We start from the raw sequence: 115,343 nt of genomic DNA on the forward strand, positions 1-115,343 counted from the left end.
TGTTGAAGGAACTCCGTCAAAGTAGAGTAAGGTTTGCCACCAAGTGTAATTAAGCGTTCGCTAATTTCATCCAATTGTCCGTCTAAACTATCCATGTATTCATCCATCTTAGGATGCCATACCATAAAACCACGTCCACGCATGTACCAGTGAACTTGATGAAGAGCGATATGCGCTACGTACAAGTCAGCCACAGCTTGATTCAAGACTTCCTTTGTTTTTACTAGCGTTTCAGGAGCTGTCTTAGATAATGTTGTTACATCTTTTAATGCATCTTTTTTCAATTCAACCATTTTTCTAACCTCGTAAAATTATTTTTGTAACCATATTTATTGATTACTACCTCAGTATACTACTTCAAGTAGACAAAAGCAAGGAAATTAACTCATATTAAAAAAGTTGTAATTGACTGATAATTTAAGAAAATGAGTGGCTATTTATCCTAGCTATTTTCTCTGTTTTTACTAGAAAATTGACTTTGATAAAGATCATAATAGAAACCTTTTGCAGCCAAAAGACTTTCATGATTTCCCTGTTCGATTATCTGTCCATCTTTAAGTACCAAAATCTTATCAGCTTCTTGTATCGTAGAAAGTCGATGTGCAATGACAAAGCTTGTTCTTCCCTTCATCAAACGCTTCATAGCTTTTTGAATCAAGAGTTCTAAACGGGTGTCAACTGATGATGTCGCTTCATCAAGGATTAGAATTTTTGGATTGGCTAAGAGGGCACGAGCAATGGTTAAAAGCTGTTTCTGACCAAGAGAAATATTACTTGACTCTTGGTTCATCTCCATGTTATAGCCACCAGGAAGGGTGCGGATAAAGTGATCTACATTGGCAGCCTTAGCTGCTGCAACGATTTCCTCATCAGTTGCCTCCAGATTTCCAAATCGAAGATTTTCCTTGATGCTTCCTTCATAGAGCCAAGCATCCTGTAAAACCATACCAAACTGGCGTCGGTAGTCCTTACGAGATAAGTCTCGAATATCATGACCGTCAACTAAAATAGCTCCAGCAGTTACATCATAAAAACGCATGAGAAGGTTAATCAAGGTTGTTTTCCCTGCTCCAGTTGGTCCTACGATAGCCACCATCTCTCCAGGTTCAACATCTAAGTTGAAATTCCGAATCAATGGTTTGTTTTCCACATATTGGAAATCGACATTTTTGAAACTAACTTGGCCTGTCAATGGTGCCAAGTCTTTTACTTCTTTAGTTTGAACTTCTTCCTGTTCATCTAAAACTTCAAAGACACGGTCAAGCGAAGACTTAGCACTTTGCATTTGTCCTGCTAATTGAGTGATATTTTGAATTGGTTGACTGACCTGCCACACATACTGAACGAAAGCCTGCATGTTACCAATGGTCAAGCGCCCCGCAATAACCTGCAAACCTCCTAAAACTGCAACAATCAGATAAGTCAAATCAGATACGATATGAAGGGCAGGCATCATCAAACCTGAGATAAAGCTGGCCTTGAAACCTACCTGCTGCAATTCATCTGTAATCTCTGCAAATTCCTGCTGAGAGTTTTCTTCACGACCATAGAGCTTCAAGACATTAAAACCTGTCAAGTTTTCTTGCACAAATCCATTCATGCGTCCTAAGATAGCCGCCTGTTGTTTAAAATAAGGCTGAGAACGATTCATGATGGTCTTAGCTCCAAAATAAGTTACCGGAATTGACAGAATAACGATAATAGCTAATTGAAGATTCAAGTATAATACCATTCCCATTACTAGGAGGATTGTAAATACAGCATTGACAATCTGTAAGAAGGATTGCTGAAGAGCATTAGACACAGTCTCTACATCACTGGTAAAACGTCCCAGCAAATCTCCAAATTGATGCTTGTCAAAGTAAGATACAGGGATGCGATTGATTTTTTCATTCATTTCTCTACGCAAATCCTGTATCATGAACTGCACAGCATTGGTCATAAAGTAATTAGAATAATAAGAACCTAATTCGTAGAGGACCCCTCGTAAGAGGTAGATGACCAAAATGACTGCAATGTAGCTAGTATTCAGTCCAGCACCTGCAACTCCTTTAGCCATATCAAGGAGATTAGAGGTTAATTCTGTAATGGCAAGCCCTAAGACAAAAGGCTCAATAACACTCATAACTACACTTAGAATCTTAAGAAACACTGCAAGAAAGACAGAGAAACGGTAGGCTTTTAAATAGCTCCATAGACGAGCTAAGCTAGATTGTTTTTTCATCCCTTACCTCCTATTCTTCTGTTAGAGACGCATTTTTCAACTGCGACTCAGCAATTTCTCGATAGATATCATTGGTCTCCATCAATTCCTCATGACGTCCACGACCAACGATTTCACCCTTATCAAGGACGATTATCTGGTCAGCATCCATAATGGTTCCAACCCGCTGAGCAACGATTAAGACCGTTGCATTTTGAGTGACTTCCTTAAGACGTCGACGTAAGATAGCATCCGTACGATAGTCCAAGGCTGAAAAAGAATCATCAAAGATGTAGATATCTGGCTCTTTGATAACTGCTCTGGCAATTGATAACCGTTGCTTTTGCCCACCAGACAGGTTACTTCCACCTTCGGCTAGATGGGTTCCAAAACCTTCTTCTCGACTTTCGATAAAGTCTTTGGCTTGGGCAACATCTGCTGCTTGATTCAATTCTTCACGACTAGCATCCTCTTTCCCGTAACGCAGATTTTCTGCAATTGTTCCAGTAAAGAGCAAGGCTTTTTGAGGAATAAAACCAATCTTTTGACGAAGAGACTTGAGTCGGTATTCCCGCACGTCAACACCATCAACCTTTATTTTCCCTAGAGTAACATCGTAAAAACGTGGAATCAACTGAACCAATGAAGATTTCCCAGAACCAGTTGAACCAATAAAAGCTATGGTCTCACCCGGTTTCGCACTAAAGGAAATATTGTGTAGAACAGGATTCTCAGTCTCTCCAGGATAGGCAAAGGTCACATTTTCAAATTCTAGATAACCATGTGTTTCTGTCTCCCTAATGCCATTTTCATTTGGATCAATAGAAATGGGCATATCCATAATTTCCTTCAAGCGCTCACTGGATACGGCAGTACGTGGGTACATGGTAAAGAGGCTAGACAAGAATAAGAAGGACAAGAGGGCATGGAAACTATACTCAATAAAGGCTACCAAATCCCCAATCTGCAAACTTCCTTGTTGGAGAGGATCTAGAGCAAACCAAACAATAGCGACAATCATAGCGATAATGATTTGCACAAAAAGAGGTTCGGTCAAACCTGTCAATTTAAACAAGCGGCTCGAATTATCAGCATAGATTGCATTTTGCTCTGCGAAGCGTTCTTCTTGGAAGTCTTCACGAGCAAAGGCTCGAATCACTCGTAAGCCCATCAAATTCTCTCGGACATATTGATTAATCTTATCCAGTGTTTTCTGTTGTTTTTCTGATAGGGGTCGAGTTCTTACAGCTACATAGACAACAACGACTGCTAAGAAAGGTACTGAAAAAGCTACAATCCAAGCTAGTGATGGACTAGTCAAGAAAATCATGAGTACACTAGAGAGCATCATCATGGGAGTGATAACACCCAACTTAAGCGTCTGCTCTGCAAACTGCATGAGAACAAAGGCATCACTGGTAATCCGAGTAACTAGTGATGATACACCTATTTGTTCGTATTCGTGATGAGAATACTCCTGTAACTTGGCATAGACATCATTCCGCATATCCTTGACCATATTGGTGGTCAGTTTACTAGCAGCATAAGATAGTACAATTCGTCCAAATGTTCCCAAAACGATAATGACTAGCATAATCATGGCCCAAAAGTAAAGTTTTTCTTGATTCCCCTGATTAATCCCTTGGTCAATCATGCGAGCCAGAACTGTTGGTAAGCCTAGATTAACAAGTACAAAGAAAATAGCCCCAAGAAAGTCCAGGATAAGCCACTTGGGATAGCGTTTGAGATAAGACCAAATATAAAGCATAATTCTCCTTTCTTTTTCTTCTAAAATGCAGAAAAGAGCGTGCTTTCGCACGCCTTTTTACTAAAAAGAAGACAGGCAGTCTTAACCTCGAGAGAGGGAACTGTCTGTCTCAGATATTTGAGGCTTATTTTACAAAGTCAAGCAATGCCAAGAAGCTTTCTGGATCAAGTGATGCACCACCTACAAGAGCTCCGTCAACGTCTGGACAAGCCATGTATTCAGCAACGTTTTCAGGTTTAACTGAACCACCGTATTGAACACGTACTTTATCAGCAACTTCTTGACCGAAGTCAGCAGCTACTACGTCACGAACAACTTTACACATTTTTTGTGCGTCATCTTGTGAAGCAGATTTACCAGTACCGATAGCCCAGATTGGCTCATAAGCGATAACTGATGAAGCTACTTGCTCGGCTGTCAATCCTGCAAGAGCAGCAGATACTTGAGCACCTACGAATTCAGCAGCTTTACCAGCCTCGTAAGTTTCAAGTGACTCACCACAACAGATGATTGGAAGCATACCGTTTGCAAAGATTGCTTTTGCTTTTTTGTTGATATCTTCGTCAGTTTCATGGAAGTAGTCACGACGCTCTGAGTGACCGATAACAACGTAGTCAGTACCGATTTCTTTCAAAACTTGTGGGCTAGTTTCTCCAGTGAAAGCACCTGCATTTTCAAAGTAGCAGTTTTGAGCTGCAACTTTAAGGTCAGTTCCTTTAGCTGCGGCTAATACAGTTGTCAAGTCAAGTGCAGGAACTGCAATACCAGCTTCAACAAGGTCTGATGAAGGAAGTTTTGATGCAACTGCTTCAACGAATGCTTTTGCTTCTTCTGGGTTTTTGTTCATTTTCCAGTTACCAGCAATAAATGGTTTACGTGACATTTCACTTACCTCGTTTTTTCATTTTATTTTCTATTTATTTTATCATAATTATAGGGAGCTTGCAAATCTTACTCTGTAACCAGAAAGCTGATTTTCAAAAATTTTCGTGCTCTTATTTCTATTTAGAAGATGATTTACGCTTGGTCAATTTAACTACTGCTTCCGTTCGTGCAGTGTGTGGAAACATATCAACGGACTGGATATAATGTAAGTCATAAACCTCTAGCAAACGGACTAAATCACGCGCCAAGGTAGATACATTGCAGGATACATAAACCATCTTTTCAGGAGCGTATTTGACGATGGTATCCAAGAGCTTATCATCTAAACCAGTACGCGGCGGGTCTACTATCAAAGCATCGGCACGATAGCCTTCCTTGTACCAACGAGGGATAATTTCTTCTGCAGTTCCTGCTTCATAATGAGTATTGGTATAACCCATGCGCTTAGCATTTTCTTTGGCGTCCTCAATGGCTTCTGGAATAATATCCATCCCTCTCAAACTTTTGACTTTTTTAGCAAAAGCGAAACCAATGGTCCCAACACCACAATAGGCATCGATCAGATGGTCGTCCTCAGTCACGTCCAAGGCCTTAACGGCTTCACTATAGAGAATTTCCGTCTGTTCGGGATTGAGCTGGTAAAAAGCTCGAGGTGAAAGAGAAAACTCATAGTCTAATACACCCTCACGAATACTATCCTGTCCCCAAACAATCTCAGTCTTGTCCCCATAAATCTCACTAGTTTTAGCAGTATTGGTATTGACTGCGACAGTCACTACTTCAGGATAATCCTTGACTAAATCTTTCACAAATTGAGTCAGATTTAATTGACGATTGGTCACAATGATAATCTGAACTTGCCCAGTTTTCCGTGCGCGACGAACCATGATGGTCCGAACTCCAAGGATTTTCCGTTCATCCGTAATCGGAATTTGATGATAGGTCAAGAGCTCAGCAATGCGATTGGCAATAGCTTGCGTTTCCTTGTCTTGGACTAGGCAGTCTTTTAACTCGACCAAATAATGGGAATTTTGAGCATATAATCCCGCCTTAACTTGGCCTTTAAACTTTCGAGTTTGGAATTGTAGTTTAGCTCGATAATACTTGGGTTCCTGCATGCCAATAGTTGGTCTGATTTCATAGTTTTCGTAACCAGCGGGTGCAAATTTCTTCAGAGCTTGATTGAGAAGGTCCGTTTTAAACTCCAGCTGCTTATCATAATGTAGATGCATGATTTGACATCCTCCACACTCATTATAAATGGTGCAGTCTGGTACCACTCGAAACTTAGATTTTTTATTGACCTCAAGGAGTTTAGCCTCAACGTAGTTACGCTTAACGGAAGTCACCTGACAATAGATATCTTCTCCCTTGAGGGCTCCAGGAACAAAAACGAGGGTTTTCTGGAAAAATCCGATACCTTCCCCGTTTATCCCCATACGCTTAATTTTTAATGGAATTTTTTGTTTGACTTTTAAATTCATATCCCTATCTTATCATAAATTGCGCTATAATAGAAACATGAAAATCACAAAACTTGAAAAGAAAAAAAGACTCTATTTGCTAGAGCTTGATAGCGACAAAACTTGCTACATTACCGAGGATACCATTGTTCGCTTTATGTTGACCAAGGATAAGGAAATTAGTTCAGAAGAGTTTGCAGAAATCCAGACCTTTGCACAATTTTCCCACGGAAAAAACTTGGCCCTCTACCACTTATCCTTTAAAGCTCGCACTGAAAAAGAAGTTCGAGATTATCTTATCAAACATGAAATTGATGAGAAAATTATTCCCCCAGTTATTCAAGCTCTCAAGGAGGACAATTGGATTAACGACCGTCAATATGCATATACCATCATCAACTCCAATCAGCTTTCAGGTGACAAGGGAAGCTACATGCTCATGCAGAAAATTTCTCAAAAGGGAGTTGCCAAATCTATCATCCAAGAAGTCTTACAAGAATTTGATATGACAGAAGTCGCAGAGCGTACAGCCCAAAAACTACTAAAAAAATATGATGGTAAATTCCCTGCCCGTGCCTTACAAGATAAGATTATCCAAAACCTCACCAACAAAGGGTTTTCCTACTCGGAAGCTAAAACAGCCTTTGATCAGCTGGATAACCAGGTAGAAGAGGAAACTGTTCAGGAACTAATTTTCAAAGAGTTAGACAAGCAATATCGGAAATATTCACGAAAGTATGAAGGATACGAACTCAAGCAGCGTTTAACCCAAGTTTTAGCACGAAAAGGTTATGATTTTTCGGATATAGCCAGCGCTCTCAGAGAATATCTTTAATTTTTTCATAAAAAAACTAAGAACTTTAAACAAAAATGTGATACAATAGTAAACGATAAACTTATAAATTGTAGAAAGTTGGTTAGTTATGAAACTTCCAAAAGAAGGCGACTTTATTACAATTCAAAGTTATAAGCATGATGGGAGTCTTCACCGCACTTGGCGAGACACCATGGTACTAAAAACAACAGAGAACGCTATTATCGGCGTCAATGACCATACACTCGTTACCGAGAGTGATGGCCGTCGTTGGGTGACTAGAGAACCGGCTATTGTTTACTTTCACAAGAAATATTGGTTTAATATAATCGCTATGATTCGTGATAATGGTATTTCCTACTACTGCAATATGGCAAGTCCTTACTATCTAGACGAAGAAGCTTTAAAATACATTGACTATGATTTGGATGTTAAAGTTTTTACAGATGGTGAGAAACGCCTCTTGGACGTTGAGGAATATGAACGACATAAGCGAAAAATGAAGTATTCTTCTGACTTAGACTATATTTTGAAAGAGCATGTCAAGATTCTTGTTGATTGGATTAACAATGAACGAGGCCCCTTCTCAGAAGCCTATGTCAATATTTGGTACAAACGCTACGTAGAACTAAAGAATCGGTAAAGTTGTCAAACTAGGGTATCTGCCCTAGTTTTTTTATAATCAAAAAAACCTGCCTAATGTGGCAGGTTTTCGTCTAAATATCTAACTTCGTAACAGTGAACTTGATATGAGAATAGTCTTTCTCGATATCCTTATCTACCATAAAGGCTGTTGCATCCTTCTTGACCTGTACCAAGTCAATATTTTGAGCTTGAGCTGCATAGACACAGCCACAGTAACATTGGCGATAGATATCATACTCTTCACACATTTCTACAGAGCGTTTATAGCCTTGATTTTTCTTAAAATCACTCGGAAGATAGTGAGTGGTGTAGATTTTCTGCACATCAATTCCAATACTGTTAATTGTTTGTGAATTTTTGTGAGGACTGATGGTTAGGGCTGAACCAAAGTAGTCAAATCCTAAATCCATAGCCACCTGCGCTGTCTTGTCCAAACGATAGTCAAAACAAACCTTACAACGGTCCCCACCTTCAGGTTCTTCTTCCAAACCTCGGACCAGTTTACGGTATTCATTGGGTTCATAAGGCGCTTCTAGGTATTGGACATGATTGCCAGTTCGTTCATTAAAATCACTGACAAACTTTTTAGTCACATAAGCACGCTTATGATATTCTGCCTTGGGATGGATATTGGAATTAGCAAAATAGATGGTCACATCCGCATACTTGGTCAAATACTCTAGAGTGTAAGTGCTACATGGAGCACAACAGACGTGCATGAGAATAGTTGGTCTCTCTTCATTTTTTTCCCAAACTTGGACCATTTTTTGCATGACACGGTCATAGTTGATCTTTTGATTGGAATTCATCTTGCTTAGAATTTCTTCTACATCAATCATGCTCTTCTCCTTTTCTTCTTGTTATTTTATCACAAGAATTCTCTTTGGGCAAATAGGGTTTCATGCTTTATTCAGTTATTAAGTCCTGATTTAATACCTTGCCCATTTTTGTCAGACCGATTATTAGGATAGGGCAGATTAAAAGCAAGATAAGACCTAGAACTAAAAAGACAGCTACAAGACCCCAACGATCAATCAACCAACCTGTCAGTGGGAAAATGACAATCATAGATAAACTAAAGAGCATAGAATTGATACTAAGCATAGTTGCTCTTACACTGGAAGGTAAATAGCCTTGTAAATCATTGAAATAGATTGGTTGATAAACTGCATAAAGTGTATCAGTTAAAAGATATACGAGAAGAAGAGCAAAGAGAGTTCTAAAAAATACCAATAGTAAGGCCAAGCCCGTTAGTGCAACAAGAGTCGGAAAAACTCGATTGCTATTCCATTTTTTACCGATTTGACTAGCTACATAAACTGCTATAAGATTTAAGCCACTACCAATCAGCATGACCAGCGATACCTGCCATCCTGCTAAGTCACTTACTTTCTGCTGATAGTAAAAGTAAAACATGCACATGAGTGTTCCGACTAGCTGATAAGTCATCATCCAATAAAAGAGTACTGGCTTTTCATGCCATTCTTTTCGAACTTGCAGGACAATCGTTTTAAAGGTTATGACTTCATTTTTCTCTCTCTTAGCCATTGGTTCTTTCATAAAATAAATCAAGATTATAGAAAGAAAAGATAATCCAATAGCAATGAGATAGGTCCAAGCCAATTCTCCGTGAATAAAGAAGCCTGCGATAACTGTACCTAGGGTTCGGGTGACTTCTGCCACACCAGACAAAAAGCTAGAAATCTGAAGATATCGATCCTTTTGACCCGCTTCTACCGCAGAATCATATAAGAAAGCGGTGCTGGTTCCCGAGTCAAAATTATAGGACCAAGCACTGACCATCATGGCAAGAGCATAGATCCAAAAATTCCCCTGACCAAACAAAATCAAGATAGAGGATACAATACTGGCCAAGCGAGCCAAATAGAGATTGGTCTTGTAGCTAAATCGATCGGCTAACATACCAGATGGGATTTCACATAAAAGACTTGTCCCATGAAAGATACTCTCTAATAGACCGATTTGCAGCAAGGAAAGACCATTCTGAATGAAAAATAAAATCCAAAAACTGGTAATTCCAAAATAAGATGTAAATTCCAGTCCTGCTAGGAGTGGAATGTTGCGTTTGTAAGTTCTTTTAAACATTGTTTTCTCTCTTTCAATATGTATTATGACTGTTTCTAAAAGACTTACATAGAATTGCTTACATTTTCTCCACCTCTTTCGTTTAAAGTAAAAACGCCAACTGGCGTTTTATATAGTTATTAAGGTTTGATACGGTGCAACATACGTGGGAAGGGAATAGCCTCACGGATGTGTTTTGTACCAGCTGCGAAGGTTACCATACGCTCGATACCGATACCAAATCCACCGTGTGGTACTGTACCGTATTTACGAAGGTCAAGGTAAAATTCATACTCTGTACGATCCATACCGAGTGATTCCATCTTCGCTACAAGGGCATCATAGTCTTCCTCACGCATTGAACCACCGATGATTTCTCCATAACCTTCTGGTGCGAGCAAGTCTGCACAAAGTACGCGATCTGGGTTACCAGGGACTGGCTTCATGTAGAAGGCCTTGATAGCTGCTGGGTAGTTCATGACAAAGGTTGGTACACCAAAGTGGTTTGAAATCCAAGTCTCGTGTGGTGAGCCGAAGTCATCTCCATGCTCGAGATGTTCATAGTCAGCGTCTTCATCGTTTTCATGCTCTTGCAAGAGATCAATGGCTTGATCGTAAGTGATGCGTTTGAATGGCTCTGCAATATAGCGTTTCAAGAGCTCTGTATCACGCTCCAATGTTTCCAAAGCTTGAGGTGCACGATCTAGAACGCCTTGAAGAAGAGCTTTGACATAAGCTTCTTGCAAGTCAAGTGACTCATCGTGGGTCAAGTATGAATACTCTGCATCCATCATCCAGAATTCAGTCAAGTGACGACGAGTTTTTGATTTTTCAGCACGGAATACTGGACCAAAGTCAAATACGCGACCAAGGGCCATAGCACCAGCTTCCAGATAAAGTTGACCTGATTGGCTCAAGTAAGCTGGTGTTCCAAAGTAGTCCGTTTCGAAAAGTTCTGTAGAATCTTCTGCAGCATTTCCTGAAAGAATTGGGCTATCAAACTTCATGAAGCCATTTTTATCAAAGAACTCATAAGTTGCATAGATAATAGCATTACGGATTTGCATGACAGCAACTTGTTTGCGTGAACGCAACCACAAGTGGCGGTTATCCATCAAGAAGTCTGTCCCGTGTTCTTTAGGAGTGATTGGATAATCTTGAGATTCACCGATAACTTCGATGTCTGTAATATCCAATTCATAACCAAATTTTGAGCGTTCGTCTTCTTTGACAATACCAGTCACAAACACTGATGTTTCTTGGCTTAGACGTTTGATGGTGTCAAATTTTTCAAGCCCCACTTCTTCTCCAAATTTTTCGATAAAGTTTGGTTTGAAAGCTACACCTTGGAAAAAGGCTGTTCCATCACGCAATTGCAAGAAGGCAATTTTCCCTTTTCCTGACTTGTTAGCAACCCATGCACCGATAGTCACTTCTTGACCAACGTAGTCTTTTACTTCGATAATTGTTACACGTTTTGTCATCATTTATCTTCCTTTATTCGTTTAACTTGTCCAAAGACATTATTACTCATTATTGTACCACAAATAATGGCTGATAGCTAGCTAGTTTGACAGAAATTCATAAGTTTTTAAAAATAAAAACCTCCGCTATTAAGACGGAGGTTAAGCTTCTTATCTTTCCATAAATTGGTGCAAACGACGAATGGCTTCTTTAAGTGTATCTAGGTCTGTCGCATAGCTGAGACGAACATTTTCTGGTGCTCCAAATCCAGCTCCTGTAATCAAGGCCAGACCAACTTCCTCAAGAATAGCCGTTGTAAATGCCGTTACGTCTGTATAGCCTTTCATCTCCATAGCTTTTTTAACATTTGGGAAGAGGTAGAAAGCTCCTTGCGGTTTGACAACCTCAAAGCCAGGGACTTCACATAAGAGTGGATAGATGGTATTCAAACGTTCTTCAAAAGCTTGGCGCATGGTTTCTACAGAGTCTTGCGGTCCAGTTAGCGCTTCAATCGTTGCATATTGAGATACAGCTGTTAGGTTAGAAGTTGTTTGACCAGTCAATTTGCTCATAGCAGCAATAATTTCTGGATTACCTACTGCATAACCAACACGCCAACCAGTCATAGCGTATGCCTTAGACACTCCATTGATGACAATGGTTTGTTTGCGAATAGCTTCTGATAGACTAGAGATTGGGACGAACTCATTCCCATTATAGACCAAACGACCATAAATATCATCGGCCAGGATGAGAATATCATGTTCAATAGCCCAATTTCCAATGGCCAAGAGTTCCTCACGAGAATAGATCATCCCAGTCGGATTAGATGGTGAGTTTAGTACCAAGACTTTAGTCTTATCTGTGCGAGCTGCTTCTAATTGCTCCACAGTTACTTTAAAGTGATTGTCTTCCTTGGCTTGGACAAAGACTGGAACACCACCAGCCATTTTAACCTGGTCCCCATAGCTGACCCAGTAAGGTGTTGGAATGATAACCTCATCACATGGATTAATCACAGCCATAAAGAAAGTATAAAGGGAGAACTTGGCACCTGTAGCAAAAGTGACTTCATTTGCTGCCACAGAATAGCCATAATAACGTTCAAAATAAGTATTAACTGCTGCCTTTAATTCAGGTAAACCTGAAGCTACTGTATAAAAAGAAGCACGTCCATCTCGAATGGCTGCAACAGCGGCATCTTGAATATTTTCAGGAGTATGAAAATCGGGCTGACCTAAAGTTAAGAAAAGAACATCTTTTCCTTCAGCTTTTAACTTCTTTGCTCGTGCATCACTAGCCAGAGTGACACTTTCTTCCATTTCTAAGACACGTTTGGATAAGTTCATTGTTTCTCCTTTTCGACTAAGGCACCAGATTCAAAACCTACCAGATAATAGTCTCCTCCAGACTTGATTTCCCAGACAGGCTTATCAGCGTACCGTCCAAAAGTAATCTTGTCGATCTCAGTTGCTCCTTTTTCTCTGACAACTGCTTCTGCTTTTTCTTGAGAAGTACCATTTTCTAGTTGATATACGTAAATAATATTGCTACTTTTCTCTACTAAGACAGCAACTGGTTTCTGGTTCTTATCTTGACCAAGAATACTATAATAGCTTTCTAAACCATTGAAGATATCAACCTGGCTAACCGTTTCTAGATTTGCATATTGCTTAGCAAGTTTTTCACCTTCCACCTTTGCAGTTTGATAAGGCTTTATGCTGAGCCATACCAAAAAAAGAAAGGATGAAGTGATGACTAAAGTTAACAAAGTTATACCAATAATGTACTGAGATAATAGGGAATTTTTTTCTTTTTTCTGTCTCTTTTTCACTCGTCTATTTTACCATCTATCCTAGTGAATTACAAGTGAATTAAGGGGGAGATTCTTGAACTCTAACCTACTTTCAGACATTCAAATATAAGCTCCAACTATTGAGCTATAGGCTTTTCTTTATCTACAATCTCATGATTGATACTTCAAATTTTATACTTTTTTATATTCTGAGCAAATTTCTTGCAAATGACTTTGTTTTGTTGTAACATATATTGTAACAACAGAGTAATTCTGATTTAAATTTAAAGGAGACTCCCTATGTCTAAAAAAGTATTATTTATCGTTGGTTCACTTCGTGAAAGTTCTTTCAATCACCAAATGGCACTGGAAGCAGAAAAAGCTCTTGTAGGAAAAGCTGAAGTTAGCTATCTTGACTACTCCGCAATTCCTCTATTTAGCCAAGATCTTGAAGTTCCAACTCTTCCAGCTGTTGCAGCTGCACGTGAGGCGGTTCAAGCAGCTGATGCTATCTGGATCTTTTCTCCAGTATATAACTTCTCAATTCCAGGAACTGTAAAAAACTTACTAGATTGGCTTTCACGTGCTATCGACTTGTCTGACACTCGTGGAGCATCTGCTCTTCAAGATAAAATTGTTACAGTATCTTCTGTAGCTAATGCGGGTCATGACCAACTCTTTGCAATCTATAAAGACCTTCTACCATTTATCCGTACACAGGTTGTTGGTGAATTTACTGCAGCTCGTGTCAATGATTCTGCCTGGGCAGATGGTCAATTAGTCCTCGAAGATAGCGTTGCTGCTTCTCTAGAAAAGCAAGCTGAAGATTTACTTCAAGCTATTCAATAATAAAAAGGATAGTAGAAAATCTCATTTCTACTATCTTTTTGTTTATTCAACAAATTCTCCGATCATACTATGTTTTAATGGCAAACTACACATTACCAAAAGGAAGATGAAGGAGGACTGAATCCAAAAGAGGGCCAAATCAAAAATTCCATGCACAGCAACTACTGTTAAGAATGAAAGATAAAGACCAACAATCGGACGCTTGCTCGGCTCCTGACTCATATCAATTAATTTTCGGATTGGGTCTGAAGAAGCAATCCCTAATAATACCGTTCCTACCACACCGTAACTCAATATCGTATCAATGTATATACTATGAGCATGTTCGTGATAAGGAGCAAAAATACGAGGATAAGAGTGCATATAGGTTAGAGGCCCCTCACCCCAGAAGGGATTTTGTTTGAATAAGGTCATACCTGCATTCCAGATCGACACTCGTTCTTCCATAGACGAATCGAGCGTTCCCATTCGAACTCCCAAATCACTGGAGAAGAGAAAGGCAAGACCAACAGCAAAGACTCCAATACTAAGCCAGAAGGCACGCCAGTTCTTAATGGTTGTGAAAAGATAAATAATCGCACCAAAGATAATGGCTGGGAATGCTGTTCTATTTTGGGTGAAATTTAATCCAAACAAATTCGCAAAAATTGCAATCACTGAGAAAATTCTCAACCATCTCAATTTAGTTGTACTGATTAAGTAAAATCCAATCATAATACAGAAGCAACAGATAATTCCATAGTAATTAGGATTAAAGAAGGCTACTTCTGCTCGGTTCTGATGCCAGACCTGCATCTTAGGGGATAAGAAAGTATAATCAAATTTCTTTACAATTTGAAAATGCTCTAAGGCTGCAAAAACTGATGCTAGCATGCTGAGCGACAAGATTCCCTGCAACATGAACCTAAAAAACTTTGGTGTGAGATGCGCCTGATAATAGTAAAAGAATATGGCAAAGAGGAACATTGCTAGGGTTGCTACCATTCCCATTAGGTTTTGAGCTAATAGAGAAACGCCTCCACTATACGCAATAAATAAGAGTAATACAAAATGATTGGATAGATGCTTTAAAATTTCCTTCATCTCTCCAGTAATAACCAAACCTATTAGATAAGAGATGAATATAATTAAGAAAAGGTAAAATGGTAAAAAGATACTGAGAATGACTCCCAGTAAGATTAATTCTCTCTTCGAGAACCCCTTTAACTTTTCGATGATACCTATTGATTTCACAACAGATCCTTTCTCTCTGAATCCTAAAACTCAGATTTACATAAACTATTTAAATATTTTACCACTTTTCAAATGATTTGAAAACTACTAACTCTAGAGACATACAACTAAAATATAGGTAAAATAATTTGTTTTCTAGATATTCCATCCAAAGTTCTAATACGACTACGAAAATATGATAAAATAAAAGCAGGTATTCAAGAAAGGGCTGAACATGAAATCTTATCAACAAGTTTACAATATACTAGTTACTGAAACAGATTACTTAAGTGGAGAAAAAATTGCTGAGAGATTAAATATTTCCCGTACTGCAGTGTGGAAAGCCATCCAACGCCTCCAACAAGAGGGGCTAATCATTAACAGCATTAAGAACCGTGGTTATAAACTTCTTCAAGGCGACCTTATCTTGCCACAAGAAATAGAAGCCAAGAGTCCGATTACTGTTCAGTTCAAACCCGTCACCAAATCAACTCAAACCGATGCTAAAGAAGCCGTAGAAGCAGATAGCACTGGTGATACTCTCTACCTCTCAACTAGTCAAACAGCTGGGCGTGGTCGCTTCCATCGCCCCTACTTTTCCCCTCCCCAAGGAGGAATCTATATGTCCCTCCATATCAAACCTAATCTCCCTTATGACCAGTTACCTCCATATACACTCCTAGTTGCAGGAGCTATCTACAAAGCAATTAAAAATTTAACCATGATAGATGTCAGTATCAAGTGGGTAAATGATATTTATTTTAATAATAAAAAGATTGCCGGTATTTTGACAGAAGCTGTCACTTCTATAGAAACTGGGCTGGTTACAGATATCATCATTGGTGTTGGGCTAAACTTTTCTATCAAGGATTTCCCAAAAGACCTAAGAGAAAAAGCAGGAAGTCTATTTCAAAACAGAACTCCCATCACACGAAATGAACTGATTGCTGAAATCTGGAGATGTTTCTACGAAACCAATTCCGATGAACTGCTTCATCTTTACAAGACTAACTCTCTAGTCCTTGGTAAAGATATTCGTTTTAAACAAGGAGAAGAAATACTCTCTGGTAAAGCAACTAGTATCTCAGATAAAGGTGAACTCCATGTAGAGCTAACTAGTGGTAAAAAAATATGGCTCAACAGTGGAGAAATCTCCCTAACCAAATGGTAAATTGTTTTTCAAAAACAAAAAATCGACCTTAAAGGAAGGTCGATTTTTCATATATCTGTTTATTTCAAATGCTCAACATCACGTGCAATCACAAGTTCTTCATCAGTCGGAATAACAAGTACACGGACTTTAGCTGCAGCTGTTGAGATATCTCCAGTCACACCAAAGACATTTTTCTCTGGATCTACATCACAGCCAAACCATGAGAGTCCCTCGATAACATCTTTACGTACTAATGCAGAATTTTCACCAACTCCTGCAGTAAAGATAATAGCGTCTGCACCATTAAGAACTGCAAAGTATTGACCGATATGTTTTTGAATGCGATCCACATACATTTCGTGAGCTAAGATCGCATCTTTGTCACCAGCTTCAACGCCAGCTTCTACATCACGCATATCACTAGATTTACCAAAAATACCTTGTAAACCTGACTCACGGTTCAAAACATTGATCATGTCTTCAGGTGTATTAAAATCATTTGTATGTTCCATAAGGTAAGGAATGATAGCTGGATCGATATCACCAGTTCTTGTTCCCATCATCACACCTGCAAGTGGAGTGAATCCCATAGATGTATCAACAGATTTTCCACCCTTAACCGCAGTAATAGAACCACCGTTACCGATATGACATGTGATTAATTTTAATTCTTCTAGAGGACGTCCCAACAGTTTTGCTGCTTCTTGAGCTACGAATTGGTGGCTAGTTCCGTGAGCACCATATTTTCGAACTTTATTTTCTGTGTAATATTTAGTTGGTAGTGGGTAGCGGTAAGCTTTCTCAGGCATAGTTGAGTGGAATGATGTATCAAAAACAGCAACACTAGTTACGTTTGGTAACAGTTCCTTGAAGGCGCGAATTCCGGCTACGTTAGCTGGAGTATGCAATGGCGCAAGTAGACCTAACTCTTCGATTTGAGCCAAAACATCACCTTCTACTACTACAGAGTCTGTAAAGACTTCACCACCAGCAACAACACGGTGTCCAACCCCTGTGATTTCATCGTAAGATTTGATAATATCAAAACGGATTAAGTCATCAAGCAAAATTTTAACAGCAACAGTATGATTTTCAATATCAGTGATTTCTTTTTCAGCACGACCATCGAATTTAACTGTTGAGATAGAATCCTTCAAACCAATGCGTTCAATTAAACCTTTAGCAAGAACCTGTTCTTCTGGCATTTGATACAGTTGCCATTTCAAACTTGAGCTACCGGCATTAATTGCAATTGTTTTAGACATAATTTTTCCCCTTTTTAAGCGTTTTCAACTATTATATCAAATCTCAGTTCAAATTTCATGAATATTGACTCCAAATTTGAAACTTTTCTTTAAAGTCTGCTAATTCCTGAGAATCACGTAGATTACTTAGTGGATACACGAAAGGTTCTACAGCTGTTGAGCCTTTCTTTTGCAGAACAAAAATAGCCTTTGAATTGCTACCTTGACTAAAGAGATTTTCTGGTAAGGTAATCATGGCAACAAGTTGAGCATTCTTTTTCAACCACAATTTTAAAAGATCGCTTTGAGGACTGGACAGAAGATTGCTTGGAGCTAGAAAAATTGCAAAACCTCCATTTTTTAGGTACTTAAGCGATTGTTCCATCAATAAATGGTGAGCGTAAGTATGTTCGTCTGACGCCGCAACTTCATAACGTGAGGCAACTTGATCATCTGGGTAGTAACCGATAGGTAAATCACTAACAATGATATCACTTTCCTTTAAAATTTGTGGTCTCACCGCATCCCCCTGAGCATAAACAGCTGGAAGACCGATTACCTCTGTAATACTAGCAGCCAAATCAATTAAAAGATCATCAATTTCGACTCCTAAATAATCAACTTTTTTATCCAGCGAGGTCAAAAAACTTGCACCCAATATCCCCATACCAGATCCTAATTCTAACAGATTTAATTCTTGGCCTGGCCATAGTTCCTCAATTATAAAAATAAGCAATAGGGCTACTGTATCCGGTGTAAACTGATGATTTGCTTGAAGGGGTTCTGTCTGAGCAGCTTTCATCAAGAGAAATTGATAGGTTCTAAGCCACTCCTCTTTTCTCAGAGCCAATCTCTTTAAAGATTTGTTATTATCCTTAACAACCTGAAGATTAGTTTGCCCATCTAGATAGATGCTATTTTGCTCAATCAAGGCATCGTAAAAATTTGTTGCCAAATCATTTTGAATGATTTGAATGTTCTCTAATAAGTAGGTATATGCTTGTTCAATTTTTTCAAAATCCATATTCCTATCTTATCAAAAATGCTCCTTTTTTTCCATTCTTCCTTATTAGAAAAAAATTAAAAAGCCACAAGAATCCTTCTTGTGGCTCTGCATTATTTTTTATTCTTCTTCATCTTCGGCATCTTCGGCATCTTCGTCGTCTTCTTCAACGAGTTCGACATCTTCTCCAAGATCATCTGGTGCGATTTCGTTAATCTCAGCATCGTAAGCTTCTACTTCGTTTTTCTCATCATCTGGATTTTCATCATCATAAGAAAGTGCTGGATCTTCTTCGTAGGCATCCTCATCTTCTGGATCATCTGCACTATAATCAATGGCATCTGCATCACCATCCATAAAGGCATTGACACGTTTTTTCTTAGCCTTAGGTGCCACTTCTTCATCATCGCTTTCTTCTAGGGCAATGATTTCCTCATCGATTTCGTCAACTCCATACCAAGAACGAAGTCCCCATTTGTTATCTCCGAGAGAGATGAAGCTTCCGTCAAAGTTCAACTCTGTATAGAACAAAGGTAGAGCTTCACGAATATCGCTATTAGAGGTACCCAGATAGTTTTGGATTTCGTTGACTAAATCGCTAAAATGCATCTCGTGATCACGACCACGTTGTTCCAAGATGGCACGAGCCACCTCAATCATAGATAGTTCACTTTTTTCTTGCCCAGCAAATACTTCTAATTCCAAAGCGTTTCTCCTCAATTTTACTACTATTACCAGAGCAAACAAACTCTGGTCTCATTTTATCATGTACTCTTTATTGTACGATAATTTTCCTTATTAGTCAAAGGTTTAGAAAAAATTAATGTGAAATATTTTAGCTACTTTAAAGACCTGTAAGCTACACTCACAGGTCTGATACTTTATTTATAGCTTAAAGCTCGTTTGAAGGTTTTCCAGATGCCTAAATCATCCGTTTGAAGGACTAGACTAGCATAGATTCTTCCGATAAAGGCTGTTCCAACTACTGCAAAAATAACAGTTATGCCAAGGGAAATCCAAGATTCTAAACCATTAGCGTAACCATTAATGGCTCTAAAAGGCATAAAGAAGGTAGAAATAAAGGGAATATAGGATCCAATTTTCAAAATCAGATTGTCTCCTGAAGCACCTAGGGCGGTTACTCCAACGAACCCTCCTATAATCAAGAGCATCAAAGGCGACAAGGCCTTACCTGCATCCTCAGGACGAGAAACCATAGAACCTAGGAAGGCTGCTAAAACTACGTACATAAAGAGACTGACCAAGACAAACAACAAGGTATTGACCGAAAAGGCTTCTCCCAAATGGTTTAGAACACCTGAATTAGCCATGAATGGCATATCTTTAAAGAAGAAAATAGCTCCTAGTCCACCAAAAACGTAAATGCCGATATGAGTCAATATTACAAAAAGCAAGGCAATCATACGTGCATAGAAATAATGACTGGCACGAATGCTTGAGAAAACTACCTCCATGATTTTAGTACCTTTTTCACTAGCCACTTCTTGAGCAGTGACACTGGCATAAGTTATTAAAATCATATAAAGGAAGAATCCAAGTCCAGCTGCTGCAATGGTTTGGACCATCTTTTTGTTCTCTTTGGCTTCATCAATTTGCTCTGTAAATTGAACAGTTTGTGCCAAACGTTGTTCCTGTTCCTGAGACAAATTTGCTTCCGAGCGATTAAGTTGGTATTGGAGCTCATTCAACTTAGTTGTCACGGCTAACTTAATACCACTTTCTAATGAAGTCTCACCATGATAGGTTGCCTTAAGCACACTATCCTCCTTATCAATAATCAAATAACCCTTGATTTCTTCATCTTTGATAGCTGCCTGAGCACTGGCTTCATCCTTATAATCAAAGTTGATTCCATTGGTCCCCTTTAATCCTTCCGTCACTGCTGAAACCGAACTAATCACTGCAATCTTATTATTTTGAGCCAAAGAAGACCCTTGCAGATACCCGATACCTCCTGAAAGTCCAAGGAACAAGAAAGGCGAAATAACCATGAAAAAGAAACTCCAAGATTTGACGTGTCGCAAATAAGTTTCTTTAATAACTACCCACATATTTTTCATACTTCCACCCCTGATTCTAGTTTAAAGATTTCATCGATTGTTGGAGCTTGCTGGTCGAAGGTCGCAATATAGTGTCCTTGGGTTAAGATCTCAAAGAGCTCCTGTCCAACATTTTCATCATCTAGAATGAGCTTCCAAGTCCCCTGCTTGGTCAAGCTAGCATGAGTGACATGAGGAAGTCTTTCCAATTCTTCCTGACTCTTTTCACTTGCAACGAAGAGTCGCGTTTTTCCGTATTGATTGCGGACATCTTGAACTGGTCCATGCAGAACCACACGCCCATCGCGAATCATAAGAATATCATCACATAGCTCTTCGACATTGGTCATGACATGATCTGAAAAAATGATAATCGCTCCACGCTCTTTTTCTTTTAAGATAACGCGTTTGAGTAGTTCGGTATTGACAGGATCTAGGCCACTAAAAGGTTCATCTAGAATGATCAGATCTGGTTCATGCATTAAAGTAATGATCAGTTGAATCTTTTGTTGATTTCCTTTTGAGAGACTCTTAATCTTGTCTGTCAATTTTCCTTTGACTTCCAGTTTCTCCATCCATTGAGGGAGTTTTTCTTTGACTTCTTTAGCGTTCATTCCTTTTAACATTGCTAGGTAACGAACCTGCTCTAGAACTGTTAACTTAGGCATGAGACTACGTTCTTCAGGTAAATAACCAATCTGAGCATAGGTTTCCTGCTCAATTTCTTGCCCATTAAGCCTAATCTCACCCTGATAATCCAAAAATTTTAATATACTATGAAAAATGGTCGTCTTCCCAGCTCCATTTTTTCCAACTAGACCTAAAATTCGTCCAGGTTGAGCTTGAAAGTCAACACCAAACAAGACTTGTTTGGGACCAAAACTTTTTTCAAGATTGCGGATTTCTAACATGATCCACCTCCTATTGTTTCTACACTCATTATACTCCTTTTTTTGGGCATTACAAGGATTTATGTACATTTTTAAATCTTGGTTTTAAATAAAGATATTTACTGGATTGAGAATTTATTTGCTCTTCCCCAAATATCTTATTCCTCCAGTTTTTAAGTGATAAATATATTGTACTCATTTCTTGATAAATTCGTTGACAATGTCCTGAATTGTTACTAGAAATCTTCATCATCTTGTAGCTTATCGAACTTTTTTGTGATATATTTATGATAGAAAAAGGATTATCATAGACAAGGAATTTGATATGAAAAAAAGACTTAAACTCGAGCCAAACAACAATAACTTAATCATTTGGGAAGCTGAACAGCCAAAAGCCGTTCTTCAGCTTGTACATGGCATGGTAGAGTACGTGGAACGATATGAAGAATTTGCTCTAGTCATGAATAAAGAAGGTTTTACTGTTATCGGCCATGATCATCTCGGCCATGGTTTTACTGCTCAAAATCCAAGTCAACTCGGAGTCTTTCCTGAATCTCCCGAGGAACTCATCGATGATATTGAAAGAGTGACCTCTTTTATTCAAGAAAGCTATCCAAAACTTCCAATCGTCCTTCTAGGGCATTCTATGGGTTCTCTTATGTGTCGCTATTATGTAGCTAAACGAAAACCACCTATCAATGCCTTGATTATCATGGCGACTGGTCAACAACCTCAGTTTCTAACTCGGTTTGCTCTCATCCTAACAGAATGCATCCGACTTATAAAAGGGAATAAACACCGTAGTAAACTCTTGACTTATCTATCAACTGATAGCTTTAATCGAAGTATTAAGAATCCGAAAACATCTGTAGATTGGCTCTCAAAAAATGAAGAATCCAACCAAGCTTATCTGAAGGATCCATTCTGTCAATTCATACCTACTATTCCCATGTACAAAGCCATTTTTTACTTTTCTAACCAAGTAGCGAGTAAACAAGTGATCGATGAGATTCCAACCCAACTCCCAATTCTCGTGATTTCAGGACAAGAAGACCCTCTGGGCGAAAATGGTAAAGGTATCGAGAGATTTGTAAAACTCCTAAAGGCTTCACATTCGAAAGTCAGCCTTCGATTAGTTGAAGAGGCTCGTCACGAAATTCTAAACGAGATCAATCGACAAGATACTTACCACTTCTTAGCTGATTGGATGACAAAAAACATGGATGGCTAGCCCGCTTTTAGCAGTATTAAATAGGACTTAATTTCTCCACCAAGTTGATTAAATCATCAAGTTAAAACTTGATGATTTTTTGTACTAAAAAATCCATCCTTAGGGATGGATTTTAATCTGTTAACGCACTTCTGCATTCACTTTTTCTTCGAGTGATGCTTGGATTTTTTCCATGTAGCGTGTGACCTCTTCGTCTGTCAAGCTATCTTCTGGATTTTGGAAGGTCAAGCTATAAGCCATTGATTTCATTCCGATACCCAGTTTTTCACCGGAGAAGACATCAAAGAGTTTGATGTCTGTCAAACGTTTCACGCCCGCAGCTTGAATGGCATCAACCACTTCTTGGTGAGTCACTTCTGCCTTGAGGAGAAGGGCGATATCTCGGCTGACTGCTGGGAACTTCGTAATTTCCACAAATGGGCTAACTGGTTGAAGGGCTGCCTCAATAGCTGAAAGGTTAAGCTCAGCTACATAAGTCTCTGGAATATCGTAAGCCTTAGCCGTCACAGGGTGCACTTGACCGAGGAAACCGACTACTTGGTCACCGAGAGAGATCAAGGCTGTACGTCCTGGGTGAAGGCTAGCGATTTCAGAGGTTGCTGTATAAGTCACTTCAAGACCCAAACGAGCAAAGAGGGCTTCAAGGATTCCCTTAGCATAGAAGAAATCAACTGGAACTGCTGCTGTTTGGAAGTCTTTTTCAGCGACTAAACCTGTCAAGGCAAAGGCAAAGCTGTTGATTTCATTTGGCAATTCTTCTTTTGGATTACCAGTTTGCTCGAAGACTTTTCCAATCTCATAAAGAGCCAAGTTTTTATTCTTACGTGCTACGTTGTAGGCAACTGTATCAAGGATACCTGAAACCATATTTTGGCGGAGAACTGAACGGTCCACAGTCATTGGCCACATGAGCTCTGTTAAGTTGCTTGGCTGAATCGTAAATTCAACGGCTTTTTCAGGAGTTGTAAGAGCGTAGGTAATGATTTCTGTCAATCCAGCCCCTTCAGCAATGGTACGAACCTGACGACGCAATTTTTGAGTCGCAGTCAACTCACCTGCTGTCCCATCGTCTTTTGGAAGACTGGTTGGCAAGCGGTCATAACCATAGATACGTGCGATTTCTTCAAAAAGATCCGCTTCGATAGTGATATCCCAACGGCGACGAGGAACGCTCACTGTAAAGCTTTCTGCATTTCCAGAAAGGCCAAAACCAAGGCGACGGAAGACATCTTCAATATCTGCGTAGGAAAGCTCTGTACCGAGGACACGGTTGACATCAGCAAGAGTTGAAGAAACTTCTACATCAGAAGTATCAAGCTTGCCTGCTGAAACAATACCTTTACGAACGGTTGCACCTGCAAACTCTGCAATCATGCTTGCTGCCGCATCAAGGGCTTCATTGACAGTTGCCACGTTGATGCCTTTCTCAAAGCGAGAAGAAGATTCTGAACGAAGGTTGAGGCGACCGCTAGTCTTACGGATCGATTTACCATTGAAGACAGCAGCTTCAAGGACTACACGACTAGACTTTTCAGAGATTTCTGTAGCCTGACCACCCATGACACCTGCAAGGGCTACTGCTTTGTCAGCAACTGTAATCACGAGGTCATTTGTTTCCAACTCACGCTCTTCCCCGTCCAAGGTTACTAATTTTTCACCAGCACGAGCTTCACGCACACGGATGTCAGTCCCTTCAAAGGTATCCAAGTCAAAGGCATGCATTGGTTGACCAAAGTAAAGCAAGATATAGTTGGTCACGTCGACGACATTATTAATCGGACGGATGCCTTCGTTCATGAGGAGGTTTTGCAACCATTGCGGACTTGGTGCAATCGTCACATTGTCCAAGATACGGGCAGCATAGTAAGGCGCCTTGTCTGTATCAATGCTGACAGAAAGAGCATCGGCTACAGCTTGGTCTGTTTCTGAAAGAGCAAATTCTTTAAAGTTAACTGACTTGTCATAAATCGCTGCTACTTCATACGCTACCCCACGCATAGAAAGAGCGTCTGCACGGTTTGGAGTGATAGAAAGTTCGATGATTTCATCATCCAAGTCTAGGTAGGAGAAGACTTCATCCCCTGGAACAGCATCTTGAGGCAAGATTTGGATCCCATCTGCAAATTCCTTAGGCACAACTGAGTCAGAAATTCCCAACTCACCAAGTGAGCAGATCATTCCGAGAGATTCCAAACCACGGATTTTCCCTTTTTTGATCTTGTAGTTGTCCGCGATGCGAGCACCTGGAAGAGCTACCATGACCTTGATGCCTGCGCGCACATTTGGTGCTCCACAGACGATTTGACGGGCTTCTTCTTCACCTACATTGACTTGGCAGACATGCAAGTGTGTTTCTGGTACATCTTCACAAGACAAGACTTCTCCGACGACAATTTTTGAGAGACCAGCAGCTGGTGATTCGACACCTTCTACTTCAATCCCTGTGGTTGACATTTTTTCAGCCAACTCCTCTGATGGTACATCAATGTCCACCAATTCTTTTAACCATTTATAAGATACTAACATAATTCTGAGCATAAGATCCCAATCAGCGAGATCTTTTCAATTCCTTTCTTTTTCTTCGAGTCAGTCGTTCCTATTGCTACACTATAAAAAATGAGGACGACTTGTAGGATTGTGTTTAGGTTTCAATCTTATTTAAACTGTTCTGAGAAGCGGACATCGCCTTGGTAGAAACCACGGATATCGTTGATTCCGTAGCGAAGCATAGCAACACGCTCTTGACCAAGACCAAAGGCAAAGCCAGAGTATACAGTTGCATCGATACCACTCATCTCAAGGACACGTGGGTGAACCATACCGGCACCCATAATCTCGATCCAACCAGTTTTCTTACATACGTTACAGCCGTCTCCTCCACATTTGAAGCATGAAACATCAACCTCAACAGAAGGCTCTGTGAATGGGAAATAAGATGGACGCAAACGGATTTGGCGCTCTTCACCAAACATCTTTTGCACAATCAACTGAAGAGTTCCTTGAAGATCCGCCATAGAAATATTCTTCCCGACAACCAATCCTTCGATTTGGTGGAATTGGTGACTGTGGGTCGCATCATCCGTATCACGACGGAATACACGTCCTGGTGAGATCATCTTCAAAGGACCTTTTGAAAAATCATGGGCATCCATGGCACGCGCCTGAACTGGAGACGTGTGAGTACGAAGCAAGATTTCTTCTGTGATATAGAAAGTGTCCTGCATATCACGAGCTGGGTGATCCTTTGGAAGGTTCATACGTTCAAAGTTATAGTAGTCTTGTTCAACTTCAAATCCATCCACTACTTGGTAACCCATTCCGATGAAGATATCTTCGATTTCTTCACTAGTTTGTGTGAGGACGTGACGGTGACCAGTCGCAACTGGGCGACCTGGAAGCGTAACATCGATGCTCTCACTTGCTAGTTGAGCTTCTACTTTCTTTTCTTCCAAGAGCTTAGCCGTTTCTTCAAAAGCAGCTGTTAAGACATCACGAGCCTCATTTACGTGTTTTCCAATAACTGGTCGCATTTTAGCTGATACGTCCTTCATCCCTTTAAGGATTTCAGTCAGTGACCCTTTTTTTCCAAGGACTGAGACACGCAATTCTTGCATCTCTTTTTCATTTTCAGCAGTAATCTGCTTCAAGCTAGCTAGCGTTTCTTCACGAAGCGCTTTTAATTGTTCTTCAATAGTTGACATAATTCCTCCATCAGTCTCTCATAGATAAAAAGAAAACCACATGCCAAAAACTCCACTCGGAGCGTTGACACGCGGTACCATCCGTTTTCATCTGACAAGTCAGACCTTTATTTCTGAATCCATAGGCAAGTGAATTCACCCAGCTTTCATATAGAGAACTTTCAGTCACGGCTCTCCTCCCTGATATACTTTCCCTGAGATACTAGTCTTGCAGATTCCTATTTAATTATTATTCATTTTATCAAATTTCAAGCATTCTTGCAAGATATTTTGCGACTAATCAACATAGTCCCCACCTTCAAAGCCGTAATACTCTTCCAAGCTGAGACCACTTGCTGCGATTTCTTTGGCTTCTTTTCCGACGTAGCGAAGATGCCATTCCTCAGCCATATAGCCTGTTTCTTTTTCCTTACCTTTGAGATAGCGAACCACAAAACCATAGTCTGCAGCATGATCTAAGAGCCATTGGGCTGCTTTTTCTTCTGTCACTAGGTCTCCATCTGTACCGATAAGGTCAAAAGCAAGACCAGTTTGGTGTTCACTATAACCAGGTCTTGCAGAATAGCGATCTGCCGCTGCCTTGCCATCTTGATTTACATAGTTTTGATAAAGTTGAGTTTGAGTTTCATAACTTCTGAAACCACTATATTGGTCACTGATTGGGAAACCAGCTTCTTTCATAGCAGCAATCAGTTTCAATAACTCCTCTTTAGCTATTGGATTTTCACCAGGGTTATAGTCTTTAGACAAGGGATAGTGTTTATTAGCGATGACAATCTCATCGTACTTCCCTTGAATACTGTAGTAGCCCCCTTTATTGACTACTTCTGCCTTCTTCTGACTAGCTTCCTGAGACTTACTTCCGACTGTGCCTTCTTGGATTGTTTTTTCTTCAATTGCAGCAGTCGTTTCTGAATTTGCTGTTTTTTCTTGCGAACAAGCTGCCAAACTTAAAACTAATAAGCCTGACAAAATAAGATATCTTTTCTTCATCTTTAATCCTTTCGTTCTACTATCTGGTTTAAAGTTTCTGATAATGTCGCAATCAAGTTTTCCAGTCTCCGATCTTTAACGTGATATTCCTCTGCAATCATTTCTTCCCAAGGAACCCACCAGACTGGACCACGACCATTAAGACCGTGTCCCTTCATATCACCCTCTCGTCTAGGGAAAATATGCCAGTGAACATGAGCGTCTCCATTTCCCAACAACTCTACATTCATCTTTTCAGCAGAAAAAGCCTTAAAGACAGCTTCCTGAACCAGACTCATTTCCTCTAAAAAGCGGAGTTTGACAGTTGGATGTAGATGATGTAATTCTGTAACATGTTCCTTGGCTAAGAAGAGAGTATAGCCTTCAAAATACTGGTGGTCACCAATCACAACATATCCTGTTTCCAGTTCTTTTACAAAGTAGGGATTTTCCCCTGACTTAATCCATTCAATTCGTTGACAAATCAGGCACATCCTAGTCCACCAACTCACTCTTGAGATAAGCATCTACCATACGCTCAGTAGCCACTACAGAATCAATGTGAGTACGCTCGTATGAGTGACTGGACTCAATACCAGCTCCTAGAAGAGCGTGCTTGACCTCTGCTCCAGCTGACATTGCTGCAGAAGCATCTGAACCGTAAAATGGATAGATGTCTAATTTAAACGGGATGTCTTGGTCTTTTGCTAGGGCAACCAGATGTTGACGAAATTCATAGTGATAAGGGCCTGAAGCATCTTTGACACAAATAGACACTGTGTACTCATCCGTCTGCTGGTCATCTCCCATTGCTCCCATATCTACTGCTAGATATTCGACAACCTGACTAGGGATGTTTGAGTTAGCACCATGCCCCACTTCTTCAAAGACCGAGAAGGCAAAATGCGTAGTAACTGGAAGTTCAATTCCTTCTTCTTTGTAGACTTTGAGCAGATTGAGAAGAATAGCCGCACTGACTTTATCATCCAAATGACGAGACTTGATAAAGCCTGTCTCTGTCACGACAGTTCGGGGATCAAAGCTGATAAAATCACCAACCTCAATACCAAGTGCGCGTGTTTCTTTTTCATTGGTCACTTTCTCATCCAAACGCACTTCCATATTGTCCTGCGTGCGTTCAGCAGTGCCAGCGTCCTTGTATACATGACAAGAAGTCTGGTGGATCAAAATAGTACCTGAAACAGTCTTACCTGTACTGGCCACATGGACCGTACAGTTTTCGCCTTCAATCATGTTCCAAGGGTAGCCACCAATACGGTCCATTTTGAGACGACCGTCTGGCTTAACAGCGCGAACGATAGCCCCCAAGGTATCCACATGGGCAGTTACATAACGCTGTTTGTCATCATTTTTACCTTTAACAGTAACGTTGACACCACCTTTGGCAGTACGGATTGGTTGATAACCTAGTTTTTCAAGAGTCTCAACTAAATAATTCGTAATCTCACGTGTAAAACCAGTTGGTGATGCGATAGCAGTTAGTTCTTTAATATATTCTACAGTTTGATTCATTTCTTCACCTCTTCCTAATATTATATCACTTTTCCCTTTTTAGGTTGAGCAAAAATGAAAAACTTAGATAATTTGATTGCAAAATTAAGCTGTGATATAATGAAGTTAGTTCTTAATTATGAAAGGAAAAGACATGAACAAATATTTTATAATGACTCTTTGTGTAGCTTTACCATTAGCTATCTTGTTGGGATGTTCAAAACAATCATCATCTTCATCAACTAGCTCAGCAAAAAGTGAAACTACACAGGTAGACTCTACTAGCCAACAAACTACAGAAAACAAATCTGAAGTAAAAACTGTGACCTTTGTAAATGATACTCATAGTGATCTTAATTCTACTTTAACCTATACTGTAGATGGAGATAACGTGTTGAAACATTCCGGACATAATGTCTATGACCCAGAAGCTATCGGTACTACTGCAGAAAAACTCAAAACATCCGTTGAAGAAGCTTATAAAGGTTATGAAGGTCTTAAAGGTGTTACCCATAGCATTGAGATTAAAGATGGAAAAGTCGTTCAACATACTGAAATTGACTTCACAGTTGCAAGTCTTGATGAACTTAAAAAAGCCTTACCAGATGAATACTCTGGTATTGGTGACAGTGTTAGCTTTAGCGCCTCTGAGAAAATGTTAAAAGATCTTGGATATACTGAAAAAACTAACTAAGATCATTTTCAATAATAAAAAACCTTGGCATAAGCCAAGGTTTTTTATTATTCCATTTCAAATGCTTCACTTTCTTGTTTGTTTGGAAGAACAAGAGAAAGTAAGATACCGATAATCGCTGGAACCAACCAAGGCAGTGAAGCATTGGCAAATGGTAAAGAATTGATCAGATTTGTAAGAGTTGCAATCTCAAACGAACTTGCTAATACGCTAGTTACGGCAATAGCTGTAACAAGACCCATCGTCAATTGCATCCCTGGTTTTGAAAGTGGTACAAATTTGTTAACAATCACAATCATGACAATGGTAATAGTAATTGGATAGAGGATTACAAGAACAGGAACTGAGTATTTGATGATTGCATCAAGACCAAGGTTGGCAATAGCAAATCCAATCAAAGTAAATACAGTCGCATAAATCTTGTAGTCAATCTGCGGGAATCGCCCATTAAAGAACTCGGCAGTCGATACAATCAACCCAACAGTCGTTGTAAAGCAAGTAACGGTTACCATAGCTGCAAGGAATAGTTGAGCAGTCGAACCAAAGATTTCTTGAGTCGCTTGTGACAGGATATAAACCCCTGGGGTTCCACCCTTCATCGCTTCTTCTGTTACTGGGAAGTGATTTCCAAGGAAACCTAATCCGATGTACAAAGCACTAAATCCGAGTGCTACGACAATACCGACTACCCAAATAGTTGAAATATACTCTTTTTTGCTTGAAAATCCAAGTTGTTTCAAGGTTTGAACCGCAATTACACTAAAGGCAACTGAGGCAAGAGCATCAAGAGTATTGTAACCTTCTAAGAACCCTGCACCAAAGGCTGAAATTTGATAAGCTTCAGTAGCCGTTTGTGGTGCATTGGCTCCATATTTGAAGGCACCTAGAATTACCAGGATGATAATTAAAAGAGCAAATACTGGAGTCAAGATACGACCAATACGATCCAAAATCTTTGAAGGATTGAGTGCGATTAAATATGCTGCAACAAAGTAGATAAGTGTGAAGACAATCAAACCTAATCCCTTATCTGCTTCAGCCAAGAGGGGACTAATCCCGACTGCATAAGATGTTGTCGCTGTACGTGGAATGGCAAAGAATGGACCAATCGATAAGTACAAGGCTGCCAGATAAATCGTCGCAAACAAAGGCGAAATCTTTTTAGAGATTTCATAGATATAACCCTTTGGATTCAAAGTACCAATGATTAAGGTTAAAACGGCAATCCCAACACCCGAAAATACAAAACCTGCGATGGCAGGGAGAAATTGTTCCCCAGATTGAGCACCTAGGGTAGGGGGGAAAATTAAGTTACCCGCACCAAAAAATATTCCAAATAGGAGTAACCCTGTTAAAGCACCTTTTTTAGCCATAAACTCTCCTTATATAAAAAATAAAATACTTTCTTAGTATAACATGATTAAAAGCAAGAAAAGGCTATCATAAAATAATTCTAAAATGTTTTCAATTTTCTGAACTATTTTGTTTAAAAAATTCCTTGGAGAAAAGACTCTATTTCCTTTCTCCAAGGAATTTATTTTTTATTCAAAAGCATCCATACCAGCTGGAACATTGACGACATCATAACCCTTTTCTACTAGAAATTGACAGGCATGAGCTGAACGGATACCAGACTTACAAATGACATAATAGGTTTGATTTTTATCCAAGACCTCATAGGTGTCAGCCAAAGAACTCAAGGGAAGGTTTTGAGCACTTTCAATATGCACCTGATGAAACTCTGCTTCTTCTCTCACATCAATAATGGTCGAACAGCCATTCTGACACAGTTTGTAAAAATCCTCAAAAGCGATTTCTTTCATCTCTATTCTCCAATTATTTTCTTTACTCTCTTTTTCAAATCAGGCAAAACATCTGCTTCAAACCAAGGATTTTTTTTCATCCAGATTTGATTTCGTGGGGATGGGTGTACCAGAGGAAAAAATTCTGGTAAATAATCCTGATAGTGACAAACCCGCTCTGTTACTTTACCACTAACTTTCTCATTTAAATAATAGGCCTGAGCATACTGTCCTATCAAGAGCGTTAATTGAATATCTGGCAACTCCTTCAAAAGTTTTGGATGCCACTTTTCTGCAAAACCTGAGCGAGGTGGTAGGTCACCAGATTTCCCATGCCCCGGAAAATAGAAGTCCATGGGCATGACTGCAAAGTAACCTGAATTATAAAAAGTGTCTTCATCTACACCCAACCACTCTCGCAAGCGGTCGCCACTTTTATCCTTCCAGTAGAGTCCTGCTTCTTGGGTTTTGAGACCAGGTGCTTGACCGATGATATTGATGCGAGCTGTTTGTGGTGCTGCAAATAGAGGCTCTATCCCCTGCTCTGTATAGCTTTGGTTTTGTGGATCTTCCATAATAGCTTGTTTGATTTTTTGAATTTCTGACATGGATTCTTCTCTTTCTCTAGCAATTTCAAAAAGAAGTCTAAGAGTGAATCTCAGACTTCTAAATGATTATTTGATCAATTCATAGATAGCTTCAGCGTAGATGGCTGCTGCACGGAAAAGATCGTCCAAGGCGATAAATTCATTGGCTTGGTGCATGGTATCGATAGAATCTGGGAACATAGCACCATAGGCTACACCACGCTCCAAGAGACGGCCAAATGTTCCACCACCGATGACTTGTTCGTGACCTTGAAGATCTGTTTGTTTTTCGTAAACATTCAACAAAGTTTGAACAAGTGGATCTTCCATTGGAACATAGTGAGGTGTGTGACCATGTTCAGACAAGCTAACTGATACAACTGGCAAGCTTTCAAGAACTGACTTGATCTGCTCTGGGCTTGTTCCTTTTGGATAACGGAAGTTAAGGGCAATAGTATTATCAGCACTTGCTTGGTCAAAGCGGAAGACCCCAGCATTCATAGAAAGGGCACCCATCTTTTCATCCACATGAGCAACCTTCAAGTTCTTGCCTTCATGGTCATTCAAGAGAATCTTACCGGCAATGTCAAGATAGTCCTTTGCAGGACCTTCAAAGGCAAATTGGCTGAGGAAGAGGGCAAGATAAGTCGCACCGTTGACACCTGACGCTGGCATAGCACCATGGGCAGATTTACCGATAATCGTAACCTTGTACTTGCCGTTCTCTTCTTGGATTTCTCCTCTAAGCTTGTGTTCTGCAACGAAGTCGTCTAGCTTAGCTTGCAAATCAGCCAAGTCACCTGAAACAACAGCCGTTGCTGATTCAGGAACCATATTTTCACGTAAGCCACCAGTAAAGCTGTGAAGACGAGCTGCACCAGTATTTTCACCGGCAAAGTGGAGATATTCTGTGATATTCCCTTTTTCACCATTGATGATAGGGAATTCAGCATCTGGAGAGAAACCAAAGTCTGGTTTTGCTAGTCCTACGTGGGCAAAATAGTAGTCCATATCAGCCCAGCCTGATTCTTCATCAGTTCCGACAATAAAGCGAACTTTTTTAGAAGTTGGAAGGCCAAGCTCTTTAATGATTTTCAAACCATAGTAACAAGCCGTTGTAGGACCCTTGTCATCTGAAGCACCACGCGCATAGAGGCGACCATCCTTGATAGTTGGAGTGTAAGGATCGGTATCCCAGCCGCTACCAGCTGGCACCACGTCCATGTGGGCAAAGATTCCAAGAACTTCTTCTCCTTGACCAAACTCGAAATGTCCTGCATAGTTATCGACATTTTTTGTTGGATAGCCATCACGGTCTGCAATTTCAAGGAATTTTTCCAAAGCTTTCACTGGCCCTGGTCCAAAAGGATGTTGCGCATCAGCCTTGCTATCGTCACGTTCTGAGTTGATTTCCAAAAGACTGAACAAGTCAGCCAAAAGATCTTCTTTGCGTTTTTCTACTTCTGCTGTAAAATCAATTGTTGTCATATTTTCTTCCTATCTTTTTTCGATAATTTCATCAACTGGCAAGCGATAGCTTGGTTCTAGTTTTTTGTCTGTGTAACCTACTGTAATCAAAAGTTCTGGGCGAAAACGTGCATCAATGTCTAAAACTTCATTAACTTTTGATTTGTCAAAACCAAGAATAATATTTGAACCAATTCCTTGGTCTGTAAGCGCCAAGACAAGGTTCATAGCAACGAGACCTGCATTGAGGGCTAGGTAGTCACTGATTTGCTGTTCATTGTATCGAGTATACTCAGCTGGGAGATTTTTCAAGAAGTATTGAAGTTGCTCTTCAGAAAAATTCTTTGCTCCTCCAATGCGTGCAATCTTACGCGCACGTTTTGGCAAATCTGTATCAGAAAATAAGACGATCGTTACGGGCGCTTCTGAAACTTGGTCAAAGTTCGTACCATAAGCCAATTTGGCTAGTTCTTTATTTTTCTCACGAACGACGACAAATTTCCAAGGTTGGATATTGTGAGCACTTGGTGCTAAAGTAGCAATCTCAATTGCTGTACGAACATCTTTAGGATCTACAGGCTTATCAATAAATTGCTTTGTTGTATGACGTTTTTTATTTAACTCAAGAAATTTCATAATTGATTTCCTTTTCTATTTCTACTGCTTCCATTTTACCACATTCTGAAAGAGCTTGCAGAGATTTTTCATTATTCAGAGTATCAAATATCTATCAGCCATTAAACTACGACTGATTCTTAATCTACTCTATTCTAAAAAATCATTTTCCAAAAAAAGCAGGCGATGCAGCGCCTACTTTATAGATATTTTATTGGTCCAGACCAAATTTATGAGCCAGATTCTTTATGATGTCACGATAATAAATTACTTCTTTAAGTAAGTACGTACGATTTGGTTCTGGCATAAATGTATCATCAGGTCCATAAGTTGATAAATGTTCATTGTACTTTTTTGTTGCAGCTTCTAATTGTATAGCTTCTAATTTAGCTTTCGACCTCTCAAACTCTTGCTGCTCTTCTGGTAGAGAAGCTATTCTTATATCCGAAATTTTATAGGCGATTTCGTTCAGTCTAGGCATGAGCTGCTTCATTTCACCAATTTTCTTGGCCTTATTAATTTCTTCATCAGTTAAAATCGAAAATTCAGAAGTTTGAGTTTGCGTAATCTCAGTTGTTGATGAATCTATTGTTGTTACTACTGTGGTTGACTCATTACTAGCAGTCTCTGATTGTTTATTCTTAGAACAAGCTACCAAAGTTGGAACCATTAAAACTGCTAGTCCAATAGTGACGATTTTTTTCATAGTCATCTCCTTAAAATCCATTTACTAACCTATATTTTAATATTTAATACCCTTGACGTCAAAAATATATGCTAGATTTTTGTTTTTTTATACTACAAACTAATAAGGAAAAACATAATCATTCTCTATCACTTCCATAAAAAATATATATTGGCTATTTGATCGATTGTCTGGTAAGCTAGGTATCATGAAGTAAAGGAGACTCTCATGAAAAAATTATTCTTATTATTTGCTATTAGTCCCTTGTTGGTTGCCTGTGGACAATCTAAACAAGAAAGTACTTCTACTTCCACTGCTAGTCCTAAAACCATTGTCGTAGCAACTGCTGGAGACATCCCACCTTTTGACTTTGAAAAAGATGGAAGCCTAACTGGATATGATGTTGAAGTTTTAAAAGCAGTCGATGAAAAATTGGATCAATACAAGATTGAATTTCAAAAAACAGCTTGGGAAAGTATCTTCCCTGGATTGGACGCTGGCCGTTACCAAGCTGCTGCCAACAACTTGAGCTACACCAAAGAGAGAGCCGACAAATATCTTTACTCCCTACCTATTGCTAAAAATCCTTTGGTTCTCGTGAGCAGAAAAGACAAGGCCCTTACTTCTCTGCAAGATATCGCTGGTAAAACTACTCAGGATGACACTGGAACTTCTACTGCCAAGGTTGTTACAGACTGGAACCAAAGTCACTCCGACAATCCTGCAACTATACAATACTCTGGTGAGGATGTGGCTAAGCGCCTGACTGACCTCGCTAATGGTGAGTTTGATTTCCTAATCTTTGATAAAATCTCTGTTCAAAAAATTGTCCAAGACCGAGGATTAGACTTGAACGTAGTCGACTTGGAGAGCAATGACAATCCAAACAACTACATCATCTTCTCAAGCGACCAAAAAGAATTTAAAGAACAATTTGACAAGGTTCTCAAAGAACTCTACCAAAATGGAACCCTTGAAAAACTCAGCAAAACCTATCTCGGTGGCTCTTACCTACCAGATCAATCTCAATTACAATAAGATATATTAAAAACGATTGGCTAGTCCAATCGTTTATTTAGTATCTGTTAATCAAAGCAACTCTTACAAAAAATCAAAATAATTCTTCACATCCTCCACATAGCCATGCTTTTCAATTAAACTAGCTAACAAATCTCTATTATGGCCTTGATAGTTGTCCTCTCGCCGCAATTCTTCATACATTTCGATAAAGGGAAGGCCAATGCTCTTGGCTGATTCTAGCTCTGCTTCATAGTCATAAACAACCTTACGAAATTGGATATTGACTAATTCACCATTTTCAACCTCAAGTAAGGCATACTGGGCACGGTGATTTTTCAGTCCTAGCCAGTCAAAATAAGGCATACCAATCGAACCTGGATTGATGATTTGTTGACCTTGACTTCCATAACGTAGAAGTTGTTTATGGACATGACCATAGACGGCTACATCAATAGTTTCATCAAGTAACTGATCAAATTTTTCGGTATCATTTTCAACCAGCAAATCACCACCATAATTTTTCTCAGGTAAATTATGTGAAAGAGAAAAGCGCAAGCCTTCTACTTCTTTCTTGGCTACCATAGGTAGATTTCTCAACCAATCAATATGCTCTGGGTTTAGACGCTCCATCAGATACTGGGTCAATCGCATAAGCTGGATTTCTTGGGGATCCTCTAAACCATATTGCCCATCTAAAGCCTCTAACACACAATCATCCCAGTTTCCTCGAACAGATGCTGTAATGGGAAGGTCTTTCAAAAGAGCCACCAAGTCATTTGCTCCCGGCCCAGGAAGAAAAATATCTCCCAAAAGCCAATATTCAGTCGCTCCCAAATTTTTAGCGTCCTCAAGCACTCCAGCTAAGGCTGTCGTGTTGCCATGAATGTCTGATAAAATTGCAATCTTATGGTTCATTTTACACACTCTCTTTATTCGTATTTATTTATTCTAGCTATCCCTTACACCGTTATAGGTCTGCACCTTTCTTCATCTCACTTCTCCGTGCTAAGGGGTCTTTTAGTTTCTTAAATATCTCACATATTCTACTAATACGTAGACAAGGATTGTTAAACAAATGATAATCTCTAGCCAAACGACAAGGTTGAGGATCGGAAACTGCAGAATGCCTTGGGACATTTTCAATGAAGTTGCTGTAATGATAGTTGGAAAGGTTAGGGCTGAGAAGGCTGGTTGGAAACCTTGTTTTAAAATCCTTGGCAAGCGACTAAGGACAAAGAAAAAGAAGGTCTGTGATGCAAGGATCATAACTAGTAAAATCCAACTAGGAAGACTGTATCCTCCTACTCTCACTAATGCTGCTAAAAGGAGAGAAAATGGAGCACAATAGATTCCTTCTTGCCCCAGCAAAGCGAGCGGTAATGGATTTTTCCTCAAATCTTGATAAATTAGAGGGTAAAGGAAAAGGGTTAAGATAAAACCAAAAATCCAAGCTCCATAGGCAATCCCTATAATACCCACCACTGGGTAGGTCAAGCTCGCTACTGCTATTCCTACATAAAGAACCGTCCAAGTTGGTGTTGCACTGGCCCTTTGTTTAACCAAGACATAGTTCTTTGTAAAGTATAAGATGAGGTAAACATCTAGAAGAAAAGCAAACCACCAGAGAATCTGTGCAACAATGCTCATGTTCGGGGGTAAGATTCGTAATAAATACGTTGATAAAATCATCCCTGCCATGGGAAAGGTTGCCATTCCTGACAAAACAGGGGCTTTCTTTAATTCTTGCTTACTTTCATGCCAGTTATTGAGGTGGCTCACCAAAAAATAAAACCATAAAATCAAGCCTGACAAACTAAAGATTTGTGATAAAAGCGGAAAAATATCCAAGATGAGATTTCCTGCTCCAGCCAATCCCAATAAGCAACCTGAAAAGGCTAAGGGGAGTTTTTTCATACCAACCTCCGAAAATGACGTTACTATCAGTATAGCATAAATAAACCTCAGCTAGACAAGCCTTCATCAAATTTTTTGCTATAAAACGATTTCCCACTTTTAAAATAGTCACTAAGAATAATGATTGAAATTGATTCATCAAAAAAAGTACTTATCACTTGATAGGTACTCTTTTGACATTCCATTCTATAGCTTGGTTAGCCTTTAAAGGTAACGATAGTCGCTCCAGAACCACCTGCATTTTGTGGCGCATAGCCAAAGCTCTTGACCTGCTTGTTTCTTTGTAGGTACTTAGTTACACCTTCACGGATGACTCCTGTACCGATACCATGAATGATATCCACTTGAGCCATATTGTTGAGAAGAGCTTGGTCGATAAAGGCATCCAAGGCTTCCATAGCTTCCTCGTAGCGTTTGCCACGAAGGTCTAGTCGAGCCTGTGGACCTTTGCCTGCTGCACGTTTGACGACGTTGACTTGTTTCTTCTTGACTGGCGCTTCTTGCTGAGCTTGAACCAAGTCAAATTCTTTTTCTTCAAGCGTCATCTTAATCAAGCCAACCTGAGCCTCCCAACGACCATCCTTGAGTTGATTGGTCAAGGTACCCCGTTGACCATAGCTTAAAACGATGATGTCATCTCCAACTTTTGGAGCTCGTTTTTTCTTGGCCTTCTGAAGGACCTTATTTTTAGAAAGGTCAACTTTTTCAGGGGCTAACTTCTTGAGCTTAGCCTTGGCTTCGATAATTTCATGTGGTTTCAGTTGAGATTTACTGTGAAGATTTTTTAAGATATCGTCACTCTCAGAGAGTGCCAATTCAACAATCTCCGCAGCTTGCTCACGCGCCTTATTGAGTTCTGTTTCCTTCTCACGATTGAGCTCGTTGTAGAGTTTTTTTAGCGCACGGTTCATCTTGAGGTTTTCTTGCTCGACTTGGCGAATATTCTCAAGACGTTTGCGGCTTTCAAGTGTCTGCTCTTCCAACTGCTCAATAATTCGATTGACATCATTGTCTTGATTAATCTGCTTGCTAGCATCACCTACGATAACATCTGACAATCCTAGACGTTTAGCAATCTCAAAGGCATTGCTTCGACCAGGTACACCCTGCATAAAGCGATAGGTTGGGCGCAAGCTAGCTGTATCAAACTCCATGCTGGCATTCTGAACATAAGCCGTTTCAATTCCGTAGGCTTTGAGTTCAGGATAGTGAGTGGTTGCCATAGTCTTGACCTGACGCAAACGCAAGTCTTCTAGGATAGACATGGCAAGAGCAGCCCCTTCTTGGGGATCTGTACCTGCTCCAAGCTCATCCAGTAGCAAAAGCGAGTTTTGGTTGACCTTACCAAGAATATCAACGATATTAGTCATATGACTAGAGAAAGTTGAGAGACTTTGCTCAATGGATTGTTCATCTCCGATATCCGCAAAAACTTCCTCGAAAATCCCCACACGACTGCCCTTATCGGCCAAAATTGGCAAACCTGACTGAGCCATCAATTGCGTCAAACCCAAGGTTTTGAGCATAATGGTCTTACCACCCGTATTGGGACCAGTGATGACGATGGCTGTTAGATTCTTACCAAAGTGTACATCATTAGCAACAGCATTTTTCACCAAGGGATGACGAACATGGAGAAGTTGAATCTCCTGTCCCTCAGAGACTTGAGGAACTACTGCTCCTGTCTCTTGGATAAAGCGGACCTTAGCACGAATCAAGTCTAAATGCCCAATAATCCAGGCATCATTTGCAATTTCAGCTGCATGCGGTCTCACACGCTCAGAGAGTTCCTGAAGAATGCGCATCATCTCATAGCGTTCATCTGCACGAAGACTAGCAATTTCCTCACTCAGCTTGACCACTTCACGCGGTTCGATATAGACAGTATTACCACTGGCAGAAATATCATGTACCACACCAGCAATCTTGTTGCGATAGGTGTTTTTGACAGGAAGAACTTGTCTTCCATTTCGACTAGCAATGATACCTTCAGTCAACATCTGAGCCTTTTGTTTGAGAAGGTCTTGCAAGACGTCACGAACTTGGCTCTCGCTATCATGGATTTTACGACGGATTCGTGCTAGTTCTTCACTAGCAAAATTCTCAATAAATCCTGCTTCATTGATGGCTTGGAGATTGCCCTGTAAATGCGGGAAATCATGAAGTTTCTCAAACCAACTTGCCAGGTGGTCTAAGCGTACATTTTCAAGATTTTCATAAAAACTTTTTAATTCACGACTAGCTAAGAGGACGCGTTTGAGCAGAAGAAATTCCTCGATGTTGAGGTCTGCTCCCATCTCCAAACGCTTGCAAGTTGAGGCAATTGCTTTTGTAGTCAGAATGCTAAAGTGCGGATGCTCAACAAAGAGTTCTTGCATCTCCTTCATCTCTGCAAATGCCTGTCTAATTTTATCAGCCTTATCTGTTGGGACTAGCTCTTTTAACTGCTCTAGTCCTTGTTCCGTCAAAATATGAGGTTCAAATAGAGCCTTGACCTTGTTAAATTCTAGTGTTTCTAGTATTTTTGTATTCATGTTCTTTCCTTAATAGACGAGCAAATAGAACGGTCAGCAAGAGTTGGATTTTCTCATTACAGTGACTATTAAGCTCATGGAATTGTAAACAAAAGGCTAGGAAAATTTCCCGCCCTTTTTATCCGATTAATTTGGTTACCCAGATTTGTTTAATAAAGTCAGTAGTAATTGGAATACTTTGAATCATATGTTTAGCTACTAAACTTTTTTCGAGTGAATTTTGAACGACTTCCAAAGGAACTGTTGCAAGAATGGTCAATATCATCTGGAGTACAAACAAGGTCACTCCAACCGATAGAACTCCTGCTCCAATACGGAAGTATTTGCCATCAATCTTTTCTGTTGGTATTAGATTTACAAAGAGACCAAGTAAACGACCGATACTATAGAAAATCGCAAAAGCTAGCAAATAACCGATACCTGCATAAAAGACTTTGTCCAATTGAAAGAGCTGATCCGATGGGAAGAAGAAAGTACCAGTTCCTTCCTTAGGATTAGCATAGGGAATTAACAAGTGAAATTTTTCCCCTAGAGACTGGTAAGAATTGCCAGCAAAATAAGCTGAGACAATCGTTGCCACAAGATAATAAACTTGTAGGACCAAGCCTCTGCGATAGCCGATATAAAAACTCCAAGCAAGAATTAATAAGAGAAGAAACGAAATCATAAGGGATCCTCAATCTTACTTTGTTCTTGTTTAGCCGCAACAACTTGATATCTAAGTGCTTCTAATTGCTGCTCCTTATCATCAAATTCAATCTCACGACTCAACTGTGTTGATAAACAATTGATTGCTAATAAAATAGCTAGAGTCTCATCATCAGCTCCAGGCATTTGCTCTTTAATTGCTTCATATTTTTCTGTAGCAACCTTTGCTACTTCCTCCATAAAGAGGTTATCATGCTCTGTCGTTAGAGTTAATGTCTTTTTACCAAATGTAAATTTATATCGATTTATATTTGCCATAAAATTCACCTCACGATATTATACCAAATTTCACTTAGTTTGTCAGTTTTTACCAATTCTCCTGCTTTTATGGTACAATAGAGACTATGGCAAGTATAACACTAACACCAAGTGAAGAGGAAATTCAGAATTTTGTAACACACTATCAAAGTTCTCTGATTCCTAGTAAAAACCCTTATATACGTTACTTCTTTAAGCTTCCCGAGGCTAGTATATCTGTCTATACTTCTGGAAAGATTCTCTTTCAGGGAGAATCTGCTGAAAATTATGCCAGTTTTTTTGGTTACCAAACCAATCAAGAAATTAGTGGTCAAGATTTCCCTTTAATTGGGACAGATGAGGTTGGAAATGGTTCCTACTTTGGGGGATTGGCTGTAGTGGCATCTTTTGTAAGACCAGATCAGCATGACTTTTTACGAAAACTCGGGGTTGGAGATTCTAAAACACTAACTGACCAAAAGATTCGTCAGATTGCTCCCCTTCTTAAGGAGAAGATTCAACATCAAGCACTCCTTCTTTCGCCAAGTAAGTATAATGAAATCATTGGCGAACGCTACAATGCAGTTTCTGTTAAGGTAGCCTTACACAATCAAGCGATTTTTCTCCTTCTTCAAAAAGGTGTTGAGCCTGAAAAAATTGTTATCGACGCCTTTACAAGCTCACAGAACTATGATAAATATCTGAAAAATGAGGCTAATCACTTCCCAAATCCAGTGACATTAGAGGAAAAAGCTGAGGGCAAATACTTGGCTGTAGCTGTCAGTTCTATCATTGCGCGTGACCTTTTTCTTGAAAACTTAGAAAATCTTAGTCAGGAGCTTGGCTATCAACTTCCAAGTGGTGCTGGAGCAGCTTCTGATAAGGTAGCTAGTCAAATTTTACAAGCCTATGGTATAGAAGGTCTTAACTTTTGTGCCAAACTTCATTTTAAAAATACTGAAAAAGCTAGAAAACTGCTAGAAAGGTAAATCATGAAATTCTTTAAATCATTTTTAAAAGAGTGGGGAGGTTTTTTCCTCATTCTCGCACTTATTGGTCTTAGTCGAGTCTTTCTTTGGAGTAATGTTCGAGTTGAAGGACACTCAATGGACCCAACTTTAGCTGACAACGAGATTCTCTTTGTTGTTAAACATCTTCCAGTAGATCGCTATGATATTGTGGTTGCCCACGAAGATGCCGAAAATAAGGATATTGTCAAACGTGTTATCGGTTTACCAGGAGACAAAATTCGCTATGAAAATGATAAGCTCTACATCAACGATCAAGAAACAGAAGAGCCTTATCTAGCAGAATACCTCAAACGCTTTAAAGAGGATAAGCTTCAATCTACCTATACAGGTAGTAATTGGGATGGTAAAAAAGGAGAGTATTTTAGAAGTATTGCTGAAAAATCTCAAGCCTTCACTCTAGATGCTAATTTTAACACTAGTTTTACCTTTACTATTCCAGAGGGAGAATATCTTTTACTTGGGGATAATCGTCTTGTCTCCAATGACAGTCGTCATGTTGGAACCTTTAAAGCAAAAGACATTGTTGGGGAAGCTAAATTCCGTTTCTGGCCAATAGACCGTATCGGAACATTCTAAAAACACTAAGAGGCCGAGACATACCAATCTCAGCCTCTTCTTATTCTATTGAGGATTTCTATGGAAGTATATTTTACAGGCACCATTGAGCGCATTATCTTTGAAAATAGTAGTAATTTTTATCGCATCCTACTCTTGGAGATTGAAGATACCAATGCTGAAGACTTTGATGATTTTGAAATCATCGTAACTGGTACCATGGCTGACGTTATTGAGGGTGAGGAATACACTTTTTGGGGACAAATTGTCCAACACTCAAAATATGGTCAACAGTTACAAATCACTCGCTACGAGAGAGCAAAGCCGACTAGTAAAGGTTTGGTTAAATATTTTTCAAGCAGCCACTTCAAAGGTATCGGTCTTAAAACTGCCCAGAAAATTGTAGATATCTATGGTGAAAATACTATCGACAAAATTTTAGAGCATCCTGAAAAACTCCAATCAATTTCTGGATTATCTGCTAAAAGTCGAGAAGCCTTTATTTCTACACTCCGTCTCAACTACGGGACAGAAATGGTCCTGGCTAAATTAGCTAATTATGGTATCCCTAATAAATTAGCTATTCAAATTCTAGATGAATACAAGGAAGAGACCTTAAATGTCGTTGAAAATTATCCCTATCAGCTAGTAGAGGATATCAAAGGATTGGGCTTTACCATTGCCGACCAACTAGCGGAAGAACTTGGTATTGAAAGCCAATCGCCTGAACGTTTTCGTGCTGGAATCATTCATAGTCTTTTGAATTCATGTATGGAAAGTGGCGATACCTATGTTGAAGCAAGGGACTTACTAGAACAAACCATAAACCTTCTAGAATCCTCTCGACCAGTGGAACTAGATCCTAATCAAGTTGCCCTCGAATTGTCACATCTAATCGAAGAGGACAAAGTTCAGCAGGTAGACACTAAAATTTTTGACAATAGTCTCTTCTTTGCAGAAGAAGGCATCCACAAGCACCTGATGAGAATCCTTGAAAGAAAGGGGGATAAAGACCAGAACATCGACAGTATTCACAAACATATTTCAACTGTTGAAAAAGAGTTGGGAATTCAATACGATACCATTCAAAAGGAGGCTATCTGTGATGCAATCCAAAACAAGGTCTTTATCCTAACAGGTGGTCCTGGAACAGGAAAAACTACTGTTATCAATGGGATTATTGGTGTTTATGCTCTAATGGAAGGACTTGATCTCAAGAAAAAGAGCAATTTACCTATTCTCCTAGCTGCTCCAACTGGTCGCGCGGCTCGTCGTATGAATGAGTTGACAGACTTGCCTAGTGCAACGATTCACCGCCATTTGGGCATGACTGGAGACGACGATACCAGTCATTTGGAAGATTATCTAGATGCTGATTTTATCATTGTAGATGAGTTTTCTATGGTAGATACTTGGCTAGCAAATCAGCTTTTCTCTAATATCTCCTCTACTAGTAAAATTCTCATCGTTGGAGATAGTGATCAGTTGCCTTCTGTCAGTCCTGGGCAAGTCCTAGCTGACTTACTCCAAATTCCAAGTTTACCGCAAACACGATTAGAAAAAATTTACCGCCAGAGCGAAGAATCAACCATTGTCACTCTTGCTAGCCAGATTCGTCAAGGAATCTTACCTGCAGATTTTACGCAGAAAAAAGCAGACCGTTCCTACTTTGAAATCGCTAGTAATCATATCCCAGCGACCATTGAAAAAATCCTAGACGCAGCTCTCAGAAGTGGTATACCCGCTCGTGATATCCAAGTTCTAGCACCTATGTACCGAGGAACAGCAGGAATCGATGCGATTAATCAACTCATGCAAGACCTTCTCAATCCTCCACAGAAAGATCAGATAAGCTTTGAAGCTACTCAATGGAATTATCGCACGGGAGATAAAGTTATTCATTTAGTCAATGATGCAGAAGTCAATGTTTTTAATGGAGATTTAGGCTACATTACAGATCTCATTCCTGCCAAATACACCGAGTCCAAACAAGATGAGATTGTCATTGATTTTGATGGCAATGAGGTTTCTTATCCTCGAAATGAATGGTACAAGATTCGCCTAGCCTACGCCATGAGTATCCATAAGTCGCAGGGAAGTGAGTTTCCCGTCGTTATCCTTCCCATTACCAGTGCCAGCAAGCGTATGTTAGAGCGTAATCTCATCTACACTGCTATTACTCGGGCAAAAAGCAAGCTTATTTTATTGGGTGAATTACAGGCCTTTGAATATGCTACTCAACATATGGGAACCTCTCGCAAAACTTACCTAATAGAACGTTTTATTGAACTAACTGAAAGTTTTGAAGAAGTAAATGAGCCTATTCTTGAAACAAGTAATCAGATTAACCCTCATCAAACTTACAGACTAACTGAAGATAACTGGACTAGTATCCCAGCCATGATTGGAATTAGCCAAGATGACATTAAGGAGTTTTTCGGAAAATAACATAAAAGAAAAGCCCACCGGTTTCGGTAGGCTTTTTACTTTATAAAATCATTTTACTGTTGCAGTGCTTGTGATCAATTCAACAGCTTTTTTGATTGTGATATCGTGTTTCAACATTTCTGCTGAAAGCAAGCTTTGTACTTGGGCAACTTCCATGTTGTAATCTGCAGCCAATTGCTCGATTTCTTTTTGGATTTCTTCTTCAGTAGCGTCAAATCCTTCAGCTTTCGCAACTGCTTCGATAACAAGATTAGTCTTAGTACGTGACTCAGCTTCTGCTTCATATTGTTTGTGAAGGTCTTCTTGAGTAGTTCCAGTGATTTGGAAGTACATGTCAGGGTTGATACCTTGACGTTGCAAGTTTCCAAGGAACTCATTTACTGAGCGGTGAACTTCTTCGTGGATCATTTCTTCTGGAAGTTCTACGATTTCAGCATTTTCAACAGCTTTATCGATTGCAGCACCTTCTACAGCATCTTTATATGCTTCTTCTTTAGCAGCTGCCAATTCTTTACGATATTTTTCTTTCAATTCAGCAAGAGTTTCAACTTCTTCATCGATATCTTTTGCAAGTTCATCGTCAAGAGCTGGAACTTCTTTCGCTTTAACTTCGTGGATAGTTGTTACGAATTTAGCTTCTTTACCTGCAAGTTCTTCAGCTTGGTAGTCTTCTGGGAATGTTACAACTACATCAACAGTTTCACCAGCTGAATGACCTACCAATTGGTCTTCAAATCCAGGAATGAATTGACCTGAACCTAGTCCAAGAGAGAAGTTTTCACCTTTACCACCAGGGAATTCTAATCCATCGATAGAACCAACGAAGTCGATGACAACAGTGTCGCCGTCTTCAGCAGCACCTTCTTTGATAACTAATTCAGCCAAGTTGTTGCGTTCGCGTTCGATACGCTCTTCAACGTCGACATCTGATACTTCTTTTTCTACATCAACTGATACTTCAAGATTTTTGTAGTCACCCAATTTAACTTCAGGCTTAGTTACTACTTCAGCAGTGATAACCCAGTCTTGACCTTTTTCCATTGATGTTACATCAATTTTAGGTTGTGCAACTACTTCAAGACCAGCTTCTTTTACAGCTGCTTCATAAGCATTTGGCAAGAGAGCGTTCAATGCATCTTGATAAAGAGCTTCTTCACCAAATTTTTGGTCGAAGATAGGACGTGGAAGGTGACCTTTACGGAAACCTGGAACATTAAGAGATTTCTTTACTGAATTAAAGACACGGTCCAATTCTGGTTTGATTTGGTCTTGAGAGATTGTGAAAGTCAAGACACCACGGTTTGTTTCTTTGTTTTCAAATGATACAGACATTCTGTCATTTCTCCTTAAAATTTTTAATACAGTCCATTATACCATATAGTAGCGAACTTTTTCAAGTAATGGATGCGCTTTTCGTCCATGCTTCAGTTACATCCTATGTCCCCTAAAATTCATCAGAACCCACTAAATGATGTTGAAAAGCATAAACTGCTGCCTGGGTACGATCACTGACCTGAAGTTTGGCTAGGATATTGGAGACATGGGTCTTGACTGTCTTAAGGGAGATAAAGAGCTCATCTGCAATGCGCTGATTTTCATAGCCCTTAGCAATCAGTTGAAGGACATCGCGTTCTCGCGCAGTTAATTCTTCGTGAAGTTCCATATGATTGCGGTGGTATTCTACTTTCTTACTCACCTCTTGTTCGATAGCTAGGTCTCCAGCTACCACCTTTTGAACAGCATGAAACAATTCATCAGCACTTGACGTCTTGAGCATATAACCTCTGGCCCCAGCATTCAATACTGGCATGATTTTTTCATTGTCTAGATAAGAAGACACAATCAGGATTTTAGCCTCCGGCCATTCTTTGAGAATAGCTAGAGTTGCGTCAATTCCATTCATTTCAGGCATGACAATATCCATAACAATCACATCTGGGCGAAGAGCCAAAGCCATGGAAATCCCTTCGACTCCATTAGTTGCTTCTCCAACAACCTCTACATCATCTTGTAGTTCAAAATAACTTTTTAATCCAAGACGCACCATTTGGTGGTCATCTACTAATAATAGTTTCATTTTATTTCCTTTTGTTAGTTAGTCAATCAAGCAAGGGTATGCGAATATCCACTGCTAAACCCTGCTTCGGCGCTGTTAATAGTTGTATACTCCCTGCCATATCTTCCACTCGTTCTTTGATATTCCGTAGTCCATAGCTCAAATCATCTACGTCAACCGGCTCGAAACCTCTGCCATTGTCCACTACTTTCAACTGTAATTCTGTTTCAGTCTGATAAAGATAAACATCCAGACAAGAAGCTTGAGCATGACGGAGAGTATTACTAATCAATTCTTGGACGATACGGAAGATATGTTCCTCAATCTTTTTAGGCAATTCATCTACCTCATATTTAAAGCTGACTTTGAGTTCACTTTTTTCTTCCAATTCTTTAAGAAGCAACTGAATCCCCTCAACCAGACTCTTTTGTTCCAGTTCTATCGGTCGCAAATGTAAGAGTAGAATACGCAAATCTCTTTGGGCTGTTTCTAAAATAGCAGTCACACTCTGAAGCTGAGTTTGCATCTTCTCTCTATCTAATCTTGCAGCTTGTTGACTGAGTCCTGATAAAATCATATGGGCAGCAAAAATTTCTTGACTGACCGTATCATGCAAGTCACGCGCGATTCGCTTGCGCTCCTTTTCAACGATCTCTTCTTCTTTGACTAAAACCTGATTGTCTGCTTTTTGGATGGCTTCTGTCAATAAACCGAGCTTACCTGATAAGTTTCTAAAACTTGCGTCTAAATCAGCATCTCCAAGGCTTTTAATATCTTTACCAGCTAGCAGACGTTTAAGATTTTTTTGGATTCTTCTTCTTGAAATTTCATCAACCATTGTCCAAAATAGGACCAATAAGAAAGCAAGGGCAAGACTAAACATCAAAGCTAGAAATAAGACTTTTTCTGTCCTTTCTAAATCTTGGAAGAGAGAAGTCCACTCCAAATCTAAGACCTTAAAAATGCTTCGAAATAGAAAGGCAACAAAGAGAAATGAGGTGAGTCCAATTAAAATATAGGGTTGCTTTTTCATCCTCTCACCACCTCAATATCTCCAACCATGGTTGTCAAAAGAATCTTCACACTCTTGGGACTCTTGAGATAATCTCTGGTTTCTTGATGAAATTGCTCATTACGTAAAGCACGTTTAGGCTGGTCAAAGAAGGTTAAATCTCCGTACAGAGAATTGACACTGAGGCTGACTTCTACATCCACTGGTACGATAATTCTAGTCGTACCGACCAGTTTTCTCAAGATAATGACATTATCATGATTGCTCAATATCACGTGCTCTAGATGAATGGTATCCTTCCCCATAAGACGAAAAAGATTGATATCATCAAAGCGACAAGTCTGGTAACTTGAAAAATGGTGGAGATTTCCAAACCAGCGATTTTTCTCCCTCTTCACCGTAACAACTTCTTCAAAAACCAGATTGGTATCTTCTCTTTCCTGATTCATCATAGGGTAAAGGAGGAAGAGACTGTATATCAAAGCTACAAAAATAGCCAAGATAACAAAAGGATTGAGCATAATGATGAAGAAAAATAAGATGGTCACTGCCACTAAAAAGAAGTTATTGCCTTGTCTACCTGTATAATAGCGAATCAAGAGTAAAAACAAGAGTAAAATGAGTAGAAAACGGGAAAAATGCTCTGATACCATCATAATCAGAGCTCCTGTCAATAAACAAGCTTCAATAAATAGAAAAATTTGAAATTTTCTCATGTAACCGTCCTCTCTACTTAATTGTATCACAAATCCCAAAAGTCACATCAGTCTGAGGAATGAAAAAGAGACCGGGACTAAAATCCCGACCTCCTTACATTTGATCTTTTGCTTCTTTTAATTTTCCATATAGGAGATAGTCGACTTCTTGCAAATCTTCAATCCTTGCACAATTAAGGGCACACATAATCAAGCGTAGATCTTCCTTCCAGCTTTCAACAATGGAAATAACGACATCAACAGAGTAATTCTCTACCAGATCTAACATGGTGCGTGATAGACCAACTGCCTTTGCTCCAAACACCAAGCATTTGATGATATCTAGTGGATTGCGAACTCCTCCACTCACCAAAAGTTCCATCTTGTCCTTCCAGTCTTGGGCATTCAGAAGAGCTTGCATAGTCGATTGACCCCAATCATTAAGGTAGTCACGTTGACCACTGCGACGGTTTTCAATATAGGCAAAGCTGGTTCCCCCACGACCAGACAAATCAACGGTTCGTATTCCCATCTCATAAGCCTTAGCAATAGTCTTCACATCCATCCCAAAACCAACTTCTTTTAAAACAAGGGGAACAGGGATTTGATCGGCATAATCTTTTAGATTATTTTGCCACAACCTAAATTGACGCTCACCTTCAGGCATGAGTAGTTCCTGCATAACATTCACATGAACTTGTAAAAGAAGGGGATTCATCTCTTTGACTGTTTGTAATCCTAGTTCTACAGGTTTGTCCAAGCCAATATTGGTTCCGAAAAGAAGGTCAGGATGATTTGACTTAACAGCAAAAGAATCATCTGATGGATCCTTAAGTGCCGCACTGTAAGAACCCGTCACAAATAAAATCCCACAGGCCTCTGCCACCTGGGCCAATTTTTGATTGATTTCTCTTCCCTTGTCACTACCGCCTGTCATGGCGTTTATATAAAAAGGAAAGTCCCATTTGCGCCCTGCAAATTCTGTCGAAAGATCAATCTCATCTAAGTCATATAAGGGTAGAGAAGAATGAATCAATTCAACTTCATCAAAACTATTATAAGAACTTTTCTGTTCAAGGGCATAGCGGATGTGTTCATCCTTCCGATTTGTTGTCATGTCCTATCCTTTCTTGATACAAGAGTTCAATCCCTAAATCAGCCCATCTTTTTTTCAGTAATGTGGTCGAATCTTGGTCAAAACTGAGGGCTATCCCACAGTCTCCACCACCAGCACCACTACTTTTTGCGACAGCTTTTAAGTCTATGCTAGCATCTTTTAATTGTCTGAGCGAGGGTGTATAAATATCTGAACTCAAGCCTTCTAAAAGTTGGCTGGCTTGTTCTAGCAAGTCAATAATGTTTTCTTCTTGACCTGCCTCCAAAGCCTTGGCCAAGTTTGTTACTGTTTCTTTTGAAGCCTGTAAGAAGCTAGCGTTCATATTATTCTTGATTTGCTTGACCATGTGACTAGAGACAGCCACTTCCTTGGTCCAACCCACCAGAAAATCAAATTTCAAGGCCGGTTCAACACTCCTAATAGAAAGGCCCCAGTCACGTGCTAATACAGTTGGCAAGTCTTCTTTTTCTAGCCATTCTGCCACTTTCTCACGGTCAAAAGACTGATAGAGGACCAGGTCTTCTGAAACGATACAGGCAATATCCCCCATGGAACCATTATCTCCACGTTTAAGAAGTACAGCACTAGCCAGTTTAAATAAGAGGTCTCTTTCAGCTGGTCTTTCATAGAAAGCAAGCATAGCCTTGATGACCAAGACAACGACGCTACCACTAGAACCCAGTCCAAACTTCTTGCCTTCACGCTCCATTTTCCCACGAATGTCTATGGAAAAAGGACGCAAGTCACCTCCTTGGGTAGTTAGATACTCCTCCACTAAGGCAACTGTTTCTTGAATCAAAGCATAAGAAGAATCCGGTCGCATGTCTACACTATATGTAAACATATCTGAGTAGAGTCGATAATCATCAGACGTTTTAATCTCAGCCGTCATATAGATGGGAATAGCCTTTATTAGCGCCAACTGTCCTGGTTCTAAAATGGCATACTCCCCAGCCCAATAGAGCTTCCCACAAGTTTTAACAATCGTCATCTTGGCCCAAGTCCTTTGTCTTTGAAACGATTAAGCGATAGCGCTGACCTAAGAGTTCTGATAGATGTTCCAAGTCCTCTTCCAAGCAAAGAACCTTGACATTAGGGCCCGCATCCATGGTAAAGTAGCAAGATTCACCTTGTTTACGTAGCTGACGAACGAAATCCATAGCCTCATAACTAGCATCTGTCAGATATGAGAAGGATGGAGTTGCGGTCTTTGTCGTCGCATGCATAGCTAGAGCATTCTTCTCTGTTAATTCCCCAACTTTTTTAAAGTCGTTTTCCTTGAGATAGACCAACATGTCCTCGTAGTCTTGTTCAGATTGACGAATCCACTCTTCAAAAGTCGTCGAAGTTTCCACACAGAGTTTCATGCCATCTCGACTAGAGATTGGTTTTTTTTGATCTTCCAAGACCAACATAATCATAGCGAGTTTCAATTCAGTCTCGACAGGATAGATTTCTCCACTATCCTTATCCCAAGCTGCTAAGGGACCATAAAAACTACGAGATGAAGAGCCCGATGCAAACTTAGCTTCCAAAGCCAAATCTTTACGATTTAGTCCTAATTGGAAATAGGCATTGCAAGCTTTTACCAGAGCAGACAAACCACTGGAACTTGAAGAAAGACCTGCCGCTGTTGGCATATTGTTCTTGGTATCGATACGAACAAAACCTGCTCCTTCAGGACGGTAGCGATCAATAATTTTACTCATCTTTTTATGTTCAGCTTCATTTTGCAACTGACCATTGATGTAAAAAACATCAGCGGTTGCATCTGCTGGCAAAGGTGAAAGTGTCGTCTCCGTATACATATTTTCTAAAGTCAGAGAGATACTGCTAGTCGCGGGAACCATCTCTTTTTCTTTTTTCTTACCCCAATATTTGATAATAGCAATATTGGCATAGGAACGTACTGTTACAGGCTTTCGATCCATGTCTGAACAGCTCCTTTCTCTTCTAATCTTTCTGCGAGTTCTTGTGCTTGGTTTACATTAGCAACCAAGGCGATAATACAGCCTCCTAAACCACCACCACTCATCTTGGCACCTAAAGCTCCATGTTCGAGAGCAGTTTCAACCAAGGCATCCGCTTCAAGGCTACTAACTCCAATTTCTTTTAGATTTCCATGAGCTTTGGTTAGAATTTCTCCCAGCTTCACGGCATCCCTTGCCTTTATTGCTTTTTCTGCTTCTTGGGTTAATTCTCCTAATACATGCAAGAAAGGTAGAGCTTCCTTACCTTTGCTCTCTACGACTTGGATAGCTTCACGAGTATGTCCATAAACTCCGGTATCTGCAATGATCAGATAAGCTGACAAATCCATGGCTAATTCTTCAAAACCTACATTTTTGATAAAACGAATAGGCTGGTCACTTAGGCAAGTCTTAGCATCTAAACCACTAGGATTCATATGGGCAATCATCTCCGCCCGATTGACCAAAATTTCTAAAACATCATGCGGAAGTTCTGTCTGGTAATAATCAAATACCGCTCGAATGGCCGCAATACTTATGGCTGCTGAAGATCCCATCCCCCGTTTTTCTGGAATAGCCGAGTCAATTTGACAACGAATGCAAGCATCCTGTATATTTAGATACTCAAGGGAGGCATAAACAGCCATGGACAAGGTGTCCTCTTCAAACAGACGCCATGGTGTCGCTGCTGGAACCACCCGACAAGTCACTTCAACCTCTAAAAGAGGCAAAGAGATGGCCGGGTAACCATAAACCACTGCATGCTCTCCTATTAAAATAATTTTACTATGTGCCTGACCGACACCAACTTCTTTTGTCATTTAATCCTTCTAACAGACGAAAAGCGTCTTTTTCTAGATAAAATTTTAGAACTTTATTCCTTTCTATTTTATTATATTTTCACAAAAAAAGCGATTGTTTCCTTTCACAATCGCTTGTCCTTGAGATAAAAAATTCAACTTATAATTTTCTCAACTCCTAAAAATAGTTGATTAATGATTTAAAAAAGCACTTGCTTATAGGCAAGTGCTTTTCGACTTTAATTGATAAAATATTACTTTTTATTCCTGCATGGTATAACCTACACCACGAACTGTTTTGATATAGCTTTTTTGGCCTTCCACATCAATTTTACTACGTAGATATCGGATATAAACATCTACAATATTGGTTTCTGTAGCACTTTCATACTTCCAGACACTTTCCAGTAATTGCTCACGAGTCAATACTTTTTTACTTCCCATAAGCGTAGCTAGAAGATCGTATTCTCGACGTGTGAGAGCAATCAACTCATCTCCACGATAAACTGTATGATTGGCAACATCTATCCTAAGATTACGATAGCTGGTTGGTATCTTCATTTGACCACAATGTTGGTCGATAAAATCACGGCCACGGAAAATAGCTGAAATTCGCTCTACCAAATTTTCTATAATTACTGGTTTATAGATGTATGAAACTGCAAACCGCTGAACAACTTCTAGCACATCCTGCAATTCTTCTACGTGATCTAGAACCATGATGACAGATGCGGGCTTTGTTAGACTTAATTTGTCTGCAAATTCCTGCGCTGTCATATCTCCCAGATTAACATTTAACAAAATCAAATCATAATCTGTTTGAAGAGCCATGGAAAGAGCTTTTTGCCCTTTTTCTGCCAGATCAACTCGGTAATGCTCTTTTTGAAGTTCTAAACTTAAAAAATGAGCTAGATTTTTTTCTTTTTCAAGTAATAAAATCCGTTTCCCCATAGTTTGGCCTACTTATTTTTCGTCGTACCAAGAATAGTGGAAAGTACCTTCTTTATCTTTACGTTGGTATGTGTGAGCACCAAAGTAGTCACGTTGCGCTTGAATCAAGTTTGCTGGAAGGTCAGCTGAACGGTAGCTATCAAAGTAAGTGATGGCTGCTGAGAAAGTAGGTACTGGTACACCTGCTTGAACAGCAAGAGCTACGATATCACGAACAGATTGTTGGTATTTCGCAGTTACATCCAAGAAGTACTCATCCAAAAGAAGGTTAGCAAGATCTGCATCACGGTTGTAAGCATCTGTAATCTTTTGCAAGAAACGAGAACGGATGATACATCCATCGCGCCAGATAGATGCGATATCTGCAAATGGCAAGTTCCAGTTATTTTCTTTAGAAGCTACACGCAATTGCGCAAAACCTTGTGCGTAAGAGATGATTTTTGAGAAGTAAAGGGCTTGGCGGATCTTTTCGATCAACTCAGCCTTGTCTCCTTCAAATTTGAAAGCAGCTGGTTTTGGAAGCACCTTGCTAGCGTGTACACGCTCTTCTTTGTAAGTAGAGATGTAACGAGCAAATACGGACTCAGTAATGAGTGACAATGGTACACCAAGGTCAAGCGCTGATTGGCTAGTCCATTTACCAGTTCCCTTATTTCCTGCAGCATCTAAGATATAGTCTACAATTGAACCGTCTTGACCTTCATCATCTTTACGGCCAAGAATATCAGCAGTGATTTCAATCAAGTAGCTGTCCAATTCGCCCTTGTTCCACTCAGTAAAGATTTCAGCCATATCTTGAGCTGAAAGGCCAAGCAAGTGTTGCATAAGATCATAGCTTTCTGCGATCAATTGCATATCACCGTACTCGATACCGTTGTGGACCATTTTCACGTAATGACCAGCTCCATCAGGACCGATGTATGTCACACATGGTTTCCCATCTTCTGGTGCTTTTGCAGAGATCTCTTCAAGAACATCTGCTACCAATTCATAAGCTTCTTTTTGCCCACCAGGCATGATAGAAGGACCTTCAAGGGCACCTTTTTCACCACCAGAGACACCAGTACCGATAAAGTTAATACCAGAGTTCGCCAATTCTTCATTACGACGGATAGTATCTTTGTAGAAAGTGTTTCCTCCGTCAATCAAGATATCACCTTTATCCAAGTGTGGAAGAAGGGCTTGGATGGTTGCGTCTGTACCAGGTCCTGCTTGAACCATGAGCATGATACGACGTGGTTTTTCAATTGAGTTTACGAAGCTTTCGATATCATAGCTTGGCACAAAGTCCTTTTCAGGATGGCAAGCAACAACATCTTCTGTTTTTTCTTTACTACGGTTATAGATAGCAACTGTGTATCCACGAGATTCAATATTAAGGGCAAGGTTACGACCCATTACGGCCATACCAACAACACCAAAGTTTGCTTTTGTCATGTGACTCTCCTATTGTTTGATTTATTTATTTTATCATGTTTCAATTCTAAAAGAAAGAATTTGATAACTAGTCTCCTAGTAGTCAAGGTCGTTAGCGTGACCTGATCCGTTTCCTACAAAGTATCCTGTCTTACAGTTAAGAGTAAAGAGATATGTACCGTCAGGTCTGTATAGGTTGTAATAACCATTACCATTAACAATATTCACACGTTCTAGGATATATTGATTTCCAGTAATATAGCCACGTGCTCGTGAAGTAGCAAGAATTTGTTCAAGGACACCATCGTTAAACTCCCAAGCTGGATTACCACTATCACTGATAGCAGATTGGTTAAATGGAACACGACTCACACTTCTCTGCAAGTTTACACCTTCACTTGACAATCCACTATTAACAGCATTATTTCTTGGAGCTGTTTCACGCGCTTGAGCATTTGAACTACTTTCTGTAGATGGAGTTGACTCAGTTTGGCTAGCAGTACTTGCTTCACTAACTGTTGTAGTTTCTGTGCTTGCTTGCTGACTCTTACCTAAACTAATAGCTTTGTCTAGCAGTTTATCGATTTCGGTATTTCCAGTTTTAACTTCAGTGAATTTAGCATCCGATTTAATTTTTGCGTTTGTGTCCAAAACTCCATCTGTAATAACTGGTGTTTCAAATTGAGCATTTATATCTTCAATCGCTTTAATTTGAGTCTCAAGGCTGTCATATTTTGATTTTACAAGAGAATATTCTCTTGCTCCCTCAAGTTTCCCTAAGAGGTCCTTCAACTGACTCAATTGACTAAATTGGCTGTTTTTTAAAGCAGTTTTATTTTCGTCAGTATAGAAAGTGTCATATAGAGTATTGAATTGATCTAAAACAGCTTGGTTGCTTACCAATCCATTTTCTGCAGACTGAGATTGAATCTCTTGAGATGAGCGTGCGATTTGTTTGTAGATATAGTAGCCACTTCCAAGAATGAGCAAGAATAGGCAGGCAAGAACACTCAAAATCACCCATTTCTTTTTACTTTTTGGCTTCTCATTACTTTGGGCAGAACGAGACAATAGAATAGTTTCTTCATTCTCCTCTGAAACAGGTTCAGGATTCATTGCTACTGCAACTGTTTCAGAATCATCTTCAAAAGCTGGATTTTCTAGTTCTTCAACTGCAGGAGTAGGTTCAACTACTGGAATCTCAGTTGTTTCAGTCAAATCCACTTCTGATTCATCGCCTACTTCCTCGTCTTCAATATTTTCTCGGACTTCTTGAATTAGATCATCCAAACTTTGAGTAGCTTCCTCTTGCTTAGCTTGCAAGTTTTCAAATTTATCAGCTTCAATTTCATCACGATGCTGCTTGATATATTTATCGAGAATAGTATCATCCGGAGTCACGCCAGCTTCTACCTCTTCTTTTTTACGAATGACTTGACCTACTGTCAAGTCTTTTGCCTCTTCAAAATCAAGTTGTGATTCGTGGTTTACATTTTTATGGTGATGATGTTTTTTCTTACTCATTTTAATCCCTTTCTGTTGCTACTTCTTGTCTTTTTACGCGTTGCCCGAAATATTGATACAAATCAACCTTAAGGGTACCATTATATAGTTTACGCTTTTTATCTGCCTGACTACCATACTTGCTTTCAAAAGCCTCATCACTGGTCAGGATAAATTTACTCCAAGTTTTGAGTGGAGCAAATACCTCTCCCATCTCTGCATAGAGCTTTGTTACTCCTTCATCATCGGATAAGCGTTCCCCATATGGTGGATTCGAAATAATAACTCCATTAATCTTATCTGTTCGCAAATCCTGCACGCGCATCTGCTTAAAGTGGATATCCTTAGAAACCCCCGCAGCCTGAGCATTTGCCTTAGCAATTTCCACCATGCGGCCATCGATATCACAGCCCATGATGTCTAGCTCAATCTCATGATTAATCTTCTTGCTAGCTTCCGTACGAATCTCCTGAATCAAACGATCACTAACCCAATTCCATTCTTCGAAAGCAAAGGAACGGCGTAAGCCTGGCGCCATATTACGAGCAATCATAGCTGCTTCAATACAGAAAGTACCTGAACCACAGGTTGGATCAATCAGTGGTTTATCAGGGTACCAATTTGATAATTGTAAAATCGCCGCTGCCATGTTCTCTTTGATTGGAGCCCCACCTTTTTCCGTACGGTAGCCACGTTTGAAAAGACTAGAGCCTGTTGTATCAATCATGACCGTCGCTACATCTTTAAGAATTGAAACCTCGATTTTAAACTCTGGACCATTCTCCATCAAGGGAATACCTTCTGGCCGAGCGTAATGTTTTTGCAACTTCTTCACAACTGCTTTTTTAGAAATGGCTTGAACACTTGGTTCATTATGAAGTTTTGATTTGACACATTTTGCTTTTGAAATTGGAAAACGAGCCCCGAGCGACAAGTAGTTTTCCCAGTCGAGTGCAAAAACTCCTTGAAAGAGCTCTTCAAAGGTTTTCGCTGGAAATGTTCCAACAATTATCTTAATCCTATCTGCAGCTCTAAGCCACAGATTAGTTCTAATAATAGCCTTTACATCTCCTTCAAAGCGAACACGACCATTTTCAACTTGGCAATCATAGCCTAGTTCTCTTACTTCACGACCCACAACAGCTTCTAAACCTGCTGCTGCAGTCGCAACTAAATTAAATGTTTCTTTCATTCTAGAGTCTTTATAGACCTTTCTCTTGTTCACTTTAAAAAATGAGGTTGAGAAACAATTCTCAGCCCCAACCTATATGCAATTTTCTATAAGCCATGTTTTGTTCCAGAAATGACTAGGATCATTTCCTTCGATAATCATCTGTCTACCACTAGCTGTATCTACAGATAGCAGTCAGAGTACTACGTTCGTTTCCGCGTACTCCATGCCCCGACCAAAATTTGGGTTGCTAGCTTGAGGGGTTTACCGCGTTCCACTCTTCCCGTTTCCAGGAAGACTACGTCACTGTGGCACTTTCAGAGCTACTAAAACATATTCGAAAACTTAGTCTATTCACTCGCCGTAACGATTTCTCGTCCCTAGGCTTATTGTTTCGCCTAGCACAAACACTACAGGCATCACAGCCTGTGCTAGCATGGACTTTCCTCATGGAAAAATAGTTTCTCCACGCGATTATCCAAAAATTGCACAACTGGATAATTCTTAAGCTTCTGAATTATCCACTATTTGTTTACCGAAGACCTCTTTTTCAAGACGATTCAAGCGTTTTAAGATATCAAAGTTTGTCATTGAAGTAGTGCTACCCAATTCAAGAGAATCTGATTGCGTTGGCGCCACTTGATTTTTTTTCAACAATTCTTCTTTTAGTTCAGCAATTTCTAAACGTAAAGACTTGACCAAAGCAGCATAAGTTTCATAGTCTTTAATAACATCATCTAAAAACTCATCAACCTCTACCTTGCTATAGCCTCTTACTTCTCTTCCAAAATCCTGTTCAAAAATATCTTTTGCTGTAAAAACAATACTCGACATGTCTCTCTCCATTCTCAGTTACTAGTATTATTATATAAAAAAAAGCAATCAAAAAGCAAGGTCAAAGGCTCATTTTTAGGAAAAATTTTCAGCTATTTCGTTTAATACGTCAAATGTTAATCTTTTTGTAACATATCTGTCTTTCTTGTTCATCAATTCGTAAAAAAACTTGAGTTTCGTTTCGTTTTCTTCATCATAAAAAAGATAGGCGCCATCCGTATTTTCTAACAAAAATAACTGATAATCTCGAAGTTGTCCCTTATGTTCATAATTAGGATATGCATATTTGACAAAATCTACCTGTTTAAATGCAGTAAGTTTGATCTGATTACTCTCGTTCCAATTTGTGCCATGTGTTTCAAAATCGAAGATAGTTGCGAGCTGAAATCCATATTCTTCCTTAATTTCCTTAGCTACTTCTAAGACCCATGATTCAAAACCTAGACTTCCAGTAAAAACCAGCCATTTTAGACCTTCCTCAGCAAGTTTTTCTAAATCATTTCGTATAGCCTTTTTGATTATTTTTAATCGAATATCCTTATCATTAAATATTCCTAAATCGAAGGCGGAATAGCCAATTATCAAGGCTGTATGCATTTTTTAATCCTTTCCGAATACTTTTATGGTATAATAGAGTGATGTTATTGTACCAATAAGGAGAACTATGGTCAACTATCCACATAAAGTTTCATCAAATAAGAGACAATTAACCCCATCACAGACCAAAAATTTTGCAAATCGGGGTATGAGTTTTGAAAAGATGATTAACTCAACGAACGACTATTACTTAACCCATGGAGTGGCCGTAATTCACAAAAAACCAACGCCCATCCAAATTGTTCGTGTTGATTACCCTCATAGAAGTCGGGCAAAAATTGTTGAAGCATACTTTAGACAAGCATCTACAACTGACTATTCGGGAGTTTATGAAGGATTCTACATCGATTTTGAAGCTAAAGAAACCAGGCAAAAAACTGCTCTTCCTATGAAGAACTTTCACGCTCATCAGATTCAGCATATGGAACAAGTTCTTAAACAAAAAGGGATTTGCTTCGTCTTACTTCATTTCTCTTCTTATCAAGAAACGTATTTATTACCGGCTATTGATCTCATACACTTTTATCAGCAGGATAATGGGAAAAAATCAATGCCGCTTGACTATATTCGAGAGCACGGTTATTCGATTGAACAACATGCTTTTCCTCAAATCCCCTATCTCGATATCGTCAAACAACATTTACTAGGTGGTAAAACAATATGAACAAACAATTTTTCTTGCGCATAGCTAAGTACTTAGGAATTGGATTCTTAACAATCTTTCTCACACTAGTACTAATCGGCGGAAGTATCTTTCTCTTTTACGTAGTTCAAGCTCCTGAACTATCCGAAAGCAAGCTAGTTGCGACAACTTCAAGTAAAATTTATGACAATAAAAATGAGCTTGTAGCTGACTTAGGTGCTGAACGTCGAGTAAATGCTCAAAGCAGCGAAATCCCTACTGATTTGGTCAATGCGATTGTGTCTATAGAAGACCATCGTTTCTTCAACCACAGAGGAATTGATAGCATCCGTATTTTTGGAGCCTTCTTAAGAAATCTCCGCAGCAATGGTCTTCAAGGTGGTTCAACCTTGACTCAACAGTTGATTAAATTAACCTATTTCTCAACTTCAACTGCTGATCAAACTATTGCACGTAAGGCGCAAGAAGCTTGGCTAGCTATCCAATTGGAAAGAACTGCAACCAAGCAAGAAATTCTAACTTACTACGTAAATAAAGTCTATATGTCAAACGGTAACTATGGGATGCAGACCGCTGCTCAAAATTACTACGGCAAAGACTTAAAAGACTTGTCCATCCCTCAATTAGCTCTTCTTGCTGGAATGCCTCAAGCACCGAACCAGTATGACCCGTATTCGCACCCTGAAGAAGCGCAACAACGCCGAGATCTTGTATTGTCAGAAATGCAACGCCAGGGTTATCTCACATCAGAGCAATACGAGACAGCAATCAATACACCTATCACTGATGGTTTACAAAGTCTTAAAGGAAGCAACACCTATCCTCAATACTTAGATAATTACCTTAAAGAAGTCATTGACCAAGTTGAACAAGAAACTGGCTATAACCTCTTAACTACAGGTATGGATATCTATACAAACGTCGACCAAGATGTTCAGAAGAAACTATGGGATATTTATAATACTGATGAATATGTTCAATATCCTGATGATGATTTCCAAGCTGCTTCTACTATTGTAGATGTTACTAATGGGAAAGTTATTGCCCAACTTGGCTCACGCCACCAAGCTAGTAACGTATCATTTGGTCTCAACCAAGCAGTTGAAACCAATCGTGACTGGGGTTCTACAATGAAACCAATCACAGACTATGCTCCAGCACTTGAATATGGAATTTACGATTCTACTGCCTATATGTTGAAAGATGTTCCTTATAATTTCCCAGGTACTACCGAACCTGTCCTAAACTGGGATAGAAGTTACTTTGGAAACATTACTCTCCAATACGCTATTCAACAATCTCGAAATGTCCCAGCTGTTGAAACACTAGAAAAGGTTGGCCTTGACAGAGCCAAAACATTCTTAAATGGTCTTGGTATTGATTATCCATCTATGCTTTACGTTAACGCCATCTCAAGTAATACGACTGAAACAGGTAAGCAGTATGGAGCGAGCAGTGAAAAAATGGCTGCAGCTTATGCCGCATTTGCGAATGGTGGTACTTATTATAAGCCAATGTACATCAACAAAGTAGTATTCAGTGACGGAAGTTCTAAGGAATTCTCCGACCCTGGTACTCGTGCCATGAAAGAAACAACAGCTTATATGATGACTGAAATGATGAAGACAGTATTATATTATGGAACTGGTACTGGTGCTTACATTTCTTGGTTACCTCAAGCCGGTAAAACTGGTACATCAAACTATACTGATGCCGAAATTGAGAATCACATCAAAACTGAACAGTATGTTGCGCCTGATGAAATGTTTGTAGGCTATACACGTAAATATTCAATGGCAGTATGGACTGGTTACTCCAACCGATTGACACCAATTGTTGGTGACGGATTTAGAGTTGCTGGTAGCATCTATCGTTCAATGATGGAATATCTCGCTGAAAATGATCACCCTGGTGATTGGACAATGCCTGAAGGTCTTTATCGAAGTGGTGGATATGTCTTTAAAAATGGCGCTCGCAATAACTGGACGAATCCAACAACCCAACAACCTATAGTGACTGAAACCCCAATCGTTTCTACAGAAGACACAACTCAAGAAACGACTCAGGAAACAACAAACAATGCAAACAATGCAAATAATTCGAATAATGCAAACAACGCAAATACTAACGAGCCAAACATAAATAGAAATCCTCGATAAACCAAATTCTTTTAGAATATAAAAAAATGGAGTTAGATAACTAACTCCATTTTTTTATTTTACATGGTTAGCAAGATCTTCTTGCGCTTTTTTATTAGATTCTTCTTTTTCTTTCTTCCATTTATCTTGAGCTTTTTGATATTCATCAGCAGTTACTGGTTTATCTTGAAGTTCAAGGTACTTGTACAAGAGGGCTTCACTCATACCCTTGTTACCTGAGTAGGCAAATGGAAGGGTGAATGGTACCATCTTAGACAACATTGGACGTCCAGTTTGAGAAGTTGTTGGGATAATCAAAGCACTATCTGTCAACCAAGCTTGGGCAGCAGCATATTTATCATAACGTTTTGAAACATCTGTGTCTTCATTTCCAGCTTCAACAACCATCTTTTCGTAATCTTCCAAACCAACTTGTTTGGCAGCAGCGTTGTTTGTACCAGCATCAAATCCTAGATAAGTCTTAGTATTTTCACCAACAGATGGTTTGATGATATCAAGGTAAGTAGATGGATCAATGTAGTCTGGAGACCATCCAACGTTATCTGAGAGATCCCAATCTTCTCCAGCAGCTGTTTCAGCAAAGTAGGTAACATTTAAGACTTCATCTTTTTGAAGTTGTTGAATATCAATAACGACATTGTCAGTTCCTAATGTTGCTTCAAGTGATTGTTTCAATGACTGAACACGTTGAACTTTTGTAGTATTAGTTTGGTCAACTGGCATATCCAAGTGGATTGGGAATTGAACACCGTCTGCTTGGAGAGCTGTCTTAGCTTTAGCTAATTCAGCTTTTGCTTTTTCTGGGTTATATAATCCATCTTGGGCGTCATCTAAGTTGACATCTTTCCATTCATCACCATAAGTGACCAATTTTTCTTTGACTAACTCACCAAAGTTTTTACCATCTGCTTGTACGAAAGATGGCGGTACAAACAAGTTACGAAGAAGTTTTGTTGCTCCGCTTTCTCCATTGACTTGTGATGCATAGGCTTTTCTATCAAAACCAAAGGCAATCGCTTGACGGAAATCTTTATTGAGAAGAGCCTTCTTAGTTGATGTCTTTTGCTCATCTGTAGTCTTAGAAGTATATTTGTAAGACTGACGGTCGATATTTGTCCCAACCAAGAAAGTAGCAGAATCTTGTGGTGTATAAACGATGTTATCCTTAAACTCTTTTTCAAGTTCAGGATATCCTGCACTTGTTGGGAAGAGACGAGCCATTGAGAAGCCGCCATCCTTAAAGGTGTCTGCAAGTTTTCCTGTATCTTGACCATCCCAGAATGATAGTTTTACTTTATCAATATGAACATTGTCCTTATCCCAGTAGTTTGGATTCTTTTCAAATTCTACTGAAGATTTTGCTACCAATGATTTCAACAAGAAAGGACCGTTGTAAAGAATACTGCTTGGATCAGTTGCTTTGGCAAAGTCACTTCCTTTAGAAGTAAGGAATTCTTCATTGACTGGTGCAAGAATACCCATGGTTGTCTTAGAGTTCCAGAAGCTTTCTGGTTTATTCAAAGTGTATTGAACCGTCTGGTCATCAATTGCCTTGATTCCAACTTCTGAGAAGTCTTTTACTTCACCTTTGACATAAGCGTCAAGTCCTTTAATGGATTCTTGAACAAGATAAAGGGCTTCTGACTTATTGTCAGCTGCATATTTAAGACCTGTTACAAAGTCTTGAGCTTTCACAGGTGCATACTCTTCACCTTCAGAAGTGTACCACTTAGCATCTTTACGGATTGTATAAGTGTAAGTCAAACCATCTTGAGATACTGACCAGTCTTCTGCCATAGATGGCACGAAGTTCCCGTAACGGTCATTCTCCATCAAACCGTCAACAACATTACTTGTGATATTAGCAACCGCAGCCTTACCTGTTGTCAGATAGTTAAGGCTGTCTGGATCTGTTTCATAAACGTAAGAAAAAGTCTTCTCACCTTTTGCACTAGAGCCTGAACCTGAACAAGCTGCCAAAACACCTGACGCTAACAGAGTCACTCCTGCTAGGGCCATTACTTTTGAAAATTTCATAATAAACTCCTTTTTGACTTTTTATACATTATAATCTCTTTTGTGACAACTGTCAATAAAATTGTCTGAATTTTTTAAAAACTTACACAATAAAGTTCACTCAAGAATCAGTTTAACCACTGATAAAAGCGGTTGAAATATTTGTCCAAACAAGTCTTTATGATATAATGAAAGAAGAAAGTTGAAAGGAAATACCATGTCAAAAGAAGTTATTGTTGAAAGTTTTGAACTAGATCATACGATTGTAAAAGCTCCTTATGTCCGCTTGATTGGAGAAGAGACTGGACCGAAAGGAGATATCATTTCTAACTTTGATATCCGCTTGGTTCAACCAAATGAGGACTCTATCCCTACTGCTGGACTTCATACAATTGAGCACCTCTTGGCTAAGCTTATCCGTACTCGCATCGACGGTATGATTGATTGTTCACCATTTGGTTGTCGTACAGGCTTCCATATGATTATGTGGGGACGTCATTCTAGCGCTGAAATCGCAGCTGTCATCAAGGATTCACTGAAGGAAATCGCTGAAACAACAACTTGGGAAGATGTCCCAGGAACAACCATTGAATCTTGCGGAAACTACAAGGATCACAGCCTCTTTTCTGCTAAGGAATGGGCTAAATTGATTCTTGAACAAGGAATTTCAGATGATGCCTTTGAACGTCACGTCATCTAATAATAAAAAAAGAAACCAGCTTTTGAACTGGTTCCTTTTTTATTTTCTAAATCTTGATTTAGGCTTTTTCACGAATGACCAAAACACCATCTTCCATGTCGGCTTCTAGGTGTTTAGCATCCAGATTATCCAAATGGAAGTCTGTTACTTTGTCACGGATTTGTTGTTCAACTACTCGACGGAGTGGACGAACACCCATCACTTCATCATAACCTTCTTCAGTCATGTATTCTTTGGCTGCATCGCTCACTGCCAAGTCGATTTCTTTCTTAGAAAGAGTCTTATTGACATCAATCAACATCAAATCAACAATCTTAGAAAGATCTTCCTTGCTTAAGTGTGAGAATTCAATCACAGCGTTGAAACGGTTCAAGAATTCTGGACGGAAGTATGGTTTCAAACGATCCATGAGTTCTGGTTTATCAGCATCTTCTGTCAAGTTAGCTTCGTAACCAAAGCCTGCATTTGAAGTTGCGATAATCACCGTATTCTTGAAGTTTACAGTGTTACCTTGACCATCTGTCAAACGACCATCATCCAAAACTTGAAGGAGAAGGGTGATGACTTGAGGGTCAGCCTTTTCAATTTCGTCGAGAAGGACGATTGAGTATGGGTTACGGCGAACACGTTCTGTTAAAGTATTGCTATTGTCATCATAACCAACATAACCAGCTGTTGTACCAATCAATTTAGATACGGCTGTACGGTCGCTATATTCTGACATGTCCAAACGGATAATGGCATCTTTAGTACCGAACATATCAAGAGCCAATTGTTTAGCCAATTCAGTTTTACCAACACCAGTAGGTCCTACAAAGAGGAAGCTACCGATTGGGCGATTTCCTTCATCAAAACCTGCACGGTTACGACGAATAGCACGTGCTACTGCTTCAACAGCCTTGTCTTGGCCAATAACTTTCGTTTGCAAACGGTGACCCATATCTTTCAATCGTTCGATGTCCGTAGCTCCCATTTGAGATACTGGAATACCAGTCATCCGTTCGACAGACTCAGCTACATCATTTACAGTAGCTGTAACCTTGTGATCTTCTGTATGATTAGCAATTTGCTTTTCAAGCTCTTCGATACGGACTTTTGCATTTAGAGCTGCTTCGTAATCTTCTTTAGCCGCAGCTTCTTCTTGTTTAGTTTTTTCCGCTTGAATTTCGTGCTCAACTGCATGTACATCTGTCACTGGATGTTGTGCTGCCAAGTGAGCAGCTGTCACATCCACAAGGTCAATAGCCTTATCCGGCAAGCTACGTTGTGGAATATATTGAACAGAGTAATCAACGGCAGCTTTCAAGACTTCATCTGGCAAAATAACATTGTGGTGTTGTTGATAAAGATCTCGAATACCTTGAAGAATCTTGAAAGTATCTTCAGCAGATGGAGCATTAACCTTCACTTCGTTGAAACGACGAGCAAGGGCTGCGTTTTTCAAGATGGTATTACGATATTCATCTTGAGTTGTCGCCCCAATCACTGTCAATTCACCACGTGAAAGAGCTGGTTTCAAAATATCAGCAAGACCTTTAGACCCTTGACCATCACCTGTGCTACCAGCACCAAGGATTTGGTGAATTTCGTCGAAGAAGAGGATAATATTTCCAGCTTCTTTGACTTCGTTTACCAAGTTTTGAATATTTTCTTCAAAGCTACCACGGTATTGAGTACCAGCTTCAAGTCCAGAAATATCAATCGAGATAATCTCTTTATTCTTGATAGCTGCAGGAACGTCACCGTTCACGATAGCTTGGGCCAATCCTTCTACTACTGCAGTTTTACCAACACCAGCATCACCGACGAGAACTGGATTATTCTTTGTGCGACGAGAAAGAATTTCAGAAGTTTCTTGAATCTCCTTATTACGTCCAATAACCGGATCTAACTTACCTTCACGTGCTTCTGCTGTTAAGTTACGTCCAAGTTTTGCAAGAATCCCATCTTGTTTCATACCTTTACCTTGAACGTATTGAGCTTGTTCACTTCCTTCGCTTGGAAGTTGACCGGTTTGACGGTAAATAACGAATTCTTCAGGTGTTACTTCACGGCCATTAATCAAGTAACGACGATTTTCTGAACTGTATCCACGCATACCACCCATCAATTGGTTAAATAAATCATCCATATTGTTAAAGTTATTAAAGTTGTTATTCATATTTCATACCTCGTTTGTTTTCAAATTTACTTAGTCAAAACAATTTGACTTTCTCTGACCTTTGTTTCAAAAAATTTAGACTAGCTATTTGCTACTCTACGTATAATTTCAGGTTTTTCTTTATCCAATACAGGTTTTGCGATTGGACTTCTAAAAATACTAATGTTAACCATAGGTTGTACCTCTTTTCTAGGTTTTACCCATACTTTGATCTTAAGATAGTATATACAATCATCTTAAAATCAAGGTTTTCTAAGGACTTTCCTTATCCTTATGTTCATAGTTTATCACTTTAGTCAGTAATAGTCAAGAGATTTGACCAATTTTGACTATTTTTTTTAAATATTTTTTTTATAGCAAAAAACCAGTCAAAGTGACTGGTTTTTGATTTATTATTTATGAATCTTAGCTCAATGCATCATCCATAGAAAGAACTTCGTGGAAGACACGTTGTGTCAATTCAGTTTTTTGTTCTGGAGTAAGGTACTTAGTATTTACACAGTATCCTGAGATACGTACGATTACGTCTTCACCTGACATAATCTTTTCGTAAACATCGTTCAAGTCCATAACGTTCAAGTTAACGTGTTGTCCACCGTTTTCAAAGTAACCATCAAGGATTGTTACCAAGTTTTCTACTTGCTCATCATGAGTCTTACCAAGAGCACGTGGTGATACTTGTGTAGTCAATGAGATACCATCAGCTGCGTAACCAAAGTCAAGGCTAGCAAGTGAGTTCAAGTTTTGCAACCATCCACCTTTAGCTTTGTTAGATGGGTTAGCACCTGGTGAGAAGAATTCAAGTTTAGACAAATTCACAGAACCATCTTCGTTGAGGTATACACCTTTGTGAACTGGTGAGTTACCAGTTTGTTTAGAGTAAGCAACGTTAGATGTGATTGTAAGAAGTGAAACTGTAGCTTCAGCGTCTTTGTATAGTTTGTGGCTACGTAGACGAGTAGTATAAGCTTCGATCAACCATTCTGCCAATTCGTTTGAACGTGGGTCATCTTCACCCCAACGTGGGTATTCACCGATTGTTTCGTAATCGTAGATATAACCATTTTCGTCACGGATTGGTTTAACTGTAGCGTACTTGATAGCTGACAATGTGTCAACAGTGTTTGCGAATCCACAGATACCGAATCCCATGTTAGCACGTTGTTTAGTTGGCAAGAAGGCCATTTGAACAGCTTCGTAGTTGTACTTGTCAGTCATGTAGTGGATGATGTTCAAAGCATCTACGTAAGTGTCAGTCAACCAGTCAAGAGATTTTTCAAAGTTAGCTTTAACTGATTCGAATTCAAGAACATCGTCAAGAATAGGATCAATGTCAAATACTTTGTAGTCTTTATGTACATCGTCATATCCACCGTTCAATCCAGTAAGAAGAGCTTTAAGAACGTTAACACGAGCACCGAAGTACTGGATATTGTGACGTTGTTCTTCGTTTTCAGGGTCAAGTGGAGATACACAACATGAGATACAGCTCATTTCACCGTATCCATCTTTAGCCATTGTTGTTACACCTTCGTATTGGATAGAAGAGTGCTTGTGGCTCATGTGCATACAGTAGCGACGGAAGCTATATGGCAATTGGTCAGTCCAAAGAACTGTCAAGTTTGGCTCTGGAGAGTTACCGATATTGTCCAAAGTGTTCAAGAAACGGTAGTCCATCTTAGTAACACGGTGACGACCGTCGTTACCCATACCAGCCATAGAAGTTGTGATGAAGGTTGGGTCACCTGAGTACAATTGGTCATAAGCTTTTGTACGACCGAATTTAACTGTACGAAGCTTCATAACGAAATCGTCAACAAATTCTTGGATTTCTGATTCAGTAAATGTACCACGAGCAAGGTCACGTTCAGCAAAGATATCCAAGACGATTGGCACACGACCTAGAGATGTAGCTGCACCGTTGATAACACGGCAGACAGCCATGAAGGCAATGTTTACCCATTGGATAGCTTCTTTAACGTTCATCGCTGGTTTACGAACGTCAACTCCGTAAAGGTCACCTAAACGAACAACTTCTTGTAATGCTTTGTATTGAAGGTTGATTTCTTCACGAAGACGGATTGTTTCTTCATCGATTTCTTTGATAGCATTCCAATCATTCAATTTTTCTTGCATCAAGAAGTCAGCTCCATAAAGAGCAAGACGTGCGTACACACCAATGATACGTCCACGTGAGTATGAGTCTGGAAGACCAGTTACAGTGTGGGCGTGACGAGCACGAAGAATGTTAGAAGTATATGCACGGAAGATACCATCGTTTACTGTTGTAACGTATTTAGTGAAAATTTCGTGAACAGCTGGATCTGGCTCATAACCGTTTTCTCTCAAAGTAGTTTCAGCCATACGGATACCACCTTTTGGCATGAAGTTCAATTTGAAGAGTTCATCATTTTGGATACCGAAGATCAATTCGTTTTCTTTGTCGATAAATCCAGCTGGAATATCAGCAATAGAAGTTGGACGAGTATCCATTGGGAAACGAGTTTCTTCGTAGTGTGCTTTAGTTTCTTCTACGATTTTTTTGATGTGAAGTGAACGTTCTGTTGGTCCAGCAAGGAAACTTTCATCTCCATCATATGGTGTGTAGTTTGCTTGAACGAAACGAGACACACTTACTTTTTCTTTCCAATCAACACCTTTGAAGCCTTCCCAAGCTTTTTCAAAAATGTCTTGTGCTTCAACGACAGTCTTAACTACCATGATATATCCTCTTTTTCTAGTAACAAGAATCTGTTACATTTATATGCTAAGTATACCACATGGTAATCGTTTTCAACAAGAGAAAAGTACTAGTTTTTAAAGTTTCTTTACTAATACAGCACCTATTATTATATAAACTGTATTATATTTTTGAAAAGAAAATCACTCTTTTACATTTTTTCAGAAAAAGAGGTATAATGAATGAAGAAAAATGCTTACTATAGGAGTTGTCATGCTGATTTTTCCACTTTTAAATGACACATCTCGAAAGATTATCCACATCGATATGGATGCTTTTTTTGCTGCCGTGGAAATCAGAGATAATCCAAGATTAAAAGGAAAACCAGTTATCATCGGTAGTGATCCAAGAAAAACAGGTGGACGTGGGGTTGTTGCAACCTGTAGTTACGAAGCAAGGGTTTTTGGTATCCATTCAGCCATGAGTTCAAAAGAAGCATACCAACGTTGCCCTCAAGCTGTCTTTATTCCTGGAAATTACGAAAAGTATCTTAAAGTCGGACAGCAAATTCGAGAAATCTTTCTACGCTATACTGATTTAATTGAACCTATGAGCATTGATGAAGCCTATCTGGACGTAACAGAAAATAAATTAGGTGTCCACTCTGCTGTCAAAATAGCCCGTCTAATCCAAAACGATATCTGGCAAGAACTTCATCTCACTGCTTCTGCCGGCGTTTCTTATAACAAATTTTTAGCTAAAATGGCTAGTGATTTTCAAAAACCACAAGGTTTAACAGTCATACTTCCTGGCCATGCAGAAGATTTCCTCAAACAAATGGATGTTGCCAAGTTTCACGGTGTTGGTCGAAAAACAGTTGAAAAACTTCATAGTATGAATGTTTTTACAGGAGCTGACCTCCAAAAAATTCCTGAAACTACTCTTATTGATCACTTTGGCAGATTAGGCTTTGATCTTTATCGAAAGGCACGTGGTATCCACAATTCAGCTGTCAAACCCAATCGAATTCGCAAATCCATCGGTAAGGAAAAAACTTATGGAAAATTACTTCGTTTGGAGGAAGATATTAAAAAAGAGCTAACTCTTCTATCTAATAAAGTAGCTCTCAATCTTCAAAAACATAAAAAATCTGGTAAAATTATAATTCTTAAAATCAGATATGCTGATTTCTCCACTATTACAAAAAGAAGAACCCTTAAAGAAGTGACACAAAACACGGACGACATCTCACAGACTGCTATCCAACTTTATGAATCTCTTGTTGAAAAAGATAAGGCAATCCGATTGTTAGGTGTAACAGTTACTGGATTTTAAAACCTTGAAGGATTACTCCCTCAAGGTTTTCTTCTTATATAAATAGACGTACAAAACTATAAAGTAATAAAACACTACCTAGGAAGATACGGTATTTCCCAAACATTGTAAAATCATGCTTTTTGACGTAACTTGTCAAGAAACGAATAGCTACCATACTAACCACAAAGGCCACAGCCATAGCAACTAGGAGTAAGAAAAATTGACCAAAGCTCAATACTTCTCCTGCCTTGATGAATTTAAAAATCTTCAAAGCACTGGCTCCAAACATCACTGGAATACCCAAATAGAAAGTAAACTCAGTTACCACTGAACGACTAGTTCCATTTAACAAACCACCAATGATTGTGGCACCAGAACGACTAGTTCCTGGTAAAAGGGACAAAACTTGGAAAAATCCAATATAGAGGGCTGTTTTATAAGGTAATTTATCTAAATCAGTAACTGTTGGTTCAATTGCTTGCACTTTGTTACGTTTTTCAAGAAAGATAAAGGCTATCCCATAAACAATCAACATAATGGCTACTGAAACCTTGTTATGGAAATAGGTATCAAACCAATCATCAAACTTAAAGACTAAGAGAAGAGGAAGAGTCGCCACAAAAACTTTAGACCATAACTGCCAAGTTCTACGAACTTCGGCTTTTTCTTTACCTGGTTTGAAAGGATTAAGTTTATTAAAGTAGATAACCACAACTGCAAAGATGGCACCAAGTTGAATGACTACGTTAAACAAAGACTTAAAAGCTTCAGTTTGGTCTTTATATTTGACGAATTCTTCCGCTAAAATCAAGTGACCAGTACTTGAAATCGGCAACCATTCCGTAATTCCTTCAACAATACCAAAAAAGATTGATTTTAAAATTTCAAAAAAATACATAGATTACTCCTTTTTCTATCCTCCATTATATCATACTTTTAAAGCCTGTGTTGAGTTTTCTTTAGAAAGCACCAACACTTCCACCAGAGCTACCGCTTCCGGATGATACAGAAAAGGTACTTGCTATATTTGCGACCGATGTGTATAGATTGATTTGAGTAGCAGATGTGTGAAACTGCTTATGCCAGTCACTTGTAACATAAAGATTCATATCAGAATTTTCAAGATAAATATCTCGAATCGTATGAGCTTGCTAACACTCTTGGTAAGCCCTAAAGAGTTACACAGACTCAGGTAGGATCCTAGAAAACAATGCTTTCTATCTCTGCCTTTTCTAATTGCGAGGTATGTTTTTAAAACCTTCTCAATCATTTTCGAAAATATATCATTTTTTATAGGTAAAGGCTTACTTGTATTGAAAATCTCGCTATTTTTAGATACAATAGAGGGAGTCACTTTTAGACAATAATAGGAGAAAAAATGAAGAAACTAGTCTTATCAATTATTGCAGGTCTTGCTCTCATGCTAGGTCTGACAAATGTTGTCCAAGCAGATGAGTATTTACGGATCGGAATGGAAGCTGCATACGCTCCCTTCAACTGGACACAAGACAATGACAGCAATGGAGCTGTCAAGATTGACGGAACTAACCAATATGCTAATGGTTACGACGTGCAAATTGCTAAAAAAATAGCCAAAGATTTAGGGAAAGAACCACTGGTTGTAAAAACAAAATGGGAAGGTCTTGTCCCAGCCCTAACTTCTGGAAAAATCGATATGATTATCGCGGGTATGAGTCCAACCGCTGAACGTAAACAAGAAATTGCTTTCTCAAGTAGTTACTACACAAGTGAACCTGTTCTCTTGGTAAAGAAAGACTCAAGCTACGCTAATGCTACAAGTTTAGCTGATTTTGAAGGTGCTAAAATCACTTCTCAACAGGGCGTTTATCTTTATGATTTAATTTCACAAATTCCAGGTGCTAAGAAAGAAACGGCCATGGGAGATTTCGCTCAAATGCGTCAAGCACTTGAGGCTGGTGTCATCGATGCCTACGTTTCTGAACGTCCTGAAGCTTTAACTGCAGAAGCTGCGAACTCTAAGTTCAAAATGGTTCAGTTAGAAAAAGGTTTTGAAACTGGAGAAGAAGACACAGCTATCGCAATCGGTCTTCGCAAAGATGACGAACGTATTGGCCAAATCAATGCTAGCATCGAAACCATTTCTAAGGATGAACAAGTTGCACTAATGGATCGAATGATTAAGGAGCAACCTGTTCAAGCTACAACTACTGAAGAAAACAGCAGCAGTTTCTTTGCTCAAGTTGCAAAAATTCTATCTGAGAACTGGCAACAACTCTTACGAGGAGCCGGCATCACTCTCTTAATTTCAATCATCGGTACTATTGTCGGTCTAATCATCGGACTTGGTATTGGTGTGTTCCGTACTGCCCCACTATCAGAAACAAAATCTGTAGCATTCTTCCAGAAAGTACTTGGCTGGTTGCTAAACGTCTACATTGAAATTTTCCGTGGTACTCCAATGATCGTTCAATCTATGGTTATTTACTATGGAACAGCCCAAGCATTCGGAATTAACTTGGATCGTACCCTTGCTGCTATCTTTATCGTATCTATCAACACTGGTGCCTACATGACAGAAATCGTTCGTGGTGGTATCCTGGCAGTTGATAAGGGACAATTTGAAGCTGCGACAGCTCTTGGTATGACCCACAATCAAACCATGCGCAAGGTAGTTCTACCTCAAGTCGTTCGAAATATTTTACCTGCAACTGGTAATGAGTTTGTTATTAACATCAAGGATACTTCCGTACTGAATGTTATCTCTGTTGTGGAACTTTACTTCTCAGGAAACACAGTAGCAACTCAAACATACCAATACTTCCAGACATTTACAATCATTGCAGTAATTTACTTCGTCCTCACCTTCACAGTAACTCGTATCTTGCGCTTTATCGAACGTCACATGGATATGGATACCTATACTACAGGTGCTAACCAAATGCAAACGGAGGATTTGAAATAATGAAGCAGCCAATCCTTGAAATCAAACACCTTAAAAAGTCCTATGGACAAAACGAGGTCCTAAAAGATATTTCCCTTACTATTCACAAAGGTGAGGTTATTTCTATCATCGGAAGTTCGGGTAGTGGAAAATCAACCTTCCTACGTTCGATTAACTTACTTGAAACCCCGACTGAGGGAGAAATCCTCTATCACGGTGAAAATGTACTTGAAAAAGGCTATAACCTTACTCATTATCGAGAAAAACTAGGTATGGTTTTCCAATCCTTTAACCTCTTTGAAAACCTCAATGTACTTGAAAATACTATCGTTGCTCAAACCACTGTTCTCAAGCGCGAGTATGCAGAGGCAGAAAAAATTGCTAAAGAAAATCTTGAAAAAGTTGGTATGGGAGAGCGCTACTGGCAAGCTAAACCTAAACAACTTTCTGGTGGTCAAAAGCAACGGGTAGCTATCGCTCGCGCCCTTTCTATGAATCCTGATGCCATCCTTTTTGATGAACCGACATCTGCTCTTGACCCTGAAATGGTTGGAGAAGTTCTTAAAATCATGCAAGATTTAGCTCAAGAAGGCTTGACCATGATCGTTGTGACTCACGAAATGGAGTTCGCCCGCGACGTTTCAAATCGTGTCATCTTTATGGATAAGGGTGTTATTGCTGAAGAAGGAAAGCCTGAAGATCTCTTTACGAATCCTAAAGAAGAGCGTACAAGAGAGTTTCTACAACGCTATCTTGGATAAGAAAAAGCTGCAAGAAAGCAGCTTTTTTTATTATCCATAAAAATGAAAAGGCAGACTCTTTTTAAGAATCCGCCTGTATCCAAAGACTAATCTTCAAATTTTTCATGGTTTTTATCATAGAAATCAATTAATCCAAGGGCAGTTTCAAAGGAAATATTTTTCACTTTCGCACGTCCTTGAGCTAAAGCAATGATAGACATCTCACGCGCATTCGTTTCCTTAGAAATACGATACCCTGTAATTTTCTTGTCACGAACCCAGCTGACAACTGATTCTACTTTTTCGAAGTTAGATTTAGCCATATTTCTTCTCCTATTTTATTCTTTACAATTTTTTATTGTAAACGTTTTAATAGTGTTTGTCAATGAAAAGGCCTTCATCAATAAAATAAAAGGTTAAAATCCTAATTATTTCGCTTTTAAAGCTGATAATATATGGGTTCTTATATCTTCAACTCCATTAGGATTTGCTGGCAAGAATATTGTATTATTGCCTTGTTTGTCGGCGAAATTATTCAATGTGTCTAAGTACTGGTTGGTTAATAGGATTGACATGATTTGTTCTTCTGTTAATTCTACGTTCGCTCCTTTTAGCTCAATAATAGAATCAGCAAGTCCATCAACAATTGCTTTACGCTGTTCTGCAATCCCTACACCATGTAGGCGATCTTTTTCTGCCTCTGCTTCAGCCGCTGTAACAATCTTAATTTTATCTGCTTCAGCCAATTCTTGGGCTGCTACTCTCTTACGTTGAGCAGCGTTAATTTCGTTCATAGACTGCTTAACTTCTGCATCCGGCTCTACTTTGGTAATGAGCGTCTTAACGATAATATACCCATACGTTGACATTTCTTCAGCTACTTGTTTTTGAACTTCTAATGCAATTTCATCTTTTTTCTCAAACAATTCATCCAAAGTTAACTTTGGAACAGATGAGCGTAATGCATCTTCAATATATGATTTAATCTGAGCTTCAGGTCTCATTAATTTATAGTAAGCATCTGTAACATTTAGTTCATTTACACGGTATTGAGTTGCGACATTCATGGTCACAAAAACGTTATCTTGGGTCTTTGTTTCAACCACGATCTCACTCTGTAAAAGGCGAAGCTGCACACGAGCAGCAATTTTGTCAATGCCAAATGGAGCTCGTAGGTGAATACCACTATTACTTAACTTCTGATATTTACCAAATCGCTCGATAATGGCAACAGACTGTTGACGAACGACATAAACAGAGCTTACCAAAATAGCTCCTACAATCAGCATTAGAATAATTAGAACAAGTATTACTTGTAAAACCATGGGAATCTCCCCCTTTCTTCACTTACATTATAGCACTCGTAAATAGGTTAGGCAAATATTATGATAAAAATTTAATAGTATATTAGACAAGCATATTATATAGGGTCTCATTACCATTTAAATTAATATAAGCTGGATCAAATTTTTCCATACGACGAATCAAGCTGGCATAATCATGCTTATCTGACAAGGCAATACCGATTAAAACCGGCCCTGTACCCTTGCTAGCTCTCTTGATATATTCAAAACGAGTAATATCATCGTTAGGACCTAAGATATCATTAACAAATTCTCGAAGAGCCCCTGGACGTTGTGGGAAGTTTACCACAAAGTAATGCTTGATTCCATCGTAAATCAAAGCACGCTCTTCCATCTCGGGCATCCGGTTGATATCATTATTCCCACCCGAAATAATACAACAAATGGTCTTACCCTTGATGTAGTCGGATAAAACTTCCAAGGCAGCAATGCTAGTAGCTCCTGCCGGCTCTGCTACAATTCCTTGTTTAGAGTAAAGGTCAATTAAGGTCTCAGAAATCAATCCTTCATCAACACCAATAAGGGTTTCAACATGTTTACGTGTCACTTCATAGGTCAATTCCCCAACTTTTTGGACTGCAATCCCATCAGCAAATTTATCAATATCTTTTAGCTTAACAGGGCCACCAGCTTCAAAAGCAGCTTTCATAGAACGAGCGCCATTTGCTTCAACACCGATGACATCTATCTCTGGATTTGTTTCCTTTATATAGGTAGAAACTCCAGCAATTAGTCCTCCTCCACCAACAGGTACTAGTACAGTATCGAAAACAATAGATTCCTTGTGTGCAACTTCTAAGATTTCATAGGCAACAGTACCTTGACCAGCTTGGACATTAGCATCATCGAAAGGATCAATAAAGGTACGATTTTCTGCTATTGTAAATTCCTGCGCTGCTTTAGCTGAAGCATCAAAGGTATCTCCTACCAATTTAATGGTCACGAAGTCTCCCCCAAAGAATCGAACCTGTCCAATCTTTTGTTGTGGAGTTGTAATTGGCATAAAAATGGTTGCTGGGATTTTCATTTCTTTACAAGTGTAAGCAACACCTTGGGCATGATTTCCCGCTGATGCACAGACCACTCCACGCTCTCGCTCATCTTTACTGAGTTGAGAAATAGCATAGTAGGCCCCACGGATCTTAAAAGAACGCACTCGTTGAGCATTTTCTTTTTTTAGATAAATTTTAGCACCATATTTTTCCGACAGATAATGATCATATTCTAGTGGAGTTTCAACCACCACACCATTCAAAACTTTATGGGCTTTCACCACATCTTTTGCACTTATCATATTTTCTCTTTCTTGAAAGGATCTAAAATGTGAAAGCGAGCTCGGTCCCCCCAACTCGCCTTCTTCTTTACATATTAGTTATAGATTTTAAAGGCATCATCGTCATTTTTTCCAACGAATGGCATTGCTTTACGCAATTCAACACCGACTTTTTCAATCTCAAGGTCAGCTGCTTGTTCACGGTAGGCAGTCAATTTTGGACGACCAGCTTTATAGTCGTTCACGAAATCATTTGCAAATTTACCATTTTGGATATCAGCAAGAACAGCCTTCATATTTTCTTTGACTTGGTCAGTGATCACACGTGGACCTGAAACGTAGTCACCATACTCAGCAGTGTTTGAGATAGATTGACGCATTTTCTTGAATCCACCTTCGTAGATTAAATCAACGATGAGTTTCATTTCGTGAAGAACTTCGAAGTAAGCCAATTCAGGGGCGTAACCAGCTTCAGTCAAGACTTCAAATCCTGCTTCCATCAAGGCAGTCAAACCACCACAAAGAACTGCTTGTTCACCAAACAAATCTTCTTCAGTTTCTTCTTTGAAGCTTGTTTCAAGAAGCCCAACGCGCGCTGAACCAACACCCTTAGCCCAATCCATAGCGATATCTTTAGCATTTCCTGTTGCGTCTTGGTATACTGCATAAAGCGCTGGAACACCAAATCCTTCTTCGAAGGTACGACGTACCAAGTGACCTGGCCCTTTAGGAGCACACATGAATACGTCAACACTTTCTGGAGCTTTGATGAATTCAAAGTGGATGTTGAATCCATGAGCAAAACCAAGTGCATTACCAGCTTCCAAGTTTGGAGCTACTTCTTCTGCATAAAGGTCTGCTTGAATTTCATCCGGAGCCAAGATCATGATGACATCAGCCAATTTAGTTGCCTCTGCTACTGTGTAAGTGTCAAATCCATCTTCTTTTGCCTTATCAAATGACTTACCTGGACGTACACCGATAATCACGTCGTGACCAGTATCACGCAAGTTTTGAGCGTGAGCATGACCTTGTGAGCCATACCCAATAACTGCGATTTTCTTGCCATCTAGTGCTGCTACTTTTACATCTTTTTCATATTCCATTTGTACTGCCATTGTTTTCTCTCTTTTCTATATTTTCTAATTGTCTCTTAGGACTTTATTGTTAATCACGAGTAAATCCAGTTGCACCCGTCCGAGCAATATTTCTAATTCCATATGGTCGAATCACTCGCAACAAGGCTTCACTCTTTTCAGCATTCCCAGTCATTTGAATGGTAATAGAGCTTGGCGCCACATCAACTACTGTCGCACGGAAAGGTTGAATAATTGCCAAAATCTCTGCCCGTTTTTCTGCTGGTGCTGAAACCTTTACTAAGATCACTTCACGCTCTAAATGAGGATGGTCTGTAATGTCGCGAACACGAATCACATCAATTTGACGATTGAGTTGTTTAATGATTTGCTCCACTTCATCATGAGAAGCTACATCAATAATAATCGTAATTCTTGAAACATTTGGATCCTCAGTCGCACCGACTGAAATACTCTCAATATTTACCTGACGGCGTGAAAGCACACCTGTGAAACGGTTGAGTACTCCTGAGCGGTTTTGGAGTCTAGCTGTTAACATTCTACGCATTAAACTTCACCCCCAACATCTCATGATTACTCTTACCAGCAGGAACCATCGGAAGAACGTGTTCCTTACGGGAAATATCGACTTCGATAAACATCGGCACATCTTCTAGAATAACCTCTAAATCCTTTTCAAGAGTTTCTGGATTATCAAACTTATAGTTTTTTATACCGTATGCTTGAGCCATTAACTGGAAATCAGGAAGTGTATCAAATACAGACTCCGAAGTTCTTCCTTCATAGAAAGATTCTTGCCACTGACGAACCATACCTAATGAGTGGTTATTAAGCATAATAACTTTGATTGGCACTCTATAGATATTCAAAATAGCTAACTCTTGGTTGGTCATCTGGAAGCCACCATCTCCCACAAAGAGTACTACTTCCTTATCTGGATTTGCAATCTTTGCTCCGATAGCTGCTGGTACCCCAAATCCCATGGTTCCTAAACCACCTGAAGTTACAAGTTGACGCTCATTTTGATATGGATAATACTGAGCTGTCCACATTTGGTGTTGCCCAACGTCCGTTACGACAATGGCATCACCTTTGGTCAATTCACCAACTCGTTCAATAACTGCTTGCGGTTGAACGACACGTTCTTTTTTATCATAAGAACGAACACGGTTTTTATCCTTGGTTACTTTATCAATCCATTTTGTTGTGTCATTGTGAACAATAGGCTCTGCAAGGAGCATTTCTAAAGCTTTCTTTGCATCTCCAACCACTGGTATATCCGCACTAATTATCTTACCAATCTCTGCTGCATCGATATCAATATGGGCAACCTTAGCATTTTTGGCAAAAGTTTTTGGATTCCCAGTTAAACGGTCATCAAAACGGCATCCAATGCTAATCATGAAATCAGCCTCGGTCATTGCTATATTTGCTGCAAATGAACCATGCATTCCACCCATACCTAAGAAAAGCGGGTGACTAGTGGCAATAGTCCCTTGTCCCAAAAGTGTTGTTACAACAGGAATTTGGTAACGTTCTGCAAATTCATTTAATTCTTTAGAAGCTTCAGCATAACTAATACCACCACCAGCAAGTAGAACTGGTTTTTTAGCTCTTGATAAGTGCTTCAATATTTTTTTAATCTGCATCTCATTCGGTTCAAGAGTTGGTTGGTAACTAGGAAGAACGACTTTAGGTGAATAGATAAAATCTGTTTCCAAAGCTGAGACATCTTTGGGAAGGTCAATAACAACTGGTCCCGGACGACCTGTAGTTGCAATATGAATGGCCTCCGCTACTATTCTTGGAATATCTGCAGTTTCACGTACTTGATAGTTGTACTTAGTGATTGGCATAGTAATACCAACGATATCTGCTTCTTGGAAGGCATCCTTACCAATACCAGGACGCGCTACCTGACCTGTAAAAACTAAGAGTGGAACGCTATCGCTCATGGCATCTGCAATACCTGTAATGGCATTAGTTGCTCCTGGTCCACTTGTGACGACCGCAACACCAAGCTTCCCTGTTGATTTAGCATATCCTTCAGCTTCATGAAGACAGCCTTGTTCATGACGGCCAAGAATATGACGAATACCTTTAAAATTATATATGGCATCATATAGAGGTAAAACTGCCCCGCCTGGATAACCAAAAATTGTATCAACGCCTAAGTCACGAAGTGTTTCTAAAACTAAATCCGATCCTGTCTTAGGAGTTTCTAAAGTGATTTTCTCCATTCTTCCCCTTTCTCTTCTCTTAAAATGACTTGTTTCTATGATACCATTTTTTCAAAAATTTTCAATAGAAAAGAAACAATTTTCTGAATTTTCTATATAGACGATTTTCAATATCAAATTAAATTAGTAAAATTTTATATTATGACGACAAAAAAGGTTGAGGTAAATCTACCTTCAACCTTTTTGTTTTAAATTTTATACTTATTAAAGTGAGTTAACGTCAACCTTGATACCAACACCTTGAGTAGTTGTGATTGTCAAGCTTGTTACGTAAGTTCCTTTAGCAGTAGCTGGTTTAGCTTTTTGGATTGTTTCGTTGAATGCTTTGAAGTTTTCAACCAACTTGTCAGCTTCAAATGAAACTTTACCGATGATAGCTTGTACGATACCTGCACGGTCTGCACGGTAAGTGATCTTACCACCTTTAGACTCTTCAACTGCTTTAGCAACATCCATTGTTACAGTACCAGTTTTAGGGTTTGGCATCAAGTTACGTGGTCCAAGGACACGTCCAAGACGTCCAACAAGAGCCATCATGTCAGGTGTAGCGATAACTACGTCGAAGTCCAACCAACCGTCGTTGATTTTAGCAACAAGGTCGTCTTCACCAACGAAGTCTGCACCAGCAGCTTTAGCTTCTTCAGCTTTTGCACCACGTGCAAATACAAGAACGCGAGCTGTTTTACCAGTACCGTTTGGCAATACCATTGCTCCACGGATTTGTTGGTCAGCTTTTTTCACGTCGATGTTCAAGTTGTAAGCAACTTCTACAGTTGCATCGAATTTTGCAAAGTTAGTTTCTTTTGCAAGAGCTACAGCTTCTTCTACGCTGTATGCTTTTGTGCTGTCGATTTTCTCAAGAGCAGCACGAAGTTGTTTGCTTTTTTTAGCCATTTTCTATTCTCCTTGTAAGTGGTTCAATCGATTTTCATCTCCCACGTCACTTCTCGAAATGATGAAGTCTTGCGGGTTATCTTGGGATGTTATTGATTAGTCAACAACGTTGAATCCCATAGAACGAGCAGTACCTTCGATCATACGCATTGCAGACTCAAGGTTTGCAGCGTTCAAATCTGGCATCTTAGTTTCTGCAATTTCTTGTACTTGCGCACGAGTAACTGAAGCAACTTTTGTTTTGTTAGGTGTACCTGATCCTTTTTCAACACCTGCAGCTTTTTTCAAAAGAACAGCAGCTGGTGGTGTCTTAGTGATGAAAGTAAATGATTTATCTTCGTATACTGAGATAACAACTGGAATGATCATACCAGCTTGATCAGCTGTACGAGCGTTGAACTCTTTTGTGAATCCCATGATGTTGATACCAGCTTGACCAAGAGCAGGTCCAACCGGTGGAGCTGGTGTAGCTTTACCAGCAGGGATTTGCAATTTTACAAGTTTTTCGATTTTTTTAGCCATTTTTAAATCCTCCTTTGTGGTTTTGGCGGTAATGATAAGATTTTTACCTCCCACAAGTATGTTTTACACATACCCTACTATTATACACTAATCTATCCCAAATGCAAGAGAAAAATTCTATTTTTAGAGAAATTTTATAACTGAATTTGCCTATCATTTCGATTTTAAAAGTGTTGCAAACTATGAATTTAAAAACCGCTCTATTTTTGAGCGATTTTTAAAAATAATTTAGCCTAGTTAGTGTCCAGTTTTAAGAGAAAGCCAACCCCACTTTCAGTCCTTCTACTTTCCACAAATCCAAGAGATTCAAAACATCTTCTAGAGATAGGATTAAAAGTGTAGATTTCTTGAACTTTCAATTCTGTCCATCCCCTTTGACGAGCTAGATCAATCAAAGCCTTCAAAACTTTGCGTCCAAGTCCTTGATGCTGATAAGTTGGATTGCCAATCACAATAGGAAGATTCTCCTGAGATAAGGTGACATCACCAATTGGAAACCACTCCCCCTTTTCTCGAAACTCAATCCAGAACAAATTCCCGTTACTTTCTAAATAGGAATACATGGTATTTAATTTTTCCAAACTATAGGGTATTCTAATGCCGTCTACAAGTTCTACCAAATCCACATCTTGATACCAGCCCAAAGTTGCATCATGATGATCTGCTAAAAAATAGGGAACTAGACGTAAGGAATCATCTATCTGAATGATTTTTGTCATCATTTTCTACTCCTAATACTAGCTCCGCTGCTTGATTAAAACCATCACACCAGTTATACCATTTTGCTTCATACTCATCTTGAGGTAAGATACGATTTTTTAGATCTAAAATAGAGTAAATCTTTCTTTCCTCACAAGCTTGCGCATAAAGATGATAGATTTCATCACCACCATCTTTATCAAACTCAGCAGAAATCGTATCCTGACCTAGTAACAATGCCTGATAAGCTCTGTGATGCCCGTCTGTAATTAGCAAACGATTTCCAAATGCAAGAACACTGATTGGATTAATACTTGGCTTTTCTACCGACTGATAAAGCATCTGAATATCTTGCAACTTCTTCTCTGATAAGTAAAGTTGACTCGGATGAAGATCCTTTATGTTGACTTCCATTTCTTTCTCCTCAAGAGAATTTGATACCTACTTCTGCTTACCTGTAAATCTCCACTGAAAGCGCAGCTTGTCGTAAAAAGGAAACTCAATAAACAAGATTCCTAGACCTAGACTCAGGCTTGCCAGAACATCTGATGGATAATGGACACCAAGATAAACTCTAGAGACAAGAACACTAACTAGGTAAAGTCCTAATAGTCCTTGCAAAGCTAGCTTTGTAGTAGTGTTTTTCACTCTCTGACCTAGGATAATGATCAAGGAACCGATGAGTAAAGTCACCGCCAGTGAATGCCCACTTGGGAAAGAAAAACCCTTTTCCTCCACTAAATGTAAAATATCTGGTCGTGGACGTTGATACAGGTGTTTTAAGGACACAATTAAAATACCGGCCAGACCAAGATTCCCAGCTACCAATAGGCTCTCAGTTTTCCACTTTTTCAGGTAAAAGATAGCAATCAAAATAATAGCCCAACTAATGACAATAGGTAAATCAATCAGACGTGTAATTCCACGAAAAATCAAAGTTAAGGTCTCGGGTAAATCACCTCGAATAGCTGTTTGAACCGAGGAGTCCAATGTTACCAGTTGCTCTGGATAAAACTTAACGACATAACCCAGAATTACAAATAGTAAAAGGGCAAAAGAGCCCTTTGTTAAATATGTTTGTTTATCTTTCATAACGTTTTAAAGTTACCTTTAAGAAGACATAAATCAACCAAAATGCTAGTGCAAAGATAACACCTTCAATTAAGTTAAAAGGTAAAACCATTGTCAACAGATAGTTGCTTAGTCCTAGAATTTTCTCAATATCAAAATTAGCAAATTTAGAATATAAGGGAACTGCATACACATAGTTAAGAACTAGCATAGCCAAGGTCAAACCAATCGTACCAGCTAGGGAAGCTAAAGCGAAACGAATTGGTGTTCGATCTTTTTTCCATATCAAACCAAATGCAAGAACAAAAACTCCTAAAGCCACAATATTCATCGGCAAACCGATATAGGTGCTGACTCCTTGATTATTTAAAATCAACTTAAGCAAGGAACGAAGTAAAATTATCACAAAAGCTGCGGGTAAATCAAGCACAATCAAACCTACTAAAACTGGTAATATGCTGAACTCAACTCTTAAAAAGGACGCCGCAGGCAAGAGTGGAAAGTCAAAGTACATCAACACAAATGAAAGTGCTGATAAAATTGCAATGGTCGAAAGTCGACGTGTGTTTGTCATAACAGGTTCCTCCAATTTTCTATAAAATCAGAAGAAGTTGGAAAGTACCACTCTATCTATCAACTCAACTATATCAAAAACAATCTATTGGTCAAAAACACCAAAAGAACTTCCTATATATTTAAGTGGAATAGATAAAATTATTCTTTCGTCTTCTCCCATCCAGACTATACTGTCGGTTGTGGAATCACACCACATCAGCTTGCGCTCGCGGACTTCTTTTAGAGTATGGAAACGGAGATTTTTCTTTTAGACTAGGCGACAAGCTATAGGCATAACTTTTGGTTAGGCAAAGCTTGGCAACAAAGTATAAAAGGAAAAGAACATTTCCGACTAAAAGTCACCGCCGGTCGGGAATCTCACCCAGCCCTGAAGACCCTTTTATCATAACAAAAAATGCTTGCAAGTGCAAGCGTTAAGTATTCGCTTTCATGATTATTTCAATTTGTCAGTCTCATAGGTATGAACCAAATCCAAACCGGCAAAATTCTGTTGACGCAAAGCTTCGTAGACAATCATGCAGACAGTGTTGGAAACATTGAGACTACGGACATGTTCATCATTCATAGGGATGCGAAGAGCCTTTTCTGGATGCTCCCTCATAAAGTCTTCCGGCAAGCCTTTATCTTCCCTCCCAAAAAGGAAATAATGATCCCCTTCCGTTGTAAAATCAGCGTCCGAATAAACCTTTTCTGCAAACTTGGAAATCAAGTAAAGCTGCCCATCGATTTTCTTTACAAAATCAGACAAACTATCATAAAAATAGATTTCAAGCTTATCCCAATAATCTAAGCCAGCTCGTTTCATTTTACGATCGTCAATAGGAAAACCCATAGGTTTGATGATATGTAAGGGAGAATTGGTTGCTGCACAAGTACGCGCAATATTTCCTGTATTTTGTGGAATCTGAGGTTCAAATAATACAATGTGGTTTGTCATAATTTGCTTCCTTTTATCATTGCAAAAAAATAGCCACACTGCCCGGAGTCAAGCTCAGCAAACAGCGTGGTTAAGGCATCGTTAACTTACCTCACAACAGGTTTGAAGTAAATCAGCGAAACTACTTTCTTAGTATATCACTTTCAGATTGATTGTCAATAGAAACGTCTTGAATTTTTCACTTTTTTCACAAACATATTTGCATAGTCAGTAAACACTCTAACAATTATTAAAATCGTTATATCTCAGAATACCATATCTTGAAAAACAATGAAAATTTATAGGAAATAAAGATTTTTATGATTTGACTTTTAAGATTAGGAAATGTCTCGGAATAGATAAAACTAGCGGTTCTTAAGTGCATTTTTTTATAAAAAAGAGTATGATAGAAACATATTGAAAAAGTAGGTTAAATAACTATGAAAATTATCCTTGTCGGAGGGGGAAAAGTTGGTTCCGCCCTCTGTAGCTCTTTAGTAGCAGACGATCATGATGTCGTCTTAATTGAGCAAAATGAAACAGTCCTTAATTACATGACAAGACGTTTTGATATTATTGGACTTGCAGGAAATGGAGCTGACTTCGCTATGCTAGAAGCAGCTAATGTCCAAGATTGTGATGTTTTTATTGCCATGACTCAGTACGACGAAGTCAATATGGTTGCAGCTGTTCTTGCTAAAAAAATGGGAGCAAAAGAAACAATTGTTCGTGTTCGTAATCCTGAATATTCCAACCCTTATTTTAAAGAAAAAAATATTCTTGGATTCTCGCTGATTGTCAATCCTGAATTACTGGCAGCTCGTGCTATTGCCAATATCATAGACTTCCCTAATGCACTTTCAGTTGAACGTTTTGCTGGTGGTTTGGTCAGTCTAATGGAATTTATCGTTCGAAAAGACAGTAATATCTGCCAAATGTCTATAGCTGATTTCCGTAAAAAATTTGGAAATGTCATTGTCTGTGCTATTGAACGTGATCACAAACTCATGATCCCAAGTGGTAACATGATTCTTGAAGATAAGGATCGCATCTTTGTTACAGGAGACCGGATTGACATGATGCTCTTCCATAACTACATCAAATCTAGAGTAGTTAAGAGCTTACTCATCGTAGGTGCTGGTAAAATTGCATACTATTTATTAGGTATTCTAAAAGATAGTCGCATTGATACCAAGGTCATCGAACTCAATCCTAGTCGGGCGGCCTTTTTCAGCGAAAAGTTCCCAAAACTCTATATTGTGCAAGGAGATGGGACTACCAAAGACACCCTTCTAGAAGAAAGTGCGCAACACTATGATGCTGTCGCTACGCTTACTGGGGTCGATGAGGAGAATATCATTACCTCGATGTTCTTAGATAGTATTGGAGTTCAAAAAAACATCACTAAAGTTAATAGAACTAGTCTTTTAGAAATTATTAATACCCCAGATTTTTCAAGTATCATCACGCCGAAGACGATTGCTGTTGATACAATCATGCACTTTATCCACGGGCGAGCCAATGCTCAATATTCTGATCTTCAAGCTATCCACCACCTCGCAAACGGTCAGGTAGAAACTATACAACTTCTTATCAAAGAAGAAAATAAAATGACAGGCAAACCTTTGTCAAATCTCAAATTTAAGAAAGATATCTTGATTGCTGCTATTATCCGAAACGGAAAAACCATCTTCCCAACAGGCGAAGATACTCTTGAAGTGGGAGATAAATTGGTTGTCATTACCTTGCTATCAAATATCACTAAGATCTACGATCTGTTAGAGAGGTAAGCCATGAATAGAAGTATGATTCGCTTTCTTCTCGCAAAACTCCTCTTAATTGAAGCAGTTTTGCTACTAGTTCCAGTGGCTATTGCTCTATACTACCAAGAATCAAGCCAGGTCTTTATCGCCCTTTTTTCTACTATTGGCATTCTAACCTTACTGGGTGGCGCAGGGGTTATCATTAAACCAAAAGAGAAACACATTTACGCAAAAGAGGGAGTCTTAATCGTTTCCCTCTGCTGGATTCTTTGGTCCTTCTTTGGTGCTTTACCTTTTGTCTTTTCAGGTCAAATCCCGAACTTGATAGATGCATTCTTTGAAATCAGTTCTGGATTTACAACAACGGGAGCAACAATTTTAAACGATGTGTCTGTCCTAAGTCGTTCTCTATTATTCTGGCGAAGCTTTACCCACCTCATTGGAGGAATGGGGGTACTTGTCTTTGCCTTAGCAATTATGGATAACGCTCAGAACAGTCATATGGAGGTCATGAAAGCTGAGGTTCCTGGACCTATTTTTGGAAAAGTAGTCTCTAAACTTAAGAACACCGCACAAATTTTATATGTACTTTATCTAGCTCTCTTTGTCCTCTTTATCATTCTTTATTACATGGCAGGAATGCCACTCTATGACAGTGTCGTTATTGCTATGGGGACTGCTGGTACTGGTGGTTTCACTGTTTATAATGATGGTATTGCCCACTATCAAAGTTCTTCAATTACCTATCTCACCAGTTTTGGGGTTCTAGTATTTGGTGTCAATTTTAACCTCTACTACTATCTCATGCTACGTCGAGTAAAAGAGTTCTTTTTTGATGAAGAGCTTCGGACTTATTTTTTGATTGTTGCGACCGCAACTGCTCTAATCACTTTAAATACAGTCCATCTTTATCATAATGTCTCAGAAAGTTTTGAGATGGCTCTCTTTCAAGTTTCAAATATTATCACTACAACTGGTTTTGGTTATGGAAATATTACTAGTTGGCCCCTCTTCTCTCAATTTATCCTACTCTTATTGATGGCTATCGGAGGCTCTGCTGGTTCAACAGCAGGTGGTCTTAAGATCATTCGAGGACTCATCATGGCAAAAATTGCTAAAAATCAGGTGTTATCAACTCTATCTCCTCACCGTGTCCTCACTCTCCATGTCAATCAAGCAGTAATTGATAAGGATACCCAGCACAAGGTTCTCAAATATTTTGTGATTTATGTCATGATTCTAATCGGCTTGATTTTCATCATCAGCTTAGACAATAATAATCTGTTGATTGTAACAAGTGCTGTATTTAGCTGTTTTAACAATATCGGCCCTATCCTTGGCACAACAGCAAGTTTTTCAATCTTTAGTCCTTTCTCAAAGATCTTGCTTTCTTTCGCTATGATTGCTGGGCGACTTGAGATATACCCTATCTTACTGCTCTTCATGAGAAGAACTTGGTCTAAACGATAAAAATAAAATCCTCTCCAATTCGAGAGGATTTTTTACATTTATTTTATGGCGTCTGATAGAATCCTCCTTGCAAATATGTTATAATAAAGTAAATTTTCAGGAGGAACTTCAATGAATTTTTTTAAAGATTATCGCAAACGACTTGCATGGTTTGGTATTTTACTGGTAGCCATCGTTCTTTCACAGACCCCAATGGCACTTCTAGGTTTGCTAGCCCAAACTGAGATTCCTTCCATCTGGTCTGGAATCATTATTAGCCTTGTTTCTATACTTGTTTTAGCTATCTTTTTGTATGGCGCTCATAAAAGTGAGCTTTTAGTGATTAAGAAAAAACTCTTTAGTATCAACGATTTGCCTAGAATTGCCTTGAGTTACCTAGCTATCTTTGTTGGAAATCTCATAGGTGGCATCATGTTACAATTACTTAATCAAACAACAACTTCCAACCAACAAATTCTCAATAATCTCTTCTCTGAAAGCTCACTTATTGCTATGTTCTTTCTAGTCGTTTTAATTGCGCCGATTTGTGAAGAGATTATCTGTCGTGGCATTATCCCAACCAAGCTCTTCCAAGGCTATGAAAAAGTGGGATATGTACTAGGGTGGCTACTCTTTCTCCTAGCTCACGTTCCTTCAAATTTCCCGTCATTTATAATTTACGGTTGGATGTCTGCTGTCCTAACTTGGACCGCATACACAACGCGTCGTATAGAAATGTCTATCGCCATTCATATGGTCCTAAACAGTGTCAGCTTTATTTTGCTTACCCTAGTAGTATTATTATCGAGATATATTGGCATGTAAACTAGGACAGGAAAAAACTTAAAACAACTACTTAAAAACCCATGAATATTACTATTCATGGGTTTTCTATCTGTTACGACGTAAAACTTTACTAGTTGAGCGCCTAGCCAAGTTCCATAGAAACTTGGCGTTAGTTACTTAGATTGTCACACAATCAAGTAACTCTGGTGATCTACATTTTTTCTTCCAACTCCACGTCTGGATACTTGTCCGCAAACCAGCGAAGGGCAAAGTCATTTTCGAAAAGGAAGACAGGTTGGTCAAAGCGGTCTTTGGCCAAGATGTTTCGACTTGAAGACATACGCTCATCCAAATCCTCTGGTTTAATCCAGCGAACGGTCTTTTTACCCATTGGGCTCATAACGACTTCTGCATTGTACTCATTTTCCATCCGGTGCTTGAAGACTTCAAACTGCAATTGACCAACGGCACCTAACATGTATTCACCTGTTTGGTAGTTGGTATAGAGCTGAATAGCTCCTTCTTGTACCAATTGCTCGATTCCCTTGTGGAAGGATTTTTGTTTCATGACGTTCTTAGCAGATACCTTCATGAAGATTTCAGGGGTAAAGGTTGGCAGTGGTTCAAATTCAAATTTGTTTTTGCCAACTGTCAAAGTATCTCCCACCTGATAAGTACCAGTATCGTAAACCCCGATAATATCTCCTGCTACGGCATTGGTCACATTCTCACGACTTTCTGCCATAAATTGGGTAACATTTGATAGTTTAGCACTCTTACCAGTACGAGGAAGATTAACACTCATACCACGCTCGAATTCACCCGATACGATTCGAACAAAGGCGATACGGTCACGGTGACGAGGGTCCATGTTGGCTTGAATTTTAAAGACAAAACCTGAGAAATCCTTATCATAAGGGTCGACAAGTTCACCGTCTGTTTTCTTGTGCCCATGAGGTTCTGGAGCAAACTTGAGGAAGGTTTCTAAGAAAGTCTGCACCCCAAAATTAGTCAAGGCCGAGCCAAAGAAGACTGGTGTCAAATCACCTGCAAGAATGGCTTCCTCTGAGAATTCATTTCCTGCTTCATTCAAGAGTTCGATATCCTCTTTCACTTGTTCGTAAAATGGGTTGCTAGCAAAGAGTTTATCGCCATCTTCTAGGCTGGCAAAACGTTCATCCCCTTTGTAGAGTTCCAAACGTTGGTTATAGAGGTCGTAGAGCCCCTCAAAGGCTTTCCCCATCCCGATTGGCCAGTTCATTGGGTAGCTAGCAATACCTAGGACTTCTTCCAATTCTTGCAAAAGGTCTAGTGGTTCACGACCATCTCGGTCCAACTTATTCATAAAGGTAAAGACTGGAATCCCACGATGTTTAACAACCTCAAATAATTTTTTGGTTTGGGCCTCGATACCCTTGGCAGAGTCCACCACCATGACGGCAGCATCCACCGCCATCAAGGTACGATAGGTATCTTCTGAGAAATCCTCGTGCCCTGGAGTGTCTAGGATATTTACGCGCTTACCATCATAGTCAAACTGCATCACAGATGAGGTTACCGAAATCCCACGTTGTTTTTCGATGTCCATCCAGTCAGATTTGGCAAAAGTCCCTGTTTTCTTCCCTTTTACGGTACCAGCTTCTCGAATTTCTCCCCCAAAGTAGAGCAATTGTTCAGTAATAGTAGTCTTACCCGCGTCTGGGTGAGAAATAATGGCAAAGGTACGGCGTTTCTTAATTTCTTCTTGAATAGTCATAAGTTCTCTTTCTTTCTACTTTTTTAATTATTTCGACTTTTAATCACTCTTTGTTACATTGGACTCTAAGATTCCTTTCAACACTCCATTATATCGGATTTTAGAGAGTTTTTCAATCGCTTATAAAAGAAAAAGCAGGTCAAGATAGTTGACCTACTTTTGAGATTCTTTTGTTCAATATTTATTTTATATCGCTAGTTACAATCTCTTCAAAATTTAATTGTTTCTAAAGCAATTTTCTTTTTCCAGCGTTTCTTAAACAAAATATCAAAGAGTACTAGAGCTGAAGATAGAATGATAGAAACCATAAGATACTTTATCCATAAAGGAGCGTTAGGAATAAAAGGTGTCGCATTCAAAAGCCCATAATTCCCTCCCGTTACTTGGTTGACCCCTACTAAAAATAGATTGAGAATAAAGGTGTAAGCGATAATTCGATACTTTTTAAGTAAGGTCTTATCGTAGTGATTCATGAGATAAACCAGAGAATTAACCAAAAGAGCGTAATGTCCAATCAAGAATGAAAAGCTGGTAATATGCGGAAAGTCATAAGGATCAAAGACTGGATAACCCAAGGCAAATACTGCCCCGCTAGCTCCCAAAAGTGCAAAATACTGCTTGATTTTCCACTTATCTGGCAGAAAAACAACAGCAAACATGGCCAAACGACAATGGTAAAGAGGTAGGCTGTTTGAAAACGGAATGCTAAAACCAATATACCAAGTGTAAAGAGCTAATAACTGGACTATTTGAATCCCTTTAAAGAGTTTAACAAATGTTGAATTCTCGTGATAAGCAAGTGAACCGTAAATAGATAAGGCAAGTAACAAAATGATTACCCCATACCAGATGATAGAGATGGCAGGCGGTGCAGTCGATTCAGTTGTAAAAAAATGATTCATAAAATCTCCTTATGGTAACAAATTTCAGATTTTTGTCTTCCTGATTGTATGTTTATATTTAACAAGTTGATTGATGAGGATGATAACTCCTATCATCAAGCTGGTCACTATCAAATAGTTAAGCAAACCGCCATGATCCCCAATCATAGGAGGCTTGCTCATAAAGCCATAATTCCCTCCTGTTGCAAAATTAGCTAGAAAGATAATAGCATTGACACCAAAGGTCATCTGACAAATCTTCCAAATATCCCTATTTTCAACGTGATAATATCTAACAAGATAAATCAAGCAGTTAGCCAAGAGGGCCCAGTGTCCGAAAACATTGTTCACCGAGGAAACATGGGGGAAGGGAAAAGGATAAAAAACTGGATAAACTAAAGCCATGATAGAACCAAAGACTCCCAACAAGGCAAAATATTGTTTAAAAAATGTCTTATTTGGAGCAAAAAGAATAATCCACATAGCCATGCGGCTATGGTAAAAAGGGAGAGCCTCAGACAGGGGCAGGCGCGCCGAAATATACCAAGCGTTGATAATCAGCAATTGGATCAATTGTCCCCAATACCAAAAATCTCGATAGCGCTTAGAAGAGGTATAACGAATCGATAAAACGGTTATAACTACTAAAGACGTAGGTAATAAAAAGTACCAGGCTCCCAAGTGTGGAGGGACTGTTTTTTTACTGGTAAAAAGCAACTCCCAAAGCGTCATGTTTCATCCTTAACATGTTCTAGTTTGATTAATTCTACATCCTTTTTACCAACTAGAAACTACTGTTATTCTTTCTACTGATTTCAACCATTATATCGAATTAAAATCCTTTTTTCAATTTCTATTTCTTTTCAGCTTCTCTTGCCTTATTTATAGGAAAATATGGTAAAATAGAACAGATAAATAATCATCATTTCACGAAAGGATATCCGATGAAAATTACGCAAGAAGAGGTAACTCACGTTGCCAATCTTTCAAAATTAAAATTCTCAGAAGAAGACACTGCTGCATTTGCAACAACACTCTCAAAAATTGTTGATATGGTCGAATTGCTAAGTGAAGTCGACACAACTGGTGTCGCACCTACTACAACTATGGCTGACCGTAAAACTGTCCTCCGACCTGATGTGGCTGAAGAAGGAACAGACCGTGACCGCTTATTTAAAAATGTGCCTGAAAAAGATAACTACTATATCAAGGTGCCAGCTATCCTAGATGATGGAGGAGATGCCTAATGACTTTTAACAATAAAACCATTGAAGAGTTGCACAATCTCCTTGTTTCTAAGGAAATTTCAGCAACTGAACTAACTCAAGCAACTCTTGAAGATATCAAATCTCGTGAGGAAGCCCTTAATTCATTCGTTACTATCGCTGAAGATCAAGCTCTTGCACAAGCTAAAGCCATTGATGAAGCTGGAATCGATGCTGACAATGTTCTTTCAGGGATTCCCCTAGCTGTTAAGGATAACATTTCTACAGATGGTCTCTTAACAACAGCAGCCTCAAAAATGCTCTATAACTACGAACCTATCTTTGATGCAACAGCTGTTGCCAATGCAAAAGCTAAGGGCATGATTGTCGTCGGGAAAACCAACATGGACGAGTTTGCCATGGGTGGATCAGGCGAGACTTCTTACTACGGTGCTACTAAAAATGCTTGGGATCACAGCAAGGTTCCTGGTGGATCATCAAGTGGTTCAGCTGCAGCAGTAGCTTCTGGACAAGTCCGTTTATCACTTGGTTCTGATACTGGTGGCTCTATCCGCCAACCCGCCTCCTTCAACGGGATTGTTGGTCTCAAGCCAACCTATGGAACAGTTTCACGTTTTGGTCTTATTGCATTTGGTAGCTCATTAGACCAAATCGGGCCTTTTGCACCAACCGTTAAGGAAAATGCCCTCTTGCTTAATGCTATTGCTAGCGAAGATACTAAAGACTCAACTTCTGCCCCTGTCCGCATTGCTGACTTTACTTCAAAAATCGGTCAAGACATCAAAGGCATGAAAATTGCTTTGCCTAAGGAATATCTTGGTGAAGGGATTGACCCAGAGGTTAAGGAATCTATCCTCAACGCTGCTAAGCACTTTGAAAAACTCGGTGCTATCGTTGAAGAAGTTAGCCTTCCACACTCTAAATACGGGGTTGCAGTATACTACATTATTGCTTCTTCAGAAGCTTCATCAAACTTGCAACGCTTTGACGGAATCCGTTATGGCTATCGTGCAGAAGATGCAACTAATCTTGATGAAATCTATGTAAACAGCCGTAGCCAAGGTTTCGGCGAAGAAGTAAAACGCCGTATCATGCTTGGTACTTTCAGTCTTTCATCAGGTTACTATGATGCTTACTACAAGAAGGCTGGACAAGTTCGCACCCTCATTATCCAAGATTTCGAAAAAGTCTTTGCGGATTATGACTTGATTTTGGGACCAACTGCTCCTAGCGTTGCCTACGACTTGGATTCACTCAACCATGATCCAGTTGCTATGTACTTGGCTGACCTTTTAACAATTCCTGTCAACTTGGCTGGTCTACCAGGGATTTCTATTCCTGCTGGATTTGTTCAAGGTCTACCAGTAGGACTCCAATTGATTGGTCCTAAGTATTCAGAAGAAACAATCTACCAAGCTGCTGCTGCCTTTGAAGCAACAACAGATTACCACAAACAACAACCCGTGATTTTTGGAGGTGATAACTAATGAACTTTGAAACAGTCATTGGACTTGAAGTCCACGTAGAGCTCAACACCAATTCAAAAATCTTCTCACCTACTTCTGCCCACTTTGGGAATGACCAAAATGCCAATACAAACGTGATTGACTGGTCTTTCCCTGGGGTACTACCTGTTCTCAATAAAGGTGTTGTCGATGCTGGTATCAAAGCAGCTCTTGCCCTCAACATGGACATCCACAAGAAGATGCATTTTGACCGCAAGAACTACTTCTACCCTGATAATCCTAAAGCCTACCAAATCTCTCAGTTTGATGAGCCAATCGGTTACAATGGGTGGATCGAAGTGGAACTAGAAGATGGTACGACTAAGAAAATTGGTATTGAACGTGCTCACTTAGAAGAAGATGCAGGTAAAAACACCCACGGTACAGATGGCTACTCTTATGTTGACCTCAACCGTCAAGGGGTACCATTGATTGAGATTGTATCTGAAGCAGACATGCGTTCACCAGAAGAAGCCTACGCTTATCTAACAGCCCTTAAAGAAGTTATCCAATATGCTGGTATTTCTGACGTTAAGATGGAGGAAGGCTCTATGCGTGTGGATGCCAACATCTCCCTTCGTCCTTATGGTCAAGAAAAATTCGGTACCAAAACTGAGTTGAAGAATCTCAACTCCTTCTCAAATGTTCGTAAGGGTCTAGAATACGAAGTGCAACGTCAGGCTGAAATCCTTCGTTCTGGTGGTCAAATCCGCCAAGAAACTCGCCGTTATGATGAAGCTAATAAAGCAACTATTCTCATGCGTGTTAAGGAAGGTGCTGCAGACTACCGCTACTTCCCAGAACCAGACCTACCACTCTTTGAAATTTCAGACGAGTGGATTGAGGAAATGCGCACTGAGTTGCCAGAATTTCCAAAAGAGCGCCGTGCTCGCTATATTTCTGACCTTGGTTTATCAGACTACGATGCTAGCCAGTTGACTGCCAATAAAGTCACTTCTGACTTCTTTGAGAAAGCTGTTGCCCTAGGTGGTGATGCTAAGCAAGTCTCTAACTGGCTCCAAGGTGAAGTAGCCCAGTTCTTGAATGCTGAAGGTAAGACGCTTGAACAAATCAAATTGACTCCAGAAAACTTGGTAGAAATGATTGCTATCATCGAAGATGGAACGATCTCATCTAAGATTGCTAAGAAAGTCTTTGTCCACCTAGCTAAAAATGGTGGAGGTGCTCGTGAATACGTTGAAAAAGCTGGTTTAGTTCAAATTTCAGATCCTGATGTTTTGATTCCAATCATCCATCAAGTCTTTGCGGATAATGAAGCTGCTGTTGCCGACTTCAAGTCAGGCAAACGAAACGCTGACAAGGCCTTCACAGGATTCCTCATGAAAGCAACCAAAGGCCAAGCCAACCCACAAGTAGCCCTCAAACTGCTTGCCCAAGAATTGGCTAAGTTGAAAGAAGATTCATTATAATATAACTGTCACAAGCTAATAAAAATTCTAGCTTGAGGCCTTGCACTTTGTACTCACATAGTTAGGAGACATATGAAAAAGTTATATACTCTTATCGCTACTTGCTTGCTTCTTCTATTTGTGACACCCCTACAATCAATCGATGCAGGTGTCGGCCATTCTCGAAGTGGTAGCTCTAGTCGCAGTAGCTCCAGTTCAAGTAGTAGCCGAAGTCGTTCCAGTAGTAATAGCGGTAGTTCTTCCTACAGAAGTAGCTACCGTTCTGGTGGTAGTTCCTATAGTTCGAGTTTCTCTAAGCAAGAGTTGTACGGAATTGTAGTCTTTTTAATAGGTGTTTATGTAGTTGTCTTATTTCTAAAGAGTAAAAGTAATCAAAGCTCATCAGAAAAATCCTATAGTCGCGCTACTGTATATTATCCCCCAAACCATCGTCGAGTTGAACACAATACAATAGCTACTAGTCGTGTTAAATATGGCGATCCAAACTTTGATGCGGATGCTTTCACTTCATGGGTTAGAGAAGTTTACATCCAATTACAGGCAGCCTGGACTAAAAAAGATTGGAATTTGGTGCGCTCACTTGAAAGTGCTAGCCTCTATTCTCAACACAGTGCTCAACTGGAAGACTATATCCAATCTCAAACAACGAATGTTTTGGAACGTGTTTACGTTGAAAATGTTCGAATCAAAGATTTCTACGAAAATCCAGATGGAAATGATACTTTGATCGTTATCTTATCGTCTACCTTGAGAGACTATGTCATCGAAGACAAGACTCGTAAGGTTATCGAGGGAGACCCTCAACAAGATCTATTTACAGTTTATCAAATGAACTTCATCCGCAAACATGGCAGTCAAACTGAAAGCAATGTCCAAGATGAAGCTGTTAGTGACCACTGTCCAAACTGTGGTGCTCCACTTAAAATCTCAGCTATTAGTCAATGCGATTATTGCGGAGCTGAACTCACACGTAGTCCAAATCAATGGGTTCTTGATACCTATGAAGTTGTGGATGAAGACGAACTTTATAATTAGGAGGAAATTATGGGATTTATTCGTGCTGCCCTTTCAGCTGGGCTAAATAGTTTTAATGATAGCAAATTCAAGGAAGCCGTTGTACTTCCAGACCACGTCTCTTCAGACGTCATGGCCATCAAGGGACTATTGCTTACAAAAGATCCTGACGGTGGTTCAAGACAAAGCAACCAAAATACTGGTCTTTTAACAGACGGTTCTGTTGTTATTGTTCCTCAAGGATATGTTGCTATTCTTGTCAATAACGGTACCTTCCTAGGGGATGTACTTGAAGCTGGAAGCCATGAATGGCGTGCAGGTGATAACGCTTGGCTCCTTGAAAAAGGTGGAATCAAGGGTACTTGGGAAAACTTCAAAAACCGCTTCTCTTTTGGTGGACAAGTTATTACTCGACAAGAAATCATCTTTATCCGTATGCAACCAATTGCAGGGAATAAATTTGGTACCCAAAATGCTGTAGAGTATTTCAGTGAACGTTACCAACAATTGCTCAACATTCGTTTCTACGGCTTGTTTGATATTAAGGTTGCGGATCCAGTTCTTTTCTATGTTAGCTCTATCAGTCAACAAATTGAAGATCACAAACCATTTACACTCCAAGATATTGCTCAAGGAACTCTTCGACAAAATATCTCTCCTAAAATTGCGATTGCAATTGCCAAATTTACTAATGAGTACCGAGTTGATATCTATAGCCTCAATGCTAATCAAGATACTTTTAATGAAATCGCTAAACAAGAAGTCAACAAGGTATGGACTGGTCTTTACGGTATTGAAGCAACCAATATCCTTCTTGAAGACTTGAGTTATGACCAAGAAAGTCTTGAAATTGTTCGCAAACTTGATAGCGAACTAGTTGCCATGAAATACAACACGATTGAGATTGAAGAACGTCGTGCTCGTAACGAAGCTCTCATTGCGGCTGCCAATAATGAAGGCAATGGCAATGGTATGAACATGATTATGGGAATGAACCTAGGACAAACCCTCGGTGGTCAAATTAACCAACAGGCCCAACCTATGAATCCAAATCAAAGCTATACTCCGGTACAACCCGCTGATCCAAACCAAGCTGTTACTCCCGTACAAACTGCAAATCCTGAACAAGTTGCTAGCCCAGTACAATCTGTTAATCCTGAACAGACTATTATCCCCGAACAAGCAAGTAACTCAGTGGAACCTACTCATCAAGAAGTAACAAGTCCTGCAGAAGAAACCAATAAACCTGAACAATCAACCAATTCAGAACAAACTGCAAGTAAAAACTTTTACATCGAAGTAGATGGAAAATATGTATTAGTAACTAGAAATGAAAATGGGGATATTGTACCCGTCAACTAGTTCATCTTCTCTGATATTTGAGAATTTTAGGCTATTATGATACAATAAAGAGTAAACTATTTATAAAAGAGGTATAAACATGATTGAAGCAAGTAAACTAAAGGCTGGTATGACCTTTGAAACAGCTGACGGAAAATTGATCCGTGTTTTGGAAGCTAGCCACCACAAACCAGGTAAAGGAAACACTATCATGCGTATGAAATTGCGTGATGTCCGTACTGGTTCAACATTTGAAACTAGCTACCGTCCAGAGGAAAAATTTGAACAAGCGATTATCGAAACTGTGCCAGCACAATACTTGTACAAAATGGATGGAACAGCTTACTTTATGAATACTGAAACATACGACCAGTATGAAATTCCTGTTGCTAACGTTGAAAACGAATTGCTTTATATCCTTGAAAACTCTGATGTTAAAATCCAATTCTACGGAACTGAAGTAATCGGTGTAACAGTACCTACAACTGTTGAATTGACAGTTGCTGAAACTCAACCATCTATTAAAGGTGCGACTGTTACAGGTTCTGGTAAACCAGCAACTATGGAAACTGGTCTTGTCGTCAACGTTCCTGACTTTATCGAAGCTGGACAAAAACTTGTGATTAACACTGCTGAAGGAACTTACGTTTCTCGCGCTTAATCTCTAGAAAGAGGTCATTCTATGGGAATTGAAGAACAATTTGGCGAAATCGTTATCGCCCCACGTGTACTTGAAAAAATCATCGCTATTGCTACTGCCAAAGTAGAAGGAGTCCACTCTTTCTCAAATAAATCAGTATCTGATACTATTTCAAAACTCTCACTTGGTCGCGGTGTATATCTAAAAGAATCTGACGAAGAATTGACAGCTGATATCTATCTCTACCTTGAGTATGGTGTTAAGGTACCTAAGGTAGCAATGGCTATCCAAAAAGCCGTTAAGGATGCGGTTCGTAATATGGCAGATGTCGAAATCTCTGCTGTCAACATTCACGTTGCTGGCATTGTGCCCGATAAGACTCCAAAACCAGAATTAAAAGATTTGTTTGATGAGGACTTCCTCAATGACTAGTCCATTATTAGAATCTAGACGCGAACTACGTAAATGTGCTTTCCAAGCACTTATGAGTCTTGAATTTGGTTCTGATTTAGAGACAGCTTGTCGCTTTGCCTACACTCATGATCGTGAAGACGAAGAGGTAAAACTCCCTAACTTTCTTACAGATCTAGTATCAGGTGTTCAAGCTCAAAAAGAGGATTTAGATAAACAAATTACTCAGCACTTGAAAACAGGTTGGACAATTGAGCGTTTAACCTTGGTTGAAAAAAGTATTCTTCGTTTAGGAGTTTTTGAAATCACTTCCTTTGATACTCCTCAACTCGTGGCCGTTAATGAAGCTATTGAGCTTGCAAAAAGCTTTTCAGATCAAAAATCAGCCCGTTTCATTAACGGACTGCTCAGTCAATTTGTAACTGAAGAAAATTAAATATAAAAAGTGTTTGATAGATATCAAACACTTTTTATTTGTCTCCTCAAATGCTATCTAAAAAAAACGATTATAGATTAAATTAGAAAGCAACAACCAGATGAAATCTGCATGAATGAGAAAGTTAATAAAACTATGGCACAGGATGGTGATTTTTAAATTCTTTGTCCAACGGTAGACTAAAGCAAAGAAAAGACCGAAAAAACAATAAATCATCAAACTGATGGGGTCGCGATGGGACAATACCAAATGACTGAGCCCAAATATAAGAGCTGATAAGATGACATCCAAGTAGTATTTGGACTTAGGGAAAAAGGTATTCATAAAATAGCCTCTATGAACAATCTCCTCCAATATAGGCCCCAAAATGACAACTGAGATAAAAGAGAAGCAAGTCGTTAAAATAGTAGATTGCTCACTGAAGGATAGGACCGAAAGAAGGTCTTCAAAGATATAGTTGTTATTAATGAAGCGACTAAACTGTAAGTGAAAAGCACTTAACAACTGACGGACAAAATAAGCAGCCACTAAACTAACTAAAAGGTAAAAGAATATGGATTTCTTCGAGCCCTTTTTTTCAAAAATATAGAGCATTCTTTTCTTTTTTAGCCAATAGATAACTAGTCCTAAAAGAGCTAGTTGCTCTACTGCTACAATAATAGAATAGCCATCCATACCCCAGACAAACATCTTAGCCAGATAAAGACTACTGAAATCTAGTAGATAAATTGATAGAAATACCAGTAATGTATAGATTCCCAAATGGCCTAGTTTTTTCATACTTACTCCTAAAAATCTTTGTTGACTTATTTCAACAGTATACATATTTTTTTGATTATTTTAGCAATTATTTCTTCAACAGTCAATTGTTAATCCTGAAATGTATTTTATAGAAGCCAAAAAGCTAGAACTATTTCACAGTTCTAGCTTTCTTTTTAATATTTTCTAAAACGTTGGTATCGTTCTTCCAATAACTTCTCTAAAGGTATAGATTTTAGTCGCTCTACTTCTAGCTCTAGTTCATTTTTTACATGAGCTAACAAATCTTTACTAGTGAGACTACTTTCTGAAATAACCTTATCTACAACTTCCATCTCTAGAAGTTCATGAGAGGTTATCTTCATCAGTTCTGCTGCCTCCATGGCACGGCTTCCATCCTTCCAAAGGATAGAGGCAAAGCCTTCAGGACTAAGAACTGCATAGATAGAATTTTCTAGCATCCAAACACGGTCAGCTACTGCAAGTGCAAGAGCTCCACCAGATCCACCTTCACCGATTATAATTGCGATGATAGGGACCTTAAGATCACTCATTTCCATGAGATTTCGAGCAATCGCTTCTCCTTGTCCACGTTCTTCTGCTCCTACTCCAGGATAGGCACCCGCAGTATTGATAAATGTCACAATTGGACGACCAAATTTTTCCGCTTGTTTCATTAAACGTAAGGCCTTGCGATAACCTTCAGGATGAGGTTGTCCAAAATTACGGTTGAGATTATCCTGTAAACTTTTACCTTTTTGAATACCAACCACGCTTACTGCTTGATGACCTAACCAACCGATTCCACCTATAACTGCACCATCGTCTCTAAAAGAGCGATCCCCATGTAATTCAATAAAGTCATCGAAGATTCCCACTGCAAAATCCAGAGCAGTTAATCTACTTTGTTCACGTGCTTTTCTGACAATTTTTGCAATCTTCATCTGTGATTCCTCCCATGTAGTCTCACTAATCGAGAGATCATATCTGGTAGTTCTCTTCGTCTAACAATCGCATCCACAAAACCATGTTCCAGGAGAAATTCTGCCTTCTGGAAATCCTCTGGCAAATCTTCTCTCACCGTGTTTTCAATAACTCGGCGACCGGCAAAACCAACTAAACTTTGAGGTTCTGCTAAGATGATATCTCCCTCCATGGCAAAAGAAGCCGTTACACCTCCTGTTGTAGGATCAGTAAGAATGGTCAGATAAAAGAGACCTGCCTTAGAATGACGTTTCACAGCAGCAGAAACCTTGGCCATCTGCATTAAGCTCATAATACCTTCTTGCATACGAGCTCCACCAGATGCTGTAAAGAGAACGACAGGTAATCCCTCAAGAGTTGCAAATTCAAACAAACGAGTGATTTTTTCACCAACAACTGTTCCCATAGATGCCATAATAAAGTTGGAATCCATAATTCCCAGTGCTACCTTTTCTCCCTTGATTAGAGCTGTTCCTGTTATAACAGCCTCATCTAAACCTGTTTCCTGACGAATTTGGGCTAGTTTTTTACGATAATCAGGGAATTTCAAAGGATCTTTAGTTTCAATTCCAGTAAACATCTCTACAAAACTATTGGGTTCAACTGTTAAATCCAACCGTTCTTGAGCAGAAATACGGAAAGTATAGTTGCAGTGGGGACAAATACGCTCACTTCCCAAATCTTTTTGATAGATCGTGTGTTTACAAGCTGGACACTTAGAAAACAGTTCATCTGGCACTACTGGTTTAGCTTGCTTTTTTTGCGTACGATTAGGTGTAATTCGTATATATTTATCTTTTTTACTAAATAGAGCCATACATCCCCCTTTTCAGTCTCATACTCTAGAATACTTATTTTTTAGCTTGATAATTTGGTAAGAAGGTTTCCATCAAGAAGGAGGTATCATAATCTCCTGCAATTACATGACTATCTGAAATCAAATCCAATTGAAAATTAGTATTAGTCTCCACACCTTCAATTTCAAGTTCACATAGAGCACGTTGCATTTTCATAAGTGCATCAAAACGATTTTCACCATGAACAATGATTTTAGCAATCATACTATCATAGTAAGGTGGAATAGTATAGCCTGGATAAACTGCCGAATCTACTCTCAAGCCTACACCACCACTAGGAAGATAAAGATTTTTTATCTTACCTGGACTAGGTGCAAAATTAAAAGCTGGGTTTTCTGCATTGATACGACACTCAATGGCATGTCCTTTTAGAACAATGTCTTCTTGCTTTAACGTCAAGGGATGACCAGCCGCGATACGGATTTGTTCCTTGACAATATCCACACCAGAAACAAATTCTGTGACAGGATGTTCTACTTGGATACGAGTATTCATCTCCATAAAGTAGAATTTACCAGTTGCTTCATCTAGTAAGAATTCAATGGTCCCAGCATTTTCATAACCAACAGATTCCGCCGCACGGACTGCTGCAGCACCTATTTCATTACGGAGTGTCTTACCAATCGCAATAGAAGGGCTTTCTTCTAAAACCTTTTGGTTATTCCGCTGAAGCGAACAATCACGCTCACCTAGGTGAATAACATGTCCCATTTGATCAGCAAGAATCTGTACTTCAATATGGCGGGCAGGATAAATCACGCGCTCTAGGTACATAGCACCATTACCAAAGTTTGCTTTGGCTTCACTAGAGGCTGTTTCAAAGGCTGATACGAGATCATCTGCCTTTTCAACCTTACGAATTCCTTTACCACCACCTCCAGCTGAAGCTTTCAGCATGACAGGATAACCAATTTTTTCTGCAATAGCCAAGGCCTCTTCTGCAGTATGGACTTCTCCATCTGAACCAGGAATGACGGGTACATTAGCCTTAATCATTTGAGCACGGGCGTTAATTTTATCCCCCATGACATCCATTACACGAGCTGAAGGACCAATAAATTTGATACCGACTTCTTCACACATAGTTGCAAATTTGGAATTTTCACTTAAAAAACCAAATCCAGGGTGAATAGCTTCTGCCTCGGTTAAAACTGCAGCAGATAAAATAGCATTAATATTTAGATAAGACTCTGTTGCCTTACCAGGACCGATACAAATAGCCTCATCAGCTAAAAGTGTGTGTAGAGCTTCTTTATCAGCAGTTGAATAAACAGCAACTGTTGCAATTCCCAGCTCTCTTGCCGCTCGAATAATTCGAACTGCGATTTCTCCACGATTAGCAATTAAAATCTTTCGAAACATGGATAACCTCCTAGTTTCCAATTGCAAAGGTTAGGGTTCCACTTGCTGCTAGCTTACCATCTACTTCTGCCTTCGCTTCTACTACGGCGATTGTACCACGACGTTTGACAAATGTAGCGGTCATGACTAATTGATCACCAGGTACAACTTGCTTCTTAAATTTGACCTTGTCCATACCCGCATAGAAGACGAGTTTCCCTTTGTTCTCAGGTTTTGATAATTCTAAAACGCCTGCTGTTTGTGCCAAGGCTTCCATGATCAGTACCCCTGGCATTACAGGGTAGGCTGGAAAGTGTCCGTTGAAGAAAGGTTCATTAATCGTTACATTTTTAATAGCAACGATTGTATCTTCACTGACTTCCAAAACACGATCAACTAAGAGCATGGGATAGCGGTGGGGCAAAGCTTCTTTAATTCCTTGAATATCAATCATTTGATACGTACCAAGCCTTTCCCAAACTCAACCATTTCTTCATTTTCAACAAGAATTTCTGTTACGACACCGTCTTTAGGTGCTGGAATTTCGTTCATAACCTTCATAGCTTCAATGATGACCAAGGTTTGGCCTTTTTTAACAGTATCTCCAACACTCACAAAATATGGTTTATCTGGTCCAGCAGCCAAGTAAGCTACCCCAACAAGGGGACTCTCTACAAGATCACCTTCAGCTTCTTGATACTCAACTGTTGATTCTACTTGAGTTTCTTCTGCTATTGGTGTTGAATTAGTAGCAACAGATTCTATTGATTGTTCTTTGGCAATCGCTTCAATCGGCTGATGGGAATGAACTGTTTGAACTGGCTGAGCAAATTCTGAAACCATTCTTGCTTCATTCTTACTGAACTGCAATTCGTCCCTTCCATTTTTATAAGAAAATTCTCTCAAACTTGATTGGTCAAATCGAGCCATCAAATCTTTGATTTCATTTAGATTCATCTTTACTTATTCTCCCAACGTTTGAATGCAAGGACTGCATTGTGTCCACCAAATCCAAAAGTATTTGAAATAGCATATGGAATCTCACGTTCCAAACCTTGCCCAAAGATAACATTTGCTTCAATATAGTCAGATAATTCTGTTGTTCCTGCAGTCATAGGTACATAACTATTTCGCATTGCTTCAATCGTAGCAATAGCTTCAACTGCACCTGCAGCCCCAAGCAAGTGACCAGTAAAAGATTTAGTTGATGATACTGGAACTTCTTTGCCTAAAACAGCCACAATAGCACCACTTTCTCCTTTTTCATTAGCTGGAGTTGAGGTGCCATGTGCGTTGACATAACCAACCTGGTCTGGACTGATTCCTGCTTCTTCTAAGGCAAGTTTGATAGCCTTGATAGCTCCCTTACCTTCTGGATGAGGTGCTGTCATATGATAAGCATCACAGGTATTTCCGTAACCAACAACCTCTGCCAAGATAGTTGCTCCACGCTTCTCAGCATGTTCTAAACTTTCTAATACTAGCATACCTGAACCTTCACCCATGACAAATCCATTACGATCCTTATCAAATGGGATAGAAGCACGAGTTGGATTTTCAGTAGTTGATAAGGCTGTCAATACTTGGAATCCAGCGATTGCAAAAGGAGTAATAGAAGCTTCTGATCCTCCAACTAACATGATATCTTGGAAACCAAATTTGATAGAACGGAAGGCATCTCCGATAGCATCATTTGATGAAGCGCAAGCTGTGTTGATAGATTTACAGATACCATTGGCACCAAAGCGCATAGCTACATTTCCTGCAGCCATATTTGGCAAGGCTTTGGGAAGTGTTAATGGTTTAACACGTTTTGGCCCTTTTTCGTGAAGTCGAAGGACTTGGTCTTCGATTTCTCTGATTCCACCGATACCTGATGCAACGATGACACCAAAGCGGTCTTTATCAAGTGCTTCTACGTCAAGATTAGCATGGTCAACTGCTTCTTGAGCGGCATACAAGGCATACAAAGAATAGTCATCAAAGCGATTGGTATCCTTTTTTACAAAATATTTGTCAAAAGGAAAATCATTAATCTCTGCTGCATTATGGACGTCAAAAGCACTGTGATCAAACTTGGTAATCTTATCAATCCCAATCTTTCCAGTTTTTAGACTATTCCAGAATTCTTCCGGTGTATTGCCAATCGGAGATGTTAATCCGTAACCAGTTACTACTACTCTATTCAATTTCATTATTTCACCTCTACTTTAACGATTATTGCATGGTTAGTCCACCATCAATAGCAATGACTTGTCCTGTTAGATAATCTTGACTTGCAAGAAAGACTGCCACATCTGCAACTTGTTCTGCTTGACCAAACTGTTTCATTGGAATTTGTGCCAACATTGCATCCTTGACCTTATCGCTTAAAACAGCTGTCATATCTGACTCAATCATACCTGGTGCAATGGCGTTTACCCGAACATTACGTCCAGCAACTTCACGCGCTACAGACTTGGTAAATCCAATTAAGCCAGCCTTAGAAGCCGCATAGTTTGCTTGACCAATATTCCCCATTAGACCAACAACACTGGACATGTTGATGATGGCACCTTCTCGAGCCTTAATCATCTGTTTCAAAACAGATTGGGTCATATTGAAGGCTCCCGTCAGGTTAACTTTTAACACTCGTTCAAAGTCCTCTTCTGTCATCTTTAGCATGATTGTATCTTGGGTGATTCCTGCATTATTGACCAAAACATCGACAGATCCGAGTTCTCCAATCGCTTGGTCAACCATTCTCTTGGCATCGGTATAGTCTGATACATCTCCAGAGATAGCAAGGACCTTAACACCGTATGATTTAAAACTAGCTAAGAGCTCCTCGGAGATTTGACCACGGCTATTCAAGACTACATTGGCACCCAGGCTAGCAAACTTATGAGCTATTGCAAGACCGATTCCACGGCTTGAGCCTGTAATAAAGACATTTTTATTTTCTAGTTTCATGTTTCTCCTTTCAGAACCTCAACTATCTCAGTTAGTTATTAATAAGTGTTTCTAAACTTGCTTGATCTTCCACATTAGCTAGATCAGCTGCTCTATCAATTTTTTTAACAAAACCTGATAAGACTTTGCCTGGCCCAACTTCGATAAATCGGGTCACTCCAGCTTCTTTCATAAGAGCAATACTCTCATAAAAACGTACCGGTTCCTTAACCTGACGAGTTAAAAGTTCAGCTATTCTATCTTTTTCCATAATCTTAGCTTCTGTATTACCAACTAAAGGACAATTAAACTCGCTAAACTGAACATCAGTCAATACCTCGGCTAATTTCTGACTAGCAGGTTCTAGCAAAGCAGTATGAAAAGGACCAGACACATTAAGTGGAATCAAACGTTTAGCTCCAGCTTCTTGCAAGAGTTCAACTGCACGATCTACCGCAGCTATCTCACCTCCAATAACGATTTGATTTGGAGTATTGTAGTTAGCAGGAGTCACAATTCCGATTTCTGAAGCCTTTTGACAGACTTGTTCAATGACTTCAACTGGAGTATTTAAAACTGCAACCATCTTTCCAGAACCTGTAGGTGCTGCCTCTTCCATAAAAGAACCACGTTTAGCAACCAGGGCAACTGCAGCCTCATAGTCTAAGGCCCCACTCGCTACAAGAGCAGAATACTCACCCAAAGATAATCCAGCTACCATATCAGGCTTCAAGCCTTTTTTGACTAGCAAACGATAGATAGCAACTGATGTAGCTAAAATAGCAGGTTGAGTGTAGCGGGTTTGATTTAACTTGTCTTCTTCTTGGTCAATAAGCTGACGAAGGTCATAGCCCAAAACTTGACTTGCCTTGTCAATAGTTTCCTTTACAATAGGGTAGAGATCATAAAGTTCTTTGCCCATACCAAGATATTGAGCTCCTTGGCCTGCAAATAAAAAGGCTGTTTTAGTCATTTCTTGTAACTCCTATCCAACGAGAGGCTTCTTCTTGAATTTTTTTGGCTGCACCATAATAGAGATCTTTAAGAATTTCTTCGACAGTTTCTTCCTTAGATACGAGACCTGCAATTTGTCCCGCCATTACTGAACCACTATCTACATCTCCATGAACGACAGCCTTAGCTAGCGCTCCAGCACCCATCTGTTCAAACACTTCCAAATCAGGATTTTCCTGTTTAAAAGCATTCTTTTCAGCCTGTTCAAAATCACGAGTTAATTGATTTTTGATAGCACGGACTGCGTGTCCGAAGTGCTGTGCTGAAACAGTAGTGTCAATATCACGAGCTTTTAAAATTTTAGCCTTATAATTAGGGTGAGCATTCGATTCCTTAGCTACTACAAAACGGGTTCCGACTTGCACAGCTTCCGCACCTAACATAAAACCAGCAGCAACACCCTCACCATCAGCAATTCCACCAGCAGCAATCACTGGAATAGAAACAGCTGCAGCAACCTGACGGACCAAGGTCATGGTTGTTAATTTACCAATATGACCTCCAGCTTCCATCCCTTCTGCAATAACCGCATCCGCACCAATTTTTTCCATACGTTTGGCCAGTGCCACACTTGGAACAACAGGTATAACTGTAATCCCTGCATTATGGAAACGTTCCATATATTTGCTTGGGTTCCCTGCACCTGTGGTTACAACCTTAACACCTTCTTCAATCACAAGGTCGACAATGTCTTCAACAAATGGAGACAAGAGCATAATATTGACACCGAAGGGTTTGTCTGTCAATGATTTAATTTTGTCGATATTTACCTTTACTACTTCTTTAGGTGCATTTCCACCACCTATAATTCCTAGTCCACCAGCCTTGGATACAGCTCCAGCCAAGTCACCATCAGCAACCCAAGCCATTCCACCTTGAAAAATAGGATATTTAATATTCAATAGTTCAGTGATACGTGTTTTCATTTTGCCTCCAATTTTATTGCTCAGCTAATAGTTTGAAGATGCTATATTTTGAGCTTCAAACTATTAGCTAAACAAGAGGGAGTGGGTCTCCCCAACTCCTTCCTAGTTTATGTTAATTATTTTGTTTTTTCTTCAACGTAAGCAACCAAGTCACCTACAGTTTTTAAGCTATCTTCTGCTTCAATTTGGATGTCAAAAGCATCCTCGATTTCTGAGATAACTTGGAACAAATCCAATGAATCTGCATCCAAATCTTCGAAAGTAGACTCAAGTGTTACTTCTGATGCGTCTTTCCCAAGTTCCTCAACGATAATTTCTTGTACTTTTTCAAATACTGCCATGATAGACTCCTTTTAAATATATATATTTTTTATAAAAATGTGTTCACCACATGATTACCTAAAGTGTAACAATGAGCGTGCCCCATGTCAAACCTCCACCGAAGCCTGCCATGAGAATCGTTTGACTTCCATCCAAAAGGATTAAGCCTTCTTCAACACACTCAGAAAGTAAAATCGGGATACTTGCCGCACTGGTATTTCCATACTTTGTCATATTAGCAGGCAATTTATCACGATTAACCCCAATCTTTCTAGCCATTTTATCTAAGATACGATCATTGGCCTGATGGAGTAAGAGATAGTCCAAGTCATCTGTCGACACAGGACTCAAATCAATTGTCTCTTTTATTGATTTGGAAACATCTCGAATAGCAAAGTCGAATACTGCCCTACCATCCATTTTTAAGAAAGCACTTGCTTCTTTTTGAACGGAAAAGGGTGATGTCAAAGGTGTTTCACCGTAAGTCAAACACTCACCTCTAGCACCATCGCTATGTAAACTCTCCGCTAGAAAATGATTCGTTTTAGCTGATTCTAACAAAACACCACCAGCCCCATCTCCAAAGAGAACAGCTGTCGACCGGTCAGACCAATCCACTGATTTCGATAAAGTTTCAGCACCAATAACAATACCTTTTTGATAACGACCAGAAGATATCAATTTCTCTCCAGTTGATAACGCAAAGATAAATCCACTACAAGCTGCTGTCAAGTCGAAAACAAAAGCTTTTGTAGCTCCAATTTTTGCTTGAACTAGAGCAGCCGTCGAAGGTACCATTGAATCCGGTGTTACAGTAGCAACAATAATAAAATCAAGTTGCTCTGCCAAAAGCCCAGCTTGGCTAAGTAAACGTCTAGCAACTTCTGCAGATAAATCACTAGTGGATTCTGTTTTAGAAATATGCCTTTGTTTTATACCTGTCCGACTGGAAATCCACTCATCACTTGTATCCATAACCTGAGCCAAATCATCATTTACGATTACCTGCTCTGGAACATAATGAGCTACTTGGCTTATTTTTGCAAAAGCCATTATTTCAAATCCTCCAAAAATTGATAAAGATTAATCAAGCCTTTGCCCATAACATCTATTTCTTCTGGACTCATGCCATCGATAATTTTTTCCACCATTGCTTTGTGGAAACGTTTATGAAGACGATGGACCAAACGACCTTTCTTTGTCAAATGTAAATATACAACCCGACGATCTTGGTCTGATCGGATTCTTTCAATATAGCCTTTTCGCTCCAAGTTATTCAAACAAGTTGTTACTGTTCCAAGAGTTACCATTAATTCTTTAGAAACAAAACTTGGCGTTACATCAGAAAAATTGCCAATCACATCAATCGTATGCATTTCTTTGATAGAGATATCTTTAAAACGACTCCCTCTCAAGCTCACTTCCTCAATGACTAGTACATTATTAAATATAGATGTTAAGTATTCATTGATTAGTCTATAATCCAATTCTCACCCCTCCTTCACAAAAAAGCTTTTATAATCAAAACATTTGATAAGGAAAGTATATCAAACTTTAAAGGATTATGCAAGTTTTTTATTTTCCTAAAAACTTAGGACGTCGTCTTTCCGAATAAGCCAGAACTCCTTCTTTAAAGTCTTCGGTGTAGGCCAACGATTTTTGTAACTCCAACTCCAAGTTAGCATAATCTTGCCACTGTTTAAATTCACTTTCCCAGACTAGCTTTTTAATTGCCGCATAAGAGTTGGATGATCCACGTTTCAACTTCTTCAACAATTGATTTCTTGTTTTTTCTAACTGATCATTTGTACAAACACGATAAACGGCTCCTGCTTCAAAGGCTTTCTCAGCTGTAAAAGCTTCTCCTGTCATAGCTAGTTGTGTTGCTCGAGTAACTCCAAGTGCTCTTGTTAGCAAAAACAAACCACCAGCATCCGGCGCTAATCCAACACCAACAAAGGCTTGAATAAATTTTGCTTTATCAGTTGCAATACAGAAATCAACAGCCAAGGCCATATTGGCCGCGGCACCTGCTACAGCTCCGTCAACTTCCATAATGATAGGTTTAGGAATTTGCTTTATTTTAAAAGAAATAGTATTAACAAGCTCAGCAATTTTTCCTAAAGATCCGATATCATCCTCATCGACAGCACGTTTCATTTCTACCAAATCGCCTCCGACAGAAAATACTTTTCCTAAGGCATTGATCAATATGTAAGAAACTGCTCCATCCTTTTCAGCTAGGTTCAAAGCTTCTAAGATTTCTTCACACATTGGGATATGGAAACCATTTGCCACTTCTGGACGATTTAAAGTAATGATTGCTAGATCATCTTGAACTTGATAAATAATATGATTCATATCCACTCCTTTTCATTTACAAAGATTTTTAAATTATTTTATTTTCAAATTATATCTTTTTATAAATTTTTGCACAAGGAAAAAATGATTAAAAGTGTATCAGCCGATTTTCGCTGTTTTGTATTTAATCTATTGAATCCTAATAGACAACTCATAAACGCTCAACAATATCTTAGATTGAGATTGCCTTCCACATCCTCGATTGAAAAAAGGTTCTCTTTCTGCTATAATCGTATAAAATACTTACTTTAGGAGTACTTATGAAGGTTGTAAAATTTGGGGGAAGTTCACTTGCCTCTGCTAGTCAGTTAGAAAAAGTTTTAAATATTGTAAAGAGCGATCCTGAACGACGTTTTGTAGTTGTTTCTGCTCCAGGAAAACGAGATGCTGAAGATACAAAGGTAACAGATGCCTTAATTAAATACTACCGTGACTATGTTGCTGGGAATGATATTAGTAAAAGTCAAAACTGGATTATCGAACGCTATGCTGCCATGGTCAGTGAATTAAAACTCAAACCAACAGTACTAGAGAAAATCTCAAAAAGTATCCGCGCTCTTGCAACCCTTCCGATTGAGGACAATGAGTTTCTTTATGATACCTTCTTGGCTGCAGGGGAAAATAATAATGCTAAGCTAATTGCTGCTTATTTCAATCAAAACGGAATTGAAGCACGTTATGTTCATCCAAGAGAAGCTGGAATTGTAGTTACTAGTGAGCCTGGAAATGCTCGTATCATCCCTTCAAGCTATGACAAAATTGAAGAACTCAATAATAGTTCAGAAGTTCTTGTAATTCCAGGTTTCTTTGGTGTGACTAAAGAGAATCAAATCTGTACCTTCTCACGTGGTGGATCTGATATCACTGGTTCAATTATCGCAGCTGGAGTTAAAGCTGACCTTTATGAGAACTTTACTGATGTTGACGGTATTTTTGCTGCCCACCCTGGTATCATTCATAAACCACACTCAATCCCTGAATTGACTTACCGTGAAATGCGTGAGTTAGCTTATGCAGGTTTCTCTGTCCTTCATGACGAAGCACTCCTACCAGCCTACCGCGGAAAAATCCCTCTTGTTATCAAAAATACCAATAATCCTGACCATCCAGGAACACGTATCGTTCTCAAACATAGCGATGATAAATTCCCAGTAGTTGGTATTGCTAGTGACGCTGGTTTTGTCAGCATCAATATGTCCAAATATCTCATGAACCGTGAGATTGGTTTTGGTCGTAAAGCCCTTCAAATCTTAGAAGATCTTAATATTGGTTGGGAACACATGCCTACAGGTATCGATGACCTGTCTATCATCCTTCGTGAACGTGAACTCACACCAATCAAAGAGGAAGAAATTCTCCGTCAACTCGTTCAAAAAGCTGAAGTTGACCATGCTGAGATCGAACACGATCTCTCTATTATCATGATTGTTGGAGAAAAAATGAAGAGTCATATCGGGGTAACTGCTACAGCTACTCGTGCCCTATCAGAAAACAAGATCAACATTCAAATGATGTCTCAAGGATCAAGCGAAGTTTCTATCATGTTCGTTGTTCAAAAAGACCAAGAAAAAGCTGCCATCAAGGCTCTATACCATGCCTTTTTCGGTGAAAGTAAGGAAGATTAAACATGGCACAATCTCTCAACAAAGTCATTGAACTTCAAACTACTGGAACCTCTTATCTAACCTTCTCAGGTAAGGTAGGAAAATTTCTAGTCGGGGATAAAGCCTTAGAATTCTATCCTGATGTCAATGTCGAACAATTTATCCAAATCCCCTGGTCTAGTATAAATCAAATAGGAGCCAACGTATCTGGTCGTAGGATTAGTCGACACTTTGAAGTCCTCACGGACAAAGGTAAATTCCTCTTTGCTTCAAAAGACTCTGGAGCCATCCTTAAGATTGCTCGGGAAAAAATCGGAAATGAAAAGGTTGTAAAACTTCCAACCTTACTCCAAATCATCGGTCGTAAAATCAAAAATCTATTTGCAAAAAAATAGAAAGTTTAGTATAATCATAGAAACGGATAAGTAGATTAATCCCTTCTTTCAGAAAGTCTGCGGGTGCTGTGAGCAGATAGAAGAGTTAATTGAAATTCTACCGTTGTTTTAAATCAAATACACAATCAAGTGCACATCTGTGAAGTTGGATGGAACCGTGGCTCTGCCACTCCAACACTTTGTCAGGTGTGCTTTTTTCATATAAAGGAGGACTCATGTTAGATATTAAACGAATTCGTACAGATTTTGAAGCTGTCGCTGAAAAACTAGCTACACGTGGTGTAGACGCTGCTATTTTGAATGAGATGAAAGAAATCGACGCGAAACGTCGTGACATCTTGGTCAAAGTAGAAACCCTTAAGGCAGAGCGTAACACGGTTTCTGCTGAAATTGCTCAAGCTAAGCGCAACAAGGAAAATGCAGACGACAAAATTGCTGCTATGCAAACCCTATCTGCTGAGGTCAAAGCGCTAGATGCTGAATTAGCAGAAATCGATGCTAAATTGACAGAATTCACTACTACTCTTCCAAATATCCCTGCTGACAGTGTTCCTATTGGAGCAGACGAAGACGATAACGTAGAAGTTCGCCGTTGGGGTACTCCTCGTGAGTTTGACTTCGAACCAAAAGCTCACTGGGATCTTGGTGAAGATCTTGATATTCTTGACTGGGAACGTGGTGGAAAAGTTACTGGAGCTCGATTCCTATTCTATAAAGGCCTCGGAGCTCGCTTGGAACGTGCTATTTACAACTTTATGCTAGATGAACACGGTAAAGAAGGTTATACAGAAGTCATCACACCTTACATAGTCAATCATGATTCTATGTTTGGTACCGGACAATATCCAAAATTCAAGGAAGATACTTTTGAACTCAGCGATACCAACTTTGTCTTGATTCCAACTGCTGAAGTACCACTGACCAACTACTACCGTGATGAAATCATTGATGGTAAAGATCTACCAATCTACTTTACTGCTATGAGTCCATCTTTCCGTTCTGAAGCTGGTTCTGCTGGTCGTGATACTCGTGGTTTGATTCGTTTGCACCAATTCCACAAGGTAGAAATGGTAAAATTTGCTAAACCAGAAGAATCATACGAAGAACTTGAAAAGATGACAGCCAACGCTGAAAACATCCTTCAAAAACTGAACTTGCCATACCGTGTAGTTGCACTTTCTACTGGAGATATGGGCTTCTCAGCTGCTAAGACTTACGACTTGGAAGTTTGGATTCCAGCACAAAATACTTACCGTGAAATCTCAAGCTGTTCAAATACAGAAGATTTCCAAGCACGTCGTGCCCAAATCCGTTACCGTGATGAAGCCGATGGTAAGGTTAAACTTCTCCACACCTTGAATGGTTCTGGACTTGCTGTTGGACGTACCGTTGCTGCTATTCTTGAAAACTATCAAAACGAAGATGGCTCTGTAACTATTCCTGAAGTTCTTCGTCCATACATGGGTGGAGCTGAAGTTATCAAACCATAAAATAAACAAGAGGAAGCATAACTTCCTCTTTTGCATTTCATGTAAAAAAACAGGTAGAAAATCTTTCATCTCTACCTGTTATTTTTATATTCTCTAGTAACCACCCATCATTGATGGATCCATAGCTGGAGCTGGTGCTACAGGTTCTGGTTTATTAGCCACAACTGCTTCTGTTGTCAAGATGAGACTTGCTACTGAAGCTGCGTTTTGAAGGGCTGAACGGCTAACCTTAACAGGGTCGATAATTCCTGCTTCAATCATGTTGACCCATTCACCTGTTGCAGCGTTGAAGCCAGTTCCAAGCTCTGCATTTTTCAAACGATCAATAACAATTGAGCCTTCATAGCCTGCATTGTAGGCAAT

The 115,343-nt window shown here is 39.4% G+C and carries 111 protein-coding genes, 1 other RNA gene and 1 riboswitch (1 of these 113 running past the window's edge); of the genes, 30 read left to right on the plus strand and 82 right to left on the minus strand.

What is annotated here, in order from left to right:
- The 5 genes from PAN07_RS03855 to rlmD form a co-directional block, all read right to left on the minus strand.
- On the minus strand, nt 1-293 hold a 293-nt coding region (locus PAN07_RS03855), incomplete at its 3' end, for a ferritin-like domain-containing protein (protein WP_269797142.1).
- 149 nt (nt 294-442) lie between these two features.
- Nucleotides 443-2,224 carry an ABC transporter ATP-binding protein gene (locus PAN07_RS03860; protein WP_269797143.1) on the minus strand — a complete coding sequence of 594 codons (1,782 nt, stop codon included), beginning with the start codon at nt 2,222-2,224 and terminating at the stop codon, nt 443-445.
- Between the two features lie 10 nt (nt 2,225-2,234).
- Nucleotides 2,235-3,971, minus strand: a complete 1,737-nt coding sequence (locus PAN07_RS03865; RefSeq protein ID WP_269797144.1) for an ABC transporter ATP-binding protein — start codon at nt 3,969-3,971, stop codon at nt 2,235-2,237.
- Between the two features lie 124 nt (nt 3,972-4,095).
- On the minus strand, nt 4,096-4,854 hold the full coding sequence (gene tpiA / locus PAN07_RS03870) for a triose-phosphate isomerase (protein WP_269797145.1): 759 nt from the start codon (nt 4,852-4,854) through the stop codon (nt 4,096-4,098).
- Nucleotides 4,855-4,972: 118 nt separating this feature from the next.
- Nucleotides 4,973-6,340, minus strand: a complete 1,368-nt coding sequence (rlmD, locus tag PAN07_RS03875) for a 23S rRNA (uracil(1939)-C(5))-methyltransferase RlmD (RefSeq protein WP_269797146.1) — start codon at nt 6,338-6,340, stop codon at nt 4,973-4,975.
- Nucleotides 6,341-6,377: 37 nt separating this feature from the next.
- On the opposite strand from rlmD, the gene recX reads away from it, so the two are divergent.
- Together recX and PAN07_RS03885 are read left to right on the plus strand one after the other, a co-directional pair.
- On the plus strand, nt 6,378-7,154 hold the full coding sequence (gene recX / locus PAN07_RS03880) for a recombination regulator RecX (RefSeq protein WP_269797147.1): 777 nt from the start codon (nt 6,378-6,380) through the stop codon (nt 7,152-7,154).
- A gap of 88 nt (nt 7,155-7,242) precedes the next feature.
- Nucleotides 7,243-7,776: a DUF402 domain-containing protein gene (locus PAN07_RS03885; protein WP_049504712.1), complete on the plus strand. Its 534-nt coding sequence runs from the start codon at nt 7,243-7,245 to the stop codon at nt 7,774-7,776.
- Nucleotides 7,777-7,849: 73 nt separating this feature from the next.
- On the opposite strand, the gene PAN07_RS03890 is transcribed toward PAN07_RS03885, so the two are convergent.
- The 5 genes from PAN07_RS03890 to PAN07_RS03910 all read right to left on the minus strand — a co-directional run bounded on the left by PAN07_RS03890 (nt 7,850) and on the right by PAN07_RS03910 (nt 13,161).
- Nucleotides 7,850-8,617 (minus strand): epoxyqueuosine reductase QueH, encoded by a 768-nt coding sequence (locus PAN07_RS03890; protein WP_269797148.1) that lies wholly within the window; start codon nt 8,615-8,617, stop codon nt 7,850-7,852.
- Nucleotides 8,618-8,684: 67 nt separating this feature from the next.
- Nucleotides 8,685-9,884 (minus strand): MFS transporter, encoded by a 1,200-nt coding sequence (locus PAN07_RS03895; RefSeq protein ID WP_269797149.1) that lies wholly within the window; start codon nt 9,882-9,884, stop codon nt 8,685-8,687.
- Nucleotides 9,885-10,003: 119 nt separating this feature from the next.
- Nucleotides 10,004-11,350, minus strand: coding sequence for an asparagine--tRNA ligase (asnS, locus tag PAN07_RS03900; protein ID WP_269797150.1), 1,347 nt, complete (start codon nt 11,348-11,350; stop codon nt 10,004-10,006).
- A 147-nt stretch (nt 11,351-11,497) separates the two neighbouring features.
- Nucleotides 11,498-12,676: a pyridoxal phosphate-dependent aminotransferase gene (locus PAN07_RS03905; protein WP_269797151.1), complete on the minus strand. Its 1,179-nt coding sequence runs from the start codon at nt 12,674-12,676 to the stop codon at nt 11,498-11,500.
- Nucleotides 12,673-13,161, minus strand: a complete 489-nt coding sequence (locus PAN07_RS03910) for a DUF5590 domain-containing protein (protein WP_269797152.1) — start codon at nt 13,159-13,161, stop codon at nt 12,673-12,675. Before PAN07_RS03910 ends, PAN07_RS03905 begins: the two co-directional genes overlap by 4 nt.
- Nucleotides 13,162-13,422: 261 nt before the next feature.
- On the opposite strand from PAN07_RS03910, the gene PAN07_RS03915 reads away from it, so the two are divergent.
- Nucleotides 13,423-13,971 carry an NADPH-dependent FMN reductase gene (locus PAN07_RS03915; RefSeq protein WP_269797153.1) on the plus strand — a complete coding sequence of 183 codons (549 nt, stop codon included), beginning with the start codon at nt 13,423-13,425 and terminating at the stop codon, nt 13,969-13,971.
- A 42-nt stretch (nt 13,972-14,013) separates the two neighbouring features.
- On the opposite strand, the gene PAN07_RS03920 is transcribed toward PAN07_RS03915, so the two are convergent.
- The gene (locus PAN07_RS03920) at nt 14,014-15,204 is read right to left on the minus strand and encodes an O-antigen ligase (protein ID WP_269797154.1); all 1,191 of its coding nucleotides are present in this window, start codon (nt 15,202-15,204) and stop codon (nt 14,014-14,016) included.
- A gap of 214 nt (nt 15,205-15,418) precedes the next feature.
- Here PAN07_RS03920 and birA point away from each other — a divergent pair, with 214 nt between their 5' ends.
- Complete coding sequence (gene birA, locus PAN07_RS03925) at nt 15,419-16,354, plus strand: bifunctional biotin--[acetyl-CoA-carboxylase] ligase/biotin operon repressor BirA (RefSeq protein WP_269797155.1); 936 nt, start codon at nt 15,419-15,421, stop codon at nt 16,352-16,354.
- A 59-nt stretch (nt 16,355-16,413) separates the two neighbouring features.
- Here the strand turns inward: birA and PAN07_RS03930 are convergent, their stop codons facing one another.
- The 5 genes from PAN07_RS03930 to PAN07_RS03950 form a co-directional block, all read right to left on the minus strand.
- Complete coding sequence (locus PAN07_RS03930) at nt 16,414-17,601, minus strand: acetate kinase (protein WP_269797156.1); 1,188 nt, start codon at nt 17,599-17,601, stop codon at nt 16,414-16,416.
- 55 nt (nt 17,602-17,656) lie between these two features.
- Nucleotides 17,657-18,604 carry a class I SAM-dependent methyltransferase gene (locus PAN07_RS03935; RefSeq protein WP_142558066.1) on the minus strand — a complete coding sequence of 316 codons (948 nt, stop codon included), beginning with the start codon at nt 18,602-18,604 and terminating at the stop codon, nt 17,657-17,659.
- A gap of 99 nt (nt 18,605-18,703) precedes the next feature.
- Nucleotides 18,704-19,288 (minus strand): DNA-directed RNA polymerase subunit delta, encoded by a 585-nt coding sequence (gene rpoE, locus PAN07_RS03940; RefSeq protein WP_346658444.1) that lies wholly within the window; start codon nt 19,286-19,288, stop codon nt 18,704-18,706.
- Between the two features lie 176 nt (nt 19,289-19,464).
- The gene (locus PAN07_RS03945) at nt 19,465-20,664 is read right to left on the minus strand and encodes an ABC transporter permease (RefSeq protein ID WP_269797158.1); all 1,200 of its coding nucleotides are present in this window, start codon (nt 20,662-20,664) and stop codon (nt 19,465-19,467) included.
- Nucleotides 20,661-21,554, minus strand: a complete 894-nt coding sequence (locus tag PAN07_RS03950) for an ABC transporter ATP-binding protein (protein WP_269797159.1) — start codon at nt 21,552-21,554, stop codon at nt 20,661-20,663. Before PAN07_RS03950 ends, PAN07_RS03945 begins: the two co-directional genes overlap by 4 nt.
- A 304-nt stretch (nt 21,555-21,858) precedes the next feature.
- Here PAN07_RS03950 and PAN07_RS03955 point away from each other — a divergent pair, with 304 nt between their 5' ends.
- Entirely contained in the window at nt 21,859-22,764 is a 906-nt protein-coding gene (locus tag PAN07_RS03955; protein ID WP_269797160.1) for an alpha/beta hydrolase, read from the plus strand.
- Nucleotides 22,765-22,884: 120 nt separating this feature from the next.
- Here PAN07_RS03955 and pheT read toward each other — a convergent pair whose 3' ends face one another.
- The 5 genes from pheT to PAN07_RS03980 all read right to left on the minus strand — a co-directional run bounded on the left by pheT (nt 22,885) and on the right by PAN07_RS03980 (nt 28,970).
- Nucleotides 22,885-25,290 carry a phenylalanine--tRNA ligase subunit beta gene (gene pheT / locus PAN07_RS03960; protein ID WP_269797161.1) on the minus strand — a complete coding sequence of 802 codons (2,406 nt, stop codon included), beginning with the start codon at nt 25,288-25,290 and terminating at the stop codon, nt 22,885-22,887.
- 128 nt (nt 25,291-25,418) lie between these two features.
- The gene (gene pheS / locus PAN07_RS03965; protein ID WP_269797162.1) at nt 25,419-26,465 is read right to left on the minus strand and encodes a phenylalanine--tRNA ligase subunit alpha; all 1,047 of its coding nucleotides are present in this window, start codon (nt 26,463-26,465) and stop codon (nt 25,419-25,421) included.
- Nucleotides 26,466-26,741: 276 nt separating this feature from the next.
- Nucleotides 26,742-27,458, minus strand: coding sequence for an LD-carboxypeptidase LdcB/DacB (gene ldcB / locus PAN07_RS03970; protein ID WP_269797163.1), 717 nt, complete (start codon nt 27,456-27,458; stop codon nt 26,742-26,744).
- Between the two features lie 2 nt (nt 27,459-27,460).
- Nucleotides 27,461-27,931: an HIT family protein gene (locus PAN07_RS03975; RefSeq protein WP_269797164.1), complete on the minus strand. Its 471-nt coding sequence runs from the start codon at nt 27,929-27,931 to the stop codon at nt 27,461-27,463.
- 1 nt (nt 27,932) lies between these two features.
- Complete coding sequence (locus PAN07_RS03980; protein WP_269797165.1) at nt 27,933-28,970, minus strand: M42 family metallopeptidase; 1,038 nt, start codon at nt 28,968-28,970, stop codon at nt 27,933-27,935.
- Nucleotides 28,971-29,103: 133 nt separating this feature from the next.
- Between PAN07_RS03980 and PAN07_RS03985 the strand changes: the two genes are divergently transcribed.
- Nucleotides 29,104-29,643: a DUF1307 domain-containing protein gene (locus PAN07_RS03985; protein ID WP_269797166.1), complete on the plus strand. Its 540-nt coding sequence runs from the start codon at nt 29,104-29,106 to the stop codon at nt 29,641-29,643.
- Between the two features lie 47 nt (nt 29,644-29,690).
- Here PAN07_RS03985 and brnQ read toward each other — a convergent pair whose 3' ends face one another.
- The 6 genes from brnQ to PAN07_RS04015 all read right to left on the minus strand — a co-directional run bounded on the left by brnQ (nt 29,691) and on the right by PAN07_RS04015 (nt 34,820).
- Nucleotides 29,691-31,016, minus strand: coding sequence for a branched-chain amino acid transport system II carrier protein (gene brnQ / locus PAN07_RS03990; protein ID WP_269797167.1), 1,326 nt, complete (start codon nt 31,014-31,016; stop codon nt 29,691-29,693).
- 168 nt (nt 31,017-31,184) lie between these two features.
- Nucleotides 31,185-31,466 (minus strand): rhodanese-like domain-containing protein, encoded by a 282-nt coding sequence (locus tag PAN07_RS03995; RefSeq protein ID WP_269797168.1) that lies wholly within the window; start codon nt 31,464-31,466, stop codon nt 31,185-31,187.
- A 2-nt stretch (nt 31,467-31,468) separates the two neighbouring features.
- Nucleotides 31,469-32,053 (minus strand): uracil-DNA glycosylase family protein, encoded by a 585-nt coding sequence (locus PAN07_RS04000; protein WP_269797169.1) that lies wholly within the window; start codon nt 32,051-32,053, stop codon nt 31,469-31,471.
- Nucleotides 32,054-32,119: 66 nt separating this feature from the next.
- Nucleotides 32,120-33,520, minus strand: a complete 1,401-nt coding sequence (gene pepV, locus PAN07_RS04005) for a dipeptidase PepV (protein ID WP_269797170.1) — start codon at nt 33,518-33,520, stop codon at nt 32,120-32,122.
- A 9-nt stretch (nt 33,521-33,529) separates the two neighbouring features.
- Entirely contained in the window at nt 33,530-34,135 is a 606-nt protein-coding gene (locus tag PAN07_RS04010) for a nitroreductase family protein (RefSeq protein WP_269797171.1), read from the minus strand.
- Nucleotides 34,136-34,325: 190 nt separating this feature from the next.
- The gene (locus PAN07_RS04015) at nt 34,326-34,820 is read right to left on the minus strand and encodes a hypothetical protein (RefSeq protein WP_269797172.1); all 495 of its coding nucleotides are present in this window, start codon (nt 34,818-34,820) and stop codon (nt 34,326-34,328) included.
- Between the two features lie 207 nt (nt 34,821-35,027).
- Here PAN07_RS04015 and PAN07_RS04020 point away from each other — a divergent pair, with 207 nt between their 5' ends.
- Nucleotides 35,028-35,837, plus strand: coding sequence for an amino acid ABC transporter substrate-binding protein (locus PAN07_RS04020; RefSeq protein WP_269797173.1), 810 nt, complete (start codon nt 35,028-35,030; stop codon nt 35,835-35,837).
- A gap of 63 nt (nt 35,838-35,900) precedes the next feature.
- On the opposite strand, the gene PAN07_RS04025 is transcribed toward PAN07_RS04020, so the two are convergent.
- The 5 genes from PAN07_RS04025 to zapA form a co-directional block, all read right to left on the minus strand.
- Complete coding sequence (locus PAN07_RS04025; protein WP_269797174.1) at nt 35,901-36,734, minus strand: metallophosphoesterase family protein; 834 nt, start codon at nt 36,732-36,734, stop codon at nt 35,901-35,903.
- A 102-nt stretch (nt 36,735-36,836) separates the two neighbouring features.
- Nucleotides 36,837-37,733, minus strand: coding sequence for a TDT family transporter (locus PAN07_RS04030; RefSeq protein ID WP_269797175.1), 897 nt, complete (start codon nt 37,731-37,733; stop codon nt 36,837-36,839).
- A gap of 197 nt (nt 37,734-37,930) precedes the next feature.
- Nucleotides 37,931-40,267, minus strand: coding sequence for an endonuclease MutS2 (locus PAN07_RS04035; RefSeq protein WP_269797176.1), 2,337 nt, complete (start codon nt 40,265-40,267; stop codon nt 37,931-37,933).
- A 118-nt stretch (nt 40,268-40,385) separates the two neighbouring features.
- Entirely contained in the window at nt 40,386-40,934 is a 549-nt protein-coding gene (locus tag PAN07_RS04040; RefSeq protein ID WP_269797177.1) for a CvpA family protein, read from the minus strand.
- The gene (zapA, locus tag PAN07_RS04045) at nt 40,931-41,233 is read right to left on the minus strand and encodes a cell division protein ZapA (RefSeq protein ID WP_269797178.1); all 303 of its coding nucleotides are present in this window, start codon (nt 41,231-41,233) and stop codon (nt 40,931-40,933) included. Before zapA ends, PAN07_RS04040 begins: the two co-directional genes overlap by 4 nt.
- Nucleotides 41,234-41,319: 86 nt before the next feature.
- On the opposite strand from zapA, the gene rnhC reads away from it, so the two are divergent.
- Genes rnhC through PAN07_RS04060 form a run of 3 tightly spaced genes read left to right on the plus strand, consistent with a single transcriptional unit; the run spans nt 41,320 to nt 45,246 of the window.
- Nucleotides 41,320-42,201, plus strand: coding sequence for a ribonuclease HIII (gene rnhC / locus PAN07_RS04050; protein WP_269797179.1), 882 nt, complete (start codon nt 41,320-41,322; stop codon nt 42,199-42,201).
- A gap of 3 nt (nt 42,202-42,204) precedes the next feature.
- Nucleotides 42,205-42,819, plus strand: coding sequence for a signal peptidase I (gene lepB / locus PAN07_RS04055; protein WP_269797180.1), 615 nt, complete (start codon nt 42,205-42,207; stop codon nt 42,817-42,819).
- A gap of 60 nt (nt 42,820-42,879) precedes the next feature.
- Nucleotides 42,880-45,246, plus strand: coding sequence for an ATP-dependent RecD-like DNA helicase (locus PAN07_RS04060; RefSeq protein ID WP_269797181.1), 2,367 nt, complete (start codon nt 42,880-42,882; stop codon nt 45,244-45,246).
- A gap of 48 nt (nt 45,247-45,294) precedes the next feature.
- On the opposite strand, the gene tig is transcribed toward PAN07_RS04060, so the two are convergent.
- The 15 genes from tig to PAN07_RS04135 form a co-directional block, all read right to left on the minus strand.
- Nucleotides 45,295-46,578: a trigger factor gene (tig, locus tag PAN07_RS04065; RefSeq protein ID WP_269797182.1), complete on the minus strand. Its 1,284-nt coding sequence runs from the start codon at nt 46,576-46,578 to the stop codon at nt 45,295-45,297.
- 112 nt (nt 46,579-46,690) lie between these two features.
- A complete protein-coding gene (locus tag PAN07_RS04070; protein WP_269797183.1) occupies nt 46,691-47,323 on the minus strand; it encodes a response regulator transcription factor in 633 nt (210 codons plus the stop codon).
- 22 nt (nt 47,324-47,345) lie between these two features.
- A complete protein-coding gene (locus PAN07_RS04075) occupies nt 47,346-48,335 on the minus strand; it encodes a sensor histidine kinase (RefSeq protein WP_269797184.1) in 990 nt (329 codons plus the stop codon).
- Nucleotides 48,332-49,030, minus strand: a complete 699-nt coding sequence (liaF, locus tag PAN07_RS04080; RefSeq protein ID WP_269797185.1) for a cell wall-active antibiotics response protein LiaF — start codon at nt 49,028-49,030, stop codon at nt 48,332-48,334. The genes PAN07_RS04075 and liaF overlap by 4 nt, the downstream gene beginning before the upstream one ends.
- 94 nt (nt 49,031-49,124) lie before the next feature.
- Complete coding sequence (gene fni, locus PAN07_RS04085; protein ID WP_269797186.1) at nt 49,125-50,126, minus strand: type 2 isopentenyl-diphosphate Delta-isomerase; 1,002 nt, start codon at nt 50,124-50,126, stop codon at nt 49,125-49,127.
- Nucleotides 50,104-51,117, minus strand: a complete 1,014-nt coding sequence (locus PAN07_RS04090) for a phosphomevalonate kinase (protein WP_269797187.1) — start codon at nt 51,115-51,117, stop codon at nt 50,104-50,106. Before PAN07_RS04090 ends, fni begins: the two co-directional genes overlap by 23 nt.
- Nucleotides 51,104-52,057: a diphosphomevalonate decarboxylase gene (gene mvaD, locus PAN07_RS04095; protein ID WP_269797188.1), complete on the minus strand. Its 954-nt coding sequence runs from the start codon at nt 52,055-52,057 to the stop codon at nt 51,104-51,106. Before mvaD ends, PAN07_RS04090 begins: the two co-directional genes overlap by 14 nt.
- On the minus strand, nt 52,039-52,917 hold the full coding sequence (gene mvk / locus PAN07_RS04100) for a mevalonate kinase (RefSeq protein WP_269797189.1): 879 nt from the start codon (nt 52,915-52,917) through the stop codon (nt 52,039-52,041). The genes mvaD and mvk overlap by 19 nt, the downstream gene beginning before the upstream one ends.
- Before the next feature lie 240 nt (nt 52,918-53,157).
- Nucleotides 53,158-53,847, minus strand: a complete 690-nt coding sequence (locus tag PAN07_RS04105) for a response regulator transcription factor (RefSeq protein ID WP_269797190.1) — start codon at nt 53,845-53,847, stop codon at nt 53,158-53,160.
- A gap of 12 nt (nt 53,848-53,859) precedes the next feature.
- Nucleotides 53,860-55,284: an NADP-dependent phosphogluconate dehydrogenase gene (gndA, locus tag PAN07_RS04110; RefSeq protein ID WP_269797191.1), complete on the minus strand. Its 1,425-nt coding sequence runs from the start codon at nt 55,282-55,284 to the stop codon at nt 53,860-53,862.
- Nucleotides 55,285-55,359: 75 nt separating this feature from the next.
- A complete protein-coding gene (locus PAN07_RS04115) occupies nt 55,360-56,787 on the minus strand; it encodes a cell division site-positioning protein MapZ family protein (protein ID WP_269797192.1) in 1,428 nt (475 codons plus the stop codon).
- Between the two features lies 1 nt (nt 56,788).
- Entirely contained in the window at nt 56,789-57,958 is a 1,170-nt protein-coding gene (locus PAN07_RS04120) for a class I SAM-dependent RNA methyltransferase (RefSeq protein ID WP_269797193.1), read from the minus strand.
- 84 nt (nt 57,959-58,042) lie between these two features.
- Nucleotides 58,043-58,423: RNase P RNA component class B (gene rnpB / locus PAN07_RS04125), an RNA gene on the minus strand.
- Nucleotides 58,424-58,441: 18 nt separating this feature from the next.
- Nucleotides 58,442-58,771 (minus strand): cell division regulator GpsB, encoded by a 330-nt coding sequence (gene gpsB / locus PAN07_RS04130; RefSeq protein WP_312847906.1) that lies wholly within the window; start codon nt 58,769-58,771, stop codon nt 58,442-58,444.
- Nucleotides 58,772-58,846: 75 nt separating this feature from the next.
- On the minus strand, nt 58,847-59,368 hold the full coding sequence (locus PAN07_RS04135; protein ID WP_269797194.1) for an SLOG family protein: 522 nt from the start codon (nt 59,366-59,368) through the stop codon (nt 58,847-58,849).
- 67 nt (nt 59,369-59,435) lie between these two features.
- On the opposite strand from PAN07_RS04135, the gene recU reads away from it, so the two are divergent.
- Nucleotides 59,436-60,032 (plus strand): Holliday junction resolvase RecU, encoded by a 597-nt coding sequence (gene recU, locus PAN07_RS04140; RefSeq protein ID WP_269797195.1) that lies wholly within the window; start codon nt 59,436-59,438, stop codon nt 60,030-60,032.
- Complete coding sequence (gene pbp1a / locus PAN07_RS04145) at nt 60,029-62,170, plus strand: penicillin-binding protein PBP1A (RefSeq protein WP_269797196.1); 2,142 nt, start codon at nt 60,029-60,031, stop codon at nt 62,168-62,170. Before recU ends, pbp1a begins: the two co-directional genes overlap by 4 nt.
- A gap of 54 nt (nt 62,171-62,224) precedes the next feature.
- On the opposite strand, the gene PAN07_RS04150 is transcribed toward pbp1a, so the two are convergent.
- A complete protein-coding gene (locus tag PAN07_RS04150) occupies nt 62,225-64,207 on the minus strand; it encodes a peptide ABC transporter substrate-binding protein (RefSeq protein WP_269797197.1) in 1,983 nt (660 codons plus the stop codon).
- Between the two features lie 196 nt (nt 64,208-64,403).
- Here PAN07_RS04150 and PAN07_RS04155 point away from each other — a divergent pair, with 196 nt between their 5' ends.
- Nucleotides 64,404-64,886 carry an S-ribosylhomocysteine lyase gene (locus PAN07_RS04155; protein ID WP_178895378.1) on the plus strand — a complete coding sequence of 161 codons (483 nt, stop codon included), beginning with the start codon at nt 64,404-64,406 and terminating at the stop codon, nt 64,884-64,886.
- 58 nt (nt 64,887-64,944) lie between these two features.
- Here the strand turns inward: PAN07_RS04155 and PAN07_RS04160 are convergent, their stop codons facing one another.
- Together PAN07_RS04160 and pflB are read right to left on the minus strand one after the other, a co-directional pair.
- Nucleotides 64,945-67,047 carry an ATP-dependent Clp protease ATP-binding subunit gene (locus tag PAN07_RS04160; protein ID WP_269797198.1) on the minus strand — a complete coding sequence of 701 codons (2,103 nt, stop codon included), beginning with the start codon at nt 67,045-67,047 and terminating at the stop codon, nt 64,945-64,947.
- 405 nt (nt 67,048-67,452) lie between these two features.
- A complete protein-coding gene (gene pflB / locus PAN07_RS04165; RefSeq protein WP_269797199.1) occupies nt 67,453-69,768 on the minus strand; it encodes a formate C-acetyltransferase in 2,316 nt (771 codons plus the stop codon).
- A gap of 232 nt (nt 69,769-70,000) precedes the next feature.
- On the opposite strand from pflB, the gene dinB reads away from it, so the two are divergent.
- Nucleotides 70,001-71,062 (plus strand): DNA polymerase IV, encoded by a 1,062-nt coding sequence (dinB, locus tag PAN07_RS04170; RefSeq protein WP_269797200.1) that lies wholly within the window; start codon nt 70,001-70,003, stop codon nt 71,060-71,062.
- Nucleotides 71,063-71,096: 34 nt separating this feature from the next.
- On the opposite strand, the gene PAN07_RS04175 is transcribed toward dinB, so the two are convergent.
- Nucleotides 71,097-71,942, minus strand: coding sequence for an undecaprenyl-diphosphate phosphatase (locus PAN07_RS04175; RefSeq protein WP_269797201.1), 846 nt, complete (start codon nt 71,940-71,942; stop codon nt 71,097-71,099).
- 480 nt (nt 71,943-72,422) lie between these two features.
- On the opposite strand from PAN07_RS04175, the gene PAN07_RS04180 reads away from it, so the two are divergent.
- Nucleotides 72,423-73,988, plus strand: a complete 1,566-nt coding sequence (locus PAN07_RS04180; RefSeq protein WP_269797202.1) for an ABC transporter substrate-binding protein/permease — start codon at nt 72,423-72,425, stop codon at nt 73,986-73,988.
- Nucleotides 73,988-74,728, plus strand: coding sequence for an amino acid ABC transporter ATP-binding protein (locus PAN07_RS04185; protein WP_075566471.1), 741 nt, complete (start codon nt 73,988-73,990; stop codon nt 74,726-74,728). Before PAN07_RS04180 ends, PAN07_RS04185 begins: the two co-directional genes overlap by 1 nt.
- Before the next feature lie 86 nt (nt 74,729-74,814).
- Here PAN07_RS04185 and PAN07_RS04190 read toward each other — a convergent pair whose 3' ends face one another.
- From PAN07_RS04190 to PAN07_RS04250, 13 genes are all read right to left on the minus strand, one after another.
- Nucleotides 74,815-75,030 (minus strand): hypothetical protein, encoded by a 216-nt coding sequence (locus PAN07_RS04190; RefSeq protein ID WP_002893653.1) that lies wholly within the window; start codon nt 75,028-75,030, stop codon nt 74,815-74,817.
- Between the two features lie 105 nt (nt 75,031-75,135).
- Nucleotides 75,136-76,032, minus strand: coding sequence for an SPFH domain-containing protein (locus PAN07_RS04195; RefSeq protein WP_269797203.1), 897 nt, complete (start codon nt 76,030-76,032; stop codon nt 75,136-75,138).
- Nucleotides 76,033-76,114: 82 nt separating this feature from the next.
- A complete protein-coding gene (gene ilvA, locus PAN07_RS04200) occupies nt 76,115-77,365 on the minus strand; it encodes a threonine ammonia-lyase IlvA (RefSeq protein ID WP_269797204.1) in 1,251 nt (416 codons plus the stop codon).
- Nucleotides 77,366-77,439: 74 nt separating this feature from the next.
- Nucleotides 77,440-78,462, minus strand: a complete 1,023-nt coding sequence (gene ilvC / locus PAN07_RS04205; RefSeq protein WP_075566465.1) for a ketol-acid reductoisomerase — start codon at nt 78,460-78,462, stop codon at nt 77,440-77,442.
- A gap of 49 nt (nt 78,463-78,511) precedes the next feature.
- Complete coding sequence (gene ilvN, locus PAN07_RS04210) at nt 78,512-78,988, minus strand: acetolactate synthase small subunit (protein WP_075566463.1); 477 nt, start codon at nt 78,986-78,988, stop codon at nt 78,512-78,514.
- On the minus strand, nt 78,981-80,681 hold the full coding sequence (locus PAN07_RS04215; protein WP_142558183.1) for an acetolactate synthase large subunit: 1,701 nt from the start codon (nt 80,679-80,681) through the stop codon (nt 78,981-78,983). Before PAN07_RS04215 ends, ilvN begins: the two co-directional genes overlap by 8 nt.
- A 204-nt stretch (nt 80,682-80,885) precedes the next feature.
- Entirely contained in the window at nt 80,886-81,575 is a 690-nt protein-coding gene (rplA, locus tag PAN07_RS04220) for a 50S ribosomal protein L1 (protein WP_001085672.1), read from the minus strand.
- A 96-nt stretch (nt 81,576-81,671) separates the two neighbouring features.
- Nucleotides 81,672-82,097: a 50S ribosomal protein L11 gene (gene rplK, locus PAN07_RS04225; RefSeq protein WP_269797205.1), complete on the minus strand. Its 426-nt coding sequence runs from the start codon at nt 82,095-82,097 to the stop codon at nt 81,672-81,674.
- A 233-nt stretch (nt 82,098-82,330) separates the two neighbouring features.
- Nucleotides 82,331-82,816 (minus strand): GNAT family N-acetyltransferase, encoded by a 486-nt coding sequence (locus PAN07_RS04230; protein ID WP_269797325.1) that lies wholly within the window; start codon nt 82,814-82,816, stop codon nt 82,331-82,333.
- On the minus strand, nt 82,791-83,210 hold the full coding sequence (locus PAN07_RS04235) for a ParB N-terminal domain-containing protein (RefSeq protein ID WP_269797206.1): 420 nt from the start codon (nt 83,208-83,210) through the stop codon (nt 82,791-82,793). Before PAN07_RS04235 ends, PAN07_RS04230 begins: the two co-directional genes overlap by 26 nt.
- A gap of 27 nt (nt 83,211-83,237) precedes the next feature.
- Complete coding sequence (locus PAN07_RS04240) at nt 83,238-83,888, minus strand: phosphatase PAP2 family protein (protein ID WP_006150305.1); 651 nt, start codon at nt 83,886-83,888, stop codon at nt 83,238-83,240.
- Complete coding sequence (locus PAN07_RS04245) at nt 83,878-84,441, minus strand: ECF transporter S component (protein ID WP_006150358.1); 564 nt, start codon at nt 84,439-84,441, stop codon at nt 83,878-83,880. The genes PAN07_RS04240 and PAN07_RS04245 overlap by 11 nt, the downstream gene beginning before the upstream one ends.
- 146 nt (nt 84,442-84,587) lie before the next feature.
- Nucleotides 84,588-84,822, minus strand: a riboswitch (FMN riboswitch).
- Nucleotides 84,823-84,876: 54 nt separating this feature from the next.
- The gene (locus PAN07_RS04250; RefSeq protein WP_269797207.1) at nt 84,877-85,380 is read right to left on the minus strand and encodes a tRNA (cytidine(34)-2'-O)-methyltransferase; all 504 of its coding nucleotides are present in this window, start codon (nt 85,378-85,380) and stop codon (nt 84,877-84,879) included.
- Between the two features lie 419 nt (nt 85,381-85,799).
- Here PAN07_RS04250 and trkA point away from each other — a divergent pair, with 419 nt between their 5' ends.
- The 3 genes from trkA to PAN07_RS04265 all read left to right on the plus strand — a co-directional run bounded on the left by trkA (nt 85,800) and on the right by PAN07_RS04265 (nt 89,396).
- Entirely contained in the window at nt 85,800-87,149 is a 1,350-nt protein-coding gene (trkA, locus tag PAN07_RS04255; protein WP_269797208.1) for a Trk system potassium transporter TrkA, read from the plus strand.
- A 3-nt stretch (nt 87,150-87,152) separates the two neighbouring features.
- Complete coding sequence (locus PAN07_RS04260; protein ID WP_269797209.1) at nt 87,153-88,592, plus strand: TrkH family potassium uptake protein; 1,440 nt, start codon at nt 87,153-87,155, stop codon at nt 88,590-88,592.
- Nucleotides 88,593-88,703: 111 nt separating this feature from the next.
- Nucleotides 88,704-89,396, plus strand: a complete 693-nt coding sequence (locus PAN07_RS04265; RefSeq protein ID WP_269797210.1) for a CPBP family intramembrane glutamic endopeptidase — start codon at nt 88,704-88,706, stop codon at nt 89,394-89,396.
- A gap of 172 nt (nt 89,397-89,568) precedes the next feature.
- Here the strand turns inward: PAN07_RS04265 and PAN07_RS04270 are convergent, their stop codons facing one another.
- From PAN07_RS04270 to PAN07_RS04280, 3 genes are all read right to left on the minus strand, one after another.
- Nucleotides 89,569-91,113 (minus strand): peptide chain release factor 3, encoded by a 1,545-nt coding sequence (locus PAN07_RS04270; protein ID WP_269797211.1) that lies wholly within the window; start codon nt 91,111-91,113, stop codon nt 89,569-89,571.
- Nucleotides 91,114-91,322: 209 nt separating this feature from the next.
- On the minus strand, nt 91,323-92,015 hold the full coding sequence (locus tag PAN07_RS04275; protein ID WP_269797212.1) for a TIGR02206 family membrane protein: 693 nt from the start codon (nt 92,013-92,015) through the stop codon (nt 91,323-91,325).
- A gap of 24 nt (nt 92,016-92,039) precedes the next feature.
- Nucleotides 92,040-92,726, minus strand: coding sequence for a TIGR02206 family membrane protein (locus PAN07_RS04280; RefSeq protein ID WP_269797213.1), 687 nt, complete (start codon nt 92,724-92,726; stop codon nt 92,040-92,042).
- Nucleotides 92,727-92,938: 212 nt separating this feature from the next.
- Here PAN07_RS04280 and gatC point away from each other — a divergent pair, with 212 nt between their 5' ends.
- The 8 genes from gatC (at nt 92,939) to nusB (ending at nt 99,997) form a co-directional block, all read left to right on the plus strand.
- Nucleotides 92,939-93,241: an Asp-tRNA(Asn)/Glu-tRNA(Gln) amidotransferase subunit GatC gene (gatC, locus tag PAN07_RS04285; RefSeq protein WP_225750684.1), complete on the plus strand. Its 303-nt coding sequence runs from the start codon at nt 92,939-92,941 to the stop codon at nt 93,239-93,241.
- Nucleotides 93,241-94,707, plus strand: coding sequence for an Asp-tRNA(Asn)/Glu-tRNA(Gln) amidotransferase subunit GatA (gatA, locus tag PAN07_RS04290; protein ID WP_269797214.1), 1,467 nt, complete (start codon nt 93,241-93,243; stop codon nt 94,705-94,707). The genes gatC and gatA overlap by 1 nt, the downstream gene beginning before the upstream one ends.
- Nucleotides 94,707-96,155: an Asp-tRNA(Asn)/Glu-tRNA(Gln) amidotransferase subunit GatB gene (gatB, locus tag PAN07_RS04295; RefSeq protein ID WP_269797215.1), complete on the plus strand. Its 1,449-nt coding sequence runs from the start codon at nt 94,707-94,709 to the stop codon at nt 96,153-96,155. Before gatA ends, gatB begins: the two co-directional genes overlap by 1 nt.
- 72 nt (nt 96,156-96,227) lie before the next feature.
- Nucleotides 96,228-97,190, plus strand: coding sequence for a zinc-ribbon domain-containing transport protein (locus PAN07_RS04300; RefSeq protein WP_269797216.1), 963 nt, complete (start codon nt 96,228-96,230; stop codon nt 97,188-97,190).
- 9 nt (nt 97,191-97,199) lie between these two features.
- Nucleotides 97,200-98,531 (plus strand): SPFH domain-containing protein, encoded by a 1,332-nt coding sequence (locus PAN07_RS04305; protein ID WP_269797217.1) that lies wholly within the window; start codon nt 97,200-97,202, stop codon nt 98,529-98,531.
- 79 nt (nt 98,532-98,610) lie between these two features.
- Nucleotides 98,611-99,171, plus strand: a complete 561-nt coding sequence (gene efp / locus PAN07_RS04310; RefSeq protein ID WP_269797218.1) for an elongation factor P — start codon at nt 98,611-98,613, stop codon at nt 99,169-99,171.
- Nucleotides 99,172-99,192: 21 nt separating this feature from the next.
- Nucleotides 99,193-99,582, plus strand: a complete 390-nt coding sequence (locus PAN07_RS04315; RefSeq protein WP_075566411.1) for an Asp23/Gls24 family envelope stress response protein — start codon at nt 99,193-99,195, stop codon at nt 99,580-99,582.
- A complete protein-coding gene (gene nusB, locus PAN07_RS04320) occupies nt 99,575-99,997 on the plus strand; it encodes a transcription antitermination factor NusB (protein ID WP_269797219.1) in 423 nt (140 codons plus the stop codon). The genes PAN07_RS04315 and nusB overlap by 8 nt, the downstream gene beginning before the upstream one ends.
- 57 nt (nt 99,998-100,054) lie before the next feature.
- Here nusB and PAN07_RS04325 read toward each other — a convergent pair whose 3' ends face one another.
- The 14 genes from PAN07_RS04325 to PAN07_RS04390 all read right to left on the minus strand — a co-directional run bounded on the left by PAN07_RS04325 (nt 100,055) and on the right by PAN07_RS04390 (nt 111,491).
- On the minus strand, nt 100,055-100,777 hold the full coding sequence (locus PAN07_RS04325; RefSeq protein ID WP_269797220.1) for a type II CAAX endopeptidase family protein: 723 nt from the start codon (nt 100,775-100,777) through the stop codon (nt 100,055-100,057).
- A 155-nt stretch (nt 100,778-100,932) separates the two neighbouring features.
- Nucleotides 100,933-101,700 carry an acetyl-CoA carboxylase carboxyl transferase subunit alpha gene (locus tag PAN07_RS04330; RefSeq protein ID WP_269797221.1) on the minus strand — a complete coding sequence of 256 codons (768 nt, stop codon included), beginning with the start codon at nt 101,698-101,700 and terminating at the stop codon, nt 100,933-100,935.
- Entirely contained in the window at nt 101,697-102,557 is an 861-nt protein-coding gene (gene accD, locus PAN07_RS04335; RefSeq protein WP_269797222.1) for an acetyl-CoA carboxylase, carboxyltransferase subunit beta, read from the minus strand. Before accD ends, PAN07_RS04330 begins: the two co-directional genes overlap by 4 nt.
- A 34-nt stretch (nt 102,558-102,591) precedes the next feature.
- The gene (gene accC / locus PAN07_RS04340) at nt 102,592-103,959 is read right to left on the minus strand and encodes an acetyl-CoA carboxylase biotin carboxylase subunit (RefSeq protein ID WP_269797223.1); all 1,368 of its coding nucleotides are present in this window, start codon (nt 103,957-103,959) and stop codon (nt 102,592-102,594) included.
- 10 nt (nt 103,960-103,969) lie between these two features.
- Nucleotides 103,970-104,392 carry a 3-hydroxyacyl-ACP dehydratase FabZ gene (fabZ, locus tag PAN07_RS04345; RefSeq protein ID WP_006145014.1) on the minus strand — a complete coding sequence of 141 codons (423 nt, stop codon included), beginning with the start codon at nt 104,390-104,392 and terminating at the stop codon, nt 103,970-103,972.
- Nucleotides 104,389-104,895, minus strand: coding sequence for an acetyl-CoA carboxylase biotin carboxyl carrier protein (gene accB, locus PAN07_RS04350; protein ID WP_269797224.1), 507 nt, complete (start codon nt 104,893-104,895; stop codon nt 104,389-104,391). The genes fabZ and accB overlap by 4 nt, the downstream gene beginning before the upstream one ends.
- Before the next feature lie 2 nt (nt 104,896-104,897).
- Nucleotides 104,898-106,133 carry a beta-ketoacyl-ACP synthase II gene (gene fabF / locus PAN07_RS04355; protein WP_269797225.1) on the minus strand — a complete coding sequence of 412 codons (1,236 nt, stop codon included), beginning with the start codon at nt 106,131-106,133 and terminating at the stop codon, nt 104,898-104,900.
- Between the two features lie 22 nt (nt 106,134-106,155).
- Nucleotides 106,156-106,890 carry a 3-oxoacyl-[acyl-carrier-protein] reductase gene (gene fabG, locus PAN07_RS04360; RefSeq protein ID WP_269797226.1) on the minus strand — a complete coding sequence of 245 codons (735 nt, stop codon included), beginning with the start codon at nt 106,888-106,890 and terminating at the stop codon, nt 106,156-106,158.
- A 31-nt stretch (nt 106,891-106,921) separates the two neighbouring features.
- The gene (gene fabD / locus PAN07_RS04365) at nt 106,922-107,842 is read right to left on the minus strand and encodes an ACP S-malonyltransferase (RefSeq protein ID WP_269797227.1); all 921 of its coding nucleotides are present in this window, start codon (nt 107,840-107,842) and stop codon (nt 106,922-106,924) included.
- Nucleotides 107,835-108,809 (minus strand): enoyl-[acyl-carrier-protein] reductase FabK, encoded by a 975-nt coding sequence (fabK, locus tag PAN07_RS04370; protein WP_269797228.1) that lies wholly within the window; start codon nt 108,807-108,809, stop codon nt 107,835-107,837. Before fabK ends, fabD begins: the two co-directional genes overlap by 8 nt.
- A gap of 116 nt (nt 108,810-108,925) precedes the next feature.
- Complete coding sequence (locus tag PAN07_RS04375) at nt 108,926-109,150, minus strand: acyl carrier protein (RefSeq protein WP_075566388.1); 225 nt, start codon at nt 109,148-109,150, stop codon at nt 108,926-108,928.
- Between the two features lie 58 nt (nt 109,151-109,208).
- Nucleotides 109,209-110,183 carry a beta-ketoacyl-ACP synthase III gene (locus PAN07_RS04380; protein ID WP_269797229.1) on the minus strand — a complete coding sequence of 325 codons (975 nt, stop codon included), beginning with the start codon at nt 110,181-110,183 and terminating at the stop codon, nt 109,209-109,211.
- Complete coding sequence (locus tag PAN07_RS04385) at nt 110,183-110,617, minus strand: MarR family transcriptional regulator (protein ID WP_269797230.1); 435 nt, start codon at nt 110,615-110,617, stop codon at nt 110,183-110,185. The genes PAN07_RS04380 and PAN07_RS04385 overlap by 1 nt, the downstream gene beginning before the upstream one ends.
- A gap of 88 nt (nt 110,618-110,705) precedes the next feature.
- Nucleotides 110,706-111,491, minus strand: a complete 786-nt coding sequence (locus tag PAN07_RS04390; protein ID WP_269797231.1) for an enoyl-CoA hydratase — start codon at nt 111,489-111,491, stop codon at nt 110,706-110,708.
- A gap of 260 nt (nt 111,492-111,751) precedes the next feature.
- On the opposite strand from PAN07_RS04390, the gene PAN07_RS04395 reads away from it, so the two are divergent.
- The 3 genes from PAN07_RS04395 (at nt 111,752) to serS (ending at nt 114,980) form a co-directional block, all read left to right on the plus strand.
- Nucleotides 111,752-113,116 (plus strand): aspartate kinase, encoded by a 1,365-nt coding sequence (locus tag PAN07_RS04395; protein ID WP_269797232.1) that lies wholly within the window; start codon nt 111,752-111,754, stop codon nt 113,114-113,116.
- A 2-nt stretch (nt 113,117-113,118) separates the two neighbouring features.
- On the plus strand, nt 113,119-113,490 hold the full coding sequence (locus tag PAN07_RS04400) for a DUF956 family protein (RefSeq protein ID WP_269797233.1): 372 nt from the start codon (nt 113,119-113,121) through the stop codon (nt 113,488-113,490).
- 215 nt (nt 113,491-113,705) lie between these two features.
- Nucleotides 113,706-114,980, plus strand: coding sequence for a serine--tRNA ligase (gene serS / locus PAN07_RS04405; protein ID WP_269797234.1), 1,275 nt, complete (start codon nt 113,706-113,708; stop codon nt 114,978-114,980).
- A 93-nt stretch (nt 114,981-115,073) separates the two neighbouring features.
- Here serS and groL read toward each other — a convergent pair whose 3' ends face one another.
- Nucleotides 115,074-115,343 carry the 3' portion of a chaperonin GroEL gene (groL, locus tag PAN07_RS04410; protein ID WP_269797235.1) on the minus strand. It continues 1,350 nt past the right edge of the window, so 270 of the gene's 1,620 nt are visible here — the last part of the coding sequence; the start codon falls outside the window, past its right edge — the gene reads right to left on this strand; it ends in the stop codon at nt 115,074-115,076.

Source organism: Streptococcus sp. SM5, assembly GCF_027497975.1.

Bases quoted from the DNA above. Each gene is read 5' to 3' on its own strand.
- PAN07_RS03860 (WP_269797143.1), bottom strand. From the start codon at position 2,224: ATGAAAAAACAATCTAGCTTAGCTCGTCTATGGAGCTATTTAAAAGCC.
- PAN07_RS03865 (WP_269797144.1), bottom strand. From the start codon at position 3,971: ATGCTTTATATTTGGTCTTATCTCAAACGCTATCCCAAGTGGCTTATC.
- tpiA (WP_269797145.1), bottom strand. From the start codon at position 4,854: ATGTCACGTAAACCATTTATTGCTGGTAACTGGAAAATGAACAAAAAC.
- rlmD (WP_269797146.1), bottom strand. From the start codon at position 6,340: ATGAATTTAAAAGTCAAACAAAAAATTCCATTAAAAATTAAGCGTATG.
- recX (WP_269797147.1), top strand. From the start codon at position 6,378: ATGAAAATCACAAAACTTGAAAAGAAAAAAAGACTCTATTTGCTAGAG.
- PAN07_RS03885 (WP_049504712.1), top strand. From the start codon at position 7,243: ATGAAACTTCCAAAAGAAGGCGACTTTATTACAATTCAAAGTTATAAG.
- PAN07_RS03890 (WP_269797148.1), bottom strand. From the start codon at position 8,617: ATGATTGATGTAGAAGAAATTCTAAGCAAGATGAATTCCAATCAAAAG.
- PAN07_RS03895 (WP_269797149.1), bottom strand. From the start codon at position 9,884: ATGTTTAAAAGAACTTACAAACGCAACATTCCACTCCTAGCAGGACTG.
- asnS (WP_269797150.1), bottom strand. From the start codon at position 11,350: ATGATGACAAAACGTGTAACAATTATCGAAGTAAAAGACTACGTTGGT.
- PAN07_RS03905 (WP_269797151.1), bottom strand. From the start codon at position 12,676: ATGAACTTATCCAAACGTGTCTTAGAAATGGAAGAAAGTGTCACTCTG.
- PAN07_RS03915 (WP_269797153.1), top strand. From the start codon at position 13,423: ATGTCTAAAAAAGTATTATTTATCGTTGGTTCACTTCGTGAAAGTTCT.
- birA (WP_269797155.1), top strand. From the start codon at position 15,419: ATGAAATCTTATCAACAAGTTTACAATATACTAGTTACTGAAACAGAT.
- PAN07_RS03930 (WP_269797156.1), bottom strand. From the start codon at position 17,601: ATGTCTAAAACAATTGCAATTAATGCCGGTAGCTCAAGTTTGAAATGG.
- PAN07_RS03935 (WP_142558066.1), bottom strand. From the start codon at position 18,604: ATGGATTTTGAAAAAATTGAACAAGCATATACCTACTTATTAGAGAAC.
- PAN07_RS03945 (WP_269797158.1), bottom strand. From the start codon at position 20,664: ATGAAAAATATGTGGGTAGTTATTAAAGAAACTTATTTGCGACACGTC.
- PAN07_RS03950 (WP_269797159.1), bottom strand. From the start codon at position 21,554: ATGTTAGAAATCCGCAATCTTGAAAAAAGTTTTGGTCCCAAACAAGTC.
- PAN07_RS03955 (WP_269797160.1), top strand. From the start codon at position 21,859: ATGAAAAAAAGACTTAAACTCGAGCCAAACAACAATAACTTAATCATT.
- pheT (WP_269797161.1), bottom strand. From the start codon at position 25,290: ATGTTAGTATCTTATAAATGGTTAAAAGAATTGGTGGACATTGATGTA.
- pheS (WP_269797162.1), bottom strand. From the start codon at position 26,465: ATGTCAACTATTGAAGAACAATTAAAAGCGCTTCGTGAAGAAACGCTA.
- ldcB (WP_269797163.1), bottom strand. From the start codon at position 27,458: ATGAAGAAAAGATATCTTATTTTGTCAGGCTTATTAGTTTTAAGTTTG.
- PAN07_RS03975 (WP_269797164.1), bottom strand. From the start codon at position 27,931: ATGTGCCTGATTTGTCAACGAATTGAATGGATTAAGTCAGGGGAAAAT.
- PAN07_RS03980 (WP_269797165.1), bottom strand. From the start codon at position 28,970: ATGAATCAAACTGTAGAATATATTAAAGAACTAACTGCTATCGCATCA.
- PAN07_RS03985 (WP_269797166.1), top strand. From the start codon at position 29,104: ATGAACAAATATTTTATAATGACTCTTTGTGTAGCTTTACCATTAGCT.
- brnQ (WP_269797167.1), bottom strand. From the start codon at position 31,016: ATGGCTAAAAAAGGTGCTTTAACAGGGTTACTCCTATTTGGAATATTT.
- PAN07_RS03995 (WP_269797168.1), bottom strand. From the start codon at position 31,466: ATGAAAGAAATCGCTTTTGAGGATTTTTACAAACTGTGTCAGAATGGC.
- PAN07_RS04000 (WP_269797169.1), bottom strand. From the start codon at position 32,053: ATGTCAGAAATTCAAAAAATCAAACAAGCTATTATGGAAGATCCACAA.
- pepV (WP_269797170.1), bottom strand. From the start codon at position 33,520: ATGACAACAATTGATTTTACAGCAGAAGTAGAAAAACGCAAAGAAGAT.
- PAN07_RS04010 (WP_269797171.1), bottom strand. From the start codon at position 34,135: ATGAAATTTCTTGAGTTAAATAAAAAACGTCATACAACAAAGCAATTT.
- PAN07_RS04015 (WP_269797172.1), bottom strand. From the start codon at position 34,820: ATGAAAAAAATCGTCACTATTGGACTAGCAGTTTTAATGGTTCCAACT.
- PAN07_RS04020 (WP_269797173.1), top strand. From the start codon at position 35,028: ATGAAAAAATTATTCTTATTATTTGCTATTAGTCCCTTGTTGGTTGCC.
- PAN07_RS04025 (WP_269797174.1), bottom strand. From the start codon at position 36,734: ATGAACCATAAGATTGCAATTTTATCAGACATTCATGGCAACACGACA.
- PAN07_RS04030 (WP_269797175.1), bottom strand. From the start codon at position 37,733: ATGAAAAAACTCCCCTTAGCCTTTTCAGGTTGCTTATTGGGATTGGCT.
- PAN07_RS04035 (WP_269797176.1), bottom strand. From the start codon at position 40,267: ATGAATACAAAAATACTAGAAACACTAGAATTTAACAAGGTCAAGGCT.
- PAN07_RS04040 (WP_269797177.1), bottom strand. From the start codon at position 40,934: ATGATTTCGTTTCTTCTCTTATTAATTCTTGCTTGGAGTTTTTATATC.
- zapA (WP_269797178.1), bottom strand. From the start codon at position 41,233: ATGGCAAATATAAATCGATATAAATTTACATTTGGTAAAAAGACATTA.
- rnhC (WP_269797179.1), top strand. From the start codon at position 41,320: ATGGCAAGTATAACACTAACACCAAGTGAAGAGGAAATTCAGAATTTT.
- lepB (WP_269797180.1), top strand. From the start codon at position 42,205: ATGAAATTCTTTAAATCATTTTTAAAAGAGTGGGGAGGTTTTTTCCTC.
- PAN07_RS04060 (WP_269797181.1), top strand. From the start codon at position 42,880: ATGGAAGTATATTTTACAGGCACCATTGAGCGCATTATCTTTGAAAAT.
- tig (WP_269797182.1), bottom strand. From the start codon at position 46,578: ATGTCTGTATCATTTGAAAACAAAGAAACAAACCGTGGTGTCTTGACT.
- PAN07_RS04070 (WP_269797183.1), bottom strand. From the start codon at position 47,323: ATGAAACTATTATTAGTAGATGACCACCAAATGGTGCGTCTTGGATTA.
- PAN07_RS04075 (WP_269797184.1), bottom strand. From the start codon at position 48,335: ATGAAAAAGCAACCCTATATTTTAATTGGACTCACCTCATTTCTCTTT.
- liaF (WP_269797185.1), bottom strand. From the start codon at position 49,030: ATGAGAAAATTTCAAATTTTTCTATTTATTGAAGCTTGTTTATTGACA.
- fni (WP_269797186.1), bottom strand. From the start codon at position 50,126: ATGACAACAAATCGGAAGGATGAACACATCCGCTATGCCCTTGAACAG.
- PAN07_RS04090 (WP_269797187.1), bottom strand. From the start codon at position 51,117: ATGACGATTGTTAAAACTTGTGGGAAGCTCTATTGGGCTGGGGAGTAT.
- mvaD (WP_269797188.1), bottom strand. From the start codon at position 52,057: ATGGATCGAAAGCCTGTAACAGTACGTTCCTATGCCAATATTGCTATT.
- mvk (WP_269797189.1), bottom strand. From the start codon at position 52,917: ATGACAAAAGAAGTTGGTGTCGGTCAGGCACATAGTAAAATTATTTTA.
- PAN07_RS04105 (WP_269797190.1), bottom strand. From the start codon at position 53,847: ATGGGGAAACGGATTTTATTACTTGAAAAAGAAAAAAATCTAGCTCAT.
- gndA (WP_269797191.1), bottom strand. From the start codon at position 55,284: ATGACAAAAGCAAACTTTGGTGTTGTTGGTATGGCCGTAATGGGTCGT.
- PAN07_RS04115 (WP_269797192.1), bottom strand. From the start codon at position 56,787: ATGAGTAAGAAAAAACATCATCACCATAAAAATGTAAACCACGAATCA.
- PAN07_RS04120 (WP_269797193.1), bottom strand. From the start codon at position 57,958: ATGAAAGAAACATTTAATTTAGTTGCGACTGCAGCAGCAGGTTTAGAA.
- gpsB (WP_312847906.1), bottom strand. From the start codon at position 58,771: ATGTCGAGTATTGTTTTTACAGCAAAAGATATTTTTGAACAGGATTTT.
- PAN07_RS04135 (WP_269797194.1), bottom strand. From the start codon at position 59,368: ATGCATACAGCCTTGATAATTGGCTATTCCGCCTTCGATTTAGGAATA.
- recU (WP_269797195.1), top strand. From the start codon at position 59,436: ATGGTCAACTATCCACATAAAGTTTCATCAAATAAGAGACAATTAACC.
- pbp1a (WP_269797196.1), top strand. From the start codon at position 60,029: ATGAACAAACAATTTTTCTTGCGCATAGCTAAGTACTTAGGAATTGGA.
- PAN07_RS04150 (WP_269797197.1), bottom strand. From the start codon at position 64,207: ATGAAATTTTCAAAAGTAATGGCCCTAGCAGGAGTGACTCTGTTAGCG.
- PAN07_RS04155 (WP_178895378.1), top strand. From the start codon at position 64,404: ATGTCAAAAGAAGTTATTGTTGAAAGTTTTGAACTAGATCATACGATT.
- PAN07_RS04160 (WP_269797198.1), bottom strand. From the start codon at position 67,047: ATGAATAACAACTTTAATAACTTTAACAATATGGATGATTTATTTAAC.
- pflB (WP_269797199.1), bottom strand. From the start codon at position 69,768: ATGGTAGTTAAGACTGTCGTTGAAGCACAAGACATTTTTGAAAAAGCT.
- dinB (WP_269797200.1), top strand. From the start codon at position 70,001: ATGCTGATTTTTCCACTTTTAAATGACACATCTCGAAAGATTATCCAC.
- PAN07_RS04175 (WP_269797201.1), bottom strand. From the start codon at position 71,942: ATGTATTTTTTTGAAATTTTAAAATCAATCTTTTTTGGTATTGTTGAA.
- PAN07_RS04180 (WP_269797202.1), top strand. From the start codon at position 72,423: ATGAAGAAACTAGTCTTATCAATTATTGCAGGTCTTGCTCTCATGCTA.
- PAN07_RS04185 (WP_075566471.1), top strand. From the start codon at position 73,988: ATGAAGCAGCCAATCCTTGAAATCAAACACCTTAAAAAGTCCTATGGA.
- PAN07_RS04190 (WP_002893653.1), bottom strand. From the start codon at position 75,030: ATGGCTAAATCTAACTTCGAAAAAGTAGAATCAGTTGTCAGCTGGGTT.
- PAN07_RS04195 (WP_269797203.1), bottom strand. From the start codon at position 76,032: ATGGTTTTACAAGTAATACTTGTTCTAATTATTCTAATGCTGATTGTA.
- ilvA (WP_269797204.1), bottom strand. From the start codon at position 77,365: ATGATAAGTGCAAAAGATGTGGTGAAAGCCCATAAAGTTTTGAATGGT.
- ilvC (WP_075566465.1), bottom strand. From the start codon at position 78,462: ATGGCAGTACAAATGGAATATGAAAAAGATGTAAAAGTAGCAGCACTA.
- ilvN (WP_075566463.1), bottom strand. From the start codon at position 78,988: ATGCGTAGAATGTTAACAGCTAGACTCCAAAACCGCTCAGGAGTACTC.
- PAN07_RS04215 (WP_142558183.1), bottom strand. From the start codon at position 80,681: ATGGAGAAAATCACTTTAGAAACTCCTAAGACAGGATCGGATTTAGTT.
- rplA (WP_001085672.1), bottom strand. From the start codon at position 81,575: ATGGCTAAAAAAAGCAAACAACTTCGTGCTGCTCTTGAGAAAATCGAC.
- rplK (WP_269797205.1), bottom strand. From the start codon at position 82,097: ATGGCTAAAAAAATCGAAAAACTTGTAAAATTGCAAATCCCTGCTGGT.
- PAN07_RS04230 (WP_269797325.1), bottom strand. From the start codon at position 82,816: ATGACAAAAATCATTCAGATAGATGATTCCTTACGTCTAGTTCCCTAT.
- PAN07_RS04235 (WP_269797206.1), bottom strand. From the start codon at position 83,210: ATGGAAGTCAACATAAAGGATCTTCATCCGAGTCAACTTTACTTATCA.
- PAN07_RS04240 (WP_006150305.1), bottom strand. From the start codon at position 83,888: ATGAAAGATAAACAAACATATTTAACAAAGGGCTCTTTTGCCCTTTTA.
- PAN07_RS04245 (WP_006150358.1), bottom strand. From the start codon at position 84,441: ATGACAAACACACGTCGACTTTCGACCATTGCAATTTTATCAGCACTT.
- PAN07_RS04250 (WP_269797207.1), bottom strand. From the start codon at position 85,380: ATGACAAACCACATTGTATTATTTGAACCTCAGATTCCACAAAATACA.
- trkA (WP_269797208.1), top strand. From the start codon at position 85,800: ATGAAAATTATCCTTGTCGGAGGGGGAAAAGTTGGTTCCGCCCTCTGT.
- PAN07_RS04260 (WP_269797209.1), top strand. From the start codon at position 87,153: ATGAATAGAAGTATGATTCGCTTTCTTCTCGCAAAACTCCTCTTAATT.
- PAN07_RS04265 (WP_269797210.1), top strand. From the start codon at position 88,704: ATGAATTTTTTTAAAGATTATCGCAAACGACTTGCATGGTTTGGTATT.
- PAN07_RS04270 (WP_269797211.1), bottom strand. From the start codon at position 91,113: ATGACTATTCAAGAAGAAATTAAGAAACGCCGTACCTTTGCCATTATT.
- PAN07_RS04275 (WP_269797212.1), bottom strand. From the start codon at position 92,015: ATGAATCATTTTTTTACAACTGAATCGACTGCACCGCCTGCCATCTCT.
- PAN07_RS04280 (WP_269797213.1), bottom strand. From the start codon at position 92,726: ATGACGCTTTGGGAGTTGCTTTTTACCAGTAAAAAAACAGTCCCTCCA.
- gatC (WP_225750684.1), top strand. From the start codon at position 92,939: ATGAAAATTACGCAAGAAGAGGTAACTCACGTTGCCAATCTTTCAAAA.
- gatA (WP_269797214.1), top strand. From the start codon at position 93,241: ATGACTTTTAACAATAAAACCATTGAAGAGTTGCACAATCTCCTTGTT.
- gatB (WP_269797215.1), top strand. From the start codon at position 94,707: ATGAACTTTGAAACAGTCATTGGACTTGAAGTCCACGTAGAGCTCAAC.
- PAN07_RS04300 (WP_269797216.1), top strand. From the start codon at position 96,228: ATGAAAAAGTTATATACTCTTATCGCTACTTGCTTGCTTCTTCTATTT.
- PAN07_RS04305 (WP_269797217.1), top strand. From the start codon at position 97,200: ATGGGATTTATTCGTGCTGCCCTTTCAGCTGGGCTAAATAGTTTTAAT.
- efp (WP_269797218.1), top strand. From the start codon at position 98,611: ATGATTGAAGCAAGTAAACTAAAGGCTGGTATGACCTTTGAAACAGCT.
- PAN07_RS04315 (WP_075566411.1), top strand. From the start codon at position 99,193: ATGGGAATTGAAGAACAATTTGGCGAAATCGTTATCGCCCCACGTGTA.
- nusB (WP_269797219.1), top strand. From the start codon at position 99,575: ATGACTAGTCCATTATTAGAATCTAGACGCGAACTACGTAAATGTGCT.
- PAN07_RS04325 (WP_269797220.1), bottom strand. From the start codon at position 100,777: ATGAAAAAACTAGGCCATTTGGGAATCTATACATTACTGGTATTTCTA.
- PAN07_RS04330 (WP_269797221.1), bottom strand. From the start codon at position 101,700: ATGAAGATTGCAAAAATTGTCAGAAAAGCACGTGAACAAAGTAGATTA.
- accD (WP_269797222.1), bottom strand. From the start codon at position 102,557: ATGGCTCTATTTAGTAAAAAAGATAAATATATACGAATTACACCTAAT.
- accC (WP_269797223.1), bottom strand. From the start codon at position 103,959: ATGTTTCGAAAGATTTTAATTGCTAATCGTGGAGAAATCGCAGTTCGA.
- fabZ (WP_006145014.1), bottom strand. From the start codon at position 104,392: ATGATTGATATTCAAGGAATTAAAGAAGCTTTGCCCCACCGCTATCCC.
- accB (WP_269797224.1), bottom strand. From the start codon at position 104,895: ATGAATCTAAATGAAATCAAAGATTTGATGGCTCGATTTGACCAATCA.
- fabF (WP_269797225.1), bottom strand. From the start codon at position 106,133: ATGAAATTGAATAGAGTAGTAGTAACTGGTTACGGATTAACATCTCCG.
- fabG (WP_269797226.1), bottom strand. From the start codon at position 106,890: ATGAAACTAGAAAATAAAAATGTCTTTATTACAGGCTCAAGCCGTGGA.
- fabD (WP_269797227.1), bottom strand. From the start codon at position 107,842: ATGACTAAAACAGCCTTTTTATTTGCAGGCCAAGGAGCTCAATATCTT.
- fabK (WP_269797228.1), bottom strand. From the start codon at position 108,809: ATGAAAACACGTATCACTGAACTATTGAATATTAAATATCCTATTTTT.
- PAN07_RS04375 (WP_075566388.1), bottom strand. From the start codon at position 109,150: ATGGCAGTATTTGAAAAAGTACAAGAAATTATCGTTGAGGAACTTGGG.
- PAN07_RS04380 (WP_269797229.1), bottom strand. From the start codon at position 110,183: ATGGCTTTTGCAAAAATAAGCCAAGTAGCTCATTATGTTCCAGAGCAG.
- PAN07_RS04390 (WP_269797231.1), bottom strand. From the start codon at position 111,491: ATGAATCATATTATTTATCAAGTTCAAGATGATCTAGCAATCATTACT.
- PAN07_RS04395 (WP_269797232.1), top strand. From the start codon at position 111,752: ATGAAGGTTGTAAAATTTGGGGGAAGTTCACTTGCCTCTGCTAGTCAG.
- PAN07_RS04400 (WP_269797233.1), top strand. From the start codon at position 113,119: ATGGCACAATCTCTCAACAAAGTCATTGAACTTCAAACTACTGGAACC.
- serS (WP_269797234.1), top strand. From the start codon at position 113,706: ATGTTAGATATTAAACGAATTCGTACAGATTTTGAAGCTGTCGCTGAA.